106 protein-coding genes, 1 tRNA gene and 12 pseudogenes (2 of these 119 only partly in view) are annotated in these 112,113 nt (G+C 69.6%); 51 read left to right on the forward strand and 68 right to left on the reverse strand.

The features are described from left to right. Both OG878_RS36070 and OG878_RS36075 read left to right on the forward strand, forming a co-directional pair. Positions 1–725, forward strand: the 3' portion of a protein-coding gene (locus tag OG878_RS36070) for a beta-ketoacyl-[acyl-carrier-protein] synthase family protein (RefSeq protein WP_328890665.1). The gene continues 505 nt to the left of window position 1, outside the view; the window shows 725 of its 1,230 coding nt (coding positions 506–1,230); its start codon lies off the left edge, out of view; it ends in the stop codon at positions 723–725. A gap of 70 nt (positions 726–795) precedes the next feature. After that, positions 796–2,661, forward strand: coding sequence for an acyl-CoA dehydrogenase family protein (locus OG878_RS36075; protein ID WP_328890666.1), 1,866 nt, complete (start codon positions 796–798; stop codon positions 2,659–2,661). 249 nt (positions 2,662–2,910) lie between these two features. On the opposite strand, the pseudogene OG878_RS36080 reads toward OG878_RS36075, so the two are convergent. Next, positions 2,911–3,228: pseudogene (locus tag OG878_RS36080) on the reverse strand (PRC-barrel domain-containing protein); the annotation flags it as partial. Positions 3,229–3,723: 495 nt separating this feature from the next. Between OG878_RS36080 and OG878_RS36085 the strand changes: the two are divergent. Beyond that, positions 3,724–4,959 (forward strand): cytochrome P450 family protein, encoded by a 1,236-nt coding sequence (locus tag OG878_RS36085; RefSeq protein ID WP_443049286.1) that lies wholly within the window; start codon positions 3,724–3,726, stop codon positions 4,957–4,959. 200 nt (positions 4,960–5,159) lie between these two features. After that, on the forward strand, positions 5,160–6,068 hold the full coding sequence (locus tag OG878_RS36090; RefSeq protein WP_328890667.1) for an NAD(P)-dependent oxidoreductase: 909 nt from the start codon (positions 5,160–5,162) through the stop codon (positions 6,066–6,068). Here the strand turns inward: OG878_RS36090 and OG878_RS36095 are convergent. The 3 genes from OG878_RS36095 to OG878_RS36105 all read right to left on the reverse strand — a co-directional run bounded on the left by OG878_RS36095 (position 6,032) and on the right by OG878_RS36105 (position 7,488). Continuing rightward, positions 6,032–6,559 (reverse strand): nuclear transport factor 2 family protein, encoded by a 528-nt coding sequence (locus OG878_RS36095; RefSeq protein ID WP_328890668.1) that lies wholly within the window; start codon positions 6,557–6,559, stop codon positions 6,032–6,034. The two genes, OG878_RS36090 and OG878_RS36095, sit on opposite strands and share 37 nt — an antisense overlap. Further along, a complete protein-coding gene (locus OG878_RS36100; protein WP_328890669.1) occupies positions 6,556–6,735 on the reverse strand; it encodes a hypothetical protein in 180 nt (59 codons plus the stop codon). The genes OG878_RS36095 and OG878_RS36100 overlap by 4 nt, the downstream gene beginning before the upstream one ends. A gap of 315 nt (positions 6,736–7,050) precedes the next feature. Continuing rightward, complete coding sequence (locus OG878_RS36105; RefSeq protein WP_328890670.1) at positions 7,051–7,488, reverse strand: cupin domain-containing protein; 438 nt, start codon at positions 7,486–7,488, stop codon at positions 7,051–7,053. 538 nt (positions 7,489–8,026) lie between these two features. Here OG878_RS36105 and OG878_RS36110 point away from each other — a divergent pair. From OG878_RS36110 to OG878_RS36135, 6 genes are all read left to right on the forward strand, one after another. Further along, complete coding sequence (locus OG878_RS36110) at positions 8,027–8,950, forward strand: NADP-dependent oxidoreductase (protein WP_328890671.1); 924 nt, start codon at positions 8,027–8,029, stop codon at positions 8,948–8,950. Then, positions 8,947–9,717, forward strand: coding sequence for a GNAT family N-acetyltransferase (locus OG878_RS36115; protein WP_328890672.1), 771 nt, complete (start codon positions 8,947–8,949; stop codon positions 9,715–9,717). Before OG878_RS36110 ends, OG878_RS36115 begins: the two co-directional genes overlap by 4 nt. 202 nt (positions 9,718–9,919) lie before the next feature. Further along, positions 9,920–11,125 (forward strand): PP2C family protein-serine/threonine phosphatase, encoded by a 1,206-nt coding sequence (locus OG878_RS36120; RefSeq protein ID WP_443049206.1) that lies wholly within the window; start codon positions 9,920–9,922, stop codon positions 11,123–11,125. 570 nt (positions 11,126–11,695) lie between these two features. Further along, positions 11,696–12,367, forward strand: a complete 672-nt coding sequence (locus OG878_RS36125; RefSeq protein ID WP_328890673.1) for a TetR family transcriptional regulator — start codon at positions 11,696–11,698, stop codon at positions 12,365–12,367. Then, positions 12,364–13,137 carry an SDR family NAD(P)-dependent oxidoreductase gene (locus tag OG878_RS36130; RefSeq protein ID WP_328890674.1) on the forward strand — a complete coding sequence of 258 codons (774 nt, stop codon included), beginning with the start codon at positions 12,364–12,366 and terminating at the stop codon, positions 13,135–13,137. Before OG878_RS36125 ends, OG878_RS36130 begins: the two co-directional genes overlap by 4 nt. A gap of 261 nt (positions 13,138–13,398) precedes the next feature. Then, positions 13,399–13,779, forward strand: coding sequence for a DUF6191 domain-containing protein (locus OG878_RS36135; protein WP_328890675.1), 381 nt, complete (start codon positions 13,399–13,401; stop codon positions 13,777–13,779). Positions 13,780–13,801: 22 nt separating this feature from the next. Here the strand turns inward: OG878_RS36135 and OG878_RS36140 are convergent, their stop codons facing one another. Genes OG878_RS36140 through OG878_RS36150 form a run of 3 tightly spaced genes read right to left on the reverse strand, consistent with a single transcriptional unit; the run spans position 13,802 to position 15,770 of the window. Then, positions 13,802–14,503: a phosphatase PAP2 family protein gene (locus tag OG878_RS36140; RefSeq protein ID WP_328890676.1), complete on the reverse strand. Its 702-nt coding sequence runs from the start codon at positions 14,501–14,503 to the stop codon at positions 13,802–13,804. Next, positions 14,500–15,102, reverse strand: coding sequence for a phosphatase PAP2 family protein (locus OG878_RS36145; RefSeq protein WP_328890677.1), 603 nt, complete (start codon positions 15,100–15,102; stop codon positions 14,500–14,502). The genes OG878_RS36140 and OG878_RS36145 overlap by 4 nt, the downstream gene beginning before the upstream one ends. After that, positions 15,102–15,770 carry a DedA family protein gene (locus OG878_RS36150; RefSeq protein WP_328890678.1) on the reverse strand — a complete coding sequence of 223 codons (669 nt, stop codon included), beginning with the start codon at positions 15,768–15,770 and terminating at the stop codon, positions 15,102–15,104. Before OG878_RS36150 ends, OG878_RS36145 begins: the two co-directional genes overlap by 1 nt. 113 nt (positions 15,771–15,883) lie before the next feature. Between OG878_RS36150 and OG878_RS36155 the strand changes: the two genes are divergently transcribed. The 4 genes from OG878_RS36155 (at position 15,884) to OG878_RS36170 (ending at position 20,080) form a co-directional block, all read left to right on the forward strand. Further along, complete coding sequence (locus OG878_RS36155) at positions 15,884–16,345, forward strand: BlaI/MecI/CopY family transcriptional regulator (protein WP_328890679.1); 462 nt, start codon at positions 15,884–15,886, stop codon at positions 16,343–16,345. Continuing rightward, positions 16,342–17,280 carry a M48 family metalloprotease gene (locus tag OG878_RS36160; protein WP_328890680.1) on the forward strand — a complete coding sequence of 313 codons (939 nt, stop codon included), beginning with the start codon at positions 16,342–16,344 and terminating at the stop codon, positions 17,278–17,280. Before OG878_RS36155 ends, OG878_RS36160 begins: the two co-directional genes overlap by 4 nt. A gap of 433 nt (positions 17,281–17,713) precedes the next feature. After that, on the forward strand, positions 17,714–19,363 hold the full coding sequence (gene abc-f, locus OG878_RS36165) for a ribosomal protection-like ABC-F family protein (protein WP_328890681.1): 1,650 nt from the start codon (positions 17,714–17,716) through the stop codon (positions 19,361–19,363). 48 nt (positions 19,364–19,411) lie between these two features. Further along, positions 19,412–20,080 (forward strand): NAD-dependent epimerase/dehydratase family protein, encoded by a 669-nt coding sequence (locus OG878_RS36170; RefSeq protein WP_328890682.1) that lies wholly within the window; start codon positions 19,412–19,414, stop codon positions 20,078–20,080. A gap of 4 nt (positions 20,081–20,084) precedes the next feature. On the opposite strand, the gene OG878_RS36175 is transcribed toward OG878_RS36170, so the two are convergent. After that, positions 20,085–20,567 carry an NUDIX domain-containing protein gene (locus OG878_RS36175; protein ID WP_328890683.1) on the reverse strand — a complete coding sequence of 161 codons (483 nt, stop codon included), beginning with the start codon at positions 20,565–20,567 and terminating at the stop codon, positions 20,085–20,087. 222 nt (positions 20,568–20,789) lie between these two features. On the opposite strand from OG878_RS36175, the gene OG878_RS36180 reads away from it, so the two are divergent. After that, the gene (locus OG878_RS36180) at positions 20,790–24,218 is read left to right on the forward strand and encodes a phosphodiester glycosidase family protein (protein WP_328891497.1); all 3,429 of its coding nucleotides are present in this window, start codon (positions 20,790–20,792) and stop codon (positions 24,216–24,218) included. A gap of 98 nt (positions 24,219–24,316) precedes the next feature. On the opposite strand, the gene OG878_RS36185 is transcribed toward OG878_RS36180, so the two are convergent. The 9 genes from OG878_RS36185 to OG878_RS36225 all read right to left on the reverse strand — a co-directional run bounded on the left by OG878_RS36185 (position 24,317) and on the right by OG878_RS36225 (position 31,256). Continuing rightward, on the reverse strand, positions 24,317–24,727 hold the full coding sequence (locus tag OG878_RS36185; protein ID WP_328890684.1) for a PTS-dependent dihydroxyacetone kinase phosphotransferase subunit DhaM: 411 nt from the start codon (positions 24,725–24,727) through the stop codon (positions 24,317–24,319). After that, complete coding sequence (gene dhaL / locus OG878_RS36190) at positions 24,724–25,347, reverse strand: dihydroxyacetone kinase subunit DhaL (RefSeq protein WP_328890685.1); 624 nt, start codon at positions 25,345–25,347, stop codon at positions 24,724–24,726. The genes OG878_RS36185 and dhaL overlap by 4 nt, the downstream gene beginning before the upstream one ends. 50 nt (positions 25,348–25,397) lie before the next feature. After that, the gene (gene dhaK / locus OG878_RS36195) at positions 25,398–26,390 is read right to left on the reverse strand and encodes a dihydroxyacetone kinase subunit DhaK (protein ID WP_328890686.1); all 993 of its coding nucleotides are present in this window, start codon (positions 26,388–26,390) and stop codon (positions 25,398–25,400) included. Positions 26,391–27,017: 627 nt separating this feature from the next. Continuing rightward, positions 27,018–27,683 (reverse strand): response regulator transcription factor, encoded by a 666-nt coding sequence (locus OG878_RS36200; RefSeq protein ID WP_328890687.1) that lies wholly within the window; start codon positions 27,681–27,683, stop codon positions 27,018–27,020. Further along, a complete protein-coding gene (locus tag OG878_RS36205; RefSeq protein WP_328890688.1) occupies positions 27,680–28,831 on the reverse strand; it encodes a sensor histidine kinase in 1,152 nt (383 codons plus the stop codon). Before OG878_RS36205 ends, OG878_RS36200 begins: the two co-directional genes overlap by 4 nt. A 295-nt stretch (positions 28,832–29,126) precedes the next feature. After that, a complete protein-coding gene (locus tag OG878_RS36210; protein WP_443049207.1) occupies positions 29,127–29,765 on the reverse strand; it encodes a cytochrome b/b6 domain-containing protein in 639 nt (212 codons plus the stop codon). After that, on the reverse strand, positions 29,746–30,489 hold the full coding sequence (locus OG878_RS36215; RefSeq protein ID WP_328890690.1) for a molybdopterin-dependent oxidoreductase: 744 nt from the start codon (positions 30,487–30,489) through the stop codon (positions 29,746–29,748). Before OG878_RS36215 ends, OG878_RS36210 begins: the two co-directional genes overlap by 20 nt. Then, complete coding sequence (locus OG878_RS36220) at positions 30,486–30,689, reverse strand: hypothetical protein (RefSeq protein WP_328890691.1); 204 nt, start codon at positions 30,687–30,689, stop codon at positions 30,486–30,488. Before OG878_RS36220 ends, OG878_RS36215 begins: the two co-directional genes overlap by 4 nt. A 108-nt stretch (positions 30,690–30,797) precedes the next feature. Further along, the gene (locus OG878_RS36225) at positions 30,798–31,256 is read right to left on the reverse strand and encodes a gas vesicle protein (protein ID WP_443049287.1); all 459 of its coding nucleotides are present in this window, start codon (positions 31,254–31,256) and stop codon (positions 30,798–30,800) included. Between the two features lie 111 nt (positions 31,257–31,367). Here OG878_RS36225 and OG878_RS36230 point away from each other — a divergent pair, with 111 nt between their 5' ends. The 3 genes from OG878_RS36230 to OG878_RS36240 all read left to right on the forward strand — a co-directional run bounded on the left by OG878_RS36230 (position 31,368) and on the right by OG878_RS36240 (position 33,515). Then, positions 31,368–31,868, forward strand: a complete 501-nt coding sequence (locus OG878_RS36230; protein ID WP_328890693.1) for a hypothetical protein — start codon at positions 31,368–31,370, stop codon at positions 31,866–31,868. Positions 31,869–32,216: 348 nt separating this feature from the next. Continuing rightward, positions 32,217–32,657 (forward strand): GNAT family N-acetyltransferase, encoded by a 441-nt coding sequence (locus OG878_RS36235; protein ID WP_328890694.1) that lies wholly within the window; start codon positions 32,217–32,219, stop codon positions 32,655–32,657. A gap of 315 nt (positions 32,658–32,972) precedes the next feature. Beyond that, positions 32,973–33,515 carry a GNAT family N-acetyltransferase gene (locus tag OG878_RS36240; RefSeq protein WP_443049208.1) on the forward strand — a complete coding sequence of 181 codons (543 nt, stop codon included), beginning with the start codon at positions 32,973–32,975 and terminating at the stop codon, positions 33,513–33,515. 34 nt (positions 33,516–33,549) lie between these two features. Here OG878_RS36240 and OG878_RS36245 read toward each other — a convergent pair whose 3' ends face one another. The 6 genes from OG878_RS36245 to OG878_RS36270 form a co-directional block, all read right to left on the reverse strand. Further along, positions 33,550–33,846: a GYD domain-containing protein gene (locus OG878_RS36245; RefSeq protein WP_328890695.1), complete on the reverse strand. Its 297-nt coding sequence runs from the start codon at positions 33,844–33,846 to the stop codon at positions 33,550–33,552. 362 nt (positions 33,847–34,208) lie between these two features. Continuing rightward, positions 34,209–35,918, reverse strand: a complete 1,710-nt coding sequence (locus tag OG878_RS36250; RefSeq protein WP_328890696.1) for an FG-GAP-like repeat-containing protein — start codon at positions 35,916–35,918, stop codon at positions 34,209–34,211. A gap of 312 nt (positions 35,919–36,230) precedes the next feature. Continuing rightward, on the reverse strand, positions 36,231–37,169 hold the full coding sequence (locus OG878_RS36255) for a carbohydrate ABC transporter permease (RefSeq protein ID WP_328890697.1): 939 nt from the start codon (positions 37,167–37,169) through the stop codon (positions 36,231–36,233). After that, positions 37,166–38,314: a carbohydrate ABC transporter permease gene (locus OG878_RS36260; protein ID WP_328890698.1), complete on the reverse strand. Its 1,149-nt coding sequence runs from the start codon at positions 38,312–38,314 to the stop codon at positions 37,166–37,168. The genes OG878_RS36255 and OG878_RS36260 overlap by 4 nt, the downstream gene beginning before the upstream one ends. Positions 38,315–38,319: 5 nt before the next feature. Continuing rightward, entirely contained in the window at positions 38,320–39,564 is a 1,245-nt protein-coding gene (locus tag OG878_RS36265; protein WP_328890699.1) for a sugar ABC transporter substrate-binding protein, read from the reverse strand. Positions 39,565–39,654: 90 nt separating this feature from the next. After that, positions 39,655–40,704 carry a LacI family DNA-binding transcriptional regulator gene (locus tag OG878_RS36270; RefSeq protein ID WP_328890700.1) on the reverse strand — a complete coding sequence of 350 codons (1,050 nt, stop codon included), beginning with the start codon at positions 40,702–40,704 and terminating at the stop codon, positions 39,655–39,657. Positions 40,705–40,829: 125 nt separating this feature from the next. Between OG878_RS36270 and OG878_RS36275 the strand changes: the two genes are divergently transcribed. Continuing rightward, on the forward strand, positions 40,830–42,953 hold the full coding sequence (locus OG878_RS36275) for an amylo-alpha-1,6-glucosidase (RefSeq protein ID WP_328890701.1): 2,124 nt from the start codon (positions 40,830–40,832) through the stop codon (positions 42,951–42,953). A gap of 109 nt (positions 42,954–43,062) precedes the next feature. Here OG878_RS36275 and OG878_RS36280 read toward each other — a convergent pair. Next, positions 43,063–43,170, reverse strand: a pseudogene (locus tag OG878_RS36280) (IS5/IS1182 family transposase); the annotation flags it as partial. Positions 43,171–43,649: 479 nt separating this feature from the next. Between OG878_RS36280 and OG878_RS36285 the strand changes: the two are divergent. Continuing rightward, complete coding sequence (locus OG878_RS36285) at positions 43,650–44,507, forward strand: helix-turn-helix transcriptional regulator (protein WP_328890702.1); 858 nt, start codon at positions 43,650–43,652, stop codon at positions 44,505–44,507. Between the two features lie 82 nt (positions 44,508–44,589). Further along, entirely contained in the window at positions 44,590–45,345 is a 756-nt protein-coding gene (locus OG878_RS36290) for an SDR family NAD(P)-dependent oxidoreductase (RefSeq protein WP_328890703.1), read from the forward strand. Positions 45,346–45,425: 80 nt separating this feature from the next. Here OG878_RS36290 and OG878_RS36295 read toward each other — a convergent pair. Both OG878_RS36295 and OG878_RS36300 read right to left on the reverse strand, forming a co-directional pair. Beyond that, a pseudogene (locus OG878_RS36295) lies at positions 45,426–45,761 on the reverse strand (IS110 family transposase); the annotation flags it as partial. 288 nt (positions 45,762–46,049) lie between these two features. After that, a pseudogene (locus tag OG878_RS36300) lies at positions 46,050–46,268 on the reverse strand (beta-N-acetylhexosaminidase); the annotation flags it as partial. Between the two features lie 165 nt (positions 46,269–46,433). On the opposite strand from OG878_RS36300, the pseudogene OG878_RS36305 reads away from it, so the two are divergent. Next, a pseudogene (locus OG878_RS36305) lies at positions 46,434–46,862 on the forward strand (transposase); the annotation flags it as partial. Positions 46,863–46,945: 83 nt separating this feature from the next. Here OG878_RS36305 and OG878_RS36310 read toward each other — a convergent pair. Both OG878_RS36310 and OG878_RS36315 read right to left on the reverse strand, forming a co-directional pair. Continuing rightward, on the reverse strand, positions 46,946–47,509 hold the full coding sequence (locus tag OG878_RS36310) for a hypothetical protein (RefSeq protein ID WP_328890704.1): 564 nt from the start codon (positions 47,507–47,509) through the stop codon (positions 46,946–46,948). 194 nt (positions 47,510–47,703) lie between these two features. Further along, a tRNA-Trp gene (locus OG878_RS36315) sits at positions 47,704–47,779 on the reverse strand. A 195-nt stretch (positions 47,780–47,974) separates the two neighbouring features. Here OG878_RS36315 and OG878_RS36320 point away from each other — a divergent pair. Together OG878_RS36320 and atpF are read left to right on the forward strand one after the other, a co-directional pair. Beyond that, positions 47,975–48,319, forward strand: a complete 345-nt coding sequence (locus tag OG878_RS36320; RefSeq protein WP_328891500.1) for a hypothetical protein — start codon at positions 47,975–47,977, stop codon at positions 48,317–48,319. A gap of 919 nt (positions 48,320–49,238) precedes the next feature. Continuing rightward, on the forward strand, positions 49,239–49,733 hold the full coding sequence (gene atpF / locus OG878_RS36325; RefSeq protein WP_328890705.1) for a F0F1 ATP synthase subunit B: 495 nt from the start codon (positions 49,239–49,241) through the stop codon (positions 49,731–49,733). A gap of 37 nt (positions 49,734–49,770) precedes the next feature. Here atpF and OG878_RS36330 read toward each other — a convergent pair whose 3' ends face one another. The 3 genes from OG878_RS36330 to OG878_RS36340 form a co-directional block, all read right to left on the reverse strand. Beyond that, positions 49,771–50,643 (reverse strand): IS3 family transposase, encoded by an 873-nt coding sequence (locus OG878_RS36330; RefSeq protein ID WP_328884813.1) that lies wholly within the window; start codon positions 50,641–50,643, stop codon positions 49,771–49,773. After that, positions 50,640–50,951, reverse strand: a complete 312-nt coding sequence (locus tag OG878_RS36335) for a transposase (protein ID WP_390838786.1) — start codon at positions 50,949–50,951, stop codon at positions 50,640–50,642. The genes OG878_RS36330 and OG878_RS36335 overlap by 4 nt, the downstream gene beginning before the upstream one ends. A 496-nt stretch (positions 50,952–51,447) precedes the next feature. After that, positions 51,448–51,765 (reverse strand): hypothetical protein, encoded by a 318-nt coding sequence (locus OG878_RS36340; RefSeq protein WP_328890706.1) that lies wholly within the window; start codon positions 51,763–51,765, stop codon positions 51,448–51,450. An 82-nt stretch (positions 51,766–51,847) separates the two neighbouring features. Between OG878_RS36340 and OG878_RS36345 the strand changes: the two are divergent. Continuing rightward, positions 51,848–53,041, forward strand: a pseudogene (locus OG878_RS36345) (IS4 family transposase); the annotation flags it as partial. Positions 53,042–53,434: 393 nt separating this feature from the next. On the opposite strand, the gene OG878_RS36350 reads toward OG878_RS36345, so the two are convergent. After that, positions 53,435–54,826, reverse strand: coding sequence for an IS1380 family transposase (locus OG878_RS36350; RefSeq protein ID WP_328885304.1), 1,392 nt, complete (start codon positions 54,824–54,826; stop codon positions 53,435–53,437). A 301-nt stretch (positions 54,827–55,127) separates the two neighbouring features. Here OG878_RS36350 and OG878_RS36355 point away from each other — a divergent pair, with 301 nt between their 5' ends. Then, positions 55,128–56,237: an IS630 family transposase gene (locus OG878_RS36355; RefSeq protein WP_328885022.1), complete on the forward strand. Its 1,110-nt coding sequence runs from the start codon at positions 55,128–55,130 to the stop codon at positions 56,235–56,237. A 1,064-nt stretch (positions 56,238–57,301) separates the two neighbouring features. Here OG878_RS36355 and OG878_RS36360 read toward each other — a convergent pair. The 3 genes and pseudogenes from OG878_RS36360 to OG878_RS36365 all read right to left on the reverse strand — a co-directional run bounded on the left by OG878_RS36360 (position 57,302) and on the right by OG878_RS36365 (position 59,833). After that, positions 57,302–58,072 (reverse strand): aminoglycoside adenylyltransferase family protein, encoded by a 771-nt coding sequence (locus tag OG878_RS36360; protein ID WP_328890707.1) that lies wholly within the window; start codon positions 58,070–58,072, stop codon positions 57,302–57,304. 58 nt (positions 58,073–58,130) lie between these two features. Next, positions 58,131–58,250, reverse strand: a pseudogene (locus OG878_RS42410) (IS630 family transposase); the annotation flags it as partial. A 263-nt stretch (positions 58,251–58,513) separates the two neighbouring features. After that, positions 58,514–59,833, reverse strand: coding sequence for an IS4 family transposase (locus tag OG878_RS36365; RefSeq protein ID WP_328890708.1), 1,320 nt, complete (start codon positions 59,831–59,833; stop codon positions 58,514–58,516). Positions 59,834–60,043: 210 nt separating this feature from the next. On the opposite strand from OG878_RS36365, the gene OG878_RS36370 reads away from it, so the two are divergent. Continuing rightward, positions 60,044–60,664: an NUDIX hydrolase gene (locus OG878_RS36370; protein ID WP_328890709.1), complete on the forward strand. Its 621-nt coding sequence runs from the start codon at positions 60,044–60,046 to the stop codon at positions 60,662–60,664. 185 nt (positions 60,665–60,849) lie between these two features. Beyond that, positions 60,850–61,140 (forward strand): annotated as a pseudogene (locus OG878_RS36375) (integrase core domain-containing protein); the annotation flags it as partial. Between the two features lie 60 nt (positions 61,141–61,200). On the opposite strand, the gene OG878_RS36380 reads toward OG878_RS36375, so the two are convergent. After that, on the reverse strand, positions 61,201–62,100 hold the full coding sequence (locus OG878_RS36380; protein ID WP_328890710.1) for a COG4705 family protein: 900 nt from the start codon (positions 62,098–62,100) through the stop codon (positions 61,201–61,203). A 254-nt stretch (positions 62,101–62,354) separates the two neighbouring features. Beyond that, the gene (locus OG878_RS42415; protein WP_443049209.1) at positions 62,355–62,675 is read right to left on the reverse strand and encodes a hypothetical protein; all 321 of its coding nucleotides are present in this window, start codon (positions 62,673–62,675) and stop codon (positions 62,355–62,357) included. A gap of 369 nt (positions 62,676–63,044) precedes the next feature. On the opposite strand from OG878_RS42415, the gene OG878_RS36385 reads away from it, so the two are divergent. Further along, complete coding sequence (locus OG878_RS36385) at positions 63,045–63,998, forward strand: phosphotransferase family protein (protein WP_328890711.1); 954 nt, start codon at positions 63,045–63,047, stop codon at positions 63,996–63,998. A gap of 396 nt (positions 63,999–64,394) precedes the next feature. Here OG878_RS36385 and pyrE read toward each other — a convergent pair whose 3' ends face one another. Further along, a complete protein-coding gene (gene pyrE / locus OG878_RS36390) occupies positions 64,395–64,931 on the reverse strand; it encodes an orotate phosphoribosyltransferase (protein WP_328890712.1) in 537 nt (178 codons plus the stop codon). Positions 64,932–65,062: 131 nt separating this feature from the next. Next, positions 65,063–65,416 (reverse strand): VOC family protein, encoded by a 354-nt coding sequence (locus OG878_RS36395; protein ID WP_328890713.1) that lies wholly within the window; start codon positions 65,414–65,416, stop codon positions 65,063–65,065. Positions 65,417–65,716: 300 nt separating this feature from the next. On the opposite strand from OG878_RS36395, the gene OG878_RS36400 reads away from it, so the two are divergent. Beyond that, positions 65,717–66,184, forward strand: coding sequence for a Rieske (2Fe-2S) protein (locus OG878_RS36400; protein ID WP_328890714.1), 468 nt, complete (start codon positions 65,717–65,719; stop codon positions 66,182–66,184). 541 nt (positions 66,185–66,725) lie between these two features. Here OG878_RS36400 and OG878_RS36405 read toward each other — a convergent pair. Continuing rightward, a complete protein-coding gene (locus tag OG878_RS36405) occupies positions 66,726–67,463 on the reverse strand; it encodes an SDR family NAD(P)-dependent oxidoreductase (protein WP_328890715.1) in 738 nt (245 codons plus the stop codon). A gap of 160 nt (positions 67,464–67,623) precedes the next feature. On the opposite strand from OG878_RS36405, the gene OG878_RS36410 reads away from it, so the two are divergent. Next, entirely contained in the window at positions 67,624–68,265 is a 642-nt protein-coding gene (locus OG878_RS36410; RefSeq protein WP_328890716.1) for a TetR/AcrR family transcriptional regulator, read from the forward strand. 574 nt (positions 68,266–68,839) lie between these two features. Here OG878_RS36410 and OG878_RS36415 read toward each other — a convergent pair. Together OG878_RS36415 and OG878_RS36420 are read right to left on the reverse strand one after the other, a co-directional pair. Further along, positions 68,840–69,226 carry a VOC family protein gene (locus OG878_RS36415; protein ID WP_328890717.1) on the reverse strand — a complete coding sequence of 129 codons (387 nt, stop codon included), beginning with the start codon at positions 69,224–69,226 and terminating at the stop codon, positions 68,840–68,842. Next, positions 69,223–69,516: an ArsR/SmtB family transcription factor gene (locus tag OG878_RS36420; RefSeq protein ID WP_328890718.1), complete on the reverse strand. Its 294-nt coding sequence runs from the start codon at positions 69,514–69,516 to the stop codon at positions 69,223–69,225. The genes OG878_RS36415 and OG878_RS36420 overlap by 4 nt, the downstream gene beginning before the upstream one ends. Before the next feature lie 353 nt (positions 69,517–69,869). Here OG878_RS36420 and OG878_RS36425 point away from each other — a divergent pair, with 353 nt between their 5' ends. Both OG878_RS36425 and OG878_RS36430 read left to right on the forward strand, forming a co-directional pair. Beyond that, positions 69,870–70,454 (forward strand): FABP family protein, encoded by a 585-nt coding sequence (locus tag OG878_RS36425; RefSeq protein WP_328890719.1) that lies wholly within the window; start codon positions 69,870–69,872, stop codon positions 70,452–70,454. A 489-nt stretch (positions 70,455–70,943) separates the two neighbouring features. Next, positions 70,944–72,031: pseudogene (locus tag OG878_RS36430) on the forward strand (SulP family inorganic anion transporter); the annotation flags it as partial. On the opposite strand, the gene OG878_RS36435 reads toward OG878_RS36430, so the two are convergent. Continuing rightward, complete coding sequence (locus OG878_RS36435) at positions 72,026–72,229, reverse strand: hypothetical protein (protein WP_328891544.1); 204 nt, start codon at positions 72,227–72,229, stop codon at positions 72,026–72,028. The pseudogene OG878_RS36430 and the gene OG878_RS36435 sit on opposite strands and share 6 nt — an antisense overlap. Positions 72,230–72,259: 30 nt before the next feature. Here OG878_RS36435 and OG878_RS36440 point away from each other — a divergent pair, with 30 nt between their 5' ends. Together OG878_RS36440 and OG878_RS36445 are read left to right on the forward strand one after the other, a co-directional pair. After that, positions 72,260–73,249: a CehA/McbA family metallohydrolase gene (locus tag OG878_RS36440; RefSeq protein ID WP_328891501.1), complete on the forward strand. Its 990-nt coding sequence runs from the start codon at positions 72,260–72,262 to the stop codon at positions 73,247–73,249. Between the two features lie 293 nt (positions 73,250–73,542). Further along, positions 73,543–73,959, forward strand: coding sequence for an ester cyclase (locus OG878_RS36445; RefSeq protein ID WP_328890720.1), 417 nt, complete (start codon positions 73,543–73,545; stop codon positions 73,957–73,959). A gap of 152 nt (positions 73,960–74,111) precedes the next feature. Here OG878_RS36445 and OG878_RS36450 read toward each other — a convergent pair whose 3' ends face one another. Beyond that, a complete protein-coding gene (locus OG878_RS36450; protein WP_328891502.1) occupies positions 74,112–74,441 on the reverse strand; it encodes a branched-chain amino acid transporter permease in 330 nt (109 codons plus the stop codon). Between the two features lie 42 nt (positions 74,442–74,483). Here OG878_RS36450 and OG878_RS36455 point away from each other — a divergent pair, with 42 nt between their 5' ends. Next, positions 74,484–74,618, forward strand: a complete 135-nt coding sequence (locus OG878_RS36455) for a hypothetical protein (RefSeq protein WP_443049288.1) — start codon at positions 74,484–74,486, stop codon at positions 74,616–74,618. 12 nt (positions 74,619–74,630) lie between these two features. On the opposite strand, the gene OG878_RS36460 is transcribed toward OG878_RS36455, so the two are convergent. From OG878_RS36460 to OG878_RS36470, 3 genes are all read right to left on the reverse strand, one after another. Then, the gene (locus OG878_RS36460; protein ID WP_328890721.1) at positions 74,631–75,854 is read right to left on the reverse strand and encodes an amidase; all 1,224 of its coding nucleotides are present in this window, start codon (positions 75,852–75,854) and stop codon (positions 74,631–74,633) included. After that, entirely contained in the window at positions 75,851–76,087 is a 237-nt protein-coding gene (locus OG878_RS36465) for a hypothetical protein (protein ID WP_328890722.1), read from the reverse strand. The genes OG878_RS36460 and OG878_RS36465 overlap by 4 nt, the downstream gene beginning before the upstream one ends. Before the next feature lie 499 nt (positions 76,088–76,586). Beyond that, complete coding sequence (locus OG878_RS36470) at positions 76,587–78,467, reverse strand: transketolase (RefSeq protein WP_328890723.1); 1,881 nt, start codon at positions 78,465–78,467, stop codon at positions 76,587–76,589. A gap of 483 nt (positions 78,468–78,950) precedes the next feature. Here OG878_RS36470 and OG878_RS36475 point away from each other — a divergent pair, with 483 nt between their 5' ends. Then, positions 78,951–80,225: an aminotransferase class I/II-fold pyridoxal phosphate-dependent enzyme gene (locus OG878_RS36475; RefSeq protein ID WP_328890724.1), complete on the forward strand. Its 1,275-nt coding sequence runs from the start codon at positions 78,951–78,953 to the stop codon at positions 80,223–80,225. 19 nt (positions 80,226–80,244) lie between these two features. Here the strand turns inward: OG878_RS36475 and OG878_RS36480 are convergent, their stop codons facing one another. After that, positions 80,245–80,607 (reverse strand): hypothetical protein, encoded by a 363-nt coding sequence (locus OG878_RS36480; RefSeq protein WP_328890725.1) that lies wholly within the window; start codon positions 80,605–80,607, stop codon positions 80,245–80,247. Positions 80,608–80,733: 126 nt separating this feature from the next. On the opposite strand from OG878_RS36480, the gene OG878_RS36485 reads away from it, so the two are divergent. Together OG878_RS36485 and OG878_RS36490 are read left to right on the forward strand one after the other, a co-directional pair. Next, complete coding sequence (locus tag OG878_RS36485) at positions 80,734–81,390, forward strand: response regulator transcription factor (RefSeq protein WP_328890726.1); 657 nt, start codon at positions 80,734–80,736, stop codon at positions 81,388–81,390. 177 nt (positions 81,391–81,567) lie between these two features. After that, positions 81,568–81,969 (forward strand): ATP-binding protein, encoded by a 402-nt coding sequence (locus OG878_RS36490; RefSeq protein WP_328890727.1) that lies wholly within the window; start codon positions 81,568–81,570, stop codon positions 81,967–81,969. 37 nt (positions 81,970–82,006) lie between these two features. Here OG878_RS36490 and OG878_RS36495 read toward each other — a convergent pair whose 3' ends face one another. The 7 genes from OG878_RS36495 to OG878_RS42420 form a co-directional block, all read right to left on the reverse strand. Further along, positions 82,007–83,248 (reverse strand): sensor histidine kinase, encoded by a 1,242-nt coding sequence (locus OG878_RS36495; protein ID WP_328890728.1) that lies wholly within the window; start codon positions 83,246–83,248, stop codon positions 82,007–82,009. A 200-nt stretch (positions 83,249–83,448) separates the two neighbouring features. Continuing rightward, on the reverse strand, positions 83,449–84,105 hold the full coding sequence (locus OG878_RS36500; RefSeq protein WP_328890729.1) for an SRPBCC domain-containing protein: 657 nt from the start codon (positions 84,103–84,105) through the stop codon (positions 83,449–83,451). 119 nt (positions 84,106–84,224) lie between these two features. Then, a complete protein-coding gene (locus tag OG878_RS36505; protein ID WP_328890730.1) occupies positions 84,225–85,448 on the reverse strand; it encodes a cytochrome P450 in 1,224 nt (407 codons plus the stop codon). A gap of 12 nt (positions 85,449–85,460) precedes the next feature. Then, positions 85,461–86,843, reverse strand: a complete 1,383-nt coding sequence (locus OG878_RS36510) for an NAD(P)/FAD-dependent oxidoreductase (RefSeq protein WP_328890731.1) — start codon at positions 86,841–86,843, stop codon at positions 85,461–85,463. Next, on the reverse strand, positions 86,840–87,049 hold the full coding sequence (locus OG878_RS36515) for a ferredoxin (RefSeq protein WP_328890732.1): 210 nt from the start codon (positions 87,047–87,049) through the stop codon (positions 86,840–86,842). Before OG878_RS36515 ends, OG878_RS36510 begins: the two co-directional genes overlap by 4 nt. A 34-nt stretch (positions 87,050–87,083) precedes the next feature. After that, on the reverse strand, positions 87,084–87,374 hold the full coding sequence (locus tag OG878_RS36520) for a glyoxalase (RefSeq protein ID WP_328890733.1): 291 nt from the start codon (positions 87,372–87,374) through the stop codon (positions 87,084–87,086). Between the two features lie 87 nt (positions 87,375–87,461). Then, positions 87,462–87,650, reverse strand: coding sequence for a hypothetical protein (locus OG878_RS42420; RefSeq protein ID WP_443049210.1), 189 nt, complete (start codon positions 87,648–87,650; stop codon positions 87,462–87,464). Between the two features lie 115 nt (positions 87,651–87,765). Between OG878_RS42420 and OG878_RS36530 the strand changes: the two genes are divergently transcribed. From OG878_RS36530 to OG878_RS36550, 5 genes and pseudogenes are all read left to right on the forward strand, one after another. After that, positions 87,766–88,929 carry an adenylyl-sulfate kinase gene (locus OG878_RS36530; RefSeq protein WP_328890734.1) on the forward strand — a complete coding sequence of 388 codons (1,164 nt, stop codon included), beginning with the start codon at positions 87,766–87,768 and terminating at the stop codon, positions 88,927–88,929. Positions 88,930–89,169: 240 nt separating this feature from the next. Continuing rightward, positions 89,170–90,333: a winged helix DNA-binding domain-containing protein gene (locus OG878_RS36535; RefSeq protein WP_328890735.1), complete on the forward strand. Its 1,164-nt coding sequence runs from the start codon at positions 89,170–89,172 to the stop codon at positions 90,331–90,333. 197 nt (positions 90,334–90,530) lie between these two features. Beyond that, positions 90,531–91,292 (forward strand): annotated as a pseudogene (locus OG878_RS36540) (IS5 family transposase). A 201-nt stretch (positions 91,293–91,493) separates the two neighbouring features. Further along, on the forward strand, positions 91,494–91,700 hold the full coding sequence (locus tag OG878_RS36545; RefSeq protein WP_328890736.1) for a hypothetical protein: 207 nt from the start codon (positions 91,494–91,496) through the stop codon (positions 91,698–91,700). Positions 91,701–91,971: 271 nt separating this feature from the next. Continuing rightward, a complete protein-coding gene (locus OG878_RS36550; protein ID WP_328890737.1) occupies positions 91,972–92,718 on the forward strand; it encodes a phosphotransferase family protein in 747 nt (248 codons plus the stop codon). 82 nt (positions 92,719–92,800) lie between these two features. Here the strand turns inward: OG878_RS36550 and OG878_RS36555 are convergent. The 5 genes and pseudogenes from OG878_RS36555 to OG878_RS36575 all read right to left on the reverse strand — a co-directional run. Further along, a pseudogene (locus OG878_RS36555) lies at positions 92,801–92,974 on the reverse strand (IS5/IS1182 family transposase); the annotation flags it as partial. A 267-nt stretch (positions 92,975–93,241) separates the two neighbouring features. Continuing rightward, positions 93,242–93,550: an enoyl-CoA hydratase-related protein gene (locus OG878_RS36560; protein ID WP_328890738.1), complete on the reverse strand. Its 309-nt coding sequence runs from the start codon at positions 93,548–93,550 to the stop codon at positions 93,242–93,244. Positions 93,551–93,569: 19 nt separating this feature from the next. Continuing rightward, on the reverse strand, positions 93,570–94,754 hold the full coding sequence (locus OG878_RS36565; RefSeq protein ID WP_328890739.1) for a CaiB/BaiF CoA transferase family protein: 1,185 nt from the start codon (positions 94,752–94,754) through the stop codon (positions 93,570–93,572). After that, positions 94,751–95,986 carry an MmgE/PrpD family protein gene (locus tag OG878_RS36570; RefSeq protein ID WP_328891503.1) on the reverse strand — a complete coding sequence of 412 codons (1,236 nt, stop codon included), beginning with the start codon at positions 95,984–95,986 and terminating at the stop codon, positions 94,751–94,753. Before OG878_RS36570 ends, OG878_RS36565 begins: the two co-directional genes overlap by 4 nt. 69 nt (positions 95,987–96,055) lie before the next feature. Beyond that, a pseudogene (locus OG878_RS36575) lies at positions 96,056–96,301 on the reverse strand (transposase); the annotation flags it as partial. Between the two features lie 460 nt (positions 96,302–96,761). Between OG878_RS36575 and OG878_RS36580 the strand changes: the two are divergent. Further along, complete coding sequence (locus tag OG878_RS36580; protein ID WP_328890740.1) at positions 96,762–97,601, forward strand: IS5 family transposase; 840 nt, start codon at positions 96,762–96,764, stop codon at positions 97,599–97,601. A gap of 72 nt (positions 97,602–97,673) precedes the next feature. On the opposite strand, the gene OG878_RS36585 is transcribed toward OG878_RS36580, so the two are convergent. Then, complete coding sequence (locus tag OG878_RS36585) at positions 97,674–98,219, reverse strand: hypothetical protein (protein ID WP_328890741.1); 546 nt, start codon at positions 98,217–98,219, stop codon at positions 97,674–97,676. A gap of 216 nt (positions 98,220–98,435) precedes the next feature. Between OG878_RS36585 and OG878_RS36590 the strand changes: the two genes are divergently transcribed. Further along, a complete protein-coding gene (locus OG878_RS36590; protein WP_328890742.1) occupies positions 98,436–99,122 on the forward strand; it encodes an alpha/beta hydrolase in 687 nt (228 codons plus the stop codon). Positions 99,123–99,193: 71 nt separating this feature from the next. On the opposite strand, the gene OG878_RS36595 is transcribed toward OG878_RS36590, so the two are convergent. Next, complete coding sequence (locus OG878_RS36595; RefSeq protein ID WP_328890743.1) at positions 99,194–100,156, reverse strand: electron transfer flavoprotein subunit alpha/FixB family protein; 963 nt, start codon at positions 100,154–100,156, stop codon at positions 99,194–99,196. 62 nt (positions 100,157–100,218) lie between these two features. Continuing rightward, positions 100,219–101,004: an electron transfer flavoprotein subunit beta/FixA family protein gene (locus OG878_RS36600; RefSeq protein WP_328890506.1), complete on the reverse strand. Its 786-nt coding sequence runs from the start codon at positions 101,002–101,004 to the stop codon at positions 100,219–100,221. A gap of 107 nt (positions 101,005–101,111) precedes the next feature. Between OG878_RS36600 and OG878_RS36605 the strand changes: the two genes are divergently transcribed. The 5 genes from OG878_RS36605 to OG878_RS36625 all read left to right on the forward strand — a co-directional run bounded on the left by OG878_RS36605 (position 101,112) and on the right by OG878_RS36625 (position 106,325). Further along, on the forward strand, positions 101,112–101,825 hold the full coding sequence (locus tag OG878_RS36605; RefSeq protein ID WP_328890744.1) for a TetR family transcriptional regulator: 714 nt from the start codon (positions 101,112–101,114) through the stop codon (positions 101,823–101,825). Between the two features lie 109 nt (positions 101,826–101,934). Next, positions 101,935–102,324 (forward strand): Zn-ribbon domain-containing OB-fold protein, encoded by a 390-nt coding sequence (locus OG878_RS36610; RefSeq protein ID WP_443049211.1) that lies wholly within the window; start codon positions 101,935–101,937, stop codon positions 102,322–102,324. 388 nt (positions 102,325–102,712) lie between these two features. Beyond that, on the forward strand, positions 102,713–104,431 hold the full coding sequence (gene ctaD / locus OG878_RS36615) for an aa3-type cytochrome oxidase subunit I (protein WP_443049289.1): 1,719 nt from the start codon (positions 102,713–102,715) through the stop codon (positions 104,429–104,431). 30 nt (positions 104,432–104,461) lie between these two features. Continuing rightward, complete coding sequence (locus OG878_RS36620) at positions 104,462–104,803, forward strand: hypothetical protein (RefSeq protein ID WP_328890746.1); 342 nt, start codon at positions 104,462–104,464, stop codon at positions 104,801–104,803. Between the two features lie 160 nt (positions 104,804–104,963). Beyond that, positions 104,964–106,325: an NAD(P)/FAD-dependent oxidoreductase gene (locus OG878_RS36625; protein WP_328890747.1), complete on the forward strand. Its 1,362-nt coding sequence runs from the start codon at positions 104,964–104,966 to the stop codon at positions 106,323–106,325. A 102-nt stretch (positions 106,326–106,427) separates the two neighbouring features. Here the strand turns inward: OG878_RS36625 and OG878_RS36630 are convergent, their stop codons facing one another. The 5 genes from OG878_RS36630 to scpA all read right to left on the reverse strand — a co-directional run. Continuing rightward, positions 106,428–107,297 (reverse strand): sigma factor-like helix-turn-helix DNA-binding protein, encoded by an 870-nt coding sequence (locus OG878_RS36630; RefSeq protein WP_328890748.1) that lies wholly within the window; start codon positions 107,295–107,297, stop codon positions 106,428–106,430. A gap of 160 nt (positions 107,298–107,457) precedes the next feature. Then, a complete protein-coding gene (locus OG878_RS36635) occupies positions 107,458–108,456 on the reverse strand; it encodes an aldo/keto reductase family protein (protein ID WP_328890749.1) in 999 nt (332 codons plus the stop codon). A gap of 72 nt (positions 108,457–108,528) precedes the next feature. Beyond that, on the reverse strand, positions 108,529–109,668 hold the full coding sequence (gene rho, locus OG878_RS36640; RefSeq protein ID WP_328890750.1) for a transcription termination factor Rho: 1,140 nt from the start codon (positions 109,666–109,668) through the stop codon (positions 108,529–108,531). A gap of 313 nt (positions 109,669–109,981) precedes the next feature. Then, positions 109,982–110,968 carry a methylmalonyl Co-A mutase-associated GTPase MeaB gene (gene meaB, locus OG878_RS36645; RefSeq protein ID WP_328890751.1) on the reverse strand — a complete coding sequence of 329 codons (987 nt, stop codon included), beginning with the start codon at positions 110,966–110,968 and terminating at the stop codon, positions 109,982–109,984. Positions 110,969–110,980: 12 nt separating this feature from the next. Further along, positions 110,981–112,113: the 3' portion of a methylmalonyl-CoA mutase gene (gene scpA, locus OG878_RS36650; RefSeq protein WP_328890752.1), read on the reverse strand. It continues 1,069 nt past the right edge of the window; 1,133 of the gene's 2,202 nt are visible here — the last part of the coding sequence; its start codon lies off the right edge, out of view; the stop codon is at positions 110,981–110,983.

Raw genomic sequence — 112,113 nt, forward strand, 5'->3', positions numbered from 1 at the left:
CAGCGATCGCCGTCGCACGTGACCTGCTGACGAGCGGCCGGTGCGACATCGCCGTGGCGGGCGGGGCGGAGGCCGTACTGACGCCGCTGGTGGTGGCGGCCTTCGCGAAGCTGGGGGCGCTCTCCACCCGTACCGCCGATCCGGCGGGCGCGTCTCGGCCGTTCGCCGCGGACCGTGACGGGTTCGTCATGGGCGAGGGCGCCGCCATGCTCGTACTGGAGCGCACCGCCGACGCCCGGGCCCGCGGCGGCCGGACGCGGGCGCTGCTGGCCGGTGCGGGTTCGAGTACGGACGCCCGCCACCCCACCGCTCCGGAGCCCGACGGCCGTGGCGCACAGCAGGCGGTGGAAGCAGCGCTGGACCAGGCGGGCTGGACGCCCCGCGAGGTCGACCACATCAATGCGCACGGCACATCCACCCCATTGAACGATGCGATGGAGACCGCGCTCGTCTCCCGGCTCTTCCCGCACCGGCCCTCGGTCACCGCCCCGAAGGGGGTGCTCGGGCACACTCTCGCCGCCGCCGGTGCGATCGAGGCGGTGGCGACCGTACTGACCCTGGAGCACGGCGTCGTGCCGCCGATCGCCAACCTGGACGCGCTGCCGGACGGGTTCGGTCTCGACTGCGTGACAAAGGAGCCCCGCCGGCAGGACGTCGAGCGGGCCGTCAGCCACTCCTTCGGCTTCGGCGGGCACAACGTGGCGCTGGCCTTCGAGCGCGCCTGACCGCATGTGCCGATGTGCATCGGGCGGCGAGGGAGTGTGTCCTCGCCGATCCTTGATCGTTCTCGTATGCATGACCGCAACGATCGACAGCACCGCCACGCAGTCCACCGCGGAGCTCCTCCAAGGCGTGCTCTTCGGTGGTGACTTCCGCCAGGAGCACGGACATTGGCGTCGGCTGATCTCCACAGAACCGTTCCGACGCCAGGCCGACCGCACCCCCGACGAGCGCCTCTGCCTTGCGTACGAGCGGCTGAGATTCCTCAACATCACCCTCGACTGCGCCGCAAGGACCGCTGCCGACCCGCGCGCCCTCGCCGCCCTGCACGAGTGGATCGGACCGGTCGACCCTGCTCTCACCACCGTCGCGGGCATCCACTACAACCTCTTCCTCGGCAGCCTCCTGGACCACGACGGCGACTCCCGCCGCGATCTGTCGGAGTTCCTCCAACTACGGCGCATCGGCACGTTTCTCTGTACGGAGGTGGCGCACGGCAACGACGCGGTGGCCGTCGAGACCACGGCGACGTACGACCGGGCACGCGACGGATTCGTCCTGCACACGCCGCACTGCGGGGCGCAGAAATTCATGCCCAACACGAGCCCGGCCGGCGGCCCCAAGACCGGACTCGTCGCGGCGCGTCTGCTCGTCGACGGCGCCGACCACGGCGTCTTTCTCTTCCTCGTGCCCCTCACCGACGAGGCGCGGCCGCTGCCGGGGGTGCGGGTGCGCAGGCTCCCGCCGCGCCTGGGCAGCCCGGTCGACCACTGTCTGACCGCCTTCGACCAGGTCTTCGTCCCACGCGAGGCACTGCTCGGGGGCGAGCACGGACGAGTCGGTGAAGACGGAGAGTTCAGCAGCGCCCTGAGCAACCACAGGCGCCGCTTCCTGACCTCGATCGGGCGCGTCACGGTCGGCAGGATCTCCATGAGTGCCTGCGCGGTCGGCGCCGCGCGAGCGACACTGGCGGTCGCGGTCCGCTACGGCGGCCACCGGTACATCTCCGGAACCGGCGCCACGCAGCGGGTGCCGGTGATCGCCCACCGCAGCCACCACGGTCCTCTCGCCGAGGCCATGGCCACCGTCTTCGGGATGAGCCTTCTGCACCGCAGGGCTCTCGACCGGTGGGAGGCGCAGGCGGGAACCGCCCCGGGAGCAGGGCGGTTCGACGCGGAGCGGCTGGTCGCCGTCGCGAAGGGGTGGATCACCTGGCGGGCCCGCGCCGTCATCGTCGAATGCCGCGAACGGTGCGGAGCACAGGCCCTGTTGGAGAACAACGGCATGACCGAGCTCATCGCCGGCGTGGAGGGCGTGATCACCGCCGAGGGCGACAACCTGGCCATCCATGCCAAAGCGGCTGCCGAAATGCTCTTCGCCGCTCCACCGTCCGCGGAGGACATCGCGCCCGACGCCGTACCCGGAGGTCTCTCCGACCCCCGCTACCTCGGGCGGCTCCACACGTACGTGGAGGACATCTGGTTCGCCCGGGCCCGGGCGCGGATGAGCGACGCCCCGCACGGTGATCCGATGGGCCGGTGGAACGCGGCTTCCGGGCCGGCGCTGCGCGGCGTCGAGGCCCACGCACACCGCCAGGCGGCCGAGGCGTACGCGGCCGCGGTCGCCGGACTGCCCGAGGGGCGGGCCCGGGCCCGGCTTGCGGAACTGGAGCGGCTGTTCGCCCTGCGATGGGTGGACCGCAACAGCGGTGATCTGCTCGCCGCCGGCCATCTGACCGCCGCTCAGGTCAACGCTCTTCCGGACGCCGTCGAGCGGCTCATCGCGGAGGTCGCCGGACATCTGCCCATGCTGATCGAGTCCTTCGCGCTGCCGGAGGAAGTGCTCGCCGACTGGCCCATCGCGGGGGCCGGCTACGTCCACGCGTACGACGACCCGGAGACGGCCCGGCAGACCGCCACGGTGGCCGCGGGGGAGCAATGACGGCCCCGGACGGGCGGGACGCCGGCCGGAAGCGCAGGGTCCGGAGGGCGGCGGAGGCCCTCGGCGAAGGGGCCGTACCGCCGGAGCGCGCGCAGGCGTGAGGCGGTGGGGTGCGGCCGGGGCGACTTCGGCCGCACCCCACCGGCGGCCGCAGGTGGCGAAGGCCCGGCGCGGTCCGCCCCTGGGGCCGTCCCGCCGGACGGGCCGCGCCCGCCCGCCGGGTCACCGACCCGGGCCGCGCAACTTCCCGGTGAAGCCGTAGTGCCGGTAGAGCTCCTCCTCCTCGGCCACGGACAGATGCGCGTCCGCGTCCACCCGGGGAGCGTCCCTGACCCGGTCCTTCGGATGCGCGATGTGCAGGTCGGGGCCCACCTTCCGGGCGCCGAGGAGCGGCACGAAACTCTCCTTCAGACCGAACAGACCGGTCTTCACCGTGATCCAGTCCGGCAGGCGGGTGTCGTCGTCCACGTACACCCGCCCCACGCTGCCGACCTTCTCGCCCGCGGTGTCGTACACCGTCAGACCGTCGAGCTCGGCGGCGTTCGTAAAGCCGTCAGCGGCTGTCATGACCGGTTCCTCCTCGCCCGGGCGCCCTGCAGCGGTTCCACCACGGCAAGCGCTTCTGGATTCCATCGCGCCTCACCCCGATGGACCGTGCAACCGCCCGGCCCGGCAAGGGCGGCCCGCCGCGCCCCGGCGGCGCCCCGCCGCACCGGTGGGAGTCCCGCCGGAACGCTGAGCCATTCGGGTGAGGTGCGGGACCCCGCCCTCGGGGCGGTGACGGCTTTCCTGCGCGGGCCGGCAGCCGGAAGCGCTCTGCGCGGGTCGTGCCGCGGCGGTCCGGCGAGCCGGTCCGATACCTCGACGCCCCCGGTCTCGCCGGCCGTCGAGCGCCCGGCCGGTCAACCATCCTTCACACCAGGCTCGTTGACCGTAGGATCTGCATTCTGTCACCCGCAGCCGCGACCGGCAGCGCCGTTCGCCGCCGGTCCGGAGCCGACGACCGCCAGGAGAGGCCCGTTGAACACCCCGCCCATGCACGGCCAGGCCACCGCCCACCGCATGGACCCGGCCGGCGGGTGCCCGCACGCCGACAACGCCCGGCTGCTCGCCCGGGGCGCCGTGGCATCCGTGGTGCTGCCCGGCGAGGTGCCGGGGATGGCGGTGCTCGGGCACGAGGCCCTCAAGGAGTTTCTCGCCCATCCCGATGTCGCGAAGGACGCGCGCCACTTCACCGCGCTGACCGACGGACGGATCCCCGACGGCTGGCCGCTGCGGACGTTCGCCACCGTGCAGGGCATGACCACCGCCGACGACGCGGACCACCGGCGGCTGCGCACGCTGGTGAGCTCGGCGTTCACCCCCCGGCGGGTGGAGGCACTCCGGCCGCGCATCGAATCCCTCGCCGCCGACCTGCTCGACCGTCTCGAAGCCGCGGCCGCGGCGGGGGACGGGACGGTGGACCTGCGTGCCGGGTTCGCGATGCCCCTGCCGATGGGCGTCATCTGCGAGCTTCTCGGGGTGGACGAGCGGCACCAGGATCGCCTGCACCGTCTGTCGAACCAGATCGTTGCCACCGACATCGGGCCCGCGGAGGCCATGGCCGCCAACCGGGAGCTCGTGGAACTGCTGAGCGCTGTCGCCGCGGCCCGCGCCGAGCAGCCCGGCGACGACCTGACCAGCGCGCTGATCACCGCCCGCGACGGCGGTGGTGACCGCCTCGGCCCCCACGAGCTCATCGGTACCCTGCTCCTGATGATCATCGCCGGCCATGAGACCACGCTGAATCTCGTCACCAACGCCGTACGCGCTCTGTGCACCCACCGGGACCAGCTCGACCTGGTCACCACGGGCAGCGCCGCGTGGGCCGACGTCGTGGAGGAGACGCTGCGCTGGGACAGCCCGGTCAGCTACTTCCCGTTCCGCTACCCGACCCGCGACCTGACCCTCGACGGGACCGTCATCCCGAAAGGCACCCCCGTACTCGCGGGATACTCCGCCGCCGGACGCGACACGTCCGCACACGGCCCCGACGCCGACCGCTTCGACGTCACCCGCCCGCCCAGGACATCGGCGGCCCGCCACCTCTCCCTCGGCCACGGCCCGCACTACTGCCTGGGAGCGCCACTCGCCAGGATGGAGGCGACGATCGCGCTGGAGCAGCTGTTCCGCCGCTTCCCGGAACTGGACGTCGTCGTTCCCGACGACGAACTGGTGCGCCATGCCAGCTTCGTGGGCAACAGCGTGCGGACACTGCCCGTACGGCTCCGCCCCGATGCGGGTTCCGCCGGGGGCTGAGGCCCGGCGGGACGCCGTGTGCACCGCCGGACCCGCACACGGACCCGGGGCCGAGCGGTTCGCGGGTTCGCGTCCGCGGTGGGGATAGCGACTCGCCAGAGCCGGGTGCCGTGCCGCACCCGACGGCGCACTGCGGCACCCTTGACCTCTCACCGCCCCGCGCAGGCGCGGGGCGCGGCCGACGAAGGGACCACGCTCTCATGACGTCCACACCTGTCCACTCCACCCCCGAGCGGCCGACCGTGGCCGTCCTCGGCACCGGGATCATGGGATCAGGGATGACGCGGAGCCTGCTCCGGGCGGGACTCGACGTCCGTGCCTGGAACCGTACGCAGGCCAAGGCGGCCCCCCTGGCCGCCGACGGCGCCACAGTCACCGAAACGGCGGACGAGGCCGTACGCGGCGCCGATGTCATCGTGACGATGCTCAACGACGGCCTCTCCGTCGCCGCTGCGCTCACCGCCGCCTCGTCAGGAGTACGCCGCGGCCAGATCCTGCTGCAGTGCTCCACCGTCGGGATCGACGCCACCACCGAACTCGCCCAACGAGCTGCGGACTTGGGACTCGTCTATCTCGATGCCCCGGTTGCCGGCACCAAGCAGCCGGCGGAACAGGGCGCATTGACGGTCTTCGTCGCCGGACCGTCCGCTGTCCGGCCGTCGGTGGGTCCGGTGCTGGACGCGATCGGACAGCGCACGTTCTGGGTCGATGAAGCACCGGGTGCCGCCTCCCGGCTGAAGCTCGTGGTCAACACCTGGGTCATCAACCTGGTGGGCAGCATCGCTGAATGCCTCAACCTCGCCGATGGACTGTCCGTCGACCCGCAGTCGTTCCTCGACGTGATGAAGGGCGGCCCGCTCGACTCCGCCTATCTCCAGGGCAAGTCCGCGGCGGTCCTCTCCGGCGACCTCACCCCCAGCTTCGCCCTGTCCACCGCGCTCAAGGACACCCGCCTCATCCTCGAGGCCGCCCAACGGTCAGGGGTGACACTGGACTTGGTCGCTGCGTCGGCCGACCGGTTCGAGCGTGCGGAAGCGGCCGGTCACGGCGACGAGGACATGATCGCCACCTACTACGCGGGCCGTCCGGCGGAGAAGGACGGCGACTGACCCTCCCCGGCCGCAGCGGGAGCGGGGGCCACGCGTTCCGTGGCCCCGCCGAACGCCAGGAACGTGGAGCGTGAGGCCGGCAGGCAGATCGCTTCGACCTTGCGGAACATGTCCTCGCAGGGCCCGATATCGGCAGGCAGCCGGGGTGGGGGCAGGCTGTCGCTCCTGCCGTCGACCCGATAGGTCGCGAAGGAGGCCGTCGACGACGCGGTCGTCGCCGAGTCCACGGTGACGAGGATGTCCGTACACATGCGCCGCGACATCCGGTCCGCCGGGCGGTCGCCGAAATGGCCTCGCAGCGCCTCTCGTCCCACGGTGCGGCGCCCGTCCGCGGGCCATTCCCAGGTGCCGTCTGAGGTGAACAGCTCGGCGACCGTGCCCGGTTCGCCGAGGTCGAGACGGCGGACGGACTCGATGACGAGACGCACGCAGGCCCGCTCGGCGAGCAGATGGTCCAACGGTTCCGGGATGACAACGGAATTGATCGTCATCGCGCGGTCCTGTCCGTGCGTGCGACGCGTGTACCAGGGCGTTTCCTCAGGCCGCCCGTGTATGCGACGAACGCGGTGCGGGTGATGGACGGCAGGGCCCGGTTGAAGGCGGTGTGGGTGAGGGGCGGCAGGGCGCGCAGCTCGTCGTCCGCGAAGTCCACGGCCGGCTGGGCCACCGGGGCGCCGCCAGAACGCCGTTGGCCCTCCCGCCCACGTCGTCCTCGCCGAAGAAGAAGATCACCGCGATCACGGGAGCCTGGGGCGCGGGGGATTTCGCGGGGCCGACCTGCGGGCAAGGGCGGCGGCGGGGCCCGCGCCCTCCTTCCGTGTCCGGCAGGAGAGGCGGCGCGCAGAACCGCCCCACCGGTACGGGGGAGCCCGGTGGGGCGGTCGGCACCAGACTGCCACAGGCGGCGGCCGAATGGGGACCGACCGGCGGGCATCCGAGGTGGTTGAGTCGAAATCGCTCCCGGACCGGGTGCCGGATCCGGTCAGTCGGGCGGGTATCCCACGATCGTGTGTGTGGCGGCGGGGGACTCCTCCGTCGCGCAGTAGTGACTGCTGAGCCGCGAGAAGCGGGCGGTGTCCCCCGTCTCCAGCCCATGCGGTACGTCGTCCACCACCAGTGTCACCTGGCCGGACACCACCAGCACATACTCCACGGAGTCCGCGCCGTGCGAGCTGATCTGGCTCTGTGCGTGCGGGTGCAGACGGGTGCGGTAGATCGCGATACCGCCCTGCTCATGGTCGGCGAACAGCAGGTTGACCGAAGTCTCGTCATCCGGCTCGTCCAGCGACCAGACGCGGATGATCTCCGGCCGGAGCAGCGGCTGGCGCAAAGGATCCGTGCACCTGGTATTCGGCGCATCGGAGATCCGTACCAGCACATCGACGGTCGGACCGGCTTCGGCGCGCTCGATCTGGGACAACAGCCCCTTGTTGACGCCGGTCGCCGAGGGCAGGTCGCACAGACTTCAACCACGGGCCAGAAGGCTCCGGTTGAGATTCCCCGCCGGCGACGTACGCACCGCACCCGTCCCGGACTGCTGGGCGCCCGATGGCTGCTACGGCGCGGGCAGGTCGGCGGCGGCGTGGGCCTCGGACACCGTTCCTCCTCGCTGTTGGTGGTATGCGCAGGTCAGCGGCATCGCGGTCTGCCCATTGAAACTGCCCAGCCGGCCGTGGGCGGTGCACGAGTGCTGGGGGTGCGTCAAAGGATGCCCCACGATGGTCCAGGTCGTGGACACCCGATACGGGCCGATCGCCTGGGGGCGGGCCACCGGATCGGCGGGGTGGCGTCGGCGCGCCGGACCGACCGGCGGGCATCCGCGCACAGGTCCGGATTCATTGCGGCCCTGTGAACAGTCCGCCGTCCGGGAATACGTGCATGTTGCAGTCGGCTTCTGATGGTGTAGCCGGCGCGGGCTGCCGAGGCAGCCGATGCCACGATCCGGAGCGAGGGAGCACATGCCCAAGGCGTACGTATTCACCCGCAGCGGCGGACCGGAGGTGGAAGCCCTCGTCGAGCAGGAGGTGCCCACGCCCGGGCCGGGGGAGCTGCTCGTCGCGGTGCGGGCGGCCGGGGTCAACCCGGTCGACTGGAAGCTGCGCCACGGATACACCAGGCCCGGCAGTACGCCGCCGCGGTTTCCCGCCGTGTTCGGCAGTGAGGCCGCCGGGGTGGTCGAGCGCGTCGGTCCCGGTGTCGAAGGGTTCGAGGTCGGGGACGCGGTCTTCGGCAACCCGCTGACCGGCGGGTACGCCGAATACACCCTGCTGCCCGTCGCGGTCACCGCACACAAGCCGGCCGGCCTGTCGTTCGCCGACGCGGCCGTCCTGCCGGTCGCGGCGGCCACCGCGTACGACGGCATCCGGCAGCTGGACCCCGCACCGGGTTCGACTCTGCTCGTCAACGGGGCCGGAGGCGGCGTCGGTGTGGCCGCCGTACAGCTCGCACGCCACTTCGGGGTCCGGGTCATCGGTACGTCGAGTGCCGCCAAGAAGGACTTCGTCGAATCGCTCGGCGCCGTGCACGTACCGTCGGGGCCCGGCGTCGCCGACCGCGTACGGGCAGCGGCCCCGGACGGGATCGACGCCGTCTACGACATGGTTGGCGGCGACGCCCTGCGGGCCGTCGCCGAGCTCGTCACCGACCGGAAGCGGCTGATCAGTGCCGGAGGCAAGCCGCTCGCCGTCGAACTGGGCGGAGCAGCCGTCGAACGGCTCCGCAACGCCGCAGTCCTCGACGAAGTGGCCCGCCTCGCCGTCAGCGGCGCCCTCAGCGCGTACGTGACACAGACCTTCACGCTCTCCGACGCGGCCGCGGCCCTGCGAGCGGTGGAGAGCGGGCACACCCGGGGGAAGATCGTGATCGAGGTGGCCGCCGCATGAGTGCCCCGCACCACACCGCCCCTGTGACGCACCCGCTCGACAACCCGGCCCGCGCCTCGCTGACCGGACCGCACGCCCACTTCGCCGAGCGCCGGGGCCGCGTCCTGCGCTACCCGGCGGATGTCGCGCCTTGGTTCGCCCTGCCGGATTCCCCGGACGCCGACGACTGGGCCGATGTCGCCGCGCTGGCCGGCCCCGGAGGATCCGTCACCGTGACCGCGCTGCGCGAGCCGCACCCCGGCGACTGGGAGGTCACCTTCCAGGCGGAGGGCGTCCAGCTCGTCGACGACGCAGTGGCGGCCGCCCCGGACGCGGAGGCCGTACGCCTCGGCCCGGCTGATGTGCCGGACATGCTCGATCTGGTCGCCCGCACCCGCCCCGGACCGTTCCTGCCGCGCACCGTGGAGCTCGGCACCTACCTCGGAGTCCGCCGAGGCGGGGCCCTCGTCGCCATGGCGGGGGAACGGCTGCGCCCATCCGGCTGGAGCGAGATCAGCGGCGTCTGCACGGACGAAACGGTGCGCGGCCAGGGGCTCGCCGGCCGCCTCGTCCGCGCCGTCGCCCACGAGATCAGGGAGCGCGGCGAAATGCCGTTCCTGCACGCGGCGGCGACCAACACCAACGCCATCAGGCTCTACGAATCGCTGGGCTTCCGGCTCCGCCGCCGGACGTCGTTCCTCTCCGTCGTCGTACCGCACGACCTGCCTGCGGGCGAACGTATCGGCACGCGCGGCGTGGACGACGCGCAGGCCGCGGCTGTGCGCTGACGCCGGGTGCCGCCTCCTCGGGTCCCGGGCCGAAGGACCTTCGGCCCGGGACTTCCGGCCCGAATCCAGCTGGTTCTCCCCGGCCCGGGACCTTCGGCACGGCCCATGAGGCCGTAAGCCTCGTGCGCCGGCCACCCGGTCCGAGTGGACTGGGTGGGTGAGTGCCGGCACGGGACCGGCGCCTGCAGGAGGAGGCAGCGCAGTGACCATCAGGCTCCCGCGCTCCGCAGCCGGGTCCAGGGCGGCACTGTCGGACGGCTGTGCCAGGGAGGCCGAGGCCTCCGCACCCAGGGTCGGGAACGCCGCGCTGTTCGGCGGACTGGTGTTGCTGACCGTCGCGATCGTCGTCCTCGACATGAAGACCGGTGAGGGCCTGCGCCTCGTTCCCCTGCTGGTCGTCGTGCCCGCACTCGTCTCGGTCTTCGGCACCATTCGGCAGACGGTGGGCGTCGCCGCCTGGATCATGTCCGTCGTCGTCGTCTCCCGGCTCGTGTCTGGCGGCACGTTCTGGGATCTCGCCAGCGGCGTCGGCTTCACGGTCCTGGCCTGCGGCCTGGGTGTCGGTTCCTGTTCGCTGCGGATCCGGCACGCCACCGAGATCGCCAGACTGCGCACCGCGGCCGGCGCGCTCCAGCGGCAGATCCTGCGCCCGCTGCCCGTCCTGACCGGGCAGGTCGTCGCCCACGGGGTCTACACCCCGATCGAGGAGGACCGGCTGGTCGGCGGTGACATCTACGAGGTCGTCGAGTCGCCGTACGGAACGCGGGTGATCATCGGCGACGTCCAGGGCAAGGGGATCGCGGCGATCGGAGCGGGGTTCGCCGCGCTCGGTGCGTTCCGCGAGGCGGCCATCCGCGAGCCCATGCTGACCGGGGTGGTGGACGCCCTGGAGGACGCGGTCGTACGCCACAACACCTTCTCCGCCCAGACCGGCGAGACCGAACGGTTCGTGACCGCCCTGATCCTGGGCTTCGACGGCGGCACCCAGGTGCAGGTCGTCAACTGCGGCCACCTGCCGCCCCGGCTGCTGCACGAGGGCACGGCGGCCGTGGTGCCGCTGCGGCACACCTCCGTCCCGTTGGGCATGGCCGAACTCAGCAGCGAGGCACGCGTCGCGGAAGAGTTCCACCTGCCGGTCGGCGCGACGCTCCTGGCGTTCACCGACGGAGTGACCGAGGCCCGCGACGGCGATGGCGTCTTCTACCCGCTGGACACCCGCCTCGGCCGCTGGGCCGGGAACGGGCCCCGCGAGCTGCTGGACGCTCTCCACCGGGACCTCGTTGCCTTCACCGGCGGAGTACGACGCGACGACATCGCCGTACTCGCCCTGCGCGGAGCGCCGGTCGGCAGCCGCCGGTCCGTGACGTCCGGCGGGGGTGCGCGGCGGTCCGCGCAGGCATTCAGCTAAGGGCTGTCCCGCCGTCCCTGGCGGGCGTACGAGGACAGCTGCGGCACCTCGCTGTGTTGCCGGAATGCCCGAATGCACCCCGTACGATGCCGCTTGTCCGCGCCATGCGATGCACCACATCTGACGCCGCGCGCCGATCCACCAGGGATGACGGGACAGCCCTTGGGGCCACTCGTTCGGATCATGCCGGGCTCGTGGGGTCCGGTACGCACCTCTGCCGCGTTGTCGTGGGTCCTCTCCGAGCTCTCGGCTTCGCTCGAGCGGGGAGAACCCCATCGCTCCGCGTGGCCTCCTCGTTCCGCCCGGCAACCGCACGCACGGCCGTGACATCAGTGGCTCCGCGGCCGACCGCTCCCTGCTCCGGCCTGATCCGAAAGACGGGCCCTGGCTGTGAAAGACGGTCCCTGGCCGCAGGGGAGTGGCGATGACCGGTAAGGGGGCGACCCGACGGGTCGCCCCCTTACCGGTCTGTCCGCCTCTGCCCGGCGGGCGGGACAGGTCCTGGGCCTCCCTTTCATGTCCCGTTGCGACTTGTGTCGCGCCGGGACATTTTTGGTGTACGGTGCATGTATGAATCCGGAACGAAAGCCTCCGGAGCGTCGGAGCCGAAAGGCCCGCCGGACCCGGGACGCACTGGCGAAGGCAGCGTTCGAGCTCGTGCTCGACCGGGGCCTCAAGAGCGTGACGGTCGAAGAGATCGCGGAGCGCGCGGACGTCGACCGCCGCACCTTCAGCCGGTACTTCGCCGGCAAGGAAGCCGCAGTCCTGGACTCTCTCCGGGGCGACGGCGACCGGATCAACGACGCCCTGCGCGCCCGCCCGGCCGACGAGCCCCCGCTGACCGCCTACCGCCGCGCCGTCGTCGACTGGCTCGACGACCCCGACGCACAGGCCTGGCACCGCCGCCCCCGGATCTTCGACCTGCTGGTCGTCGCCGAGGCGGAACCCACCCTCTACGCGGCCTTCCACCACATCAGGGTGGACGCCCAGGAGGACTCGATCGGCATCATCGCGGACCGGCTCGGCGTCGATCCCCGGCGGGACATCCGTCCGGCCGTCACGGTCGCCGCAGGCGCCGGGGCACTCCTTGCGGCCCAAGCCGCCTGGGTGCGCGGCGGACAGCCGGACGCCCTGCCCGGACTGGTCGGACAGGCCTTCGACGCCCTCTCGGGGGAACTGCTCGCGCAGCCTCCCGCCGGGCCGACGCAGCACAGCACCACGGAAGGAAACGCACCGTCATGAGCACCCCCCTCACCCCCGCCGACCAGGAGTTCGCCGGCCGGGCCGCCCTCGTCACCGGCGGAGCCTCCGGCATCGGACTGGCCCTGGCCCGCCGGCTGGCCGCGGGCGGCGCGGCCGTCGTCGTCGCCGACTACGACGAGGCGAACGCCCGTAAGGCGGCCGCCGAACTGGAGAGCGTCGGCGCCAAGGCCGCAGCCGTCGCCATGGACGTGACCGACCCGGCCTCCGTCGAAGCGGGCGTGCGGTTCGCCGTCGACACCTTCGGCGCCCTGCACCTCGCCGTGAACAACGCGGGCATCGGCGGCCCGAGCGCACCGACCGGTGAGTACGCCGTCGAGGACTGGAACCGGGTCGTCGCCACCAACCTCAGCGGGGTCTTCTACTCGCTGCGCCACGAACTCCCCGCCATCGTCGCCGCGGGCGGCGGCGCCGTCGTCAACATGGCGTCGATCCTCGGCACCAACGGCTTCGCCGGATCCCCCGCCTATGTCGCCGCCAAGCACGGCGTCGTCGGCCTCACGAAGACGGCGGCCCTCGAGTACGCCGCACAGAACGTCCGGATCAACGCCGTCGGCCCCGGCTTCATCGACACGCCCCTGCTGCGCAACACCGAAGGCCCGGCCCGCGACCACCTCGTCTCGCTGCACCCCGCCGGCCGCCTCGGCACCGCGGAGGAAGTGGCTGAACTGACCGCCTTCCTGCTCTCCGACCGTGCCTCCTTCATCCACGGCAGCTACCACCTGGTGGACGGCGGCTACTCCGCGTCCTGAGCGGTCATCGACAGCGGTCCTCGCCCCGGCCCGCGCCGGAGCGATCGAGGTCCATGTCGGGGCGTACACGCCGGACGAGGCGCCGCCGGCGGACGAGAGGCCGCACGCCGGCACGATCAGCGGACGGGTGGTCGTCCTCTCCGGCGGCCGACTTCGCCGACGGTGCACGAAGGAGTGCGGGCCGTCGCCCCTGCGCGACGGCCCGCACTCCCGTGCTCCGGACCGATACCCACGGCACCGCGCTCCGTCGATACTGGGCGGATGGAATTCGTCGCGCTGATGACGCTGCCCGGACTGGTGATCGGCCTGACTCTGGTCGCGTTGGTCGACCAGTTGATGCTGCGGGCCGGGCGCGCCGGGATGCTGCCATGGCGCAACGGCGCTCGCCAGGGCCAGGTGTCGGCGACCGGTTTCGAGCAGCTGCACGCGAGCTTCTCGCCGGGCAAGCAGAGTGAACTCAAGGAGCGCCGGAGCGCCCTGCTGCTCCGCGACGACGAGGAGGACGGCGCCCCGCCGAACCGCACCACCGTCGACCTCGACGCCGGCCGCGCCGTCATTCGGCTCTCCTCGGCGACCTCCCCCCGCGGCGTGAGCGCGCGGAGGCACGACCGGCGGACGGGGCATCGTGCGGGACCTCCGTGAGGGTGGGACCGGCACCGGCAGGTCAACCGGGGTGCCCGGGCCGTGCCGTCCGTATCAGCGCGGCGCCGAGCCCCAGCCAGCATGCGGCGAACAGCCAGCCGGCCACCACATCCGTTGCCCAGTGCACCCCGAGCAGAATCCGGCTCAGTCCGACGGCCACGGCCCAGCAGCCGAGCAGTACGGCCGCGACGCCGCCGGCCCCGCTCCCGCGTGCCCGGTGGCCGATCGCCGCCACCAGCAGGCCCGCCATCAGCGTGGACGTCGTCGCGTGCCCGGACGGGAACGCGAACCCCGAGGCGTGCGTCGCCCAGTGACCCACCGGCGGGCGGGACCGGCCGATCGCCTCCATCAGCCCGTAACGCAGCGCCTGCCCGAGCAGCAGGAAGACAAGGGCGCCGAGCGCACACCCCAGGCGGCGGCGCATGTCCCGGCCGGCGATCAGCCCGGCCGCCACCGCGGCGGCGTACGGAAACACACCCGTCCCCGTTGCCGTGACGACCCCGGCCAACGTGACGAGCACGCCGGGCCGATGGTGCATCGACCATGTGTGCGCGGCCCGGTCGATCGGCAGCACGGACCCGTGCCCGGCCATGAGAACCAGCACCGTCAGGCCGAGGAGGCCACCCGCCCCGGTCAGTGCGGCCCCGAGCGCCGCACCGAGTCGGGGAACCACCGGGCTGTCCGCGAACCGGATGCGCCCCGTCGCCGGCGCCTCGTCGGTCACCGCGCCGCCACCAGCGGGCGCAACCGGCTGTCGCGCAGCCGCTCCACCGCGGGAGCGCAGCGCCGCGCGGCGACCGTCAGCGGCCAGCCGACGAGCGCACCGGTGGCCAGGCCGGTCAGCGCATCGTGCGGATAGTGCACCCCGATCCAGACCCGGGACGCAGCCATCAGGAGCGCCGCGGGTATGGCGATGGCGCCGAGCCGGCGGTCGGTCAGCACAAGCGCGACCGCCGCCGCTGCCGCGATCGCGGCGTGATTGCTGGGGAAGGACCAGTCGCCGAGCGGTGGGCACGACTCCAGCGTGACCGCGTGCAGCGTCTGGCAGGGCCGTTGCTCATGGACGGCAATCTTCAGTACGTCGTTGACCGCATAGGCGGCCACCACGACCAGGGGCGCGCAGAGCGCCATGGCTGCGCGCGCGGGGGCCGAGGAACGGGACCGCCACCAGGCCGCGAGCATCAGCAGGGCGAAGAGCCCGAGACCGAAGTCGGACCAGACGCGGACCCCGGTGTCGAGAGTGGCGGGGGTGCGCTCGGCCAGCCCGGTGATCCAGGTGTACAGGCCACCGTCGAGCGAGGTGGCGGCGGAGGCGAGTGGCATCAGTTCCGGTCTCCTTCGACGGCACGCCGGTCGCGCGAGCGCAGCAGTTCGGCGGCGAGAGGGATGAGGGACACGACGACCACGACGGCGACGATCGGCAGCAGATAGCGGTCGACATTCGGCACCGACGACCCCAGTCCGTACCCCGCGAGCACCAGCCCGACCGTCCAGAGCGTGCCGCCGACGATCTGCCAGAGCGTGAACAGCCGGGCCGGTACGTTGAGCGCCCCGGCCAGAGGGTTGAGCACCGTACGCACCACAGGGACGAAGCGCGCCAGCACGATCGCCCGCGCATGGCCGTATCTGCCGAGCAGCTCCTCCGCGCGGGCCGCGCCCTCGTGCAGCCGCTTGGCCCGGCTCCGGGACAGCAGGGCGCGACCGCCACGACGCCCGATCGCGTATCCGGTCTGCGCGCCGAGCAGCGCGCCGGCCACGGAGGCGATCAGCACCTGGGACAGCGAGAGGTGGACCGGCCCGTGGGTGCCCGGCACGCTGAACAGACCCGCCGTGAACAGCAGGGAGTCGCCGGGGAGGAAGAAGCCGACGAGCAGCCCCGTCTCGGCGAACAGCACGGCCGCGATGCCGAGCGCGCCGAACGCGGCGAGCAGTGACCCTGCGTCGAGCAGGTTCACCGCTTGTGGCGCGGCCGCCAGTGAGGATACGGACACGGCGGAGGGCCTCCCATAATGGTGAGCGGGCGCATCGGCAGGACGCCCTACTGACTACAGTGATGTAGACGGTCTACATCACTGTAGACGCTTGAAGCGGAGGGAGGGTTCCCATGCCCGAGGTGCAGGGGATATCGAGCGGCGATCCGGACCCTCGCGCGGCCGCCGAGCCGAGCTCTCGGCCGCACAGCGGGCCGGGTACGGAACACGGTGCGGTGCCGGAGCGACGTCCGGCCGGCGAGCTGGAATCCACCGTTCTCGCGGCCCTCTGGGCGGCCGACACCCCGCTCACCCCCGGCCAGGTGCAGCGCTCCCTCGGTGGGCCGCTGGCCCGCACCACCGTCACCACGATCCTGACCAGGCTGTACGAGAAGGGCACGGTCAGCCGTACCCGGTCGGGGCGCGGCTTCGCGTACACCCCCACCGAGGACGCGCCCGGACTCACCGCCCGCCGGATGCACAGCGAGCTGCAGAAGGAGGAGGACCGCAGCACCGTGCTGGCCCGGTTCGTCTCGCAGCTCACCGACGAGGACGAGCAACTGCTCCGCCGGCTGCTCGACGGAGACTCCCGATGATCTACGCCGTGTGGGTTCCGCTGCTCATGCCGTTCGTCACGGTTCCCGCTGCCCGTCGTCTGGCGGACGCCCTGTCGCCCCGGCACGCCGTGCGGCTGCTCGCCTCGGCAGCCGTCGGTCTCGCCTTCTGCAGCACGCTTGCCCTGGTCCTGCTGGTGGTGCCCGGCGCGACGCGGCTGACCGCCGTGGCCGCGGTCGGCGAGCTCGTGAAGCCGCTCGCCGCCGCGCCCGCGGTGGCCGTCCCGCTCGCATGCGCCGCCCTGACGCTGCTGGCCGGCTGCGCCGCCGCAGTGGTCCGTTCCACCCGCCGGCACTGGAAGGAACTGCACCGCGCAGTCGAGGTCACCGACGGTTCGGTCGGCGAACTCGCCGTCCTGCGCGACAGCCGTCCCGACGCCTATGCGCTGCCCGGCCTCCCGGGCAGCCCGGGCCGGATCGTCGTGACCACGGGCATGCTGCGCGCCCTCGACCCCGTCGAACGCGACGCCCTGCTCGCTCACGAACGCGCCCATCTCGCGGGCCGACACCACCTCCTCCACGCCGCAGCCGAACTGGCTGCCCTCTGCCATCCCGCACTGCGCTCCCTGCGCGCCCCCATGGGCTACGCGCTGGAGCGCTGCGCCGACGAGGCGGCCGCCGCGGCGATCGGCGACCGGCGGGTCGCAGCGCGCGCGATCGGACGCGCCGCGCTCGCCGCACGGGCCGCCGAAGGGGCGCAGGCGCGCCCCCGCGTGGCGCTCGCCGCAGCGGCCGGACCGGTGCCGCGCCGGGTCGCGGCACTCCTCGGCCGCGCGGCCCCCCGCCCCCGCGCAGGCCGTGTGGCCGCGGCGGCGCTGCTGGCCTGCCTCGCCCTGTCCGGAGCGGCCGCGATCGACGCGACGCACGATCTGCACCACAGCATCGAGGTGGCGCAGGGCGAGAGCCCGCAGCGCTGAGTCCGCACCGGCTGAGGCGCAGGCCGGAGCATCCACGGTGAGCCGGAAGGCGCGGCAGCGAGTCCGTAGGGCGTGCGGCGCACCATCGGCGGACGGCATGCGAGCGCAGCCCGTGGTGAGCGGGGGAGCATCGGGTCCCCGCCCGGGCCCCCGACGCGGAACCGGGTGCAGGACCAAGACACGATCCTCCGGCCGCACGAGTGACCAGCGCTCGCGGCCGCACGCCGTGGCTACACTGAGCGTCATGGGTTCGTACTACTTCTTCCGCTGATTCCGGACAGCGGCGCCGCCATGCGCCGCTGAGCGCCGCCGTGTGACCCGAACGGTCACTTCCGCGCGTGCCGCTCCCTTCCTTCCGCCCGTCCGGATCCCCGCCCCGCAGCGCCTTCCGTGCGCCGTCCGGGGCACCTCGTCCCAGGGAAGCCACCCACCCATGACCGTTCAGCACGATCGTGCCCAGCTGACCATGAAGAACGTCTCCAAGGCGTACGGAGACCGAACCGTCCTCGACCAGGTGTCGCTCACCGTCCGCCCCGGCGACCGCGTGGGCGTGATCGGCGAGAACGGATCCGGGAAGTCGACACTGCTCCGGCTGATGGCCGGGGCGGAGCAGCCGGACACCGGCGACATCGGCGTCCGGTTCCACGCCGGCATCGGCCATCTCGCCCAGACCCTCGCGCTCGTCGCCACCCGCACCGTGCAGGACGCCGTCGACACCGCCCTCGCCGAACTGCGCGAACTGGAACGGCAGATCCGCACCGCAGAAGCCGCACTTGCCGTGTCGGACACCCCCACGCAGGCCGAACTCACCGCATACGGCGACCTGTTGACAGCGTACGAGGAACGCGACGGCTACCGGGCCGACGCCCGGGTCGACGCTGCGCTGCACGGACTCCGTATCGGTCACCTCACCCGTGACCGCCCCCTCGGCACGCTGTCCGGTGGCGAACAGTCCAGGCTCGCGCTCGCCTGCGTGCTGGCCTCCGCCCCAGAACTGCTGCTGCTCGACGAGCCGACCAACCACCTCGACCACCGTGCCACCGACTGGCTGGAGGAGCATCTCCGCGCCCACCGGGGGACCCTCGTCGTCATCACCCACGACCGGGCCTTCCTGGAGCGCACCACCACCGTGATCCTGGAGGTCGACCGGGATCTGCGCAACGTCGTCCGGTACGGGGACGGCTGGGACGGCTACCGCACCGCAAAGGCCGCCACCCGGCGCCGCTGGGCGCTGGACCACCAGGAATGGCTCGACGAGGTGGCCCGCACCGAGGAACTCGTCAGAGCCGCCGGCCGACGGCTGGCCGGGACCGGAAAGGACCCCCACGAGGGCTGGGGCAAGCACCGCCGCTCGCACGAGACCAAGCTGTCCGGGCAGGTCAGGGCGGCCAGAATCCGGCTGGACGAACTGCGGCGGTCACCCGTGCCCGCCCCGCCCAGGCCACTGCGCTTCACCGCCGACCTGGCCGTGGCGGGGGACGGCGAACCGCACCGGGAGCCCCTCGCAGAACTCGACTCCATCGTCGTCGGCGACCGGCTCCACCTGCCCGCCTGGCAGGTCACCGCGGGACAGCGGCTGCTCGTCACCGGGCCCAACGGCGCCGGGAAGACCACCCTGTTGCGGGTCCTGGCCGGAGATCTCCGACCCGACCGGGGCACCGTCCGCCGCCGGGCCAGGATCGGCTACCTCCCGCAGGAACTTCCGGCCAGGCCGACCCGCCGCTCCCTGCTCGCGACCTTCGCGGCCGGGCGCCCCGGCCCACCCGACGAGTGGGCTGAGCAGCTCCTGGCCCTGGGCCTGTTCCGGCCGGAGGACCTGACGGTGCCCGTGGCCGACCTCTCCGTCGGACAACAGCGACGGCTCGCCATCGCCCGGCTCGTCACCCGCCCGGCCGATCTGCTGGTGCTCGACGAGCCGACGAACCACATCGCGCTCGGCCTGGTGGAGGAGCTGGAGGCGGCACTGGCCCAGTACCGGGGAGCGGTGGTCGTGGTCTCCCACGACCGCAGCTTCCGCAGCCGGTTCACCGGCGACCGGCTCGAACTCCGTGCCGGGCGACCGGTCGCCGGGCACCGCACGTAGAGTGCGAGCCGCACCAGCGACGTGATTCAGACACCCGGAGCAGCAGCTGTGAGAGTGATCATTTTCGGCGCCACCGGGATGGTGGGCCAGGGTGTCCTTCGGGCCTGCCTGCTCGACGACCGGGTCGAGAGCGTCCTGATCGTCGGCCGTACCACGTCCGGTGTGCGGCACCCCAAGGTCCGTGAGGTCGTCCACGGCGACTTCACGGACTTCTCCGCGATCGACGGTGAACTCACCGGCCTCGACGCGTGCTTCTTCTGCCTGGGCGTCACCTCCACGGGGCTCAGCGAGGAGGAGTACACCCGCATCACGTACACGTACACCCTGGCCGCGGCCCGCGCGGTCGCCGCCCACAACCCGGGGCTGACCTTCACGTACGTCTCCGGAGAAGGCACGGACAGCACCGAGAAGGGCCGTTCCGCGTGGGCGCGGGTCAAGGGGCGCACGGAGAACGAGCTGCTGGCGATGGACTTCCATGCGTACATGTTCCGGCCCGGCTACATCCAGCCGCTGCACGGCGCGACGTCGAAGACCTCCTTGTACCGCTGGATGTACCGGGGCGTCTCCTGGCTGTATCCGGTGCTCCGGCGGATCATGCCGAGCCATGTGACGACCACCGACGATCTGGGGCGTGCCATGATCGCCGTCGTCGGACGAAAGGGCTCCGGCGAACACATCCTGCACAGCCCGGAGATCAACCGCGCGGCCGGCGCATAGCCCGTCAGCGCCTGCCCCGGACGTACTCGCCCAGCCGCTCGACGAACACCCGCTGGCCCGTGACGAGCCGCTCCGCCGCCTCCTGCGGCGTACACCAGGCGAACCGGTCGATCTCCGGGAACTCCTTCTGCATGCCGGACCCCCGAGGCCACTCCATGGTGAACGTCCCCGGTACGGCGCGCGCCGGATCCACATCGGCCTCCAGCGCCCACACCACCACCGACTTGCCACCGGTCTGCCGCGACTCGCCGAGCGGCACCCACACCCCGTCAGGTGCCGGATGGCCGAACTCCTCCTCGAACTCACGGCGCGCAGCGGCCGCGGGTTCCTCGTCGGGGCCGTACTCGCCCTTGGGCACCGACCACGCCGCCGCGTCGCGGCTCGCCCAGAACGGGCCGCCCATGTGCCCGAGGAACACCTCGAACCCGGCGCCGCCGTCCGTGGACCGGAACAGCAGAAGTCCCGCACTGCGCTTCTGAGACGACATGCCGTCAATTCTGGCCGATGGTCACGTGCGTCCTCGAGTCGCCGCACCCTGTTTCCCCTGTGGTTCCCGATGCCCTCTGGTGCGTGGAGCCCCGTCCGGCCATGCTGGCCGCCGAGAGCGCTTACTGCCCGCGCAACCATCGTCATTCCAGGAGGACTTGTGGGCCCTGGCATAGTCGGCAAAGCGACACGTCCGCTCGTGCTGCTCGCGACGGTGTCCGCGATGACGGTGGCAGCCATCGTCCCGGCCGTCGCCGATTCGACCCCCGACCCCCGCCCCCGGAACTCCGCCGAGATCCTCAGACCCGTTGCGCCGCCCGCCGCGAGCAATGCGACCGGGGCGCCCCGGTCCGTCGTCGACGGCGACGGCATCGAGACCGCCCGTACGTCACGGCCGGTCGCCCCCGGCGTCCGCCTCAGCTCGTACGACCGGCTCGAGGCGGACAAGTGGCTGCGGGTCGACTCCCTCTCCGTCGACCTCGACGGCACCGGCGCACAGGCCGACTACCTCTCCACCGGCAAGGTGTCCGACCGGCGTACGGTCTCCGAGCTGGCCGCCGGACACGACGCGGGCCCCGGCCGCCGGACCGTCGCCGCGATCAACGCCGACTTCTTCGACATCAACCAGACCGGTGCGCCCGAGGGCGTCGGCATCAAGGACGGTGCGACCGTCCAGTCCCCGGCCCCCGGCGTCAACCGGGCGGTCGGCATCGGCCCCGACAGTGCGGGCCGCATCCTCAACCTGTACTTCGAGGGAACGCTCACCCTGCCGTCCGGTGAGCAGCCGCTCGCCGCGTACAACGCCGCCAATGTGCCGGCCGGGGGAGTGGGCGCGTACACCTCGGTCTGGGGAACCGCCGACCGCGCACTGACCGTGGACAGCGCGACTCCGGTCGCCGAAGCGGTCGTACGGGACGGCAAGGTCGTCTCCGTTGCGGACGCCCCCGGCTCGGGCGCCGTCGCCGAGGACACCACGATCCTCGTCGGCCGCGAGGCCGGAGCCACAGCGATCAAGGCGCTCCGGCCCGGCGACCCCGTGTCGCTGACCTACCGCGCACGCACCGACGCAGGTCCCGTACCGCGCACCGCGGTCGGCGGCCGGGAACTCCTCGTCGTCGACGGTGTGGCCCAGAACCACGACGGCGAGGGCAACAACACCGCCGCGCCCCGCACCGCCGTCGGCTTCTCCCAGGACGGCCGCACGATGCAGATCCTCACCGTCGACGGGCGGCAGGCCGACAGCGGCGGCGTCACCCTCACCGAACTCGGCCTGATGATGCGGAACGCCGGTGCGTACAGCGCACTCAACCTGGACGGCGGCGGCTCGTCCACCCTCGTCGCCCGCCGGCCCGGCAGTGACGCGCTCCAGGTGGAGAACAGCCCGTCCGACGGCACCGAACGCACCGTCCCCAACGGCCTCGTCCTCACCGCCCCCGATGGCAGCGGCCACCTCAAGGGCTTCTGGATCGACACCCGTACCCCGGCCGGCTCGGCACCCGGCGCCGACCCGGTCAAGGGCGGCCACCCCGACCGGGTCTTCCCCGGGCTCACCCGTCGTCTGACCGCGACCGGATACGACGAGACGTACGGCCCCGCCACCGGCACCCCGCACTGGCGCACCACCCGCGGCGCCACCGGAACGGTCGACCGCAACGGGCTCTTCACCGCACGCCGCAGCGGCACCACGGACGTGCGTGCCGAACAGGGAACCGCCCACGGAAGCACCACGCTGACCGTCCTCGACACACTGGCTCGGATCGAGCCGACCACTCAGCGGGTGGGCCTCGCCGGCGCCGATGCCGCCGGCACCTTCGGCCTCGTCGGACTCGACGCACACGGCACCAGCGCCCCCGTCGAACCGCGCGACGTCACGCTCGACTACGACCACGCCCTCTTCGACATCCGTGACGACGGCAAGGGCAGCTTCACCGTCACCTCCCGCACCGGCAGCGGCGCCGGACAGATCAAGGCGACCGTCGCGGGCACCACCACCGCCCTCGCGGTCAGCGTCGGCCTTGCCGAGCAGGCCGTCTCCGACTTCGACGACGCCGGATCCTGGAAGTTCAGCCAGGCGCGGGCGAGCGGATCGCTCGCCGCCACGCCCGACGGCCACACCGGCACCGGACTGGAACTCACCTACGACTTCACCCAGTCGACCGCGACCCGCGCCGCCTACGCCGCACCGCCTCAGCCGGTCCCCGTGCCCGGACAGCCCCAGTCGTTCAAGCTCTGGATCAAGGGCGACGGCAAGGGCGCCTGGCCCACGCTGCATCTCAAGGACGCCGCAGGTTCGGACCAGTTGCTGCGTGGACCGTACGTCACCTGGACCGGCTGGCGGCAGGTCACCTTCGCCGTGCCGACGGGCGCGGCCATGCCGCTCGGCGTCTACCGCTTCTACCTTGCCGAGACGGCGGCCACCCAGCAGTACACCGGTGAGATCGTCATCGACGACCTCACCGCCCAGGTGCCGCCCACCGTCGACCTGCCCGAACAGGCGGCCACCGTCGACCCGTTGATTGATCCGGCCTCGGTCACCGAACACCGGGACTGGCAGTTCGCGGTGATGTCCGACGCCCAGTTCGTCGCCCGTGACCCGGACAGCGCGATCGTCGCCCAGGCACGGCGCACCCTGCGCGAGATCAAGGCGGCGCACCCCGACTTCCTGGTCATCAACGGCGACCTCGTCGACGAGGGATCACCCGCGGACCTCGCCTTCGCCCACCGGATCCTGACCGAGGAACTCGGCGACGCGCTGCCCTGGTATTACGTGCCCGGCAACCATGAAGTGATGGGCGGGAAGATCGACAACTTCATCACCGAATTCGGCCCCGTCCAGCGGACGTTCGACCACAACGGCACCCGCATCATCACGCTCGACACGTCGAGCCTCACCCTGCGCGGCGGCGGCTTCGCCCAGATCAAGGAGTTGCGCGCCCAGCTCGACGCGGCGGCCGAGGACCGCTCCGTCGACTCCGTGATGCTGATCGAGCACGTCCCACCGCGTGACCCGACCGTACAGAAGGGCAGCCAGCTCGGAGACCGCAAGGAGGCCGCCCTCGTCGAGCAGTGGCTCGCCGACTTCCGCCGTTCGACGGGCAAGGGGGCCGCGTTCATCGGCAGTCACGTGGGAGTCTTCCACGCCTCGCACGTCGACGGAGTGCCCTACCTGATCAACGGCAACTCCGGCAAGGCACCGGCCGGCCCGGCGGACGAAGGCGGCTTCACCGGCTGGTCCCTCGTCGGCGCGGACCGCATCTCCGGCGGTGAACAGGCCGCCGCGCGTCAGAAGCCGTGGCAGGGCGCACCCGACTGGGTCTCGGTCCAGACCCGGGCGCACGTCGACGTGCTGACCCTCGACGCCCCGTCCGCACTCCGTGCGGGCAGCGCAGCGAAGGTCACTGCGACGGTCACCCAGGGAGCCCGCAGCGTGCCGGTCGCATTCCCGCTGGCCGCGGACTGGACCGCGTCCCCGAACGTCCGCATCGGCGACCGGGACGGTGCCCGCCCCCGGCACACAGCGGTCTTCGACCCGGTCACCGGCATGCTCACCGCCCTCAGGCCGGGTACGATCACGCTCGCGGTGACGGCCAACGGCACGACAACGCGCACACAGATCACCATCGCCGCGACGGGCTCCGCGTCGGCGGCCTGACCGACGAGCCCGGTCCGCAGCACACATGCGGACACGGCGGCCTCGTACCCGGTTCCCAGAAGCCGGGTGCGAGGCCGCCGTGTCCACCGCAGGTACCTCTACACCTTTCGGTAGGAGTACGCCTCCCCGGCGGCGGCCACCACCGCCGCCAGGTCGCCGCCCGCCGACGCGGTGACCAGCGCGGCCACCGCGCCCTCGACGAACGGCGCATCCACCAGGCGTGCCCCTTCCGGGAGTTCGTCCCCCTCGGCCAGCATCGCCTTGACCGTGAGCACCGCGCTGCCGACATCGACCAGCACCGCGATCCCCACGCCGCCGTCGACCGAACGGGCGGCTTCGGCGATCAGCTCCGCGCTGGTCCCGAGCCCACCCGCGGCCGTACCACCGGCCGCGGCCACCGGTGCCGTCGCGCCTCCGGCCGCCAGCCCCCTGGCCAGCTCGGCGACCGACTCGGCGACCTGCCCGCTGTGCGACACCAGGACGATCCCGACCTGCCTCTCCCCGCTCATGCGCCGTCCCCGTTCCCTCCGCTGGCGCCGCTGGTCTCGGCGAGTGCGGCGATCAGCAGAGCCGACGACGTCGCCCCCGGATCCTGATGCCCGACGCTGCGCTCACCGAGGTAGCTCGCCCTGCCCTTGCGGGCCAGCATCGGTACGGTCGCCGCGGCACCCGCATCGGCCGCGTCCCGGGCCGCGCGGGGCGACGTACCGAGCGCCGCGACGGCCGGCAGCAGCGCGTCGAGCATGGTCTTGTCCCCGGCCTGCGCTCCGCCGAGCTGCGCGACGGCCGCGACCCCCACGGCGAGCGCCTCGGCCAGCTGGTCCTCCGTCACGGCGGCCGCATCACCCAGTGCCTTCCCCGTACGCCGCAGCAGCGTTCCGTACAACGGCCCCGAAGCCCCGCCGACCGTCGAGATCAACTGCCGCCCCGCAAGCGTCAGTACGGCCCCCGGCGTCTGCGGTGACTCCTTCTCCAGCACCGCGGTCACCGCGGAGAATCCCCGCTGCAGATTGCTGCCGTGATCGGCGTCCCCGATCGCCGAGTCGAGTTCGGTGAGGTGGTCGGCCTCGCGATCCACCGCGGCCGCGGCGGTGACCATCCAACGGCGGAAGAAGTCGGCATCGAGCACAAGATCTCCTTGTCCCTGAAACATCGTCACGGGTGTACGGGTGAGCACGTTCAGCGGCCCCAGCGGAGGGCGGGCGTCTCCACGGGCGCCGCCCAGAGCCGCAGCAGTTCCTCGTCGAGTTGGCACAGCGTCACCGAACATCCCGCCATGTCGAGCGAGGTCACATAGTTCCCCACGAGCGTACGGGCCACCGAGACATGCCTCTCCGACAGCACCCGCTGCACCTCGGCATTGAACCCGTACAGCTCCAGCAGGGGCGTTGCCCCCATTCCGTTGACCAGCACGAGCACCGGACTGTTCGGCCGCAGATCGTCCACCACCGCGTTCACCGCGAAGTCGGCGATCTCTCCCGACGTCATCATCGGACGCCGTTCCCGCCCCGGCTCACCATGGATCCCGATCCCCAGCTCCAGTTCGCCGGGCGGCAGATCGAAGGTGGGGGACCCCTTGGCGGGCGTGGTGACGGAACTGAGCGCCACCCCGAAACTGCGGGACGCCTCGTTGACCTGCCGCGCGATGGCCTCCACCCGCTCCAGCGGTGCACCCTCATCGGCGGCCGCCCCGGCGATCTTCTCGACGAAGAGGGTGGCACCCGTGCCACGCCGCCCCGCCGTGAAAAGACTGTCCGTCACCGCCACGTCGTCGTTGACGAGCACCTTGGCCACCCGCACGCCCTCGTCCTCGGCGAGCTCGGCGGCCATCTCGAAGTTCAGCACATCGCCGGTGTAGTTCTTCACGATGAACAGCACCCCCGCACCGCTGTCGACCGCGACGGCGGCCCGCACCATCTGGTCGGGCACGGGCGACGTGAACACCTCACCGGGACAGGCGGCGGACAGCATCCCCGGCCCGACGAAGCCGGCGTGCAACGGCTCATGCCCGGACCCGCCTCCGGAGACGAGCGCCACCTTGCCGGCGACGGGAGCGTCACGCCGCACGACGACGCGATTCTCGACGTCCACGGTCAGTTCGGGGTGAGCGGCGGCCATGCCGCGCAAGGCGTCCGCTACAACGGTCTCCGGGACGTTGATCAGCATCCTCATAAGTACCTCCCGACGAGATTAGCAGGCGAGCTGCTGAGCAGGTTTTTGCAGGTCAGAGTATGTGGTGCGAGTTTTTGATCTTGGTGGTTCATGACGGCGGAGGGCGTTTCTGTGCGGTACTGATGCCGACTCGACGCCGACATCGTGATGCATTGTCAGGTGAGGCGGCGTCGAGTGCGAGTTGCGTGTGCACATTTACATGCCAAGTATCAACGGGTGGATGAGGCTCCGCACGGGTCTCGACAGCCTCATCATGGGCGGGGTGGAGGTGAACGTGCTTCTCGGGGTAGTAGGCGCGGCTGTTGTCCGACGTCCACGTACCGCCCGCGCTGCTCTTCACCGGGGTGTCAGGGCCCAAGCAGTGAATGAGCGAGTCCCACCGCTTCGAGCCGGCGTGATCGGACATGACCTGCTGCATGCGCCAGTAGTACCCCAGCGACCGGGTACAGGTGGGTGTCCACCGTGTGGTTCGTCGTGATGTACGGCGGCACACAGCCCGGCGCCGAGCGCTCGACGATGTCAGCCGGCGGATCCGAGAGACCGGGCCGGTGGCCACAGCCGTCGTGAGGCGAGGACGGAGACGACGGCTGTGATCCGCTTGGTCTTCAGTCCCGGCTCGCTGCCTGTTCACTGTGAGGGGTGGACCAAGCCTCCCTCGTAGGCGGCAATGACCAGGTGCGCCCTGTCTCTGGCTCCCAGCTTCACCATGGCCCGGTTCACATGTGTTTTCGCCGTGAGGACGGAGATGCCGAGGTGATCCGCGATCTCATCGTTGGACAGTCCCATGGCCGCCAGCATCACCACCTCGCGCTCCCGCCCGGTCAGACTCTCCAACATCGGCGCAGCGTGCCGTACGGGGGGCCGGCGTGCGAGGAAGCGCTGGATCAGTGACCGTGTCGCTGCGGGCGACAGCAGCGCGTCACCGGCGGCGATCGTCCTGATCGCATCGATCAGCTCCTGCGGGTGGATGCCCTTGCCCACGAATCCACTCGCTCCCGCGTGCAGTGCATCCGCTACGTACTCGTCGGTCTCGAACGTGGTCAGGATCAGTACTTTCACCCCGGCAAGGGCCTTGTCACCGGTGATGATCCGTGTCGCTTCGATCCCGTCGAGGCCGGCCATGCGGATGTCCATCAACACCACATCCGTTGGCCGACTCCGGACTTGGTCCACGGCGTCCGACCCGTCGCATGCCTCACCGACGACTTCGATGCCCGGCGTGGCCTCCAGCAGGATGCGGAAGGTCCCTCTGAGCAGCGCCTGGTCATCGACCAGGAGCACGCGGATGCTCATCCGCCCTCCCGGGGGCTTGCCGGCGGAAAGCCGTTCGAACCGATGGGCAGGAGTGCGTGAACGCGGTAGCCGCCCGACATCTGGAGGCCGGCCTGCAGGGTTCCGCCCGCCGCGCGTACGCGCTCTGTGAGGCTGATCAACCCCAGGCCCGTGCCGGAACCGTGACGTGGTCCGGTTCCCCCGTCGTCGGTGACGGAGACTTCCAGGTGGGTTCGGTGAACCGCGATGACCACGGACACACGGGCATCGGCAACGTGTTTTTGCGCGTTCGTCATCGCCTCCTGGACCACCCTGTAGGCGGCCAGGTCGGTCAGGGGCGGAAGAGTGGCGCGCGGCCTGTCGCATCGGGCTTCCACGCAGAGGCCGGCATGGCGGAACGAGTCGAGCAGCGCCGGCAGGTCACGCAGTCCGGGCGCCGGGGCAAGGGGCTGGTCGGAGTCGTCGGCCTGACGCAGCAGGCCGACGGTGGCGCGCAGTTCGTCAAGTGCCGCTCGGCTGGTGTCGCGGATCTGCCCGAGAGCCCTGTAGGCGCGCTCGGCATCCTGGCGAACCAGATGGTGGGCCACTCCGGCCTGCGCGTTGACCAGGGTGAGGTGGTGCGTCACGACGTCATGCAGTTCCCGGGCGAGGCGCATGCGCTCGGCCACGACCTGCCGGCGCGCTTCCTCTTCCCTGGTTGCCTCGGCGTGCTCTGCGCGTTCCTGATAGGAGACCAGGAGTTCGCGTCGGCTCCGTACCGCGTCCCCGACCGCGGTGGGCAGTTGGGTCCATGCCAGAAGCGCAAGGTTGGACTCCACGGCCGACATTTCGGGGCGCACGACGAACGCGGCAGCGGTCATCGCAACGCCCACTGCCGCGCTGGTGCGCACGGCGGTTCGGCGGTCCGTCCGGGCTGCGAGCAGGAAAAGCGCTGCAACCGCCGGTGCGGGAGGCGGCGGCGCATCAGGCACAAGGGCGAGAAGTACCACGCCGGTCGTAGCCGTTGCCCACGTCGTTGCACGTGGCCATCGGTGGGCACACAGCACCAGCAAACTGCAGACGGCGGATACCGCACCGGCCGGACGAAGATCGGCTTGGTCCTGGTGCGACACCAGCATCATGATCGGTCCGGTGATGAGTACACAGCAGACAACAGCCACGGCGTCCACGGCGAATGGACGCCAGGCTGGACGGTCGGCGAGGTCCCTCACCGTCGCCCAGATGCCTGTGACTGGTGCCATATCCCTTCCCCTATGTGTTGCGCATCGCGACCCAGCGAGCGTCGGCGTGACCCACGGTGCATCGAGATTTCTTGCCACCGGGGTCGCGGCAGTGATGTCGGAGTGGAACCCTTTGGCGGTCTTCGTCTCGGACTGGTCCAGTGCCCGCAGTCCTTCGGAACGAGCTTCGGGTGTCACGGTTGCGATAGGTGCAGGATAATTCCCGCCCTGGCAACGGGGTGCGTCAGGGCTCCCGGGCGGTTGTGGGCGCCGGGTTCTCCTCCTCCCACAGAGGGTGGTGGTGACGCGCCCAGTCCCGTGGGACCTGCCCGGTGCGCAGACCACGGCGGGCCTGTGCGTCGCGGACGGCCATCCGTATGTGGCCGAGGACCAGCGCCGCGATGAGCAGGGCCAGCCAGTCGTGGACGAATGTCGCTCCTGTACGCCACAGGAGCGGCGCAAGGCGAGGGAACCACATCAGGAGCCCCGTGCCGATCATGACGAGCAAGGCCCCGGCGAGGACGTTCGCGTACAGCTTCTGCCCGGCGTTGAATTTTCCGGCTGTACGAGGCCGCCGGCGCAGGGCGGCACGCACCCAGCCGCGGTCGTGCGGGCCGAACCGGTTCAGGCGGCTCAGGTCGGCACGAAATGCACGGGAGACCAGGCCGGCCAGGAGCGGGACGGGCATGGCGATGCCCGCCCACTCGTGCACGGTCACCAACAGTCGGCGCCGTCCGACGAGTTCGGCCAGCACCGGCAAGTAGAGGAAGGCGGCAGTAACGAGGGCGGTTCCCACCAAAGCGGCAGTGCACCGGTGTATCCAGCGTTCGGCGGCAGTGAAACGCCTGATCAAGTCGTGTTGTTCAGCTGGTCGGGGCATCATCGCGTCCGTTCGACTTGCCGACCCAGCCATCCACGTCGTAGCCGAGATGCTCCCAGTAGCCCGGCTGGACATGGTCGGTGACGGTGATGCCGGACAGCCACTTGGCTGACTTGTAGAAGTACATCGGGGCGGCGTACAGGCGCACCGGGCCGCCATGGGCAGCGGTCAGCGGTTCGTCTCGCATCTTGTAGGACACCAGCATGTCGTGGCGTCGCGCCTGCTCCAGGGTGAGGCTTTCGGAGTAGACCCCGTCGAAACAGGTGAAACGCACCGCGGCGGCGTTGGGCCGCACTCCGGAAACCTCAAGGAGATGGGACAGCGGTACCCCGGTGAAGGCCGTCTGGGGAACGCGCCAACCGGTGACACACTGCACGTCCCGCACCAGGCGGGTGCTCGGCATGGCCGTCAGTTCGTCCAGTGTGTACGACGCAGGGCGGTCCACCAGACCGTCCACGGTCAGCCGGTAGTCGTCGGCGGAGCGGTGCGGGACCTTGTCGGCGACGGAATAGAAGCGGAAGCCGCCGCCACCGGGCAGCAGTGAGAAAAGGCCGGTGGGGTCCTTGCTGGCTACCGAGGCGAGTGTGTCGTCAAGCCTGCGTTGCGCGGGCGCGCCCACAGCCACTCCCAGGGCGCCGAGCCCCAGAGCACCGAGGATGATCCGCCGTCCGACGGGCCTGTCCTCGGGGCGCTCGCGGGCGGAGCCGCCGGCGTTGTTCGCGTTCACCGTCGGTCGGCCCGCAGCTTCCTGATGCCGCCGACCAAGAGCGTCACACCCACGATGGCCACGACCAGACCGATGAACAGCCACTGGGATTTGCCGGACATCACTTCGCTGTTGTCGACAGCGCCGGAGCCTTGCAGCGACCACACCACTCCGATGAAGAGCAAAAATGCTCCGACCAGTGGCCGTACCCACTTCTTCATCTGCTGCTCCCTGGAGTCCGCATGCGTCTCCTGCGACGCGTCATGTCCGACAGGAACAGTCTCTCTGCGGACTGCTCTCTGACGGTCATCCGCAGGAACGGAGTTGGGCTACCACCGCCACGGTGGATGTCCGTGCCGCATACCACGGCCGTGGTACGCGACATTCCCGCTCGACCTCCGGAAGCGCCTCACCCCCCTGAGCGCCGCATCCACCCCAGGGGCCGCCTGGCTCTCGGGAAGCCCCCCGTTTCGGCGCAGCGCGTCGATCTCGGCCCGTAGGCGCTTGTTCTCCTCGGCGAGGGACCGCTCCCCGTGGGCACGGGACGAGAGCGCGGGATCGTGTTCCCACCGGTCGATACCCATTTCCTTCGCCTTGTCGACAGAGGCGACCGACAGTCGGAGTTTGATGGTCGACAGCTCGATGTCGAGCAGATTGATCTGGATGTCGCCGGCGATGACGATGCCCTTGTCGAGAACACGCTCAAGGATGTCGGCGAGGTTCGCGGACGACCCCTGAGCGTACGGCGGCGCTGCCCTGGAGGGGTAGGAGCCGAGCCTGTTGGCCATGGGGTCGGTCACGGCCCTGGCCCCGCATTTCCTTGCCAGTACGCCCTGATCTCCTCCAGATGGGCCGGACTCTTCACATGGACGGCATCGGCCTGTGAAAGGCTGAGCAGCGTGATCAGCGAAGCCGATGAACTACGCCGAGACCTGTTCCTCCGAGATGATCTGGAGGCAGGAGACGTGGTTAGCGCTCACCGTGAGGCGCTTCGTGTCCTGCGGGACAGCATCGAGACCGCTCACGTCGATGCTTACAGCGATATCGCATGGCCACGAGAAGTGGTAGCCGCGTACGAGCATGCGTTGTCGATGGCCGAGAACCAGGTGGCCGAGGGCGTCCGGTCGGCGAAGGACGATCCCGGGATGGGAATTGACGTCGCTGTCCGCGACGACACGCAGTTCGACGTGCTTCTGTCCTTGGCTCCCTTCACGATTCATGCAGAGGCGTGGCGACAGGGTCGGGAGATCTTCAGCGCCAGCGACACGGGCACAGCCCTGTGGATCGCTGTCACATCGCAGCAAGAGGTTCAGCTCATGTCACGGCTTGGTGCGCTGGGCGTCCCACAAACGGCGTTCACGACTCAACCTCGCAGGCGACGGCGTCTGTTCGCCCGCTGATCACGGCACCAGATTTTCCACGGCACGGTGACTCCGGCCGCTCTTCGGCTGTGGCTCCGTTCCTGATCAGGCGTCCTTGCATGGCAGCACTGACGATCGACTCAGTCGTCGGCCGCGACGAGGAGTGTGATCCGTCCAGCTGAGTAGTCGATGAGCACGAATTCGTGGAAGTGGTCGTGCACACCCCCCAGTCGTGGATGGCCTCGTCCCCGAGCCCGCTCAGGTAGTGGATGTGGTCGGCTGCGGACAAGGGGTCGGACACCTTCTGTCGCAGGTGTGCCTCCAGCTCGGCGGGCACGTCCCCGAACCGGACGCGGCGACAGCGGCGCGTGTGTCACACTCCGCGGCATGACACATGATCACTCCGGTGGGGCGTTGAGCGTCGGTCAGCGTGACTCAGAGCTCAACGAGCGCTTGTCTCAGGGCCTGGACGAGGTCAATTTCCCTGCCACTGGAACCACTGCCGCAGATCAGAGTTCACTCTCGGTGAAGGTTGTCGACGATGCCGGCGAGCTCGTCGGGGGCCTTTCCGCTTGGACGTGGGGCGGGCTGCTCGGCATCGAGATGCTGTGGATCCGTGAGAAGAGCCGTAAGGACGGTTGGGGATCGAAGATCCTCATGGCTGCGGAGGAGGAAGCGCGTCGGCGTGGCTGCGACCGCGCCTGCGTATCTTCTTTCACCTTTCAAGCCCCGGGGTTCTACCAGCGTCACGGATATGTGGAGACCGGCCGGACCTTGGGAATTCCAGGTGGCGCTGAGGATGTCCACATGTTCAAGGAACTGGCATAGGTTTCGACCGGGCACTCGGTCACCGGCGGTCCTCACGGTGCGACGGAACGGTTCGGAATCCCAGCGATGCCGGAACCGTGACGCTCGAAGCGCGGGGCCTGCTGTCGTTTGCTCCGCAGGGAGCCGAGGAAGGGTGAGGCCGATGCCCTGGATCTCGCCCTGCCGGTCCTCTGCGAGTGCCCGTTCACGACGGGGAGGAGGAGGCCGTCCTCCAGTTCGTTGCTACGGATCAGACGTGCTCGCGCAAGCCGGGGCGTGCTTCGAGAGCGCCCCGTCGCCATGGTGGAGTGGCCGGCGCTGGTCCAGAATGCTCGCATGGTCATGCTCGAGACTCCCCGTCTGCTCCTTCGCCGCTGGCGCGAGGAGGACGTTGCGCCCATGACTGCTGTCAACGCCGACCCCGAGGTCATGCGCTGGATCGGTGACGGCAGCGTCCGTGACGAACAGCAGACCCGCGGTGGGATTGAGGCGGTGGAGCGCGAGTGGGAGGCACAAGGCTTCGGTCTGTTCGCCGTGGAGGTCCGCGCCACAGGCGAGCTGGCCGGGTTCACCGGTCTCTCGATTCCCGACTTCCTGCCGGAGGTGCTGCCGGCGGTCGAGGTCGGCTGGCGGCTGGGACGTGCCCATTGGGGACAGGGCCTGGCCACCGAGGCAGCAACCGCCGCAGTCCGGTTCGGAATCGAGGAGCGGGGGCTTGAACGGCTCGTCAGCATCGCCCAGGTGGGCAACGATGCTTCCGAACGGATCATGGCCAAGCTGGGGATGCAGCCGTTCCGTGAGGCCGTCGACCCGAGCTGCGGTCGGCGGGTGCGGGTCTTCGAGTTGTCGTCGGACCGGTACGTCACAGCCATTCGTTGATGGCGACGCGAGCGTTGTGCGCGTGTGGAGGTCGTCAGCCAGCAGCCTTGGCGATGATGCGATCCATCTCCTCGTGGCCGAAGGCCCGCAGAGACGTGGTACGGACGTTGCCCACTCCGCCGAGCTGCAGGAGTGTCGCGGTGGCGGTCTCGTCGTCGGGCGCTTCGACGATGGCCACGAGGTCGTATGGACCGACGGTCCAGTAGATGTTCAGGAGTTTCGCCCCAAGGTTCTGTGCCGTTGCGGCGAAGGCCTCGGCACGTTTCGCAGTGTCCTTGTAGTTTCGGACCCCTTGATCGGTCCAGTTCAGCAACGTGACATACGTCGGCATGTTCTTTCACCTTCACGAGGAAGCACATCGAGAGGTTAATCCTGGACATCATGGCTGAAAGCCTGCACAAGGTACGCACCCGAATGAGTTATGCGAGCGATCACGGGCAGTTGATCACGGTGGTGGGAACATGCGAGAGGGGGCTTTGCATAACAGCCACACTGACCTGCGAAGAGACGCTCGGCAGGTCCCGAGAGCCGGCCTCGGATGCCCCGCTCCACCGCTCCGCCGGAGTGCCCCTTGGGGGGCAGGCTGATTTCCACGCCTGACTGTGAGGATGTGGGAACGCCGAAGGGGCGGCACGCGAGTACCGCCCCTCCCTCCCGATACAGGTCACCTGGCACGGGTTGCCCAGCCCGTGCTCAGCTCAGCGCGTTGTATGTGTTCCAGCCGGCACCGATTTTGGTCCGGGTGGTGTAGGGGGTGGTGGCGTTGCCGGTGCCCTTGTAGAGCCACAGCACTCCCGAACCGTCGCGGCCCACCAGATCCGCTTTGCTGTCTCCGGTCAGGTCTCCTGTCGATGTCAGGGAGTTGTATGTGTTCCAGCCGGCACCGATTTTGGTCCGGGTGGTGTAGGGGGTGGTGGCGTTGCCGGTGCCCTTGTACAGCCACAGCACTCCCGAACCGTCGCGGCCCACCAGATCCGCTTTGCTGTCTCCGGTCAGGTCTCCTGTCGATGTCAGGGAGTTGTATGTGTTCCAGCCGGCACCGATTTTGGTCCGGGCGGCGTAGGGGGTGGTGGCGTTGCCGGTGCCCTTGTACAGCCACAACACCCCGGCACCGTCGCGGCCCACCAGATCCGCTTTGCTGTCTCCGGTCAGGTCTCCTGTCGATGTCAGGGAGTTGTATGTGTTCCAGCCGGCACCGATTTTGGTCCGGGCGGCGTAGGGGGCGGTGGCGTTGCCGGTGCCCTTGTACAGCCACAACACCCCGGCACCGTCGCGGCCCACCAGATCCGCCTTGCTGTCTCCGGTCAGGTCTCCTGTCGATGTCAGGGAGTTGTATGTGTTCCAGCCGGCACCGATTTTGGTCCGGGCGGCGTAGGGGGCGGTGGCGTTGCCGGTGCCCTTGTACAGCCACAACACCCCCGAACCGTCCCGGCCCACCAGATCCGGCCTGCCGTCACCGGTCAGGTCTGCGCCGGAGCTGGAAGTGCGGGCGGGGATGACCCAGGCAGGACGTCCGTTGCCCTGGACGCCGGCGCTGGTGATCGCTGTGCCCGGACCCCCGGCAGCGGTTGCGGAATGGACCGTCAGCCGCATATCCGTGCCGCCGGCGAGGTAGGCCAGCTTGGTTCCATCGGGCGACCACGACGGGTAGATCACCCCGCCGCGGTCGGCGGTGATCTGCGTCTCCCGGCCGCTGGCCAGGTCGCGTACGAACACCTGGGGCCCGTCCGACGCCTGCCGGCTGAAGGCGAGCTTGGTGCCGTCTGGCGAGTACGCGGGCTGGAGGCCCGAGGTGAGCGAGGTGGGGGTACCGCCCTTGCGCGGGTCGTAGACCTCGATGGTGCCGCCGTGCAGGAACGCCAGCGTACCGTTCGGGGCGACCGAGGGCTGGCCGTCGTACACGTTCGGCTGGTCGGGCAGCACGTAGCCGAGACCGCTGCCGTCAAGGTTGACCTTCATCAGCCGGAGGCGGTCGTGACCGGGCATGGACTGGAAGCCCAGGTAGAGCATGTCGCTGTTCGGGCCCCAGGCCAGCTGGCTCACCCACCCGTCGGGGTCCTGGACATCCATGGCGACAGGCCGCGCTCCGGTGCCGTCGGGGTTGGCGACCCAGATGTCCCCGAACCCGTCCTCGCTGATGAACGCCAGGTGCCGCCCGTCGGGCGAGAAGACCGGGCTGTCGTACTTGGCGTGCGGCAGCCCGTCACCGGTCGGAACCAGGGCCCGGCGGTCGGTACCGTCGGCGTTCATCGACACCAGTGCATACGTCAGCATGCCGTCGACCGTCGTCGATTCCGAGTAGACAATGCGCTGCTGCGGCTCCGCCGCCTGCGCCCTGGTCGCAGACCCCGCGACCCCTGCCCCTCCCAGCGCGAGCGCGGCCGCGGCGGTGCCCACGCTCACGCACCGGCGTAGAACGAATCTTGAACGCATGATCCCCCCAGGATCGCCATGACGGCGGTACCACTGCGTTCCGCGGGGCTCCGGCCGTCCGAGGATCGCACCCTACTCGGCAGGTCGGACAATGTTTCCACCGGTCGCTGGAAGGCTCGGAGTTGGCCGGCCTTCCGAACGACCTGTTGCGCAGGGCTTTGCGGACGATCCGGACGTCGGTCGGGGGTGTCGGGCAATGAACGAAGCCGGACCCCGACCGCCGACGTGGCAGGACAGTGGGCATCACGCTCCGGCGCCGTCAGCTCGTGACGGCGCCGGAGCTCACTCCTTGACCGCCCCTTCGTTGGCACCGCTCACGAAGTAGCGCTGGAAGCAGAAGAACAGCGCGGCCACCGGGATGGTGGAGAGCAGGGCTGCCGTCAGTTTCAGGGGGTACTGCGTGCCGCCGCCGAGACCTCCTGAGACGAAGCGGGCCAGGCCCGTGGTGAGCGTCTCGTACTGGCCGGACTGGGTGCTGACGAGGAAGTGCGTGAACTCGTTCCACGACCCCTGGAACGACAGGATCGTCAGGGTGATCAACGCCGGTCTGGCCATCGGCAGGACTACCGACCAGAAGATCCGGAACACACCCGCCCCGTCGACCCGGGCGGCCTCCTCGACCTCGCGCGGCACGGATTCGAAGAACTGCTTCATGATGAAGATGCCTGCCGCGTCCACCAGCAACGGCAGGATCATGCCGGTGTATGTGTCGAAGAGCCCGAAGGTGTTGAGCACCAGGAACTTCGGGATGAGCAGGGCCACTCCGGGCACCGCCATCACTGCGAGCACAAAGCCGAACAGTGCCGAGCGGCCCCAGAAGCGCAGCCGCGCCAGCGCGTACCCCGCCATCGAGTCGAACAGCACCCGGCCCGCAGTCACCAGTACCGCCACCAGCGCCGAGTTGCTGAGCCAGCGCAGGAAGGGAATCCCTTCCGAGGCTTGGCTCAGCCCGAACAGCCGCTGATACGCGGCCGTCGTCGGAGTGGTGGGCAACAGGGCCAGCGGATGCGCGGCAGCGTCCGGGTCCGTCTTGAAACCGGTCACCAGCTGGAGGACGAACGGCAGCAGATAGAGCAGACCCAGCCCCAGCACCACGGCGTATCCCACCAACCGGGCCGGCAGCGGGAAACGGGTCAGGACGGGGTGTCCTCGTTCGCGCGATGCGCGACGGCGAGGGGACCGCCGGGCCCGGTCGCGTACGGCCGTACCGGCGGCGGTCATCGGTTCCTCCCGGTGTGTACGCCACGCTCCCGCAGCGCCCAGCGCTGGAACGCGGTCAGAATGAGGATCAGGGCCAGCAGAATGAACGCGATCGCCGAGCCCTGCCCGAAGTCCGCGTTGTCGAAGCCCGCGGAGTACGACAGGAATGCCGGCGTGAGCGTCGTGTTGCCCGGGGCGCCCTGGCCCATCACGTACACCTGGTCGAAGACCTGCCAGGTGGAGATCAGTCCCAGAGTGAGGACCAGGAACAGCACGGGGCGCAGCGCGGGCAGCGTCACATACCGAAGCATCTGACGCCGGTTGACCCCTTCGATGGCAGCTGACTCCTCAAGCTCCCGCGGGATGTTCTGGAGCGCCGCGAGGAAGATCAGCATGAAGCTGCCCGAGGTCGTCCACACGGCGAGCAGGATGATCGTGCACATGGCGACCGAGGGACCCGCGAGCCACTCGAACCACGACAGTCCCATCAGCGAGTGATCGGCGAGCACCCCGGCGGGCCGTTCAGGATCGACGATGCCCAGACCGCTCAGGATCAGGGAAAGCACTCCGCGCGGGTCCGCGAACCAGTTCGGTCCCTTGAGCCCGATCCAGGACAGCATGGAGTTGACGGCTCCGCTGCCCTGGAAGAGAAAGAGGAAGACCGTGGAGACGGCGATGGAGCTGGTGACCGACGGGAAGAAGAACGTCGTACGGAGCGCGCCCCGGCCCCGCAGCATCTTCTGGTTGACGATCAGGGCCAGCGCCAGTGCCAGCACGGTCTGCAGAGGGACGGTCAGCAGTACGTAATAGGCGTTGTTGCGCAGGGACGTCGCGAAGAGCGTGCGGTCGAGTCCGTCCTGGGTGAGCAGCGTGCGGTAGTTGTCCAGACCGACGAAATCGGCCTGACCGGAGAACGGGTTGGACTGTCCGTCCCAGTGCAGCAGGCTCACCCACAGCGCCATCAGGATGGGAAGCACCATGAAGAGGCCGAGGACGAGCACCATGGGGCTGACGAACAGCCAGCCCCAGGTGCCCTCCCCGCGAAGGCCCGCGCGCGGAGCGTGAGCCTTCGCAGCCGTACCGGTTCTGCCAGGTGCGCTGTCAGGTGCGCCGGGCGAGCCGGTCGTGCGGGGAGTGCCGCTCGCGCGCATCGTGCGGATGGGCATGGGGCTCAGTTGCCCTTCACGATCGCCTGTTCGCCGTTGCGCTGAAGGTCGGCGAGGATCTTCTTCGGGTCGGCGGTGCGCAGCGACTGCAGATCGGTGTTGAACTGGCTCAGCACCTTGTCGAACCCGGCGATAGTCACCGGGCCCTGCGCGTAGGCGTTGCCGTCCACCCAGGCCTTGGCGGCCGGCTGCTTCTCGGCGTACGTCTCGAGCGCACTCGTCCGCGACGGCATGACACCGAACGCGTCGGCGAACGCGAGCTGCTGCTTCGCGGAGGTGAGGTACTTCACGAGGTCGACGCCCGCCGCGCGGTGCGCGCTGTCGGCGGCGACGCCCCAGCAGTTACTGAAGGCGAGGGTGCCCTTGCCGGCCGGCCCCTCGGGCAGCGGCGCGATGGCGTACTTCACATCGGGGTAGTCGAGCTTCATACCGCCGTCGAGCCAGTTGCCTTCGATGGTCATGGCGGCCTTGCCCTTGCCGAGCGCCTCACCGCCCCAGCTGGTGTCCACCTGCTTCGCGAACTTCATCGAGCCCGACTTGAGCAGGGACTGGACGAAGGCGAGCCCCTTGGCGTTCTCGGGGGTGTCGGCGGTCATCTTCTTCTGGTCCACGTCGGTGAGCCAGCCACCAGCCTGCTTCATGAAGACCCCGAGTCGCTGGTACTCGTCGCTGGTGACCAGACCGGTGACGCCGTTGCCCGTGAGTTTGTCCGCGACGGTCTTCAGTTCCGCCCAGCTCTTCGGATAGTCCTTCTCCGTCAGCCCGGCCTTCTTCCACAGATCGGTGTTGATGGCGAGGCCGAGGGTGGAGGTGTCCTTCGGCAGGCAGACCAGCTTTCCGTTGTACGAGAACGAGGCGCGCAGCTGCTCGGAGAAGTCGTCGGCGTCGGATATCCGGTCCCCGTACGCGTAGAGCGAGCCGCCCTTCGCGTAGTTCGCGAACTGGTCGGAGTTGACGTAGAAGACGTCCGGCGGCTTGTGCCCGGCGAAGGACTGAGCAAGCTGCTGGTTCATGTCCTTGGCGACTTCGACCGTGACCGTGTTGCCCGACCTCTTCGCATACGCGGCGGTGGCGGCCTTGACCGCCTGGGTTTCGGCGTCCCCCGAGGTGGCGATCAGTACCGTCAGATTCTGCTTGCCGGCCTTGTCCTGCTCGGGCTCCTTGTCGCTGCCGAAGCTGGATGAGCAGCCGGTGGCGGCCAGCAGCGCCGCGCAGGTGGCGAGGGCGGCGACGGCCGTACGGGTGACCATGAGTTCCTCCAGAAGGCATAACTTGCGGCTCAGCTGCCCGGGAAGGGCGTGCTGTGAATCGGTGGCCCGTGAACGGGCGCGGGGGGTGGCTCAGTTGCCCGACGCGGGTGTGCTGTCACGCACGACGAGTGACGGTTCGAGCAGGACGCGCTCAGGCGGAGCGTCGGGTTCCGACATTCGGGCCAACAGAAGACGGACACATTCGCGGCCGACGGCTTCCAGCGGCTGGGCGACGGTGGACAGTCCGGGGGAGAGAAGCGCCGCCGTGGGGGAGTCGTCGAAGCCGACGACGGCGACGTCCGTGCCCGGAACGGCTTGGCGCTCGCGCAGGGCCTGGTAACAGCCGAGGGCGAGCATGTCGCTGGCGGCGATCACGGCCGTGGCGCCCGCGTCGAGCAGTGGTCCGGCGGCGGCCTGTGCCGAGGTGATGTCATCGATGCTCTGCGCCCGCTTGCCGCGTACCGCAAGGCCGTGCCGCTGCATGGCGCGCTGCCAGCCCTCGGCGCGGTCGTCCCCGACTCCGGAGCCGCGCGGCCAGCCGAGAAACGCGATCTTGCGATGCCCCATACCGACCAGATGCTCGACCGCGGAGTCCGTGCCCGAGGCGCCGTCGACATCCACCCAGTCGCCTATCTGCCGGCCGGACCACATCCGGCCGAAGCCCACGAACGGCACACCGCGCTTCTCCAGCCAGGCCTGGCGCCTGTCGCCCCGCTCGGTGCCGCTCAGCACGAAGCCATCCACGCTGTGCAGGTCGAGGAGCTCCTCGTACCCCTCGAGGCCGGTGCTGCCGGGGGGTGAGGCGAAGAGCAGGATCCGGTAGCCGGCCTCGTCGGCGGTCTGGGACAAGGCGTGCAGAAACCGGTCCATGACAGGGGCCGAGGTGCCGGGGGCGGTGGGACGTATGCCGTAGCCGATGAGCCTGCTGGAGCGGGTGCGCAGGGTCTGGGCGGCTCGATGCGGGCGATAGCCCAGCTCGTCGATGGTGCGGCGGACCCGCTCCAGGGTCTCCGGGCGCAGCAGTTCGGGCGAGTTGATTGCGTTGGACACTGTTTGCGGAGAGACGCCGGCCCGCCGCGCGACCGTGGCCAGAGTCACCGAACCCGCCTTGGACGCGGGGGTGTTGGGTGAGCGGGGCATGTCTGTCTCCGGAACCGGTCGTGCGAACGGACGAGTTGATTGGAGCGTTCCAATACCGTTGTCAACGCTGTGAAGTCGTAGTTAGGGTTCTTGGAACGCTCCAATGCCTGAGAGGTTCTGCTCTGTTGGACACCACTGTCAAGACCCACGACATGACGAACTCCGACACGGGGCCCGGCCCTTCGGCCGAAGGCCTCCAGCCATTCCTGCATGACGCCTGTGTGACGCTGTACGCCCCGAGCTTCGCGATCTCGCACGCCGACGGACAGATCGACGGTTCAGCCGACGGCTTCTACCACGGCGACAGCAGAGCGCTTGCCCGTCTGACCGTCGCGGCAGACGGAATCGCGATTGCGCCGGTAGGGGGAGGCCTCGAAGGAGCGGACCGGGCGGCCTTTCGCGGTGTGCTGCGCGGTCTGGGTGAGGAGACTCCGGACCCGGCGGTCACCCTGCACCGGCGCCGCTGCGTCACCCCCGGGCACCTGGAGGAGACTCTCGAAGTCGCCAACGCCGGACGGCAGAACGTCCGTCTCCGGCTGATCGTCACTGCCGGGACCGACCTCGCCCCGATGGAGCGCATCAAGTCCGGACACGCGCAGAGCCCGGTCTCCGCCACCGCCACCGAGAGCGGACTCGACTGGTCACGGGACACCTTCGCCGTACGCCTCACCAGCTCTCCGGAGCCCGCCATCGTCGACCCGGCCGCCGGACGGCTGGAGTACGACATCGAACTCACCCCACGCTCGTCATGGATCGCTGTGCTGCGCTGTGACGCCGCTCATGAGGACGGCGATCAGTTCCCCGCGCCCCCGGCGGACAGCCTGCCCTGGCGCACACCGGTACTGCGCAGCGCCGACCGGCGCTTCGACCAGTGGCTGAGCCAGTCGGCCGCCGACCTCGACCGACTGCGGCTGACCGATCCGGACGAACCCGCCGACCAGTTCCTGGCCGCCGGAGCCCCGTGGTTCCTCACCCTCTTCGGCCGAGACTCCCTGTGGGCGGCCCGTATGCTGCTGCCGCTGGGCACCGATCTCGCCGCCGGTACGCTGCGCACCCTCGCCCGCCGCCAAGGCGTGAAGTCCGACCAGGACACCGAGGAGCAGCCCGGAAAGATCCTGCACGAAGTGCGCCGAGCCACCCAGAACTTCAACGAGAACTTCTCCCTGCCGCCCTGCTACTACGGCACGGTCGACGCCACCCCGCTCTGGATCACCCTGCTGCACGACTCCTGGCGCTGGGGCCTCGCGCCCGAGCAGGTGGAGCAGCTCCTGCCGCACGCGGAGTCCGCCCTCGCCTGGATGCGCGACCATGGCGACGCGGATGGGGACGGATTCCTGAAGTACATCGACCGCACCGGACGTGGCCTGGCCAACCAGGGGTGGAAGGACTCCGGCGACTCCATCCGGTATCGCGACGGCCGCTTCGCCACTTCCCCGATTGCGCTCTGCGAGGTCCAGGCCTACGCATACGAGGCGGCCCGCGGCGGCGCCGACCTGCTGCGCGCCTTCGGCCGCCCCGGCGCCGACCAGTGGGAGGAGTGGGCGGAACGGCTGCGTGACCGCTTCCGCAGCCACTTCTGGGTGGAGGACGAACAGGGTCCGTACCCGGCCGTCGCGCTCGACCGGGACAAGAAGCCGGTGGACTCGGTCACCTCGGGTTTCGGTCAGCTGCTGGGCACCGGCCTGCTCAACCACGAGGAGAGCGCCCTGCTGGCCGCCAGACTCGGCGCGCCCGACCTCGACTCGGGCCATGGCCTGCGGACCCTGAGCAGCGACTCCGTGGCCTACAACCCGTACGGCTATCACATCGGTTCCATCTGGCCGCACGACACCGCGATCGCGGTACACGGCCTGGTGAGGGCCGGGTTCCCGGATGCGGCCGCGTCGCTCTCGGGGGGTCTGCTGACCGCCTCCGCGGGCTTCGACGGGAGGCTTCCCGAACTGTTCGCCGGTCATGGCGCGGCGACCGACGCCCGGCCCTCGCCCTATCCGGCGTCCTGCCGTCCCCAGGCCTGGGCGGCGGCCTCGTCCGTCATGATCCTGCAGTCGATGCTGGGGCTCTCTGCCGATGTCCCCGGCGGAACGCTCACGGTCGCGCCCGGATTCGCGGAGGAATACCGGCCGCTGAAGGTCGAGGGCCTCGACATCGCCGGCGAGCGGCTGGACATCTCCATCGACGCCGCCGGCACGGCTCACATCGAGGCGCCGAACGGCCTGGTGGTGAAGAGGGAGCACATGACGCCCCGTTGACGAGGAGCGGCTGTACCCGCCGCGCACGCGTCGAAGGCGACGCCGAAACCGTCGCCCTCGACCCGCACGTCGTGCGCCGAAGGCGTCTCCAGTGCCTCGGTGAGCGGTCGGGCCGGTCCTTGCGGACCGCGTCCGCACCCTCACGCCGCAGAACCGTCACCAGTTTCCCGATCACACGTGGGCGCAGCGCGGTAAAGGTGGCTGTCCAGACACTCAGGCGTGTAAGAAGTCACGTTCTCTGCAGCGGGGCGGCCGACCCGGCCGCGGACCCGCGGGCCGCGGGAGCGGGGGCAACAACTGGGTGACTTCGTTGTGGTTGCCGCCCGGCCCGGCCTCGATCGGGAGGCGGGGGCCCTGTGTGCCGCCCCTTGTCCTGGACTCGGACGAGGGCGGAGCCGACCCGACAGCGCGGCCTGCCGCGTCGTCGGCGTCGATGGTGCGCGTCGAAGCCCTGGCAGATGAAGAACCGCCCCGGATGGCAGCGCCATGGACCGGATGCACACGGGAAGCGGCGCCGACAACATCGGCGAGGTCAGCGAGACGATCGTCGCGCGGGCCGACGGAACCCGCTCCTTCCGCTACGGCGACGAACCGGCAGGTCTGGCGCCGGTTGTTCTTGGTGCAGGCCCAGCCCTTGTCGGTCAGGAAAGGCAATCGGGCGCCCTCGGGGGTGTGGGCTGTGTCTACGATGCCGGTATGGAGATCACCAGACTGTCTGCCGAAGGCCGGTCTCGGCGTACGGCCGAGATACGGGAGTTCCTGCGATCGCGACGGGCCCGGGTGTCACCGGCCGATGTCGGGATGGCCGTTGGTGTCGCCCGCTCGCGCCGTACGCCCGGGCTGCGCCGCGAGGAGGTCGCGGTGCTCGCCGGGGTCGGGGTCTCTTGGTACACCTGGCTGGAGCAGGGACGTGAGATCAATGTGTCCGCGGATGTGCTGGACGCGATCGCGCGGGTGCTGCGTCTGGACGCCGCCGAGCGTGAACATCTGTATTTGCTGGCCGGGTTGAACCCGCCGCAGGCATCCCCGGCAGCCGGCCGCGTCGTCCCGGACGGGCCGCGTCAGGTGATCGACTCCTGGCTGCCGCATCCCGCCTATCTCATCGACCGGCACTGGAACCTGGTGGCCGTCAACCGCGCCGCCGAAGTGGTCTTCGGCTACCGCGAGCACGACTACAACTGCCTGGTCACCTTCTTCACAGGCGCTCGATACCGGTCGTCGCTGTGCCACTGGCGGGACGCCGCGCAGGCCATCGTCGGCCAGTTCAGGGCGGACGCCGCGCGCTACCCGGACGACGCGGAGTTCGGCCGGATCGCCGCCGACATGTGCGCGGTCAGCCCGGAGTTCGCCGAGATCTGGAAGGAGCACTCCGTCCGCAACGCCACCAGCGGAACGAAGACGGTCGCCCACCCCGAAGCCGGTGAACTCTCCTTTACCTACACCACGTTGACCCTCCCCGAGATGCCCGGGCATCGTCTGATGCTGCACACCCCGGCAGCCGGTACGGACACGCAGGAGCGGCTGGCCGCTCTGCTGGGGAGCGCGGTCGCGTAGACCGCGCCGCGAAGGTGGTGGCGACAGACCCAGGTTCGGCCCGCACTGCTGAAGCCTGGCCCGGCCGCGCAGGATCATGGGCATGGAGCGATTCACCAACCACACAGTCCTGATCACCGGCGGCACCTCGGGCATGGGTCTTGCCACCGCCCGCCGCCTGCTCGACGAGGGCGCCTACGTCGTCATCACCGGACGCGACGAGGCCCGGCTCAGCAAGGCGGCCGACGAACTCGACGCCGCCGGGCGCCTGCTGACGGTCCGGGCGGACGCCGCGAACCTGGCCGACCTGGATGCTCTGATGCGCCGCATCGAGACCTGGCGGGGCAGTCTGGACGCCGTCTTCGCCAACGCGGGCACCGGCGTATTCAAGCCCAGCGCCGAAATCACCGAAGCAGACTTCGACCACTCCACGGACGTCAACTTCAAGGGCGTCTTCTTCACGGTCCAAAAGGCGCTGCCGCTGCTGAAGGACGGCGGCGCGATCGTCCTCAACGCGTCCTGGACCCTCTACCGCGGCCTGCCCATCGCCTCCGTCTACTCGGCGACCAAGGCCGCCGTCCACAACCTGGCCCGCACCCTCGGCTCCGACCTGGCCCCGCGCGGCATCCGCGTCAACTCGGTGAGCCCCGGCTACATCGACACCGAGATGTACCGTGGCGCCAACACCGACCCCCAGGCCGACGCCCGCAACGCCGCGCAGGTGCCGCTCGGCGCCGTCGGCCACGCCTCCGAGGTCGCCGCTGCCGTCGCCTTCCTGGCTTCCGATGACGCCGCCTACATCACCGGTCAGGACCTTGTGATCGACGGGGGCCTGGTCGGCTCCCTCCCCAACCGCTGACCCGTACCAGCCCGGCATATACCGCGTACGGCTTCCGACGACTGCGAGTCCGCTGGGAAGAGTCTGGCGCGCAGGTCAACCGCGATGATGAACGCGTCCCTTGCGTCCGTCTTCACCTCACCGGGACAGAGGTCGGCGATCCGCCGCATCGTCAACCCCGGCAGATAGGCGACCGAGCAGCCCATGTCCCGCGCGACCGCCGGCGGCAGGGCCCCGATCGAGGCCGGCTGGTCGACGACCACGAGCACGGTCCCGTGCTTGGCCTGGAGTTTCGCGAACAGCTCGCGGAGCTTGGGTCCGGTGTTGGGCAGGCGTTTGTCGAAGGCCTTCTTTCCGGCCGGGGTGACGGTGGTGGCGTGGTGTTCGCCTTTGCCGACGTCCAGGCCGAGGTGGACGTCGATGTCGCCGGTGTCGATCACGTGTGGGCCCCTCCATCACGCGTTCGTCCGGCTTGCCAGGGCACCGGGCTGCCACATCCACGTTGCGGAGAGCTCTTCCGGCTCGGGTGAAGCCGGTGCTCAAGCCCCTCATCAGCGGTCTGCCGATGCCTCCGGGCCCGGCGACACCACCCCCGGATCATCAACAACAAGGGGGAAGTCATGCCGGACCCGAAGGCTGGAGGCCCCATTGCGGGGCCGCGAAATGGGCAACTCGGGGGCGCTCGGTTCCGTCCTCGCCGCCGCGCGGGCGCGAGGTCCGGCGCCTCAGTCGATCGGTGGCGCGCCGTCCAGTGGATTGCCGAGGCGGACGCCGTCCGGTGCCGGCCGCTGTTGCCAGGGACGGGGGCCGGACGGTGGCCGGTAGTCGACGCCGAGGGCGTCGAGGTGCGGGTAGTGGGCGCTCATCCTCGACGTGAAGGCCTCGAAGTCCCGCTCGTCCGGCGTCGGCAGAGTGGACCAGGCCACCTCGGCGAAGGCGACTAAGGGCTGTCCCGTAATCCCTGGTGGATCAGCGCGCAGCGTCGGATGCGGTGCATCGCAAGGCGGAGGGGCGTCCTCATACGGGGTGTATTCGGGCGTTCCGACAACGCGGCGAGGTGCCGTAGCTGTCGTCGTGCGCCCGCCAGGGATTACGGGACAGTCCTTAGCGAGGGCGGCCGGCGGCCACTGGCGCTATTGATCACACCTGGCCAGTGGGGGACGGCCCGCAGATGATCCCCGTTCTGGAACGGTTGCGTGTCCCCCGGCCAGCTGGTGGACGCCCGCGCACCCGTCCTGACCACCTGAGTGCCGACAAGGCGTATTTGTCTCGCCGTAACCGTCGTTATCTGCGGCGGCGCCAGATTCGGCATGTCATTCCCGAGCGTCGGGACCAGAGAGCCCACCGCCGCAACCGTGGCAGCTCAGGCGGCAGGCCCGCAAACTTCGACGGAGAGCTTTACTCGCAGGAATGAAGTCGAGCGGAGCGTCAATGCACTCAAGGGATTCCGGTCCGTAGCGACCAGGTACGACAAGAGAGCCTATGTATTTCAGGGGTCTGCCACTGCCGTAACGGTGCGTCTGTGGTTGAAAGCGTAAGTCGCCAGAAACTTCTGAGTCCGCCGGTGGACCTCTCCTCGCTCCTGATCGGAACGCAGCCCGGACACGGGTTCGGCGACGGCTCAGAGGTCTGCCAACAACGCGGTGAGTTCGATAGACAACCCGAGGGTCCCCCAGAGGAGGATGTCACCAACTGGCCGGACCGGACGTCCTGCTTCTTCACGCAGCACAGTCATGTGGACGGCAAGGGAAGCCGGCGCCGAAGCGGCCCAAAGCACTCCCGCAAACAGCAACCCGTCCCAGGCGAGTTGTCGCCACTCATGGATCCCGCTCTGCGATATTCGGGCCATCGTGGGCAGGCCGACTGCGGGCAGAAGCCCCACGGCTGTGCTGACCGCCACCCACCACCACCTTCTCCCGTGCCCTGCGAGTCGCCCGAACCAATGCCCCAGGGCCACAGTCGGCAGGATGTATGCGGCGGTCAGCAGCGCGCTCGCAGCCAACAGCACTGGCAGCCCGACCACCAGCGTGAGGGGGAGCAGAGCGACGCCCGCCGGGAGACTGTCAAGCCTTCCGGTCCACGCCAGTGCCAACGCGGCAATGACCACACAAAGCACAGCCATCGAAACGGACGACGGCGCTGCCCCCATGTGGTCGGCTTCACGCCTGCCCAACAGTCGCGCCATCTCGGCCCCCGATCCTGCCCGGCTCTGCCCGCGCAAGTCGCGCCACAAGCATCCGCGGGCATTTAGCCGCCACCCTAGGCCCATTACTGAACACGTTCAATGACGGATCGGACACGTGTGCCCGGCATCCGGTGGAGAACCCACCGATCAGCTCCGACCCATCGGACACGCCCTAGACGCATAGCGGGGGCAGGCTAAGCCGACCGGATTCGAACCGGCGTCCTCGCGATTTTGGAGACCGCGCGCGACCACCCCTGCGCTACGGCTTCGCCCGCTGCGATCCTAGCCCCGTCACGCTTCAGGACGGACCGGTGCGTCGGCCTTCTGATCCGTAGCTCTGTGCGGAGCGGCCGTAGATGGCCAGACCGGCCATTTCCGGACCATACAAAGACCCTACTGGGCGTCAGGGGTTGCTGGGGCTGCGGTACTACGCTGCTGTACCGCAGGATCTCGGCGGGGGTGACCATGGAACGGCATCTGTTGATGCAACTGCTGGCCGGTGACACCGACGACGCATCCGCGGCTGCCCTTGCTGCCCTCCGCAGCGGCGCTGCCCACTGTGTGTCGGATTTGACCGTTCCCGCAGAGAAACCTGCCGTGGGCTATGCGAACCGACGTCGAAACTGGCGGCGGAAGGGCATTGAGACTCAGGGCCTGGACCGCGCGGTGCAGCTCCTTGGCCGACGTGACCAACCGGTGCGCTACGGTCAGATCATGCCTGTCGACCGCACATGGGTCTTCATCCTCTTCCTCACCGAAGATGCCAGCGCATTGGTGGCCTGCTTTGGCCTGCGCCGGACGGGCGAATAGCCACCGCTTTAGAAGCGTGGTGGGGCGAGTTGGGGTCTGACCTGTGGGATGCCGACTTCGGCGGCTACTGGCTTCGGTCCACCGGCAGCAGCCGCAATTCCCCGTGAGTCCCCGCCCGATCTGGCGCGGTTGTGGCACGGCACGTTCTGATCTGGCTCCGCTCGTGACGAGGCGGCCGGTGTTCAGGCGGGACGCCACCGAGCCAGGTAGTCCGGACCTTCTGGGAGGTAGCGACCGGCCGGGCCGCTCGTAGGACCGCCACTCGGGCACGAGGTGTCGGGCATCCGCCGGCGCCTTGCGCCGAGGATCGAGCAGCACCTGCAACTCGTCGTAGCGCGCATCGACACCCCCGCCGCCTGGATGCGTGTCAGCGGCAACCTCGCCTGCCTCGTACCGGGCATTCCATGAGCAGAAGATGTTCCACTGCTCTCGTTCCATGTCCAGGGTCAGGCGGTCGGCGGGCCAGACGAGGGACTCCTCAGTGTCGACTTCAGGGTTCGCATAGCCGTCGACTGACTCGAAGTAGTGCGGCAGCCCTCCAATGGAGGCCAGGCCCGAACGAGGGCCGTCGTACAAGTCGTTCTCCACGTAGACCTGCTCGAACCCCGTCTCCAGCAGGCGCGCCCATTGACCCCGTTCACTCATCCACCCATGATCCATCGGACATGCCTTGCGAGAACGCTTCGCGACGTCCCTAGTTTGGAAGACCCCGTATGCGGATGATGGCTGACCTGGCAAGGCACTGACCTGGGCCGGAGCGCGATCGGCGCCGCTGTTCCCCGTGAGTCCCCGCTGCGTCCCGCCGGAACGGGCACCCAACGGGCACATGGACCGTCAGTTATCCGATGCCCACCAGATGGGAGCGAGCTCTTTCTTGAAGTGCTCCTCAACGTGCAGGTGACTCCCATACGATCTTGGCATGGGCATTCTGATACCTGGGCTCGCGCCGACAGTCGTGTGCGTGGTGACCTTCGCGGTGGTCTTCGTCTCTATGGCCAAGGTTCTTTTGCCGCGCGTCAACAAGGTCCTCGATGAGCGGAAGGACGCTATCGAGGGCCAGGTGGAACGTGCTGAACAGTTGACGATGGAGGCGGGTGAAGTCCTCGCCGGGTATCGCGAGGAGCTGGCTGAGGCCCGACACGAGTCGGCTCACCTGCGTCAGGAGGCGTTGGAGCAGGGCACGCGACTGATCGCCGAGATTCGCACTGAGGGCCTGCGGGAACGCGAGGTGATGATTACGGAAGCTCAGGCGCGGTTCGAGGCCGACCGCGTCATAGCGGAGACAGAGCTACGGGGAGACGTCGTGTCGTTGGCCATCGAGTTGGCCGGTCGGGTGCTCGGCGAGCCGATTGACAGTGCCGTCACCAGTGAGATCGTGGACCGCTTCTTCTCAGACCTTGATGCTCGGAGCTGAGCTTCCTCCGCTTTGACGGACACCATTGGTGTGGTGGTCAGGCTGCGAGTGCGGTCTCGTACTCGGCGGGGCTGAGGTAGCCGAGGCTGCTGTGCAATCGGTGCAAGTTGTACCAGCCCTCGATGAAATCGAAGATCGCGGTGCGGGCGGCGGCCCGGCTGGGCCAGGCGGAGGTGCCGAGCAGTTCGCGTTTGATGGTCGAGAAGAACGACTCGGCGAGCGCGTTGTCCCAGCACTGACCGGTGCGGCCGACCGACAGTCGAATCCCGAACTCGCTTGCCAGCGAGGCGAATTGCTGACTGGTGTACTGGCAGCCGCGATCCGAATGGAAGATCACGGGATGGGTGGGGCGACGCTGCCGGCAGGCGTCTGTCAGCGCGTCGGCCACCAGCTCGGTTCGCAGGTGATCGGCGGTTGCCCAGCCGACCACGCGCCGGGAGGCGATGTCGATGACCGTGGCCAGATAGAGCCAGCCCTCCTCGGTCGGGACATACGTGATGTCGCCGCACCAGCGGGCATCGAGCCCGGTGCGGTCGGGCTGGAAGTCCCGGACGATGAGGTCGGGACGGAAGGCAGCCCTGGGATCAGGGATCGTGGTCAAATGCCGTCGTCTGCGGTGCCGGCCCTGCAGTCCTGCGGCCTGCATCAGTCGTGCGACACGACGGCGACCGCACCGGGCACCCTCGCGCATGAGCACGGCGTGCACGCGCGGGGCCCCATAGGTTCCGCGCGATTTCGCATGGACCTCGACAATCTGCTTGGTCAGCTCGGCATCCCGCACTGCACGGGGGCCAGGCAGGCCGGAGCGACGGGCATAGAAGGCGGTCCGGGAGACCTTCATCAGCTCACACGCCCGTTTGACGCTGTGACCTGCCTGCTTCTCCGCCTCGATGAACGGGTGCACCGTCACCGGGTCTCCTTCGCGAAGAAAGCTGTGGCCCGCTTGAGTACGTCGACATCCTCGCGCAGCCGGCGGTTCTCCCGCCGCAACGCGGCCAGTTCCTCGCGCTCACTGCTGGTCAGCCCGTTGCGCTCGCCCGCATCGACCTCGGCCTGCTTGACCCAGTCCCGCACCGCGGTCTCGGTCAGCTCGAAGTCCTTGGCGACCTGCCCGACCGAGCGGTCACCCCGTCGGCACAGCCCGACGATCTCGGCCTTGAACTCCGGCGTAAACGAACGACGAGGGCGGCGAGGCTTCTTCTTCCCCATGCTCTCCATGATGGACATCCTCCCGGGGCTGAACCCCTGATCTCGAATGTCCGTCAAAGCGGATCAAGCCCAGAGCGCGGCAGACTTGCAGTAGCCCCTGGTTCTTTTTCTCACCTCAACCCACCACTCTCCCCAGCTCCCATCCCGTCTGCCGTCGACCCACCCACCGTGGAGCGGGCGTGGTCCCTGGCGTCCAGGTGGAGCGCGCCACTGTGCGTACGACCTGGACGCCAGGGACCGCGTCTGCTCGGCTCTGCCTGGGTCGATGGCAGACGGGATGGGAGCTCCCTGCGTACGCCACTCTCCGGCCGGCACTCGCGAACGGCGCCCCGTCCATCCCGGAGTCTGAGCGCCCCCGCCGGAGGCATGTCTTGTGCCTTCCGTGTCCCTCGTTGGCTTTATTCACGAGTAACGACAGCTCTTGGCGCGTCGGCCCGGAGTGCGTCGCCACCGAGCTACCAGGTGGTATCCGGCGTCCTTCAGGAGGGTGAGTGCCGTGCAGCCATCATTTGCGAAGGCGGCCGACGCGCTGCCCGACGTACTGCAGGACCCCACCGCAGATCAGCATGAGCATGCTGCAGGCGAAGAGGGCGTCGGAGGTGGTGAGGTCGTACACCGTGCCGGCGTACTGGGTCAGCGCCATCCCCGCGCCGAACGCCAGGGCTCCGGAGCCCCACAGCCGGGGCCGCAGAATGTACCCCCGTTGCCACGGCAAGGCCCGGCCGGTAGTGAGGACCAGGACACCCGCCGCAGCGTAGAGCACCACGGCGACCCCCACGGCGACCAGCGAAATGACGTGCAGCATCGAACCCCCCTCGTCCATCCTCCCGATCATGGCCACGCCTGCTATGGACGGCTAGACCCAATACCAGTAACTTAGGTGCAATCTGGTCGTTGCTGGTGGTATGCCGAGAGCGGGTCAGCTGAAGTCATCTGGTGAGCGTCTGTCGGACCGGGTCGCGGTCGGGGTGCTGACGCAGGCGTTTCCTGCGCGGCTCGTGGACGAGGTGTTGGCGGAGACGGGCCGGGTGCAGCAGCGAAACCGGCTGTTGCCGGCCCGGCTGGTGGTCTACTTCGTGCTGGCGATGTGCCTTTTCTCGGGGCAGAGCTACGAGGAGGTCGCCCGGCTGCTGACCATGGGTTTGCAGGGTGAGCGGCGCTGGCGTGCGTCGTGGGCGGTGCCGAGTACGGCGGCGATCTGGAAAGCCAGGTCACGGTTGGGGGTGGCGCCGCTGCGGCAGTTGTTCGCGCGGGTGTGCCGTCCGGTTGCCACACCGGGTACTCAGGGTGCCTTCTACCGAGACTGGCGGCTGACCGCGATCGACGGCACCACGTTCGATCTGCCCGACACGAAGGCGAACGTGGAGGCGTTCGGCCGTCCACCGCGTTCCGGGCGGGGCGAGCAGAACGTCGGCTACCCGCAGATCCGCATGGTCGGCCTGGTGGAGTGCGGCACCCACGCCGTTTGCGACGCCGCGATCGGCCCTCTGCGGACCGGAGAGCAGGCCCTGGCCCGGGCGGTCCTGCCGTCCCTGCGGCCGGGGATACTGCTGCTGGCTGACCGTGGCTTCTACAGCGTGGACCTGTGGTGCAAAGCCGCTGCGACCGGAGCCGACCTGCTGTGGAGAGTCCGCAAGGACCTCGTGCTGCCCGTGGTCGAGCAGTTCCCGGACGGTTCTTATCTCACGGAGATTTTCGACCGCAGCGACATCCATCACGTCCGTCGCGGGGTCCCGGCACGCGCGGTGGAGTACGCCATCGCCGGCCACGAGGGCGTCTACCGGCTCCTCACCACGGTCCTCGACCCGGACGAGGCCCCAGCCGCGGAACTGGCCGGACTCTACGCCCAGCGATGGGAGTTCGAGTCCACTCTCGACGAGATCAAGACCCACCTCGGCGGTTCCCACCTGGTGCTGCGTTCGCAGCACCCCGACGGAGCCGAGCAGGAACTCTATGGCTTCCTGCTCGTCCACCACGCCATCAGGCGTCTGATGCACCAGGCCGCTCGACAAGCCGACCACGATCCCGACCGGATCTCCTTCACTCGCTCACTGCGCGTCGTGCGCCGCCAGGTCACCGACCAGGCGGCGTTTTCCCCCGGCAGACTCGCCCGTGCGGTCAAAGCAACCCACGCTGAACTCCTCGAACGACTCCTGCCACCACGACGCCGCCGAGCCAACCCCCGTGTCATCAAACGCAAAATGGCCAACTGGCCCCTCAAACGCGCAGCCCACCATGGTGCAGAACACCCGCCCGCCCCGGCCATCACCATTGTCAATGCCACCAAACCCAAACGGGTCAAGCGGATAAAAACGCCCTAAGCCTTGATCCACCGACGTGGTTTGGGGAGTGATCTTGTGACCGGTTTCGAGCCGGTTTCAGGTCGGCGCTCGGGTATGGGCAGGTTGTAGTCGCTGGTCTGCCCAGCTTTTCCACGGGTTCGGTTCCGGTTGGGCCCTGGCGGCGGGCGGGTCGGGTAGGGGCTGTTCGCGTCAGCCGGGTGGGCCGTGAACGGTGTGGAAGAGGTGTGTCCAGGCGTGCTGCCAGGGCCAGTTGTGTGGCAGGTGCAGGGTGATGCGGCGGGCGGAGCGGGCGATCCGGGCCGGAACGTGGACCAGGTGGGTGCGGATCGTGGCGGTGGTGGCTTTGGCGTGGAAGGCGGAGGTCAGGGAGCCAGTGGCCCGCAGCAGGTTGTAGGTCATCGCCCACAGGGTGAGCCAGGCGGCGTTGGCGTGGAAGTGCCCGGAAGGCAGGTGGGCCAGGGCGCCGGCTTTGGTGTCCGCGATGACCTGCTCGATCACGGCGTGGTGGCGGTGTTCCCGCTCGGCCTGCAGGGTTGCGGCGGGCTGGTCGGTGAAGAAGGGGTGGTAGCGCCAGACGGGGAACAACTCGCCCTGTTCACCCACGACGGCGGGTTTGGCGAGGTCACGGACCCGGCGCACGATCAGCCGGGCGGTGATCTGCTCGCTCTTTTTGCGGCTCGCGAAGGCGGTGTATTGGGGTATCTCGGCGACTTCGGCGTCCGAGATGAGTTCACCGGTGGCGGGGTCGGGCACCGCGGTCGGGTAACTGATGTGCTGCCATTCCTCGTCGGGGATGCTGTGGACGGCTCGTTTGATGGAGGGGTTCATGCTGGTGGTGAGCGAGAAGTGGGCTCCGGCCCGGTGGCAGGCGGCGATCACACCGGCGTTGTAGAACTGCGAGTCGGCCCGCAGGATTCGGGTCCCGGTGCAGCCGGCCTCGCGGGCGGTGGCCAGGGCCTCGCTCACGAATTTCGGGGCGCCGCGGGAGTCTGCTGCTTTGCCGCGTCGCATCCGCACGCCGGCGATCACCGGCCTCGATTGCGGGGTGCAGACCGTGGCGAGCAGCGGGTGCAGGGTGCGGATGCCCTTGAACCGGCCGTACTCGGCGCCCTGTTTCGCCCGCCCGTAGACGCGTTTGTGGGTGGAGTCGACATCGATGAACGCCATCTCGTCCGAGCCCGGCAACAAGGGGGTGTGCGCGGCCAGTGCGGCCAGGAACCGGCGGTGGACAGCGTGGAGTTGGAGGGCGTGACCGTGGGTGAACGAGCGAAGGAAGGTGCCCAGCGTGGACGGGGCACGGGCACCTGCGAACACGGCCGGCATCGCGCCGTGCCGCAGGACGTGAAGGTCGTCGATGCTGTCCGCACCCGCGGCCATGCCGCCCACAATGCTGGTGACCTTGGCATCCGCCGCAGCCCCAGCCCCGTTCTTCGCGCCGGTCAGCTTCACCTTCTCGGCCACCAACCGCGACAGCCCGCACCGCTCGGCCAGCCGCAGCACCGGCAGCAGCCCGGCATACGCGATCAGGTTCGGGTCATCGAACGCAGCGGAGACCGCTGCCGGAGTATGGGAAACTTGCATCTACGAGGTGCCTTGCTGATTGTGCGTGCTGGAAGCGTCAGAACTCCCATCATCGCAGGTCAGCAGGCACCTCTTCTTGATTGCTCATCCACAGCAAGCGAGCCACTCGGTGGATCGAGGCTAAGTTACCGGTATTGCGGCTAGACCCGCCGTTGTGATTTCGGCGACAGCGGCACCATCGGGATGCTCCAGCTGGCGAATGCCGCATCCGCCGCTGCTGTCGGAACTCGTGAGCGTAGCCACCTCGTCCAGGTTGTCTCGCTCTAGTGTCCTGAGTCAATAATTCGTCTATGGTTTGGGGATGACTCGTCCGGGACCGAAGCTTGTGCCGTTGGATCTAACTGCTGCGGAACGCGGGGAGTTGGAGCGGTGGGTGCGGCGGCGCAAGGGTGCCCAGGACATGGCTCTTCGAGCCCGCTTGATCCTGGCGTGTGAAGCGGTGGGTGAGGACGGGTTTCCGGTCTCGACGAAGGCAGTCGCGGGCGAGATCGGTGTGACGCGGGAGACGGCGTCGAAGTGGCGGAAGCGTTTCCTGGTCGACAGGCTCGCTGGTCTGCAGGACGAGCCGCGTCCTGGCCGGCCTCGCACGGTTTTGGACGAGCAGGTCGCGGATCTGATCGCACGGACTCTGGAGTCGAAGCCGGAGAACGCCACGCATTGGTCGACGCGCTCGATGGCGAAGAAGACGGGTCTGTCCCAGTCGACGGTTTCACGTGTGTGGCGGGCTTTCGGGCTGCAGCCGCACCGCTTCGAGTCGTTCAAGCTGTCGACGGATCCGTTCTTCGTCGACAAGGTCCACGACGTCGTCGGCCTGTATCTCGACCCGCCTGAACGGGCGTTGGTGCTGTGTGTGGACGAGAAGTCGCAGATCCAGGCCCTGGACCGGTCTCAGCCAGTCCTGCCGATGATGCCGGGGGTGCCGGAGCGGGCCACCCACGATTACGTCCGCGCCGGCACCACCACCCTCTTCGCCGCGTTCGACGCCGCATCCGGCAAAGTCATCGGCTCCCTCCACCGCCGCCACCGCGCGACGGAGTTCAAGAAGTTCCTCACCAAGCTCGACAAAGAGATCCCCGACGACCTCGAGGTCCATCTCGTCTGCGACAACTACGCGACCCACAAGACCGCCGACATCAAGAAATGGCTCCTGGCCCATCCCAGATTCCACATGCACTTCACGCCCACGAGCTCTTCCTGGCTGAACCTCGTAGAGCGATGGTTCGCAGAGCTGACGGCCAAACAGATACGCCGCGGCGTCCACAAATCCGTCCAGGCCCTGGAGAAGGACATCCGCAACTGGATCACCACCTGGAACGAAGACCCCAAGCCATTCATCTGGACCAAGACAGCCGACCAGATCCTCGAATCACTCGCCACGTACTGCAAACGAATTACTGACTCAGGACACTAGCGTTCGTCGGGCTCGCGTGCCCAGGCATAGGGCATTCGGTCAGTCTTGTCTGTCGCCAGAAAGTTGGGCCGACCGGCCGCTCGGGCGCGTCGGCATGAGAAGAGCGATCAGGGCGCGCGATCATCGCGTCTCGTTCACGCGCTACGCCGCTCGGCGTACCGGACTCGGGGTGCCCCGTTCGGGGGCTGAGACAACACCCGTCGAACCTGCACCAGTTCGTACTGGCGATGACCGGGGTGTTCCCCCCGGACCGTGGGGATCGCTCTCTCGGGCTCGTCGTCTCCGTGCTCGCCGGCGCGGAACACGGAAAGATCGATGCGGTAACGCCTTTGGCAGTGCCCGATTTCCGAGCGGTGGGCGTGCAACGTCGCACAGTCGGATGGTGGATTGTCGGGCTGGGAGCGACGGTTCTCTGACGACCGACTGCGGGGCTGCTGCAGGCGGGATGTCCCAACCGGGTGCACCCGACCGTGGTCCCTCCGCACTCCCGCCGGCCGCGGCCAGGTCCCGCCGCCGCTCGTCGAGCACCTCGCCCGGAGCAGCGCCGCCTGCCCCGACAACCTCGTGGGCATCCGCGACCGCGCCCTGGTCTCATGCACTTCGTGGTCGCCGGCCGCGAGCACGAGCTCGCCGCCACCAGGGTGCGTGACTACGCCGAAACCCCGGTGACGTTCCGGCTCAGCCGGTGCCGTGGACGACGGTGCTGTTCCGCACCATCGTCATCTTGTGGGGGACAGGGCTCCCCCCGCGACGGAAGCCCGGATGCAGGTGTCGCATGGCCACGATCAGACACATTGCGGGCAGGCGACAAGCCTGCCCGAGTTGCCAACCAGCGTACGACCCCCCTGATGATGCTCGACCCCAGCCCAGACAGGCCACCGGCCAAACCCGCTACACCTACCTCATGAGCTTGCCTCACAGCAGCAGCCGACCAGCCCCGGGCATTCGCCGCGCGGAGGAGCCCCGGCGGGAGGCCGCATCGGAGGCTGCCCGTGCTGGAGGGCCCGGCCGGACGCGGGTGAACAACCGTAAGGTTCGACACCCGTGGCTTCAGGCAGCGGCCCTCACGTCCGCGGCGGCCGGGTGCGCAACCGGTCGATCTCGGCGAGCACGCGGTCCACATGCGGACGCACCTGCGCCTGCAACGCGTCGCTCCAGCTCTCCTCGGAGTACCGGTAGTTGAGATAGAGCTGCCTGGCGTGTTCGAGGGCGGGTCGGTGCTCGGGCGGGAGCTGGCCGAGGGCCCAGTCGGCGGCGGCGTCCTTCGACCTGATCTGGCCGGTGGCGAGGGTGGTCCAGATGCGGGCGAAGGTCAGCAGGACGTTGCGGGTGTCGCCGTCCAGGTCGTCGAGCAGGCCGGGGATGCCCGCCACGTTCGCCCGGATCAGGTCGGCGCGCGGGACGGGGTCGAGGACCTGCGCCGGGGGCGGGCCGGCGAGGGGGCGGTCGCCGGCCAGTGCCATGGTGATCAGCAGGGCCAGATCGGGCATCGGCTCCGGCCGGGGGACCTCCCCGGCCTCGTACTCGGCGCGCAGCCACTCGCCGTACAGGAAGTCGCCAGTCGGCGGGTACCGCCACGGCCGGACCTCGGACTGGACGACCACGGTGAGCTCGACCGGGCGGACCTTGTTCCGGGAGCCGGAGATCCCGAGCAGTCCACCGAGGAGTGCCCGTCGCTCCTGCTCGTCCATCCGCCACCGGGAGACGACCAGCACGTCCACGTCGCTGGCGGGCCTGAGGCCGCCGAGCACGGAGGACCCGTGGAGGTAGATGCCGATGACCTCTGAGCCCAGCACTCCGCCGACCAGCCCCACGATCTCCTGAATCTGATCCACTGCGTCAGTGTCGCCCGTCGCCCGGGCCGACTGCACACCATTAACTGAGGTCGGTGCTTCAGGGTGACGTTGGTGGGTCGAGGGAGAGTCCGGTCCCGGCGAGGAAGCCGTCGAGGACATCTCGCCGGTATTGCAGGCGTTTGAACTGGTGGCGTACCAAGCTCTCGAGTCGGACGAGGATCAGGAAGAGGTCAGCCCCGAGAGCGAATAGGGGCTGCCGCCTCGTGCGTCTCCCACAGCCGAGCCCGTGCCCGATCCGTGCCCGATTGGGCGGTGAACCACAGTCAATCAGGGGCTTTGACGAGTGCTCGGACGATCACGCACACCCGCTATTTCCCCAGTGCAGAACCGTTTAGCGGGGGCCAGGCCCCGTGATCCCTAGCTCAGAGCGCGAGTTCGCTTCTCGTCACCCACTCCATGCAAAAGCCCAAGGCCGTGAAATTACGGGCTGATCGGATCTGTCAACAGGATGTCGATGCTGATGGTGGCCTTGTAGGTGCGGCGGTCGACGCGCAGGCTCTTGTACGCGTAGCGGGACAGTGGGCGCTTGACCGCTCGGGGCTGACGCGCAGGCGGCGCGGGGGCATCAGGTGGTTCAAGACCGCGCGGCCGATGCTGCCGACGAGGTCGATGGTGGTGTCGGCGATCACGCCCGCGGCCTGGATGACCTGGTCGCGGGCGGTTTGCAGGGCGATGCTGAAGCTGGCGCGGTCGGGGTCGGCGCCGGGGGACCGTGTCCGTGGCGTCGGCGATCGCGATCCTGATCAGCTGGTAGGCGGTCAGCAGGGCGTAGACCTCCTGGGCGATGCCCGCCATGGTCCGGGCGCGCAGCACGCGTCGGCCGAGCATGGATTTCTTGATCGCAAAATAGGTCGATTCCACTTCCCAGCGCTGGTGATACAGCTTGACCAGCTCGAACGCGGGATAGCGGCGGTGGTCGAGCAGGGTGGTGGCCAGGCGGTAGACGCCGGTGTGCCGTCCCGCGGTGGTGGCGATGGTGATCTCGCATTCGATGATGCGGACCTCCAGCTGCCCGATCCGGGACAGGAACGAGCCGTCGTCGAAGCGGTGCAGGACCGGTGGTTTGCGGGCTGCGGACAGGCGGGCGAGGAACGCGGCCCCGGTGCCGGCGACCGTCTCCAGAAAGGCGTTGGAGGACAAGCCGCGGTCGAGCAGGACGACCATCCCCGCGCGCAGAGAGCGGGCCAGTCGCTTGCCGTGGGTAGTCTCGCCGCGCGAGCGCGGCCCGAACACGGCGTCGATGACGGCTCGGGTGCCGCAGGCGACCAGGGCGACCAGGCAGATCTGCGGGTAGCCGGAGGTGGCGTACTGGTTGGAGCCCTTGCCCAGCCGGGCCCGGGTGGCCGGGTCGTCGGGGACGTCGAGGTAGGTGCCGTCGATGGCGACCACCAGCAGGCCCGCCCAGCGGGCTCCGGCGGTACGGATCGCGGACGCCGGCCCGCGCAGCATGTCGAACAGGGATCGCACAGGGCGTACTCCGAGGCGGGCACGGGCGTTCCACAGCGCGGTGCCGGTGACCTTCGGTATCGGCAGGGAGCCCAGTGCGCAGGTGAGTCGGTCCCACACCGCGAGGTAGCCGCACTCCTCGAACAGCGCGGCGGCCAGCAGCAGGTAGACCACGACCCGGGCCGGCAGTTTGCGCAGCCGCTGCTGAATGGCTCCGCACTCGGCGAGCACCTCATCGACCATCTCGAAGGGCACGATCCGGGTCAACTCGCCCAGATGGCCCGGCGCGAACACGCCTTTGGCTACCGCGATCTCGCGGCTGATGACACACTGCCCGGACAGCGGAACTCCCCTGGTGAACGACTCGTCTTGGAGGACAACGTCGTTCTATCGGAGTTCCGCTTCCTTCATCTCGGCGATCACGAGATCCGTAATTCCCCAGGTGCCCGCGGTGGATGGTGTCCGTCGCGCACGGTTGTCAGTGGCTCCTGTCAGCATGCGCAGATGACCTCAACTGACACCCGCCTGCTCACCGCCCCTGACGATCAGCCGCGTGCCCACCTTCTGGAGCTGGTCGGTGCCATCGAACCGTGGGACGACCTGGAGTGCACCCATCTGGAGACCGCCACGCAGTGGATCGCCAGCGGAGCCCCGGTCTACCGGGTGCGCAAGCCGGATGTTCCGGCGATGCACCTGGTGAGCTACTTCGTTGTCCTCGACAACACGCGCGAGCAGCTGCTGCTCGTCGCCCACCGCAAGGCGGGCCTGTGGCTGCCGGCCGGAGGGCACATCGAGCCGGGTGAGGACCCGTGGGCCGCGGTGGTCCGCGAATGCCGTGAGGAGCTGGGCATCGAGGCCGTGGCATCGCCGATCACCGGCGAGCATCCTCTCTTCCTCACCGTCACCCGAACCCGGGGGCAGCGCGCGCACACCGACGTCTCGCTCTGGTACCTCCTCAATGCCGACGCCCGTACCATCACCTCCTACGACCAAGGGGAGTTCAGCGCAATCCGGTGGCTGACCGGCGAGCAGGTGCTCGAGGAGCCGGCCGAGCTGCTCGACCCCCACATGCACCGCTTCACCCGCAAGCTTCAGCACGCCCGGACCACGATGCATCGCCGGTAGCCTCCTCCGGCTGTCCGCGGTGCCGCACGACCCCACCACGCCGGGGACCGACACCAACACCGCTCACGTCCGCCGTCCCCATGGGGAGTCTTGACCGCGAGGGTGGGGAATCCCCACCGCCACCCCTTGCGACCAGCACCCCAGCCGTAATTTCACGGCCTTGTGCAAAAGCCCCAGGCCGTCTTGAGTTCCGGTCTCGCAAGTTCGTCCGGGCGCTCGACCGGCATCGGATCGTGGGCTCGACAGGAAGGGTCGGGGCGGCAGGCGACAACGCGGCCATGGAGTCCTTCTTCAGCCTGATGCAGAAGAATGTCCTCGACCGCCGGACGTGGGCCACCTGTCAGGAACTGCGGATCGCGATCGTGACCTGGATCGAGAGGACCTACCACCGACGCCGCAGACAAGCCTCGCTCGCCCGGCTGACCCCCATCGAATACGAAACCGTCATGACCACACCGGCCCTCCAGGCCGCGTGACCGAACCTGTCACCCAACCCTGTATCAGACGCGGGCACACCCCAGGTGCCCGCTTCGTGGTCAGCCTGCCCGCTGGGTGACCGGCGTCGGCTCGGCTGTGGTGTCCGGAAGCGCAGCGCGCTCCCTGCGCTCCTGGACGTGGGCGTACGCCACCAGCCCGAGCAGGATCCCGAGCAGCACGCCTGACGAACCCGCGGTGCCGAGGTTGAGTCCACCCTTGGCGACCGGCTTGGTGAGGAAGTCACCGGCAGTGGCTCCGAGCGGGCGGGTGAGGACGAACGCGATCCAGAACAGCAGCACGTTGGGTACAGCGGGGACCGGCATGAGGACGACGAGCACTACTAGTGCGCCTGTCACGAGGGCGGCGCCGCCCGCGTAGCCGAGGCCGGAGCTGTCGGAGAGGAAGTCGCCCATTGAGGTGCCGAGGGTGTTGGAGACGAGGATCGCCGACCAGAACAGGGCCTCGCCGCGGAAGGTGACGATGTCGCGGATCACGAAGGTCATTCCGGTCAACTTCCACACGATGAACACGGCGACCAGGACCGAGACGAGGATCGCGGCACCCTCGGGGTATCCGAGGCCCAGGCCCTGCGGGCCCCAGCCGAGTGATGTGGTGCCGTTCGAGAGGAACTTGGTGCTGGCGTCACGGTTCATGAAGTCGGACATCGTCGTGCCGGCCATGCTGGTCGACAAGATGACGGTCCAGTAGAAGAAGGGGTTGTAGCGCCGGGAGCGGAGCTGGACGACGAGGGTCACGACGAAGATCAGGAACAGCGCGATCGTGGTGAGGAAATATCCCATCCCGAGCGTCTGGGCGAACAGGTCTCCTGCTGTCTCGCCCAGGGTGGTCGCCGCAATCTTCGTGATCCAGAAGGCCAGGGTGACCTCCGGCAGTTTTTTCACCAAGCGTTTCCGGGCCTCGGCGACCTCGAGGTCGATGAGCACTTCGGGCTTCTCCACGGTGCGGACGCTCCTATTCGTGCAATGTCTCAGAGCGCTCGTCCGGAGGCGATCGCCCTGTGAAGACGGTGGGGGCCGCGGACGGCGGCCGCGTCGGTGTCCGACTCTGTCAACGGTGACCTGAATCGATCCTGAACGCGTGACCATGGGGTGACTCTGTGTGTCTGGTGGTCCGTTTCGGCTGGGTGGCGCCCGTAGCGGCGCCAGCAGATGGATGACCAGGTCAGGGATGACCGTGAGGAACCGCGGTCTGGTCACCACGGTGCCGGGACCGAACCACTGTCGCCGGTCAGTTGGCAGAGAGCGTCACCCATTGAGGCGCCCAGCGGACGGGTGAGGAGGTATGCGATCCAGAAGACCCGTACGGCGTCGTCACGTCCCTCACGCTCGCGTGTGGCATGAACAACGGCAGCGCCTCGCTTATCCGGAGTTCGCCAGGTCTGTGTGCATGTCGGCGACACGTTGTCTCCCGTGACATGTGAGTTACCTGGCCGTGAGTCGGCTGCGGCGCGCTCGGTCGTGCGCCTGGCACCGGTTGGGCCACGACGGACCAGGGGCTTCCCGGAGTGGGCCATCTACCTGAAATGCGATCTCGCGAACTGGGCGAAGAAGCCGAGGAAGTCTTTCTGGGTAGCTGATGTGGCGGTATGCCAGCACCCGCGCCCGTTGCCATCGGCACCGGTTTCGGAGCCCTCGTCACCGTTGCCGAGCCCACGAGTGTCCTCACTGCCTCCGGGAGACGGCGCCGGTACGTGAAGTGCCGCTGCGCCGCGCCCCGGCCGTGTGATGCGGCTGCCGCTGGGGTACGCGGAGAGATCGCCGGGCAGGTGTTGGGGCCGGTTACGGTCCGCCTCGTGCCGGTGGAGCTTCTGACTGAGCAGCACGGCCATCGCCTCCCATGAAACCTTTTGCGCCTGCCGCCGTCCCGATGATGAGGTGGCACGGTGACCAACCACGATGAGGCGGCGGCCGTCCGGCCTTTGACACTGGCTTGGGTGAACCGGCACCTGGAGGTCGGCGAACGGATCGTCAGGACCGAGGCGTTGCACGGCGGCATCACTGCTGAAATGCGGAGGCTGACCATCGGCACGCGGGACGGAGGCACCCGTGACCTGGTGCTGCGGACCTTCGTCGACGTGGAGCACGCCGACGACTGGCTGAACAGGGAGGCCGGCGCCCTGATCCTGCTCCCGGGGACCGGTGTGCCGGCTCCGGGACTGGTCGCGGTTGATCCGGCCGCCGCGCATTGCGAGTATCCATCGCTTCTCATGACACATCTGGTGGGCCGGACGGTCCTCGACGATGAGGGATTGGAGACACGCGTCCCTCTGCTGGCCCGTCAACTCGTGGCGATCCACGCGTTGCGACCCGCCGAGCGGCCCCGGGAGTATGTGGCGTGGACGACCGCCGACACCGTCGTGACTCCGAAGGGCGCCGACGCGGCGGCATGGGCCGCGGCGATCGACGTGATCCGCAAGCCCGCGCCGCCCTATGAAGGGCGATTCCTGCACCGGGACTTCCACCCCGGCAACGTGCTGTTCGACGTGCCGCCCCCACAGCCCGCAGGTGCCCGGATCACCGGCGTCGTCGATTGGGCGGCCACCTCCTGGGGCCCGGCGGATCTCGATGTGGCGCACTGCTCCACCAATCTCGCGCTGCTGCACGGCCCGGCGTGGGGTCTGCGGTTCGCTGAGGCGTATGAGGAGGCCGGCGGTGTGCTGGCCGCGGCCGCGAGCGAGCGGCTGTACTGGCAGGTGCGGGACGGGCTGGCGTTCTCAGAAGAAGTGCAGTTGGTGTCGCAGCCCTGGCGGGAGGCAGGGAGGACAGAGCTGACGACGCGAGCCGTGGAGGAGCGGCTGGATGCCTATGTCATCGCCCTGATGGACACGCCGGGCTGAGTCGAGGTCGTGCGGGGGCGCGGCCCCGACCTCATCGGTCACTGCTCAACCAAGTGGGGCATCGAGCGGACCCTGGGGAATTCCGTCGGTGCGGTGCTGATCACCATGGCCCTGTCGGGCACGTCGTTTCTGTCGGCGCCGGTGCTGGCGTACGGGCTGCCGCAGGAGACGGCCGCGAACCGGGTCGTGCGGATGGCGCGTCCTCAGAGCCTGCCCTGCCCTGCTCGGCACCGCACTGAGGGTCGGGCTCCCGAGGTATGGGCATCAGTGTGAACACGGTCGACGCGCCGCCCGTCGGCAAGGGGCGCCCACCGGGGGAGACGGCGAGGGCGTCGTCGAGATCGCCCAGCCTGGTCACGCCCTGGTCAATGCGTCAGGGTGGCGAGCGGACACGGCCTACCGATCGGCCGCCGCAGCGGTCCGCAGGTCCGCGGCCGTCAGCAGCGACAGAAGTTCGATGTCCTCGGCTGCGAGCGCATCGGCGCCACCTTGCTCCCGGTCGATCACGCACAGGGCTTCGCCCACCTGAGCGCCCAGGCCCCGCAGGTCCGCGGTCGACAGCACGATCTGCCCACCGCTGGTGACCACGTCCTCGACGACCAACACCCGGCGGCCCTCGACCTCGGCGCCCTCGGCGAGACGGCACGTGCCATATGGCTTGGCCCGCTTGCGCACGAACGCGCAGGGCAGCCCCGTGTGCCGACCGAGCGCGGTCACCACCGGGATGCCACCCATCTCCAGGCCGGCCAGCACCTCCGTGCCGGACGGCACCAGCGGGGCCATGCGCCGGGCGATCTCGTCCAGCAGAACCGGATCCGCCTCGAACCGGTACTTGTCGAAGTACTCCGTGGCCGTGCGTCCGGACCGGAGCGTGAACTGGCCGGTCAGATGAGAGGTGGCATGGATACGGAGAGCAAGATCAGGATGCGTCACAGGCAACAAGTCTCCCAGAGACTCGGCCCGTCAGGAGGTGAAAGGTGACATGGCCGCGCGGGCCCGACCAAGGTTCACACCTCAACGACCCAGCCGGCCGCCAGCACGTCACTGCCTGCGTGAAACCACTGTCAGCTGGGCTGCCACAACTCGACCCGATTGCCCTCAGGATCGGTGACCCAGCCGAATCGACCGACACCCTCCATGTCCTGAGTCTCCTCGGCCACGTCCGCTCCCTTGGCGCGCAGCTGCGCGAGCATCGCGTCCAGGTCGCGGACACGGAAGTTGAGCATCGTCTGCTGGGCGCGGGAGCCGAAGTACTCGGTCTCGGACTCGAAAGTCGCGAACACTGTCACCCCGGCTTCCTGACGCCACAGGCCGTTCACATCGGCGTCGAGGCCCAGGCAATCGCGATACCAGGCACCCAGGGCCACCGGGTCGGCGGCCCGCATGAAGTATCCGCCCACTCCAAGCACACGTTCCATGTCGCCATCTTGCCAGGGCCGCGCTTGCCCGCTTCGTAACACGTCTCGATCGCGGGGGAACTCGTAAGCGATAGGCGACACCTCACCATGCGAGCTCACCGCCCTCAACCTCTGTTTCCTGCCATGGTTCTGCCCTTCCGGGGAGGGATGGTTGAGCGGCGATGTCGGCCAGTAGTGGGCTGCTGCCACTCGGGCGAGCCTGCCGCCAGGTTGCTAGGACCTCGAGGCCCGCCGGGTCACGATGCCTGTGCCGGGAGCGGACGGCTCACGGTGTCGTGGCCACTACACAGGGAGCAAGCCATGCATGCACGGCGAAGGACGGTCCTCACGGCAGGTGCGGCGGGCGCCGCCGGGCTGGTGACCGCTTGCGGCTCGTCCGGGGACGGAGGCAGGAGCACGACACACGCGCCGGAGGCCTCCCGGAGCGCGACGCCGAGCACCAAGGCGGGCGCGGCGAGTGCCGATGGTTCCGCATCGCCGGGCGAGGCTCTCGCCAAGACCTCGGACATTCCGGTCGGAGGTGGCAAGATCTTCGCGGAGCAGGAGGTCGTGGTGACGCAACCCGAGAAGGGCGAGTTCAAGGGCTTCTCCGCCATCTGTACCCACATGGGGTGCACCGTCGCAGAGGTCAGCGAGGGCACCATCAACTGCCCCTGCCACGGCAGTCGATACCGCATCACGGACGCAGCGGTCGTGGCCGGCCCCGCGCCGCAGCCGCTGCCTGTCGCACGGATCACCGTCGCCGGTGACACGATCCGGCTCGGATGACAGCCTCGGGGCCGGTGAGCACATGTCTCCGTGTTGCGTATTGCCTCCTTGACGCTGCTCGGTATCACTGTGAGTGACACCCGCACAGGTCGGTGCCGTGGTCCGGCTCCGTAGAACCATCGGGCGAGAAGCTCAGGCCGGATGAAACCCACGTAGCCGCCGAAGGCTGCTGGATCGATGTTCTTCAGCTCTTCGGCAGGCGGGGAGAGCTCAGGTGTTCCTCCTGCGTCGGGGCCTGTGGCTGCGGACGCACTCGGGCCACGCCGACAGCCGGATGGTCCTGAATGGGGCCCGGTGATCGGGGTGCACCTGGAACGTGGCCCACCGACCCGTCACCCGGCCCCAGCCGACCTCAGCTCTCGCGGGAGTTACGAACGAGCACCGAGTCGGACTTCGGTTCCGGACCAGGCACGGTGAGATCAGCGGCGATGCGATCGAGGCTGGTCGTACGCGGGGTCGTAGGACCGCCGGGCGCCCCGGCAGGTCCTCGTCCCGAGGCGATGCCCTGGGGTGGGGCGCGGGTATGGGGCCGGGTGTGGGTTCAGCGGGTCTGGTCGGTCGGACGGATGAGGATCTCGTTGACGGCGACGTGTGCGGGTTGGGTGAGTGCGTACACGATGGCGGTGGCGATGTCCTCGGGCTGGAGGGTTCGCATGGACTCGGCCATGTTCTTGGCCGCGGCCTGGATGTTCGGGTCGGTGATGTGGCTGGCCAGTTCGGTGGAGACGAATCCGGGTTCGACGACGATGACGCGTACGCCTTGTGTGGTGACCTCTTGGCGCAGTGCCTCCGCGAAGGCGGTGATGCCGAACTTGGTGGCTGCGTAGACGCCGCTTGCGGCAGAGGAGATGCGTCCGGAGGTCGAGGAGACCTGGACCACGGCGCCCTTGGATTGCAGCAGGTGCGGCAGTGCGGCGTGGACGGTGTACATCGAGCCGAGGAGGTTCGTCTCGACCATGCGGGTCCACTCGGTGGTGTCCGCGTCGAGGATGGCGCCGCTGAGCATGATGCCGGCGTTGTTGACCACGGCGTCGAGGGCGCCGAAGTGTTCCACGGTCGCCGTGACCGCGTCCTGTACCGATTGCTGGTCGGTGACGTCGAGCTCGAGGACCAGGATCTCGCCGGGGGCGTCCTGGGCCAGGGCCTTGAGGCGGTCCGTCCGGCGGGCGCCGACGGCGATGCGGGCGCCCGTCTTCGACAGGGCGAGTGCCGTGGCCTGGCCGATGCCCGAGGACGCGCCGGTGACGAGGATGACCTTTCCTTCAAGGGTGTCGTTCACGTTCTTCTCCCAGGGGTGCGTGGTGATGGGGGTGGCCCGTTCGGCGGGTCACCCGGTGGCCGACGGACCTTAAAGTGACCGCCGGGTCATGTTGAGCATAACACTTAACCTGACCGTTCGGTCATGTTGCTGATAGGCTTCTTCCCAGGAGGTGGCACACATGGTCGGCAGAACAGCCGCTTCGACGCCCAGGGCGGACATGGTGCGCAACAGGCGTCTACTGCTCGAGGCCGCGACCGCGGCGTTCGCCGAGCGCGGTGTCGATGTGTCGATGGGCGAGATCGCCGAACGGGCCGGTGTCGCCAAGGGCACGGTGTTCCGGCACTTCGCCTCGAAGGAGGACCTGCTCGCGGCGATCACACTTCAGTTGCTCGACCGGCTCACCCGCACCGTGGACGGCCTGCTGGGAGCGGACGACGCGGCCGAGGCGCTGCGCGAGTTCATGACGGCCGGTGTCGAGGTGCTCGCCGCGGACCGCGCGTTCTGTGAAGTGATCGGGCGCCCGTCGCTGCAGCACTGGGAGGTACGGGACGCGATCAACCGACTCTGCGAGGGCGCCGAGGTGCTCACGGCTCGGGCGCGTGAGCAGGGCACCGTCCGCGGTGACATCACGGGAATGGACGTCGTCCTGCTGCTCGGCGGCATCCATCAGACGGCGGCACCCCTGCTGGCCGCGCAGCCGCAGGCATGGCGCCGCTACCTGCAACTGGCGTTCGACGGACTGTGCACCCCCGACGCCCGCCCACTGCCGCACCCGCCACCCGCCCCCCTGGGCCCCGACGAACCCCCAGTGCCGGCCTGACCCGCGACACCGGCTCCCGCCACGTCCCACCGGGCGGCGTACAGGACGTACCGACCCTGCGGCACGCACCGGCCGACTCGGCCGCTCGGAAGGGGAACCGGCATCACCGGGCCCCGTCCATTCCGTCCCGATGCGGCCGACGGCGCGGACGAATGCGAAGCGGGTGCCGCCCCCGAGCGGGTGCGCCAGGGTGGTCGAGTTGCCGGAGAACGTCCTGGCCCACGCCGCGCACCGGACGGCCCGGGCGCCGACGAGGCGTGTACAGCAACCGCACGACTCGCGCCCACCTGCGCAGGCGCGGCATCCGGCACACGATCCCGGCGATGAGGGACCGAGCAGCCGGACACCGGCGCCGGGGCTGGCAGGGCGGACGGCGGCATTGATGCTCAGCGATACAAGAAGCGGAACGCCGTCGAGGGACGGATCAGGGAACTGAAGCAGTTCAGAGCTGTAGCCGACCGCTGTGACGAGCGCGGATACGTCTGCCTCGGCACCGTCATTGCCGCTGCCCGGTCGGTATGGCTCCGAACGCGACCACGGGCAGCGGATTGCGACTGAGGCCTGCGCCGGGTCCTTACTTGCTGTGCACGATCTGGATCAGGTTGCCACAGGTGTCGTCCAGGACCGCAGTGGTGACAGGCCCCATTTCCAGCGGCTCCTGGGTGAAGTGCACGCCGAGCTCTCGCAGCCGGTTGAACTCCGCTTGTACGTCGTCCACGGCGAAAGAGGTGGCCGGGATGCCGTCCATGACCAGTGCCGTCTTGTACGGCTTCACCGCGGGATGGCCGGAGGGCTCCAGCAGCAGTTCGGTTCCGTCGGGATCCTCCGGCGAGACCACGGTCAGCCATCGGTCCGTACCCAGCGGGACGTCGTGCTTCTTCACGAAGCCCAGCACGTCGGTATAGAAGCGCAGGGCTTTGTCCTGGTCGTCGACGAAGACGCTGGACAGGTGGATCTTCATGGGGTGCTCTCCGGTGTATCGGGCCTGAGCCACCGGGTCACGATGCGCTCAAGGGGTTCGGTGTTCAGATCGTGGAACTTGTAGCGGCCCTGGCGCCGCGAAAGGACCAGCTCGGCGGATTCCAGTACGGCCAGGTGTTGGCTGATCGCCTGGCGGGAGAGCCCCAGGCCGTGCTTGGTCACCAGCCGTGTGCAGATCTCGAACAGGGTCTGGCCGTCCCGTTCCGCCAGCTCATCGAGGATGCGCCGGCGGGTGGGGTCGGCCAGTGCCTTGAAGACGTCGTCCGCCATGACCAACACCATAGGCAAGTGGCGACTTGCCTATCAAGTCAGGTGCCCTGGCATGGCCTGCTTCAAGAGACAGGCCCTGATCCCGGAACTCGGCCCGGGGCCGGTCCGCCACCTCGGTAGCCGTCCGCGGCTCCAGCTCATCCCACGGGCCCCGGCGACACGGGCGTCACCACGGGTTGCCACCGCCGCAGGGTGGCCGCCGGGCCGGCCGGCACTCCCAGGTCAACCAGCGGAAAATGCGGCGCCAGGACAGTGGATGAAGTCCGAGATGCCGCTGGGAGTATGCAGACGAGTCTCCGACTCGGATCACTAGGCTGCCACCCGGCACCGGACTCGACCCAGGAGTGCACATCATGTTCGACCCTGCCCAGAAGCATCCGTATCCCGACGCTCTTCGACCGGACGAGGTACCTGCGCCCCACGCACTGCTCGCGCCGGTGATCGGCCTCCTGGGCACCTGGGTCGGCCGGGGCCGTGGCGGGTACCCGACGCTCGCCGAGGAATTCGCGTACGCGCAGGAGGTCACCTTCAGCCATGACGGGCGGCCCTTCCTCCGCTACGAGGCGCGCGCCTGGCTGCTCGACGAGGACGACACCCCGCTGCGGCAGTCGGCTCGGGAGAGCGGCTGGTGGCGGCTGCAGCCCGAGGGGCGCGTGGAGGCGTTGATCACCCAGCCCACCGGCATCGCGGAGATCTTGGTGGGCCGCGTGGACGACGGCGTGGTCGATCTCACCACCCATCAGGTGGCTCTCGCCCCCACAGCCAAGGAGGTCGACGCCACCCGCCGCCGCTACACCCTGACGGACGAGGGCACGCTCACTTTCGTCCATGACCTCGCTGCGGTCGGTCAGCCCCTGCAGCACCACCTTTCGGCGCAGCTTCGACGCGGGGGCGGGGACTGGGCCGCGCCGTCGGAGCGTGCTGCTGGACGAGAGTGAGGGACCCTCACGGTGCGCTGTGCGTCGCGAACGCCGGGGCGCTTGTGCGTGGCGGCAGATCGAGCGCGTATGCGAACCGCCCCAGGGCGATGAACGGGTCGGCGCCGGGATCGGCACCAGGGGGCACGGTTTCCACGGCGTCCTGTAGCTTCCGGCCCGCCGCGGCAGTCCGGCCATGTGAACGCTTCGGGCAAGGGATCCGTCGCGGCGGGCGGCGACATCGGCTCGGCGTCGACGGGCAATTGATGGCGGCGGGAATGGGTACGGGGGCTCGGCCGAGACGTCCGGCGAGCGTTCGATCGTGGCAGGCCGGTCGATTCGGCAGTCCCTCACCGGGGAACACGCGGTGGCGATGCACGTGGAGAGGCGCTGACACTGCCACCGGAGGCGTTCGAGCTGCCCGAGGCGCCGCCGCGCAGGGTCAATCTGCCGGAAGGGGCGCGCCTGTTCATCGGCCGGGAACGTGAACTCGCCTATCTGGACGAGGCATTCGTACCGCGCTCGGTCATGGTCGGCTTCGTCAACGCCCTCGCCATCCTGATCTTCATGGCGCAGGTCCCGGAGATGCACGACGTGCCCTGGGCCGTCTACCCGCTCATCGCCGCCGGTCTGGCGCTGATGTTGTTCTTCCCGAAGGTCACCACGGTGATCCCGGCCCCGCTGGTGTCCATCGTGATCCTCACCGTCATCACCGTCGCCGCCGGTATCGCGGTGCCGACCGTGGGCGACTAGGGCGCCCTGCCCTCCTCCCTGCCCGTGCCGGGCCCGCCCGACGTTTCCTTCACCCTGGACACCCTGGACACCCTGGCGACCATCGCCCCGTACGCACTGGCGATGGCGCTGGTCGGGCTGATGGAGTCGCTGATGACCGCCAAGCTCGTCGACGACATCACCGACACCCACTCCTCCAAGACCCGCGAGTCGATCGGGCAGGGCATCGCCAACATCGTCACCGGCTTCTTCGGCGGCATGGGCGGCTGTGCCATGATCGGCCAGACGATGATCAACGTGAAGGTGTCCGGCGCCCGCACCCGCCTGTCCACCTTCCTGGCCGGGGTGTTCCTGATGGTGCTGTGCATCGTCTTCGGCCCGGTCGTCTCCGACATTCCCATGGCCGCACTGGTCGCGGTCATGGTCATGGTCTCCTTCGCGACCTTCGACTGGCACTCCGTCGCCCCCAGGACGCTCAAGCGGATGCCCGTCGGCGAGATCGCCGTCATGGTGATCACCGTTGCCTGCGTGGTCGCCACCAGCAACCTCGCCATCGGCGTCGTCGTCGGCTCCATCACCGCCTCATCTTCGCCAAGCGGGTCGCCCACCTGGCCGACGTCACCGACCCCGACGGCACCGGCGTCGTCTACTCCGTCACCGGCGAGCTGTTCTTCGCCTCCTCCAATGACCTCGTGGGCCAGTTCGACTACGCAGGCGACCCCGACAAGGTCGTCATCGACCTGTCAGCCGCCCACGTCTGGGACGCCTCCTCCGTCGCCGCCCTGTATGCGATCGAGACCAAGTACGCCCAGCGCGGCAAGAACGTGGAGATCATCGGGCTGAACGAACATCGGTACCGTTCACACGCACCCGACCGTTCGCGGGGCGCAGGACGCGGCGGACGGCACGCAACAGGCCCGCTTGCCGCTGCCGTTCGGGCCGATCACCTCGCCCGGGCGTGCGGTCATCGCGATGTCCCGTACCGGACGACGTCCGTCGGCAGTGAGCGTGACGTCGTCGACGATCACCTGGGAACACTGTGCCGGCCGCGCGCGTTCGTTCATTTGTCAGGCCGTCCTGCGACAAGGAGAGCGATGCCGGAGCCGGGATTCCCGCCTCTGCAAGAGCGTGGCCGAGGAGCCGGCTGGTATCGCGGGGACTGCCACATCCATACGGTGTACTCGGATGGTGAACTCACGCCTGAGCAGGTGGCGGCCGACGCTCGTGCGGTGGGGCTTGACTTCGTCGCCACTACGGAACACAACTCCGCGAACGCGCATGGTGCCTGGCGGCGTCATGCCGCAGATGACTTCTTGATTCTCCTGGGTGAAGAGGTGACCACCAGGACCGGGCACTGGCTCGCTCTCGGTATCGGCCCGGGTCAGGTGATCGCCTGGGACTACGGCGTGGGCGACGGACTCATCGACGGATGCCTGGACCAGGTCCGCGAATCCGGTGGTCTCTGTGTGGCCGCGCATCCGCACGCGCCCTATCCGTCAGGCAGCTTCATGTACCCCTATCGGGGCCTCGATGTGGTCGAGGTATGGAACGGGTTGTGGACGTCGGACCGGCCGTGGAATGCCGACAACGAGGCCGCTCTCGCCGAGTGGGGTCGAGGACTGGCGGAGGGAATGCGTACGGGGCGCTGGCGGCCGGCCATGGGCAACAGCGACACACATCTCGCTGGTCAGATCGGCATCCCGCACACCGTCGTGCTTGCTGAGGAACTGAGTACGTCGGCCATCCTCGCCGGAATCCGTGCGGGCCGCAGTTGGATCGCCGAATCGGCCGGCGTCGATCTGTCACTCACGGCCGTCGCGGTCGGCCACAACGCGGGGATCGGCGAACACCTGGCAACCTGTGGGGAACCTGTCATGGTCAGCGCACACATACGCGGTGCCGCAGCGGCGACCGTCAGCTTCCACACCGACCGGGGCCAAGTCCACTGCGAAGCGCTGCCGGACTCCGGCGTAGGTACCGCTGAGTGGCAGACGACATCTGAGGACTCGGCGTTCGTCCGGATCGAGGTGCGCCATCCGAACGGCCATATGGCCGCTCTCACCAACCCGATCGTGCTGACCTGACCTCCAGATGGCTTCCCTCTTCGTGCCACCCTGTCAGACTTCGCTCCCCATGGGCCATGCGGGGCATCAAGCGCGGCCGTTCGAGGCATGCCGTGGCCGCCTTCCCGACGACTGTCGTCCGGCCGGGACACCTTCCTCACAGGGGTACGCCCTGGCCGGAGGAGAGACCCGGTGCCGTGCGGGCTGCGGAGCGCTCGCCGGTCACCGGCCATGTCCTCACCGTCGACGGCGGCCTCATGGCGGGCGGACCGCTGCTTCCGGGCTCGTGAATCAGCCACAACCGAGGAGTGATCATGGCCAAGCGCTCGGGCATCGACGCGGTTCACACCTTCTGGGAGCAGGTGTGGCAGTCTCCCCAGAACTATGACGCCGTCGACGATCTCGTCGTCGAGGACTTCGTTCTCGTCTCCGGAGGCCGCAGGATCGAAGGCCGGGAGGCGTTCAAGAAGTGGGCCGAGGAGTTCGGCGCGGTCATCCGGAACCTGGAGTTCGAGGTGGCCGAGTCGTTCGAGAACCACGACGGGTCCCGGGTCGCCTCGATGTGGCGGATCACCGGCACCAACAACGGAGCCTTCGGTACGAAGCCCGACGGCAAGCCCGTCGAGATGACCGGAACGGCGATCTGGGCCGTGCGGGAGGACGGAATGCTGCTGTCCAACCACGTCGAGCGCAACGCCTTCGAGGTGTACAAGCAGCTGACCGCCGAATAGACGCATCGCGGGGGAGCCCTGTTCTCGTACAGCTACGGCGAACGGACATGTGACGCCGAGTGATCATTCAGGACTGTGATCGCGTTGCCGTCGAGCGGCGAAGCCGGCGTGGGCGGATCTGCCGACTTGCGGCGACGTGCTGTTGGAGCGGGTCAGTGGGCGAAGAGGGTACTGGCCAGGGCCACGTTGACGGCGGTGCCGCCGATGATGCTCAGCAGCGCGTTACGGCGCCACAGATGCAGCCCGGCGGTGACGGCCAAGGCCGCCAGGGGCGCGGCTGCGCGCAGGTGGGGCAGCGGAAGGTCGCGCAGGCAGTAGACGAACAGGATCACCATGACACCGGCCGGTATGCGGGCGCCGAGGTACTGGACGGTTCTGCTGGCGCGCAGGGGGGTGAGGACGGCGAACGGCAGGGCACGCAGAGCCCAGGTGACGGCGGCCGAGACGACCGTGGCCATGAGCAGGTAGCGGGTGTCAGGCAATCCGAGGCAGTGGAGAACACACTGGCCTCCTACGAGGAAGTCGTGGAGTTCCGCCGGATGTTCGGCCGCCCTGACTACTTCCTCCGCGTCGCCGTCGCCGACCACGCGCCTACGAAGCCTTCCTCACCGGCAAGCTCACCGGCCTTCCCGGCATACTGCGCGTCGAATCCCACCTGACCATGAAGAAGATCAAGACCGATTCCTGACCGCCACCACGGGCGCAGGCCCCGGGCGTGGAGCCATGACGTCGGCCAGCGCGGCGACCGCCAGCAGGTCGGACTCCCTGCCGCGTCGGGCGACGAGTTGGAGTCCGACGGGCTCGCCGGCCGGTGTGAATCCGGCGGGCAGGCTGACGGCGGGATGCCCGCTGATGTTGAACGTCCAGGTCAGGGCGACGCTCAGCGTGTCCCCGGGGCCGTCGTGGTGATGGGGAGGGTTGGGCGTGGTCGGGGTCGCCAGGAGATCCGCCCGGGTCAGCACGTCCTCCACCTCTTCGGTGATGACGGCTTGATCTGCGGTGACACGGTGCCGGTCCGCGGGGTCGGGGCTGCGCAGGTTGCGCCAGCACCCGGCCGGGTCGCTGAGCCGGACCGGGAGGTCGCGCAGGCTCAGCGCGCCGGATCGGGCGAGAGCGTCGAGGAAGGCGTGGGCCGTCTCGGCGATGCGCGTGTGTGTGTCGGCGAATCCCAAGGTCGCCGACCAGATGGTGCGCAGGGGACGGGACGGGGCAGCGGGCCGGTGCGCCCTGGTGCTGCCGCCCGCGAGGACGTCGAGATAGGCCGCAGCGTCCTCGGCCCGCCGGGCGAGCGGGCCGGCGATGTTCAGTCCGGCGCGGTCCCGTGCGGGCACGAGCCCGTTCGTCGGCTTGAGGCCGAGGACGCCGCACCACGCGGCGGGGATGCGGACGGACCCGGCTCCGTCGCTGCCGGTGGCCAGGGGGACCATGCCGGTGGCGACGGCGACGGCCGAGCCGGCGGAGGACCCGCCCGGACTCCATTGTCGATCCAGGGGGTTGAGCGTGCGTCCGCGTGGGGTTTCTCCCCACGTCTGCCAATGCGTTCCCCGGCCGGGCGTGGAGGTCGCACCCACCGGTACGCAGCCGGCCTGCATGAGCCGGACCGTCTGCAGGGCCGTCGCCCCCTCGGTGGCCTTGACCCCCAAGGGAATACCGGCCAGGGGAAGTTTTGCTCCCGCCCGGACCTGGCGGTCGACCCACTCGGCCTGCCGGACGGCCAGTACGGGCCACATCTCGGTGAATGCCCGGACCTCGTCGTCGCTGCCGATCCGGGCCAGGGCCGCCGCTGTCACTTCGCGCGCGGACAGTCGGCCCGCGCGGACCGCGGCGGCAATTCCGCATGCGGACAGGGAGTTGTCTGCGCTGTCGTGCAGGTCCGGGCTCTTCGAGCGGTTCACCGCGCTCGCCCCTCGAGCAGTACGTCCAGATCCTGGCGCGGATCGTGCGGCGCCCGGGCCGGCTCTTCACCGGCCCCGGTCACGGGCCCGCCGGCGTGCCCGGAGTCGGCCCGGACCCGCGCGATCCGCGGCTTCGTCTCTCGCTGCAACGGGCGCGCTGGCAGCCGGCACACCGACGCCGCATGCGCTGACGGCGTCGTCGGCGTCGAGGTGTCCGGGGTCGAGAAGTTCAAGGTCCCACAGTATCGACTACTGCCCCGACGTTCCGGTCGGCCCGCCCGAGCGGCGCAGACATGATCAACGAGCTGGGACCGGGGCGGGACCTTCGCCCGCGCGGAGCGCGCACCGCGGCAGAACTGTCCGTCGGCCCCCCGGCCGTGGCCGAGGGCGCTCCACCGGCAGTCGACGCAGGTCGGGGCGGTCTTCCGGGCGGCGCATCCGATGCGGTCGAGGACGTACACCGCCCGTCCCGGAGCACGCACCTTGAACACCGGCTCGTAGTCGTTGCGGCAGACCTCGCACACAGCCATGCTGGTCACTCCTCGCTGCTGGATCGGCGCGCTCGGCCGCCTGCACGTTTCCCCGCGACGCGCGGCGCCTTGGAAACCGGCCAAAGAGCGCACCGATCCTCCGGCGGCGCCTGGGCTGCGGCCCGGTCCTCCCGCCGGAACCATTCCCACAGCGCCCTCCCGCCCGCCGGCTCGGGCATCCGGGCCGGCGGCCGGGTCCTGCTCAGCGTCTGGTGAGCTCTCGGGCGGCTCCGGCGATGTGGGTGCGGGAGATGCCTGCGGCGTCGAGGAGTTCGGTGGGTGTGCCGGAGACCGGCAGGTTGCGGACGGCGAGGTGGGCGAAGGCGGGGGCCTGGCGGTGTTCGGCGAGGGCGGACAGGACTGCCTCGCCGAGGCCGCCTTCGGGGTGATGGTCTTCGGCGACGACCAGGGCGCCGGTGTCGCGGGCGGCGAGGGCGAGGGTGTCGGCGTCGATGGGCTTGACCGAGTACACGTCGATCACACGGGCGCTGATGCCGTCGGCCGCGAGCTGATCGGCGGCGGCCAGGCATTCGTGCAGGGTGATGCCGGCGCCGATGAGGGTGACCTGGTCGTGGTCGCCGGTGCGCAGGGTCTTGGAGCCGCCCACGGGAAAGGTCTCGTCGGGGCTGTAGAGGACGGGGTAGGCGCCGCGGGTGGTGCGCAGGTAGGAGATGCCTTCCAGGTCGGCCATGGTGGCGGTCAAGGCGGCGGCGGAGGTGGCGTCGCCGGGGTAGAGCACGGTGGAGCCGTGCACCGAACGGAGCATGGCGAGGTCTTCCACTCCCATCTGGGAGGGGCCGTCCGCACCGATCTCGACGCCGCAATGGCTGCCGGAGAGGGCCAGGTTCGCCTCGGAGATCGCGGCCATGCGGATGAAGTCGTGGGCGCGGGTGAGGAAGGCGGCGAAGGTCGCGGCGTACGGGCGATAGCCGCGCATGGCCATGCCGACGGCGGAGGCGATCATCTGCTGTTCGGCGATGTAGGTCTGGAAGTAGCGCTCGGGATAGGCCTTTCCGAAGTCCTCGGTATGGGTGGAGTTGCCGACCTCGGCATCCAGCACGACGACGTCGGGCCGCGCACCGAGTGCGACCAGGGCCTTGCCGAAGGCGGACCGGGTGGCGACCTTGTCGCCGACCTCGAAGCGGGGCAGTTCGACGGCCACGTCCCCCATGGGCGCGCGCGGATGGTCGTCGGCGGGCGGCCTGGGGCCGCTGACGGTGAGGTGGCGTACGCCGCCCAGTTCGTCGATGGCGCGTTCGGCGAGATCGGCAGGCAGGGGCTTGCCGTGCCAGCCCTCGGCGTCGGCGACTTCGGAGACGCCCTGGCCCTTGACCGTTCTGGCGACGACGACGGTGGGGGCCTGGCCGTCGGCGGCCGTGGCCAGGGCCTGGTCGATGGCCTTGAGATCGTGGCCGTCGACGACGAGGGCGCGGCAGCCGAAGGCCTCGGCGCGGCGCGCGTAGGCATCGGTGTCCCAGCCCAGTTCGGTGGGTCCGCTCTGGCCGAGGCGGTTGACGTCGATGAGGGCCGTGAAATTTCCCAGCCGGTGGCGGCCGGCCTTGTCCAGGGCCTCCCACACCGAGCCTTCGGCCATCTCGCTGTCACCGCACAGCACCCATACGCGGTAGGGCTGGTGTTCCAGGTCGCGCCCGGCCAGGGCGATGCCCACCGCGTAGGCGATGCCTTGTCCCAGCGAGCCGGTGGCCACGTCCACCCAGGGCAGCACGGGAGTGGGATGGCCCTGCAGGCGGGCGCCGTTCTGCCGGTAGGTGGTCAGCAGTTCCTGCTCGTCGATGGCTCCGGCGGCGAGGAACATGGCATACAGCAGGGGAGAGGCGTGGCCTTTGGAGAAGATCAAGTGGTCGGCTGCCGGGTTCTTCGGCTGCTGCCAGTCGTAGTGCAGGTGGCGGGTCATCAGGACCGCCATGAGATCGGCGGCGGACAGGCTGGAGGTGGGATGGCCCGAGCCGGCCGCAGTGCTGGCGCGCACGGAGTCCACCCGCAGCTGCTGGGCGAGTTCGAAGACCTGGGCCAGGTCGCTGTCGGGACCGATCGGGTGGGTGGATCCGTGCTCGGCCGTCATCACGGCCTCCTTCCCTGAAGAACACTCCTACCGGATGCCTGCTACCCCGTGGGCGGGCCGTGTTCTCGGCCGCGGCCTCCTGTTCGGCCGTTTGCCAGCAGTCGGCAGCCACCCCGGGTTCTGATCGGGCGACAGGTCCAGGGCCGGACCGTCTCCATCCATCGGCGCGGTTCGGCGCACGCGCCCCGCGCATGAACGGACGGGCGGTGGGGCGGGCGCGGGATGCGGATGTCGCTGAGCCGCGTGGACCCGGCGACCGTCCCACGCGGACAGGTGACCGGCCACGGAGAACGCCCTGGCTCCGTACCCGCGCGCAGTCGACACGGGGATCTGGGATCTGCGCGCAGGGCCGGTCCGATCGGGCGGGTTCTCAACGGTCTCGGAGCGGCCCCCGCCACGCCCCTCGAAATTCCCTCCGGCGCCGGTTTGTATTCTCGGCAGGCGCCATCCGACGCCCGAGCGGGCCCTGTGAGAGGACACACCATGACCACCGAGTTGAGCTCCGACGCACTGGGCGGGCTCCTCGACCGTGCTCGGCAGGACTATGAGGCACTGGCGGGCCGTGGGCTCTCTCTGGATCTCACCCGGGGGAAGCCGGCGCCCGCACAGCTTGATCTCTCCGAGGATCTGCTGAGTCTGCCCGGTGGCCGGCACACCTCCGCCGACGGGACCGATGTGCGCAACTACGGCGGGCTGCAGGGGCTGGCCGAGCTCCGGGAGATCTTCGCCGACGTGCTCCAGGTGCCGGTGGGGCAGCTGATCGCGGCCGGGAACTCCAGTCTTGAGCTGATGCACGACTGCCTGGTGCACGCGCTTCTCGGTGTGGTGCCGGGGGCCGAGTCCCGCTGGGTGGACCAGGAGCGGATCGTGTTCCTGTGCCCGGTGCCCGGCTACGACCGGCACTTCGCGCTCTGCGAGCGGTTCGGGATCGACATGATCGCGGTGCCGATGACGGACGCGGGGCCCGACATGGATGTCGTGGAGCGGCTGGTCGCCGAGGATCCGGCGGTCAAGGGCATCTGGTGCGTCCCGAAGTACAGCAACCCGGACGGGGTCTGCTACAGCGACGAGACCGTGGCGCGGCTGGCCGGGATGCGGACCGCCGCCCCGGACTTCCGGATCTTCTGGGACAACGCCTACGCCGCGCACCACCTCACCGATGAGCCGGTGGAGATCGCCGACCTCCTCGCCGCCTGCGAAACCGCGGGGAACACGGACCGTGCCTTCGTGTTCGGCTCCACCTCCAAGATCACCGCGGCGGGCGCGGGCGTCGCCTTCTTCGGTTCGTCGGCGGCCAATGTGCAGTGGCTGCTCGGCAACAACGCGAAGCGGTCCATCGGGCCGGACAAGGTCAACCAGCTGCGGCACGTGCTGTTCCTGCGGGACGCGGACGGCGTACGGGCGCACATGGAGCGCCAGCGGGCCCTGCTGCAGCCGAAGTTCGAGGCGGTGCAGCGCATTCTCGAGGCCGAGCTGGGTGGGACGGGGCTTGCCAAGTGGACGTCGCCCAAGGGTGGTTACTTCGTCAGCCTCGAGGTCGCGGAGGGCTGTGCCAAGGAGGTCGTACGCCGTGCTGCGGGTGCCGGCATCGTGCTGACCCCGGCCGGCGCCACCCACCCGTACGGCGACGACCCGTACGACGCCACCATCCGGATCGCGCCCAGCTACCCGACGCTCGAGGAACTGGAGCAGGCGATCCTCGGGCTGACCGCATGCGTACGGGTCGTGGGATACGAGAGGCGGATGGCCCAGCGGTAACCGGCTGGGTGCTGTCCCGTCAGGTGCGGTGCCCCTCGGCGGCGAGAGGGGCGGGCGGCGCGTCCGCCGACACGGCGGATGCCCCCCCACCCGCGACGCACCCACCCGCGACGCCGCCGGCCTCGGCGCGGCCGGCCGACGTCGGCGTCGGAACGCGGACAGCATCATGCCGACGCCCGTGACGAGGGCGATGAAGGGCGGCCGCATCGTGGCACGAGTCGGTGTCCCGGGTCGGCCTGGAGAACGTCGCGGCGGCCTGGCGCAGCAAGCCCGGCGGCATGGTCAGCTGTGCGCCGATGCGGCCGGTCGGCGCGGTGACGGCGGAGAGGCCACACCAGTGAGGCCACACCAGTGAGGCGAGGCCGAGCAGTGGCGTGCGCACGTTGGCCTCCATGGACCTGAAGCCGCGCTTTCCGTGTCCGACGGCGGCGCGTCCCGGGTGTGTTGTGACGCGCACGCGTCTTCTCGGCGGAGCAGGATGGGAAGGGAGGCCGGGAGGTGAGGAGTAGTGGCGGTCAGCGTGGTGATCGCGGACGACCAGGAGATGGTGCGCAGCGGTTTCCGGGCGATCCTGGACGCGCAGCCGGGTATCGAGGTCCTCGCCGACGTCGCCGACGGGGTGGAGGCGTTGGAGGCAGTCAAGCGGCTGCGGCCGGATGTACTGCTCCTGGACATCCGGATGCCGCGGATGGACGGCCTGGAAGTGCTCGAACGGCTTGCCGCCTCCGGTGAGCGGGAGTCGCCGCGCGTGGTGGTGGTGACCACGTTCGACCAGGACGACTACGTGCATACCGCGCTGCACCACGGTGCGTGCGGCTTCCTGCTGAAGGACGCCGGGCCGGGGCTCCTCATCGAGGCGGTGCGCGCGGCGGCCGCAGGGGACTGCCTGATCTCGCCCTCGCTCACCGTCCGGTTGCTCTCCCGCCACGCCAGGCAGGCCGTTGCCGCCCGTGCCCCGGCCAGGGCCCTGACGGAGCGCGAGACGGAAGTCGCCCGGCTGGTGGCGGCGGGCGCGACCAATCCGGAGATCGGCGAACAGTTGTTCCTGTCGCTGTCCACCGTCAAGACGCACCTGGGCAGCATCCAGGACAAGCTGTCGGCGCGGAACCGTGTGGAGATCGCGGCGTGGGTGTGGGAGAGCGGGCTGGCGGATGACCGGTCGTGACGTGCCGGTCACGTTCGGTCGTGGTGGCAGGCGATCCGGTGGCGGGCGGCGCGGGCCGTGCAGGAGCGGAGACATCGGCCGTTCGGCCGATCCGCTCGGGCCGGTCGGTCGGTCCGCGAACGCCCCAGGCGTTTCTACGGTGGATGGGACAGGGGCCGACACAGCCGAGGAGAGCGTATGACCACCGTTCCGTTCGCCTGCATCTCCCTGCCCAGCCGTCCCGAGGCGGTGCCCCGGGCCCGGCACGCGATGAGCGCGGTGGTGCCGGACGGGAGCATGGCGGACGACGGCCGGCTTCTGCTCTCGGAGGCGGTGGCCAATGCCGTCGCGCACACCGACTCCCGCTCCGTGCGCGTACTGATCCGTCACCAGGAGGACACCGGCGAGATCATGTGCGCGGTGCGTGACTCCAGTACCCGCGTACCCACCGGTGCCCCGCGCGGCGGCGTGGCAGGCAATCGGGAGTCCGGGCGGGGGCTTCACCTCATCGAGACGCTCAGCGACGACTGGGGGCATCTGGTCGACAGCCACGGCAAGTGGACGTGGTTCCGCCTCGCACCGGGGAAGGACGCCGCCTGACGGGCGGGCCCACGGCGGGCCGACGTGCGCCGTGGGCTCAGCGGGGGGTGCTGCCGGTGTGGCCGTCGGTGGTCTCGGGAAAGGTCGCGGTGATCTGCCACCCGCCGTCAGGAGTGGGACCGGACCGGAGGGTGCCGCCGAGGGCTGTGGCACGCTCGGTCAGGCCCATCAGCCCGAATCCGCTCCGGGGCACCTGGTGCGTCCGCTGCGGCCGGCGCGCGCCGGCCGGGCGCCGGTCCCGGACCTCGATGACCAGGCCGTGGTCGGCGCGGCTGATGCGGATGTGTACACCGGTGGCGTCGGGGGCGTGCTTGCGGGTGTTGGTCAGGGCTTCACGCACGATGCGGTGCGCACAGGCGGCCAGGTTCGGGGCGAGGTCCGTCCGCAGCACGGGTTCGATGCTCAGGGTGACCGGGAGGCCGCTGCGCCGGGTCTCGGCGGCCAGGGCTTCGATGTCGGCCAGGCCCGCGAGCGGTGCGGTGCCGGTGTCCGCCTCCCGCAGCACGGACACCACACGCCGCATCGCAACCAGGGATTCGGTGGCAGCGCTCTCGATGCGCTCCAGCCGCGGGCGCTGCGAAGCGGCGTCGCCGGGGACCGCCAGGGCGGTCTGCGCCTGGATGAGGATGCCGGTGACGTGGTGCGCGACGAAGTCGTGCAGTTCGCGGGCGAGTTCGAGCCGCTCGTTGGTGCGGGCCTGCTCCACGGCGCGGTCCCGATCGGCGTCCTGGGTGCGCAGATAGATCGAGAACGCCGTGACGGCCACCGCGAGTGCGCTGACCGCCGCGGTGACCACCCCGGCGCGGCTGTCGCGCGGCGGGGCGGTCACCGCGACGATCGCCAGCAGGCCGCCGAGCCAGATCGCCGTGCTCTTGGGGGCCCGGCGCACCACCTCCGCCAGGAGCACCAGGAGCGCAAGAGCCTCTCCAGCCCCCCATACGTGCAACGCGGGACGGACCGTGAGCATGACGACGGTGCACGTCGCGGACACCGCAGCGGCCGCGGCGGCCCGCACCACGAGCCGGGGACGGCGCAACGGCAGCGCACAGGCGCATGCGAACAGGCCGGACGTCAGGATGGCCAGGTTCGCCGCGGTCATCCGGCCGGTGACCACCGCGGCCTCGAACGTCACGGCCGCCGCGGGCGCCACCGCTGCTGCCAGCCGCACCGCGGCCGACCGGGTGATCCACCTGCTCCGGCCACGGCGTGCGTCCTTCTCGGGTGCGGGCGGCCGGGTCCCCTCACCGCCGGCCCCGTTGGGACCGTCCTCGGGAGTCATCCGCGCCACCTCCAGGAAGCGCACATCGCGCAGGACACGACGGCGTGACGCCCACGCCGGGCCCGGCAGACCTGCCGTGCCCCCTCTGCCCGCGAGCGGTGCACGCGCACGACACTGTGGATGACTGACTCCTCTCGACCGGGCGGCCGGGGACGGCCGCCGGTACGACCCGGTCGTCGGCGTAACGGTCCGGCCCGCTTTCAGCCCTGGTCCTCCTCGGCACCGGGCGCGAAGTGCCGTACTCCGAAAGCGATCGCCGCCGTGATCTCGTCGTCACCGGTGTTCCAGGCAGCCTGGATCGCGGCTCCCCAGGCGTGGCAACTGCGGATGGCGAACTCCCTGGCATCCGGTGTGTCCTGCCATGTCGCCGGGTCGAATCTCTCGCCGTGGAGGTACCGGTCCAGGGCGAGAAGCGCGAGGTCCCAGCCGCCTCCGATCCCGATCGTGCCACCGGGCCCGAACGTGCGCACCAGCTCGTCCACGATCTCGGCGGGGGATGCGTGCTCCAACTCGAGCACGGTGCCGCCGCCTTCGGCGTGTGACGGGCGGACCTCGACCTCGGTGTCCATGCCTTCGGCGAAGGCCCAGGTCACCTTGATCAGGCGGGACTGTTCGCAGCGCAGGATCTTCCCACCGGCGTTGCCCTCCAGCCGGTACGTGCCGCCGGGCCGGAGGTCGCCGGTGACCGGGGCCAGCCACCGGCCGATCCGGTCGGGCTCGGTGCAGGCATGCCAGACCTCCTCGACGGAGGCGTCGTACGTGCGGCGCAGCAGCAGCGACCGCCCCTCGCCCGTGGCGACGGGACGGTTGCCGATCTCCCGGTGGGTGGCACGGATCTGATGGACGGTGTCGATCACGTCTCTTCTCTGCCCTTCGTGTGCGGCCCGGTGCCCCTGAGGACACCGGGCCGTCCGGATGTGCTCAGCGGCTCGTTCACCGGGCAGCCGCGGAATCGCCCAGGGCCCTTCCGCCCGGCTTACGCACCTGCGGTGCGCTCGATCAGGAGATGGCGCGGACCGCGCAGCACGGGGCTGCGGCGGTACGGGGGCGGGTCCTCGACCAGGCGGGAGCCCGCCAGTTGGTCCAGGATCGCGTGGAGTGCGATCTGTGCCTCGATACGGGCGAGCGGAGCGCCGAAGCAGTTGTGGATGCCGCTGCCGAAGCCGAAGTGCTGATTGTTCTCGCGCAGCGGGTCGAAGCGGTCCGGGTCGGCGAACCGCACGGGGTCCCGGTTGCCGGCGGCGAGCATGAGGATCAGTGGCGCGCCCTTGGGGACCGTGACGCCCGCGACGTCGATGTCGGTCAGGGGCGAGCGCTGCGGCAGGAAGTGGACGGGAGGCTCGTAACGCAGCAACTCCTCCACCGCCCGCGGCATCAGCTCGGGCGCGGCGCGCAACTGCTCCAGGATGTCGGGCCGGCGCAGGAACGTGAGCATGCCGTTGGCGATCAGGTTGACCGTCGTCTCGTGTCCGGCGATGAGCAGCAGTACCGCCGTGGATTTCAGTTCCGGCTGGGTGAGGCGTCCCTCGGGGCCCTCGTCGTTGGCCAGGGCGGAGAGCATGTCGGCGGTCGGCCTGCGGCGCCGTTCCTCCGCGAGGTCCCCCAGATACTCGGCCATCGCGGTCCGCGCCTCCATGGCCGAGTGCCGACGCCGCTTCGGGTCGTCCCCGTCGGCGGGGTCGAGAGCGGCGATGATCGTGTTCGTCCATACACGGACGCGGGGCACATCCTCCTGGGGCACGCCCAGGAGCCGGCAGATCACGGTGACGGGGAGCGGATAGGCGAATTCGTCGACGAGGTCGACCCGGTCCTTGCCCCGGAACGCATGGATCAGTTCGTCGGCGATCCGGGTGATGTCGCCGTGCAGGGCGTCGATCCGTCCCGGGGAGTGCGGCGGGCCGAAGGGGCGCATCGCGAGGCGGCGCAGCCGGTCGTGCTCGGGGTCGTCGACACCGATGAACGCCGGCGGCAGGTCGTCGTCGGGTCGGAGCAGCGTGTCGTCGGGGTCCGCACGGCTAAGGAAGTCCGAGCTGATCCGCGGGTCATGCAGCAGCGCGGCGATCTGGTGGTACGTGCCCACCAGGTAGCTGCCGTCCTCCTGGCGGACCACGCCGTTCTCGCGGAGCTCCGCGTAGAGCGGGTAGGGGTCGGCGCGGTTCGCGTAGTCGGAGATGCGCTGATAGAGGGTGTCGGGGGGCATGCGTGGGGCTCCTCAACGGCGGTGGGCGGCGATAGTGGGCGGTTCGGGATGTACCAGAGTCAGATGGCGGTCCGGCAGATGACCGGTGAGAGCCACGGTCGGGCCGTGTGAGAGGAGCCGGGGGGACGGCACGTCCGAGGGGACGGGCACGGGCGGGCCGGGCCGGTCGGCGGCGCCGGGCCCCGGCGGGAACGGCGCCGCCGACTCGATGAGGTACTCGTAGTGCTCCAGCCACTTGGCCCGGTTCACGCTGACCGCCGCCGTGATGCGTCCCCGGTAGCCGTACACGGCGACGAACCGGCCCTCGCGCACCGAGCCCTGGGCGATGACCACTTGGTCGGAGAAGGTCGGTACGCCCACGGACTTGATGTTGAGCCCGAACTGGCTGGACCAGAAGGCGGGCACCGTCAGATGCGGTCGCCGCAGCGGCCCCGGGCTGATCATGTTGTGGGCCGCCACCTCTGCCTGGGCGACCGCGTTGCCCCAGTGTTCGAGGGAGAGCAACTGGTACTCGAAGAGCGGATGCGGGAAGCGGGCCACGTCTCCGGCGACGAAGACGTCGTCGGTGACGATCCCGTACATGTCGAAGGCGCGGCATCCGGCGTCGCAGGCGAGGCCGCGGGGGCCCGCGGCCAGGCCCGATTCGGAGAGCCATTCGGTGTTGCGGAGGGCGCCCAGGGCGACCACGGCGACATCGGCGTCGATGCGGCTGCCGTCGGAGAACTCGGCGCCGGTGAGCCGGCCGTCGACGCCCTTCAGCGCGGTGACGGTCACGCCGCAGCGCAGGTCCACCCCGTGTGCGCGCTGCAGCTTTGCGGCAAAGGTGCCGAGTGCCCCGCCGAGCGCACCGACGAGCGGCGCGGGCCCGCGTTCGGCGACCGTCACATGGAGACCGCGCTCCCGGCAGGCGGAGGCGATCTCCGAGCCGATGAATCCGGCGCCGATCACCAGGACCCGGTGCGGCCCGGCATCGAGGAGTGAGGCGAGACGGGCCGCGTCGTCGTTGGTACGGAGGGTGAGAACGCCGTCCAGGCGGCCTTCGTCGGGGTTCGGCCAGGGGCGGGCACGGGTGCCGGTGGCGATCAGCAACCGGTCGAAGGGGAGCTCCTCGCCGTCGGCGAGGATCACCCGCTTGTCGATCGGGTCGACCCCGACGGCGCGCACACCGAGCTTCCACCGCGCGTCCACCTCGCGGCGGACCGGCAGCCCGACGTCCTGCGCCCGTACCTTGCCGAGCAGCACCTGCTTGGACAGCGGCGGTCTGTCGTACGGGGCGTGCGGCTCCTCCCCGACGAGGGTCAGCGATCCGGCGAAGCCCTCCTCGCGCAGCGTCTCGGCGGCCCGCAGACCGGCCAGTGACGCGCCGACGACGACGATCCGGTCCACGCCGTTCACGGGGCGCCGAGACGTGCCGGCTCGCCGACGAGAATGGCCTGTACCGGGCAGGCCGCCGCCGCCCGGCGGACGCGTTCCTGCTGATCGTCGGGCACGGCCGGCGTGAACATCAGGGCCTCCTCGCCATGCAGCTCGAACACCTGAGGGGCGAGGAACGCACACTGCGCGTAACCCTGGCAGCGATTGAGGTCGACAACGATCTGCATTCCGGACCACTCCTCCGTGCCGGTCGTCTCTGTCCTAATACGTGACGGGGATCGACGCGAGCGGGAGTGGTCCGTGCGGGGACTGCGGCCACCGGTGGCTGAGCACGCTGACCACCCGGCCGTCGGGGTCCCGGACGGAAGAACCGGCGTGCGCCTCACTTTTCGTCCTGCAGGCACGATCCTCGCGGCGCAGGGCGCGTGCGGCCGCGGAGGCCGCGTGCACGTCGTTCACCTCGATGTTCATGTCGGACACGACGAGTGCGATCGTGTCGGCCGTCATGAAACCGACCTGCGCCGTCGGAGCGGTCGGTGAGGTGGGCGTCATGACCGAACCTGCGCACCGTCCTTTGTGCCGGACGGGTCGCGGCAGGGGTGCCACCGGACCGGCGTGCTGATCACGATCGCCTCACGCTCACGGACCGTCCACGCCGGTGTGGACCGGAGCCGAGTACCGCGAGCACCAGTGGGCCACGGGCCGCTCGTCCTGACACGTATCCCGCCGGTGTCCTGCCCCAGGAGGGTTCATCACCTCGTCCGAGCCCAGCAGACCGTCGAAGTCCCGGCTCTCCTGCACGGCCTCGGACCGGATGGTGGGGAGCACGCGACGAACGGTCGTCCACGCCTCCTGATGACGAACATCTGCCGTAACGGCTCCGTCCGGGCCTGCGGCCAAATTCGGTCGACGACCGCGGACGCGGACCGCTACCTTCACGCGGATGACTGGTGACCGTTCGCACGTGCTGTGGTTCTGTGGGCCGTCGGGTGTCGGGAAGTCCACGGTCGGCTGGGAGGTGTTCCGGCAGCTGAGCCGGAGCGGTGTCACGACGGGGTTTCTCGACCTGGACCAGATCAGTCTGCTCCAGGACGACGGCACCCATCGGGTCCGGGCGCGGAACCTCGCTGCGGTCTGGCCCAACTTCAGGGCGGCGGGCGCCCGGTGCCTGGTCCTGGCGGGCTACGTCGACACCGTGGACGAAGTCCGCGAGTACACGGACCGTCTTCCGGACGCCGCGTTGACGCTGTGCCGGCTGCGCGTCGGCGCCACTGAGCTCAAGGAGCGGTTCCTTGCGCGCGGGTGGCGCCCGGATCTGGTGGACGACGCCGTCGCCGAGGCGGAGGCGTTGGAACACACCGACCACGCCGACCTATCCGTGGACACCGACGGGCTTGCGGTTTCCGAGGTGGCCCGCTTGGTCCGCGAGCGGGTCCTTGCATGGCCGTGCGCCGCGCCGATGGCGACGCCCAGCGGTTCCGTTCCGGTCCCGCAGGAAGCGCCGGTCAGCGTGTCCGCCCCGGCCGCCGTGCTGTGGTTCTCCGGTGCGACCGCAGTGGGGAAGTCGACAGTGGGCTACGAGGTCTTCAGCCGGGTCTTCCAGGCCGGCGTCCCGGCTGCGTATGTCGATCTGAAGCAGATCGGCGCGCTGGGTCCCACCGCGGACGCCTCGGAGAGCCATCGCCTCACGGCACAGAACCTCGCTGCCCTCTGGACCGGGTATCACGAGGCCGGCGCCCGGTACTTGATCGTCTCCGGGGGCGCAGACCGGGATGACACCGTCCGCAGGTATGCCGGACTGTTTCCTGGAACAGCGCTCACCGTATGCCGCTTGCATGCCGGGCCTGCCACCCTGGCGGAGCGGGTCGCGCAGCGCGGCCGGGGAGAAGGCCCGGCGATTCCGGGGGACGCCATCAAGGGCCTGGGCGCCGAGGCGCTGCGCGGCGTCGTCGAACGGGCTTCCCGCGACGCCGAGTCGCTCGAACGTGCCGGTGCCGGCGACGTCCGTGTGGACACCGACGGCCGGTCGGTGCAGGACGTGGCGGACCAGGTACGAGCCCTTGTCGGCGGTTGGCTGGACCCCTCCTCGGCTCCGCCGTCCCGGTGAGATGAGCTTGCGGTACGCGGTGTCCATTCCGCGACAGGCGAGGAGCAGGTGGGCTCGGCCGCGGGTTCCCGGCCGAGCCCTGTGCGTCGGCTGACCGCGACAGCCTCATGGTCTGGGGAAACCCGAGGGCTGCTGTAGCCGGTGCCCTCATGCGCGCTGCGCATGAGGAGGCGTACGAACTGCTGGAGCGGCCTTGGAAGAGGACAGCTTCTGGCCTAGATGAGGGTTAGCGTCAGAGGTATGCCGACACGCACAGTGAGCTGGTCCGGGGCGAACGCCCGCCGTATCGAGCGCCAGGGCCTGGCCGCACCGGTCCCCGCCTCCCCCACCGCCCTCCCATTGCTCGCCGGCGTCATGCTGGGCGCGCACGCCCAGGTGCTGTCGGCCGCCGAACTCTCCCTCGGGCTGCGCACCGAAGGGGAGACGCGTGCCCATGTGCGTCGTGCACTGTGGGAGGAACGGTCACTGGTCAAGACATTCGGCCCCCGCGGCACCGTGCATCTGCTGGCCGCTGCGGACGTGCCGATGTGGACCGGCGCGCTCTCCGCGATCCCCGGCCGGGTCGGTCAGCTCTCCCAGGACATCCGGCTGACAGCGGCGCAGACGGAGGCGGTCGTAGCAGCCGTTGGAGAGGCTCTGTCCGGCGCAGAGTTGACCGCCGACGAGCTGACGGAGGCCATCGTGGCGCGGACCGGGGCCTGGGCCGGTGACCCTGTCGTTCCCGCTTTCCAGGGCATGTGGCCGCGTTGGCGGCAGGCGATGCACACGGCGGCGCACCGCGGGGTGCTCTCCTTCGGGCCGAACCGGGGGCGGAAGGTGACGTACACGAACCCCTGTGCGGTCCCGATGGGGCAGATACCGGCGCTCTCCGAGCTCGTACGCCGGTATCTGTACGCCTACGGCCCGGCCACTTCGCAGCACTTCGCCAAGTGGCTCGCCGCACCGAGAGGCTGGGCGAACGCGCTCTTCGGAGAGCTGGCCCGGGGCAGGGAGATCGAGGAGGTCGACTTCGAGGGGGTCGGGCAGGCGTGGGTTGCGGCCGGGGACACCGAGTTCCCCGGGGCGGGAGAAAGGGCTGAAGGGGTGCGGCTCCTTCCCTACTTCGACGTCTTCGGGATCGCATCGCAACCACGCGAACTGCTCTTCCCGGGAAGGGCCTTCGAGCGTGCCCTCGCGGGCGGCCAAGCCGGAAACTATCCACTTCTGCTCGTGGACGGGACGGTGGCCGGGGTGTGGCACCAACGCCGTTCGGGGAAGCGCATCACGGTCACGGTCGAACCGCTGGAGAAGCTGTCGGCAGAACACCTCGAGGTACTGGAACGGCAGACGGTGCGCATCGGCGAAGTGACTGAAGGCGTAGCGGAGTTGGTGGTGGGGACAGTGACGGTGGGGCCGCACGCTTAGAGATCTCAATTGGTGATGCCCGTAGTCTGACGCTGTGTTGCAGCATTCGGCCTGCCGGGCGGACTGCGAACGCCACGGACCCTACCCGTCGGCTTCGGCAGCGTGGCGGCCGAGGGTCAAGGGTTGGGGAAGGGCAGGAGTTGTTTGGGGCAGGTCTGGCGACTGACGGCCAAGAGTTGATCCACAGATCTTGACTATTGCTCCTGTGGGAGTTGTTCCAGCGAGTGGCGCCCGGAGGCGCCGACGAGGCCGCAGGTTGGTGGCCGGCGCCGCCATAGTGACCGTGAGGTGCTGGCGGCGATTGTCATCGTGGCCACGACCGGGTGCACGTGGTCGCAGGTCCCGCCCGTGTTCGGGCCATCGGGGGCCACGGCTCACCGCCGGTTCATGGAGTGGAGCCGGCAACGGGTCTGGATGAAGCTGCATCGCCTGGTCCTGGACGAGCCGGGGGCTCGAGGCGAACTGGACTGGTCACGATGCGCGATCGACTCAGTGAACATGCGCGCCCTGAAAAGGGGGATCTGACGGGTCCGAATCCTGTAGATCGGGGCAAGTACGGCTCGAAGATCCACTTGATCACCGAGCGGACGGGACTGCCGCTTCCTGTCGGCATCTCCGGCGCCAACCTTCATGACAGCCAGGCCCTCGAACCGCTCGTGCGTGGCATCCCTCCGACCGGATCCCGGCGCGGGCCACGCCGTCGGCGCCCCGCCGAGCTTCACGCCGACAAGGCTTACGGCAACCGTCAGCTGCGACGACGGCTCCGCTTACGCCACATGACACCGCTCGCCGCTCGCAAGGGAGTTGAGACATCACAGAAGCTGGGGCGCCGCCGATGGACCATCAAAGGCACCATGGCCGCCTGTCTCGCCGGCCGCCGACGTCTCCACCGTCGCTACGAGCGGCAGGCCATCCACTTCCTGGCCTTCACCGGCATTGCCTGCGCCCTCATCTGTTAGCGCAGACTCAGCAATTGAGATGACTTCCAAGAGCTGTCCCGTACGTGAAGCGGCCCCGTCGTGGAGCAGGAGCCAAGGAAGCGCCAGCTTGATCATCTCGTAACAGATCCGCCGGGTCACGCTGGGTGCCGTGGGCTGGGAGGCGACGGGCTCTATCATTCGTCTCCGGGATACGGGCAGTTGCAGAGAGGACCGACGGGGATGGTGGCAGTGCGCATGGTGGCATCAGCGCTGGTCACGTGGGCCGCGCTGATCGTGCTCCTGCTCGCGCCGTCGCCCCTGCCAGAGCAGTGGCGTTACTACATCTACTCGCCGGCGAGCGTGGGATTGTGGATGCTGGCCATGCTCGTCGCACCCGTGGTGGTCTGCACTGTTAAGTGGCGGTGGATCAAGTCGGGCAGCAGGTGAACCCCGTCCTGCTCTGAGCCAGGGGGTTGCCCCGTATCTCCTGGTCAGCGATGGGACGATCGAAATGGCGTCTCGTTGCCTTCCGCCCCGCGACGAGGCAGCTTCACATACGGGACAGCCCTTTGGGACTCCTCACAAAACTGGTGGGCTTGACCTGGTCAGAGGTTGGTGTCGTGCACGAGGCCGCCGGGTAGCGGGACGCGGCCAGCCGCGTAATCGCACGCGACAATCCCGGCGACATCGGCGATCATCCCCGGGATACTGGTCGTCCATGGATGAGGTCGAAGTCGTCGTCGCCCATTCCGAGCGCGCGACCCTGCGCGTCGGTGACGTGTTCTTGAAGGTGGACGCCGATCAGGCGCGTATCGACGTCGAGGTCGAGGCGATGGCCTTGGTGCCGGTCCCGACTCCGGAGGTCCTGTGGCGCAAGCCGCCCGTGCTCGCGATCGCCGCCGTCCCGGGGACGGTGCTCGGCCGTCTCGGTGAGCCGTCGACCGCGTCGTCGGCGGCGTGGGCCGCGGCGGGTGCCGCCATCCGGCAGTTGCACGAGGCGCCGTTGCCGCCCTGGCCAGGCCGGCGCCGCCGGGGTCCCGACGAGTTGGCGGCGGAACTCGACGGCGAGTGCGAGTTGCTCGTGACGAACGGCGTCCTGCCCGCCGACCTGGTCACCCGCAACCGCCAGGTCGCCGAGGCCGCGATCCGGCCGTGGCCTCCGGTGTTCACGCACGGCGACCTGCAGATCGAGCACGTCTTTGTCGACGGCGGCGAGGTCACCGGCATCATCGACTGGTCCGAGGCGGGCCGGGGTGATGCCCTGTTCGACCTCGCCACCTTGACGCTCGGACACGAGGAGCACCTCGACGACGTCATCGCCGGTTATGGCACCGACGTCGACCTCGACGTGATCCGCGCGTGGTGGTCGTTGCGAAGCCTGCTGGGGGTTCGCTGGCTGGTCGAGCACGGCTTCGACCCGTCCGCGCCGGGCTGTGAGGTCGACGTGCTGAGATCCCGGATGTGAGACTGCGCGAGCCCGACTGCTGCGAGTGCGTTCTGACGCATCGAGCTGGCCATCCCTCGGGGCGCATCGCCTGCCTCTACTCTCAACAAAGTGCGGTGCGCAGTCGTCGCCGGCAGATGACGGCGCAGCCGAGGGTGACGAACGCGTGGTGGATGTCGTCGCGGATCTCCCAGCGGATGCGCAGGCGGCGGAACCAGTGCAGCAGCGCGATCGCTCCTTCCACGACCCAGCGGCACACGCCCAGGCCGGAGCCGTGCCCGGCGCAGCCAGGTGCGCTGACGGCCCAGTTCATCCTTCCTGGCGTCCAGTTCGGTGGTGCTCGGGGTGACGAGCTGCTGGTCGAGGACGCGGGGGATGGTGTACGCGGCGTAGCGCTCGGGCTGCTCGCGGGCCATCACCTCGTACGGGTCGGAGCACTCGTCCGGTGGCGCGGCCGGGGCTTCCGTCTGCCGGTCGAGACCCGGCTCGGGCCGTTTGAACGAGGCCTGCAGGCTCAGTACGGCCCGTCCGTGCTGATGCGCCGTCACCTGACGGGCGGTGTACGACGAGCCGTCGCGACCTGCGCCGCGGTCTCGTCGTCCACCTTCTGCGTGAAGCCCTGGCCCTTGCCGTCGCCGGCCGCGAGGTCGGCGCCCACGCAGAAGTCCTTGCCCGCGCCCGTCGGGACGACCACACGCACCGCGTGGTCGCCGTCCGCGGCGCGCAGTGCGGACGCGATCTCGTCGGCCATCTGCCGGGTGTAACCGTTGCGCGCCTCGGGCCGGTTCAGCGTGACCGTGGCGACGCGGTCGGCGACGGCGTACGTGATCTGCTCGTAGTGCTCTTCACTCATCGTGGGTCGCCTGGATCGGTCACACCGCGCCGTCGGCGCGCAGTGCGGAGATGGCGGGTTCGTCGTAGCCGAGGCCGCGCAGCACGTCGTCGGTGTGCTCGCCGACCGCGGGGACGGGATCCATACGCGGGCTGAGGCCGCTGATGGTGGCGGGCGGCAGCAGCGCCCTGACCGGGCCCCCGGGCGTGTCCACGTCGCGCCAGCGGTCGCGGCCCGCGAGGACCGGGTGCTCCCAGAACTCGGCGACGGAGTTCAGGCGCGCGTTGGCGACCTTCGCCTCGTCGAGGAGCTTCACGGCGTCGGCCGCGGTCAGCTCGGCGAAGCGGGCGGCGACGATCGCGTTCAGTTCCTCGCGGCGCGCCACGCGGGACGAGCCCCGGCGGAAGCGCTCGTCGGTGGCGAGCGCCGCGTCGTCGAGGAACACCGCGCAGAAGGACGTCCACTCGCGCTCGTTCTGGATCGCCAGCAACACGGTCCTGCCGTCGGAGGCCTCGTACGGGCCGTACGGGGCGATCGTGGCGTGCTGGGCGCCGACGCGCGCGGGCTGCGTACCCGAGTACGCCGTGTAGTAGGCGGGGGAGCCCATCCACTCCGACAGCGCCTCGAACAGCGAGATCTCGACGGCACGTGCCCGGCCGGTGACCCGGCGTTCGTACAGGGCGGTGAGGATGCCCGAGTACGCATACATCCCGGCCGCGATGTCGGCGATGGAGATGCCGACCTTGGCGGGCTCCTCGGGGGAACCGGTCAGCGATACGACGCCCGTCTCGCACTGCACGAGGAGGTCGTACGCCTTGCGGTCCGACCACGGCCCCGTGTTGCCGTAGCCCGAGATGTCGCACACGATCAGCGACGGATGGCGCCCGGCGAGATCCTGCGCGCCCAGCCCGAGGCGGCGGGCCGCGCCGGGGGCGAGATTCTGTACGAAAACGTCGGCTTCGCCGAGCAGCTTCTCCAGGACCTCACGGCCGCCCGGCGTCTTGATGTCGAGCGTCAGCGACTCCTTGGACCGGTTCAGCCACACGAAATAGCTGGACTGGCCGTGCACCGACTCGTCGTAGCCGCGCGCGAAGTCACCGGGGCCGGGGCGCTCCACCTTGATCACGCGGGCGCCGAGGTCGGCGAGCTGACGGGTCGCGAAGGGGGCTGCGACGGCCTGCTCCAGGCCGACGACGGTGATGCCTTCCAGCGGAAGCCGGGTCATGCGTTCTCCTCGATCCGGGCGGCGGGGAAGGACGCGCGCATGAGTGCGGCGGCCCCCTTCCAGTCGATGCCATTGAGCAGGTCCGGCACCTCGGCACCGCAGTCGGCCAGCTTGGTTGCGAACTCTGCCTCGGTGGCGGGAAGTTCGGGGGAACCGGGCGGCAGCGCGAGCGTCGTGCCGCGTACGGTTCCGTCGGCGGTGGTGATCTCGACGGCCGTCTCGCCCGTCAGCAGTCCGGATCCCTCCGGCGTCTTCACGATCTCGACCAGCTCGACGAGGCGCTGCGCGAGCGTGCGCCGAACGTGCTCATCGGTGTACGAGACGAAGCCCGGGTGGTGGTCGAGGAGCGCCGCGGCCACCGCGTACTCCAGGCTGAACTTGCCCTGCAGACCGGTCCGCGGGCGGGCATGGATCAGCGGGTGGACGGCCGACTCCGGCGTGCGCACCAGGATGCGCACGACCTCGGACGGATCGATCGTCCGTTCGGCGAGCAGGACGCGGACCGCGCCTATGGGGCGCTGCATCGCGTAGCAGCACGGGAAGATCTTCGTGGCGAGACCTCCGGGGACCGCTGGGCCCGCCGGGTCGAAGGCGTCGTCCCCGAGCTGGGTGCGGTCACCGCCGACCAGCGGCAGCCAGGCGTCGAGGGCCGACGGGTCCGCGCCCGCGCCGGCGGCCGCCAGACGTGCCGCGCGGAACCCCGCCTCGGCGGCGAAGCCGACCTGGAGCGACTTGGTGTCGGTGCCGAACGCGCGCTGCACACCGCCCGCCGCGGGCAGCGCCAGCGAGATGGCCCGCGTCAGCCCCTCGGCGTCGAGGCCGAGAGCGAGACCCGCGCCGACGGCCGCCGCGGGGGCGCCCGTCGTGCAGGTGGCGTGCCAGCCGCTGGTGTAGTGCTGCCAGCCCAGTGCCACGCCGAGGCGGGCCATCACGCCGGCCGCTGCGAGGTATTCACGTGCGCCGCCGCCCGCCGCGAGGACCGCGGGCACGCACACCACGGAGATGTGGGCGGTGGACGGCAGATGCAGATCATCGAAGTCGAGGACGTGGCCGACGGCCGCCCAGCGCGCCGCCTCGGGCATTTCGGCGGCAAACCGGGCCATGCGGTGGCCGCGGGCCGCCAGGGACACGGCGACCGTGTCCTTCAGGGCGTGCTCGGCCAGGCGCAGGTCTTCAGGGGACGGCTCGAGGGCGGTGGCCCAGGCGGACAGCTCCTCGGCAAGGTGCGGCATGTGTCTCTCCTGGTGGTGGCGCCGACACGGCCGGAAGGGGAGCGGCGTGCTCGCGGACTGGGGCCTGTCCCACTTGGCGAAGTAGCCGTAGACCGTTTCCCAGGGCGGGAAATCGTGGGGCAGGTAGCGCCACTGCACTCCGGTGCGGTCCACGTAGAGGATCGCGTCCAGAATGGTACGCAGGTCGTGCTCGGGCGGGCGGCCGATGTCCAGGGCCCTGCTGCGACGTTCGAAGCGCCAGGCCGCAAGGACTGGTTCGATCAACTCCCAACGGGCATCGGACAGATCGCTTGGATATGGGCGGCGTTTGGTCATGTCCTGGACGTACCGCTCAGAGCGGCACGCGCCCAGGCGTGCGGCACCGACAACGGGAGCAAAGCCGATGCGCCCTCTCATCTTGGGATGAGACAGACCCAAGACATACCCCGCCCCGCCCGTCACCCCAGAAGAGCACCGTCGAAGCACTCGCCTCAGCCAGCTCAGCAGTCCCTCACCTGCGCACCGAAAGAATCGCCACCCTTCTAGGCAAACCAGAAGAAAACGACCTCTAAGTGGGCGTTTAGTGATCGCTTGTGGCGTTACGTCGCTCTTGCGGTCCGTGGCCTTTGATGACATTTGCACTCGATGTGGAGATTCAAGACCTCCCAGGCTCCAGCCTCGACGCCCAATTGCTCCGTGTCTGGCACCCAGATTCCGTCTGGTCTATGAACGTCATAGAAACGCCCTACTGGTCAATTGGCACCATCAGCAGCGCTGTTCATGTAAGAGCCCTTTCGTGAGCCAGCGGAAGCCGTACCCCAGCGACCTGTCCGACGCCCGATGGGCGCTGATCGAACCGACCTTATCCGCCTGGAGGAAAGCCCGACTCGACCGCAGACCCACCGGCCAGCCGGCCCAGGTCGAACTACGCGACGTCTTCAACGCAATCCTGTACGTCAACCGCACCGGAATCCCGTGGAAATACCTACCGCACGACTTCCCGAACCACGGCACCGTCTATGCCTACTACGCCGCCTGGCGCGACGAAGGAATCCTCGCCCAACTCAACTACGACCTCACCGGCCTGGCCCGGGCCAAGGAGGGCCGCAAACCCGAGCCGACCGCATCCGTGATCGACACCCAGAGCGTGAAGACCTCCACCAACATGCCCCTGACCAGCCAGGGAACGGACGCCGGAAAGAAGATAGTCGGCAGGAAACGGGGCATCATCACAGACACGCTCGGCCTGCTCCTCGCCGTGACCGTCACCGCCGCAAGCCTCTCGGAGAACGCCGTAGGAATACGACTGCTCGACCAGGCCAAGAAGACCTACCCCACCATCACCAAGAGCTGGGTCGACACCGGCTTCAAGAACGCCGTGATCGAACACGGCGCCAACCTCGGAATCGACGTCGAAGTCGTCAAAAGGAACCCCGATATCCGCGGCTTTCACGTCGTCAAAAGACGCTGGGTCGTCGAGCGAAGCCTCGGATGGGTCATGCTTCGCCGGCGTCTGGCCCGTGACTACGAGACCCTCCCCGCCAGCTCCGAAGCCATGATCCACATCGCCTCAATCAACAGCCTCACCAAGCGCATAACGGACGAGACCACACCCACCTGGCGAGGTACCTACTAGGGCATACGAGGCGATCTACCTAAATCAAATGCCCTCTAAGACGTCGTTTCTCTTGGCGGTGTGCTTTCCGGATCAGCGATCGTTCGTGGGCTCTGCGCACTCTGCCAAGAGGGCGGCGAAGGCCGTGCCAGCGGAGTCGGCGGGGAAGAATCGCTGGACCGCGTCGCCCTCCGGCGATGTGATCACGTAGTTTCCCGCTAGGTAGGAGAGATCTCCCCAGGGTTCTCGGGTGTGGGCCCGCGTCAGGACATGGCCGCATCGCGTGCAGGCGATCCACGGCACGAGGACGTTGACCACGTCCGGGTCGCCCCCGACCGCCGACGAGTTGACGATGTTGTCAGCGTGTTCGATCAGCTTCAGCTGGGCCGGCGCGTCGTCCCCACGGCATTGAAGGATCCGGGGCGTGAGCGACTGCCTCTCGCCCCAGACCTCCGCGAGCACGGATATCTGCGCCCTGACCGTCTCACTGATCGGTACCTGGTGGGCGAGGAGCCCGGAGACGAGCAGGCCAAGCCCCGCTTCCTGCTCGCCGATGTCCCAGCAGTCCTTGATCTCCTGGGCTTCGGCTTCTGGCAGCAATGCGGCGAGCTGGTGCCAGACAACAACGTCATCGGTCACCCCGCAGACGCCAGGAGTGGACCGCGGTCAGAGGGCGGCTGGTGCTCATCTTCCGCGAATACGACCCCGAGGGTGTCTGAGCAGGCGAGGACCCAGGCGCAGGAAGGGGACCGAGGACGCCGCTGTGCCGCCGGTGTGCGGTGGCGGGCGCCAGGTGGTCCGCCTAGCGTGGCCGAAGGCAGCAGAACCTCGGCACGGGAGAAAGGGTGCGAACCCATGGCCGACAAACCCGCCATTGTTCTGGTTCACGGCTTCTGGGGTGGCGCCGCCCACTGGGGCAAGGTCATCACCGAGCTGCACGAGCGCGGCTTCGGCTCCCTGCACGCCGTGGAGAATCCGCTGACCTCGCTGGCCGACGACGCCGCGCGTACCCGCGCGATGGTGCAGCAGATCGACGGACCGGTGGTGCTCGTCGGGCACTCCTACGGCGGTGCGGTCATCACCGAGGCGGGGGACCTGCCCAACGTGAAGGGGCTGGTCTATATCGCCGCGTTCGCCCCGGACGCCGGCGAGAGCCCCGGCGGGATCAGCGAGGAGACTCCTCCGGCCGCGTTCGAGAACCTGGCCCCGGATTCCGACGGCTACCTGTGGATCAAGCAGGACAAGTTCCACGAGAGTTTCGCCCAGGACCTGCCGGCCGACGAGGCGCTGGTCATGGCGGTCACTCAGAAGGCGCCGCTGAGGTCGACGTTCGGCGACAGCATCACCGCCGCGGCCTGGCGCGTAAAGCCGTGCTGGTACCAGGTCTCCACCGAGGACCGCATGATCCACCCGGACAACGAGCGCCGCATGGCCCAGCGGATGAACGCGCGCAGGATCATTGAACTGGATGCCAGTCACGCCTCGTTGGCCTCTCGGCCCGGCGCGGTCGCCGCCCTCATCCAGGAAGCGGCCGGCGTGTGACACCGGCCGCCGCATGAGCGGAACACCTGGCCGCGGGAGGCGCGAAGCGTACCTGCGGCCAGGCCGGAGGGTCAGCTCTTGCGGGTGTTGACTTCTTCGGTGAGCTGGGGGACGACCTGGAAGAGGTCGCCGACGATGCCGTAGTCGACGAGGTCGAAGATCGGGGCTTCGGCGTCCTTGTTGATCGCGACGATGGTCTTGGAGGTCTGCATCCCGGCCCGGTGCTGGATCGCGCCGGAGATCCCGGACGCGATGTACAGCTGCGGGGAGACGGACTTGCCGGTCTGGCCGACCTGGTTGGAGTGCGGGTACCAGCCGGCGTCGACCGCGGCACGCGAGGCACCGACCGCCGCGCCGAGGGAGTCGGCGAGCGCCTCGATGAGGTGGAAGTTCTCCGCACCGTTGACCCCGCGGCCACCGGAGACCACGATCGCGGCCTCGGTCAGTTCCGGGCGCCCGGTCGACTCGCGCGGGGTCCGCGACAGCACCTTCGTGCCGGTCGCCTGCGCACCGAAGGTGACGGCGAGGGTCTCGACCGCACCGGCGGCCGGGGCCGCCTCGACCGGCGCCGAGTTCGGCTTGACCGTGATGACCGGAGTACCGCGCGAGACCCGGGACTTCGTGGTGAACGACGCGGCGAACGCGGACTGCGTGGCGACCGGGCCCTGCTCACCGGCCTCCAGATCGACGGCGTCGGTGATGATCCCGGAACCGATCCGGACCGCGAGACGCGCCGCGATCTCCTTGCCCTCCGCCGACGAGGGGACCAGCACCGCTGTCGGCGACACCGCCTCCACAGCGGCCTGCAGCGCATCGACCTTCGGCACGACCAGATAGTCGGCGAACTCCGCCGCCTCCGTGGTCAGGACCTTCACCGCACCGTGCTCGGCCAGCACCGACGCCGTCGCGGCGGCACCGGCACCCAGAGCAACAGCGACCGGCTCACCGATCCGACGCGCCAGCGTCAACAGCTCCAGCGTGGGCTTGCGGACGGCACCGTCCACGTGGTCGACATAGACGAGAACTTCAGCCATGGGACTTCAATCTCCTGCGGAAACGAGGGAAAGGGTGACGATGTGGAACAACGGGCCAGGACTCAGATGAACTTCTGGCCCGCCAGGAACTCGGCGAGCTGCTTGCCGCCCTCGCCCTCGTCCTTGACGATCGTGCCCGCCGTGCGAGCCGGACGCTGCGCCGCGGAATCCACCGCGGTCCACGCACCCGCCAGACCGACCTCGTCCGCGTCGATCTCCAGATCCTCCAGATCCAGGGACTCGACCGGCTTCTTCTTCGCCGCCATGATCCCCTTGAACGACGGATACCGCGCCTCACCCGACTGGTCCGTCACCGACACCACCGCCGGCAACGACGCCTGCAGCTGCTCGGACGCACTGTCACCGTCCCGACGCCCGGTCACCGTGCCGTCCTCGACCTTCACCTCGGACAACAACGTCACCTGCGGAACACCCAGACGCTCCGCCAGCACCGCCGGCAGCACCCCCATCGTCCCGTCCGTCGACGCCATCCCACACACGACCAGGTCGTAACCCGTCTTCTCGATCGCCTTCGCCAGCACCAGCGACGTACCGATCACATCACTGCCATGCAGATCGTCGTCCTCGACATGAACGGCCTTGTCCGCACCCATCGACAACGCCTTGCGCAACGCGTCCTTGGCATCCTCCGGACCCACCGTCAACACGGTGATCTCCGCATCGTCCGCCTCGTCCGCGATCTGCAGCGCCTGCTCCACCGCATACTCGTCCAGCTCCGACAACAGACCGTCGACATCCTCACGGTCCAGCGTCAGATCATCGGCGAAATGCCGGTCGCCGGTGGCGTCGGGCACGTACTTCACACAGACAACGATCCTCAAGCTCACGCCGGCTCTCCTACCTGGGTGTGGTTCGTAAGGCGACCATATGGCACTCAGTACCCTGTGTAAAGGTACGTAGTGTCAAAAGCCGCGGTTGGTGTTAGGTTCCCGGCATGACCGAGGCGCGTAGAACAGTGAAGAAGCCCCCCATGCGGGAGGTGCTCGCCGAGGCGGCGTTCCAGCTCTTTCTCGAGCGGGGCTTCGAGCGGACGACGGTGGATGACATCGTCGCGCGCGCAGGTGTCGGGCGGCGTTCGTTCTTCCGTTATTTCCCGTCCAAGGAGGACGTGGTCTTCCCCGACCACGAGAGCTGTCTCGCCGACATGACCGCGCTCCTGGAGGCGGCCGGCGACGGCGATCCGGTGGCGACGGTGTGCGACGCGGCCCGGCTCGTGCTGCGGATGTACGCCGCGAATCCGGAGTTCTCCGTCCAGCGCTACCACCTCACGCGGGAGGTGCCCGGCCTGCGCACCTATGAGCTTTCGGTGGTGCGTCGCTACGAACGCACGATGGCCGAGTACCTCCGGGGCCGCTACCTCGGCACCACGGACGGTCCGCTGCACGCCGAAGTGATCGCGGCCGCGGTGGTCGCGGCGCACAACAACGGCCTGCGGACGTGGCTGCGTTCGGGTGGTGAGGGTGACCCGGAGGCCGCGGTGGACCACGCCCTCGCCGTCGTGCAGCGGATGTGGGGCGCCGCGGCCGGGGACACTGCTGTGCAGGCCATGCACCGCGGCCAGGACGACGTCGTCGTTCTGGTTGCCTCCAAGGGCACGCCGATGTGGCGCGTGGTGCAGAAGGTCGAGTCGGCTCTCTCCGAGGGCTGACCCGGAATGGGCACTCAGTACCTTTACGATTAGGCACTCAGTGCCATATGGTGCGACTGCGTCGAGGAGCGGTGCCGACGCACCCGAGCCGAGTCCAAGGGGTCGAGACGTGTCCCATTCAGTATCAGCAGGTAATGCCACGCAGACTGCGCAGGGTGAACCCGGACTGATCTATCAGCTCTGCCGCTGGTGCGGCACGGCGTCGTTCCGGCGGCTGTTGTGCCCCGTGTGCGCGTCGAGCGATCTGGATTCCGTACGCAGTGACGGCCTCGGCGTCGTCGTGCGGACCGGCGTGGTGCACCGCTATACGGAGGCTGCCCGCAACGAGTCCCTGGTCCGGCTGCCCGAAGGCTTTGTGTTCCGGTGCCGGGTCGTGGGTGCCGCACCCCATCTCGTGCACGTGGGCGCGCGGGTGCGCCCCGTCGTCGGCGCGGACCCGGACGCGGGGGAGCCCCTCCTCGAACTCTGCGACCCGGTCGACTACATCGCGTGGCGGTGACTGCCCCTGCCCCTGAAGGGGGGTGGCTTCCTCTCTCCTCGGTAACCGCGGGGAGCCGGGAGGGCCGGGCTTCCTGCGCGACCCCGGACGAACCGGCCCCGGCGGTAGCCGGCCGCCGGTTCGTTCGCCTACGGCGACCGTCGCCGACAAGGCCGCTCCGGGCGGTTCGAAACCGGCCGACGCAGTGAGTCGGCACGTCCTGACGAGTGAAAGTCACGCCCAGGCGGGCGCCGGGCCGCCCAAGTCGGCTTCGCGGCTGGTTTGCTGCAGCTGGAAAACTGGCGCGACGCTCCGGGGGGTCGCCGGCCGCACCCGGTGGAAGCGGCGCCCTGCCAGGTGCCGAGCCCACCCGCGAAGGACCGATCGAAGGAGCGTCGCAGTGACGACGATGGGCACACCTGGGGCGGACGAGACAGAGGAGTCGTACGCCGACGAGCTGCCGGTACGCAGCAAGGAGCCGGGAAACATCGTCGTCAGGTGGATGACCACCACCGACCACAAGACGATCGGCACGATGTACCTGGTCACGTCGTTCGCCTTTTTCGTCGTCGGCGGCGTGCTGGCCCTCGTGATGCGCGCGGAGCTGGCCCGTCCCGGCACGCAGATCATCTCGAACGAGCAGTTCAACCAGGCGTTCACGATGCACGGCACGATCATGCTGCTGATGTTCGCGACGCCGCTGTTCGCCGGATTCGCGAACTGGATCATGCCGCTGCAGATCGGCGCGCCCGATGTGGCGTTCCCGCGGCTGAACATGTTCGCGTACTGGCTGTACCTCTTCGGCTCGCTCATCGCGGTCGGTGGCTTCCTCACCCCGAACGGCACCGCGGACTTCGGCTGGTTCGCCTACTCCCCACTGACCGACGCGGTCCATTCGCCGGGTATCGGCAGCGATCTGTGGATCATGGGTCTTGCCTTCTCCGGCTTCGGCACGATCCTCGGATCGGTCAATTTCATCACCACGATCATCTGCCTGCGTGCACCCGGCATGACGATCTTCCGCATGCCGATCTTCGTATGGAACGTGCTGTTGACCGGTGTGCTCGTGCTGCTCGCCTTCCCCGTACTGGCGGCGGCACTTCTGGTACTGGAGGCGGACCGCAAGTTCGGGGCGCATGTCTTCGAGGCGGCCAACGGCGGCGCGCTGCTCTGGCAGCACCTGTTCTGGTTCTTCGGGCATCCGGAGGTGTACATCATCGCGCTGCCGTTCTTCGGCATCGTCACCGAGATCATTCCCGTCTTCAGCCGCAAACCGGTCTTCGGCTACGTCGGTCTGATCGGTGCCACGATCTCCATCGCGGGCCTCTCGGCGACCGTGTGGGCGCACCACATGTACGTCACCGGCGGTGTGCTGCTGCCCTTCTTCTCGTTCATGACGTTCCTCATCGCGGTACCGACCGGTGTGAAGTTCTTCAACTGGATCGGCACCATGTGGAAGGGATCGCTGTCCTTCGAGACACCGATGCTCTGGTCCATCGGCTTCCTCGTGACGTTCCTCTTCGGCGGTCTCACCGGTGTCATCCTGGCGTCGCCCCCGCTGGACTTCCACGTCTCGGACTCGTACTTCGTGGTCGCGCACTTCCACTACGTCGTCTTCGGCACGGTCGTCTTCGCGATGTTCGCCGGATTCCACTTCTGGTGGCCGAAGTTCACCGGCAAGATGCTGGACGAACGCCTCGGCAAGATGTCGTTCTGGACGCTGTTCATCGGCTTCCACGGCACATTCCTGGTGCAGCACTGGCTCGGTGCCGAGGGCATGCCGCGCCGGTACGCGGACTACCTCGCCCAGGACGGTTTCACCGCGCTGAACACGATCTCGACGATCTCCTCGTTCCTGCTCGGCATGTCGCTGCTGCCGTTCCTCTACAACGTGTGGAAGACAGCCAAGTACGGCAAGAAGGTCGAGGTCGACGACCCGTGGGGCTTCGGCCGTTCACTGGAATGGGCGACCTCCTGCCCGCCGCCACGGCACAACTTCCACACCCTGCCCCGGATCCGTTCCGAATCCCCGGCGTTCGACCTGCACCACCCGGCTGTACGGGCCCTCGACAAGGGCGCTCACCATTCCGGTGCCGCGCCGTCGGGCCAGGACGGCAGGCAGGCGTGAGCGCGGCGGTCCGGCGACAAGGAGACACGAGTGGACCCCGACAAGGAGAGCGCCCGCGGTCTGGCCCAGATGGAGGGCTATCTGCTGTGGAGCGCCGAGGTCGAGGAGGCATGCAGGCTGGCAGCCCGTTTCACCGACCAACTGCCCTGGCTCACCACCGCCCAGCGTGAGGACGTGGCACGGGTCTACACCGCGGACCGTGTCGCCGCATCCCGGGCGATGCTGGCCCGGATCGTCGCCCGCTCCGACGAATTGCGCGGCGAGTACAACGACCGCTACCGCAGGCTCAAGACGCGCTGCGTCGCGGCCGCCGTCGTCACCGCCGGCGCGGTCAGCGGCACCTGCACGGCGCTCACCCTGCTGACCCGCTGACCGCTCGCCCCCGCCCGGGCCGCCGGCACCGGGCCGTCGTCCGTTCTGCCGTCCTCAGCAGGCGGACTCGGACCCGGTTCATGAGGATGGTCGGTGTTGGGCGCGGGGCGACCGGGCAGGAGCACGGTCGCCCGCGCAGACCCGAGAAGGGACGAACACCGTGGCACGACCCAGGATTCTCGTCGTCGGTGCCGGATTCGGCGGGGTCGAGTGCGTACGCCGGCTGGAGCGCACACTCGAACCCGGCGAGGCGGACATCGCGCTCGTCGCCCCGTTCTCGTACCAGCTCTACCTCCCGCTGCTGCCGCAGGTGGCGGCGGGTGTGCTCACCCCGCAGTCGGTCGCCGTGTCGCTGCGCCGCAGCCGGCGGCACCGCACCCGGATCATCCCCGGCGGAGCGATCGGCGTGGATGCCAAGGCGAAGATCTGCGTCATCCGCAAGATCACCGACGAGATCGTCGACGCACCGTACGACTACATCGTCCTCGCCCCGGGCAGCGTCACACGCACCTTCGACATCCCCGGCCTGCTCGACAACGCCCGCGGCATGAAGACGCTCGCCGAGGCCGCCTACGTACGTGACCATGTGATCGCGCAACTCGACCTGGCGGATGCCAGCCACGACGAGGACGAGCGGGCCTCCCGGCTCCAGTTCGTGGTCGTCGGCGGCGGATACGCGGGCACCGAGACCGCGGCCTGTCTGCACCGGCTCACCGTGAACGCGGTCCGGCACTACCCCCGGCTCGATCCGAAGCTCATCAGGTGGCACCTGATCGACATCGCCCCGAAGCTGATGCCGGAACTGGGGGACAAACTCGGGCTCAGCGCCCTGGAGGTCCTGCGCGAGCGCGGCATCGAAGTGTCACTCGGCGTCTCGGTCGCCGAGGCGGGGCCGGAGAAGGTGACGCTCACCGACGGCAGGGTGCTGCCCTGCCGCACGCTGATCTGGACGGCAGGCGTCGCCGCGAGCCCGCTGGTCGCCACGTTCGGCGCGGAGACCGTACGCGGCCGTCTGGCCGTGACCCCCGAGATGACCCTGCCGGGCTTCGACGGTGTCTTCGCGCTCGGCGACGCCGCTGCCGTACCGGACCTGGCCAAGGGCGACGGCGCGGTCTGCCCGCCCACCGCGCAGCACGCCATGCGCCAGGGCCGCCGGCTCGCCGACAATCTGATCGCCACACTCCGCCATCAGCCGCTGAAGCCGTATGTCCACAAGGACCTCGGGCTCGTCGTGGACCTCGGAGGCAAGGACGCGGTGTCCAAGCCGCTCGGCTTCGAGATGCACGGGATCGCCGCACAGGCCGTGGCCCGTGGCTACCACTGGTCGGCGCTGCGGACCAATGTCGCCAAGGCGCGGGTCATGACCAACTGGATGCTCAACGCCTTCGCCGGTGACGACTTCGTGCGCACCGGATTCCAGGCCCGCAAGCCGGCCACGTTGCGCGCCTTCGAGTACACGGACTCCTATCTCACCCCGGAACAGGTCCGCCAGCACACCGCCTCGATGACCGCCCGAGGCTGAACCGGGCCGGGGCCCGGTCTCGAGGCCGGCGGTCGCACCCCGCGCCGATGCGGGCCGCACCACCAGCCTGCACAGCGGGAGGGGCGAGGGCCGGCGGCCTCCTCACACGTCGCTGATCTGCACGTCCATCCCGCGCAGGTCGTCCGCGTCGGCGACGAGGTCGATGGAGACGATCCTCCCGGCCTCGATCGTGAAGTCGATGACCGTCCGCGGCTCTCCGCCCGGAGGTTCGACGGCGCCCGCCAGCCCGTCGATCAGGGCGGGCTGTGCGGCCGTGGCGCGACCCGAGAACGTGCCGGCGACCGCGGCGGCCCCCGCGGCCCCGCCCGCGCCCGCCAGGGCCGCCGCGGCGTCGACGCGGAGTACGACGTCCGGGTCCAGCAGAGCGAGCATCGCCTCGAAGTCGCCGCCGTGCGATGCGGCCAGGAACGCGTCGACGATCTCGCGCCGACGGGCCGCGTCGGTCCCGGGACCCGGGACCGTGCCCTGGACCCGACGGCGCGCACGGGCGGCGAGCTGACGGGCCGCGCCCGGGGTGAGCTCCACGAGGGGGGCGATCTCGTCGAACGGCACGGCGAACATGTCGTGCAGCACGAACGCCAGACGTTCCGCCGGTGACAGCGTGTCCAGCACGACGAGCAGCGCCAGGCCGACCGAGTCGGTGAGCTCCGCCTGCTCTTCGAGCCCGGTGCCGTCGTCGCCCACGGCGGCCCCCCGCAGACGCATCTCCCGGGAGTCCGCACAGCGGGTCTCGCGGCTGCGCAGCACAGTGAGGGAGACCCGGGCGACGACCGCCGTCAGCCATGTGGCGAGGTTCGCCACGTCGCCGGCGTCGGTACGGGTGAGCCGCAGCCAGGTGTCCTCGACGGCCTTGTCGACCTCGGCGGCCGAACCGAGCATCCGGCAGGCCACCGCCCGCAGCCGGGGCCGGTGCTCCTCGAAGCGGGCCGCCAGGAGTTTCCGTTCGTCCATGGGTCGCTGTCCTCCGTCACTCCGTGTCGTACGAGTGACCCATGGCACCAGGTGTTCGTGGCACGGTCCGGGAGCCGACACGCCGCGGCGTCGCCCCGAGCGGGAGCCCGGTGACCGCCGGACAGCGGTCACCGGCCTCCCGGGCCGGTGACCGTCCGGCTCAGGCGTTGCCCTCGTGGCCCGCGGTCAGCGCCGGTTCGCGCTCCACCACCGGGTCCAGGACGTCGTCGACGGCCTTCAGCAGATCCGCGTCGAACGTCACGCCCGCCGCCTTCACGTTCTCCGTGACCTGCTCGGGCCGGGATGCACCGATGATCGCGGCGGAGACGTTGGAGTTCTGCAGCACCCAGGCGACCGCCAGCTGAGCAAGGCTCAGACCGGCCTGGTCCGCCAGCGGCCGCAGCTGCTGGACCCGCTCCAGGACGTCGTCGCGGAGCCAGCGGGCGACGAACGCCGCCCCGCCCTTGTCGTCCGTCGCCCGCGAACCGGCCGGCGGCTGCGCCCCCGGCTTGTACTTGCCGGTCAGCACACCCTGGGCGATCGGGGACCAGACGATCTGTCCGATGCCGAGCTCCTCGGAGGCGGGCACGACTTCTCCCTCGATGACCCGCCACAGTGCCGAGTACTGGGGCTGGTTGGAGACGAGCGGCACGTTCAGTTCGCGGGCCAGGCCGTGTCCGGCGCGCAGCTGGTCAGCCGTCCACTCCGAGACGCCGATGTACAGCGCCTTGCCGGAACGGACCACATCGGCGAACGCCTCCATGGTCTCTTCCAGCGGCGTGGTGTGGTCGTAGCGGTGCGCCTGGTACAGATCCACGTAGTCGGTCTGCAGCCGGCGCAGCGAGCCGTCGATCGACTCGAGGATGTGCTTGCGGCCCAGACCGCGGTCGTTCTGCCCGGGGCCGGTCGGGAAGTAGACCTTGGTGAACACCTCGATGCTCTCGCGGCGCTGGTCCTTCAGTGCCCGGCCGAGTACGGCCTCGGCGCGGGTCTCGGCATAGACGTCCGCGGTGTCGAAGGTGGTGATTCCGGCGTCCAGGGCGGCACGGATACAGGCGACGGCCGCGTCCTCCTCCACCTGGGAGCCGTGGGTGATCCAATTCCCGTAGGCGATCTCACTGATCGTCAGACCGCTGCGGCCGAGTCGGCGGAATTCCATGTGCCTGCTCTCCCTGTGCTGGTGCGTGAACACGTCATGCTATGCCCGCGCCACCGGGGCCGCCGGGAAGGCTCAGGCGTCGGGCACGGTGCCGTGGATCCGGCGGAGGAAGGCCGCGTTGTCGGGGGTCTGCCGCATCTTGTCCAGCAGCACTTCCAGCATCGCCTGCGGGTCCCTCGTGTGCAGCGCGCGTCGCAGCCCCCGTACGGCGGCCAGTTCGGCGGCAGGAAGCAGCAGTTCCTCGCGGCGGGTGCCGGACTGCGGGATGTGCACGGCCGGGTAGACCCTCTTGTCCGCCAGCGTGCGGTCCAGCCGGAGTTCCATGTTGCCGGTGCTCTTGAGCTCTTCGAAGAAGAAGTCGTCGGCGCGGGAGCCGGTGTCCACCAGTGCCGTGGCGAGGATGGTCAGCGAGCCGCCTTCCTCGGTGAGGCGTGCGGCGCCGAAGAGCCGCTTGGGGCCGAGCAGGGCGGTGGCGTCGATGCCGCCGCTGAGGGTGCGGCCGCCGGCGGCCGCCGCGTTGTTGTGGGCCCGGCACAGCCGGGTCAGCGAGTCGAGCAGGATCACGACGTCCTGGCCCTGCTCGACGAGCCGCTTGGCGCGTTCCACCGCGAGCTCGGCGAGCGCGATGTGCTCCTTCGCAGGCCGGTCGAAGGTCGAGGCGAGCACATCGCCCCGTACGGACCGCCGCATGTCCGTGACTTCCTCGGGGCGTTCGTCGAGCAGCACCACCATCAGATGGCACTCGGGGTGGTTGGCCGCGACGGCGGCGGCGATCTGCTGCAGCAGCACGGTCTTGCCCGTCCTGGGCGGGGCGACGATCAGTCCGCGCTGCCCCTTGCCGACGGGCGCGACGAGATCGACGACGCGCGTTGCCGGGCTGCGGCCGGGCGTCTCCAGGCGCAGTCGTTGCCGGGGATGCAGCGGGGTGAGATCGGCGAAGTGCGGCCGGCCCCTCTGCGCCTGCGGGGAACGGCCGTTGATCCCCTCGACCGCTGTCAGGGAATGCGGCCGGTCACAGCGGCCTACGAGGAGATCGCCTCTGCGCAGGCCGTGCCGGCGGATCAGTGCCGCGGACACCTGGACGTCGCCGGGGGAGGGGCGGCAGCCGTCGGTGCGCAGAGCGCCGTGCCCCTGGTGCGTCAGGTCGAGGACTCCGGCGACGTTCGTGGGGATTCGGTGCTGGTCAAGTGGGTGTTCGAGGGTGGTGGTCATGCGGGTTGGTCCTTTCGCTGACATGGCGAATGAAGGGGCCCGACGGGTCCGCGGAGGGCGGTGGGATCACGCCCCGGACGACGGGCAGGAAAGTCCGAACCGGACTGGAGGAAGGTGGTGCGGGGAGCTGCGTCGCCGGTCAGGAAGGGACGGACGGAAACAGCGGCATGAGAGTGGATCGGCACCGGCGCCCGCATCGGGGCGTACACACGTGCCATTCGCACTGTACCACCTGCCGGACGCGGTACGTGCCGGGAATGCGGGAAGGGCGGTGGCTGCCGTGCAGCCACCGCCCTCACCCTGTCCGATCCGTTCAGTCGCCCCGGAAGGCGGCGAGGATCTCCTCGGCGGCGAGCGTCGCAGTCAACTCGCCGTCGCGTACGCGCTGTTCGAGCCCCGGAGTGAGCGCCCGCACCTGCGGATGGCTGCGCAGACTGTCCAGCAGATCGTCGCGCACCATCGTCCAGGTCCAGTCGACCTGCTGGTCACGCCGCTTCGCGGCCAGCCGTCCCGTCGAGTCGAGCAGCGCGCGGTGCTGCTCCAGCCGCTCCCACAGGGTGTCGAGACCGGTCGACTCACGGGCGCTGCACGTCAGCACCGGGGGAGTCCACGCCGCGTCGACGGGGTGCATCAGCCGCAGCGCACCCGCCAGTTCGCGGGCCGCCGCGCGCGCGTCCCGCTCGTGCGGACCGTCGGCCTTGTTCACCGCGATCGCGTCCGCCAGCTCCAGGACGCCCTTCTTGATGCCCTGCAGCTGATCGCCGGTACGGGCCAGCGTGAGCAGCAGAAACGTGTCGACCATCTGGGCCACGGCCGTCTCCGACTGGCCCACACCGACCGTTTCCACCAGTACCACGTCGTAACCCGCCGCTTCCATCACGACGATGGACTCCCGGGTCGCCTTGGCCACCCCGCCCAGGGTTCCGGCGGTGGGGGAGGGGCGGACGAACGCCGCAGGATCGACCGCCAGCCGCTCCATCCTGGTCTTGTCGCCCAGGATGGAGCCGCCGGTACGGCTGGAGGACGGATCGACGGCCAGTACCGCGACGCGGTGCCCGAGCCCGGTGAGCATCGTGCCCAGCGCATCGATGAACGTGGACTTGCCGACCCCCGGCACCCCGCTGATGCCGATGCGCCGGGCGTTGCCGGAGTGCGGCAGCAACTCGCGCAGCAACTGCTGGGCCAGCGCCCGGTGATCGGGGCGGGTGGACTCGACGAGAGTGATGGCGCGCGCGATGTGCGCTCGCTTCCCGTCGAGCACCCCTTTCACATAGCTGTCGATATCGATCGTCGGAGCCATCGGGTCAGCGGCTCACAGCTCATGGCCGAGCGCGGCGCCGAGCCGCGTCACCAGATCGAAGGCGGCATCGGGGATCACCGTGCCGGGCGGGAACACGGCCGTCGCACCCGCCTCGTGCAGCGCCTCGATGTCCTGCGGCGGGATCACGCCGCCCACGACGATCATGATGTCGTCGCGGCCCTCGGCGGCCAGCTCCTCACGGAGCGCCGGAACGAGGGTGAGGTGCCCGGCAGCCAGCGAGGAGACGCCCACGATGTGCACATCCGCCTCGACCGCCTGCCGCGCCACCTCGGCGGGAGTCTGGAACAGCGGGCCGACGTCGACGTCGAAGCCCAGGTCGGCGAAGGCCGTCGAGATCACCTTCTGGCCGCGGTCGTGGCCGTCCTGGCCCATCTTGGCGACCAGGATGCGCGGACGGCGTCCCTCGGCCTGCTCGAACCGGTCGACCAGCGTCCGGGTACGGTCCACGGAAGGTGACTCCCCTGCCTCGTTGCGGTACACACCGGAGATCGTACGGATCTGGCCCGCATGCCTCCCGTACACCTTCTCCAGGGCGTCCGAGATCTCGCCGACGGTGGCCATCGCCCGCGCCGCGTCGACCGCGAGCGCCAGCAGATTGCCCTCGAGGCCCGGCCCGGGCGCACGCTCGGCCGCCGCCGTCAGCGCCCGCAGCGCCGACCGGCAGGCCGCCTCGTCGCGCTCCGCGCGCAGCCGCCGCAGCTTCTCGATCTGCTGGGCGCGCACCGAGGAGTTGTCGACCTTGAGCACATCGATCTGCTCATCCGTCTCCACCCGGTACTTGTTGACCCCGATCACCGGCTGCCGCCCGGAGTCGATCCGCGCCTGGGTACGGGCCGCGGCCTCCTCCACCCGGAGCTTCGGGATACCCGCGTCGATGGCCTGCGCCATTCCGCCCGCGGCCTCGACCTCCTCGATGTGCTGCCAGGCCCGTCGCGCCAGGTCGTACGTCAGCTTCTCCACGTACGCGCTGCCGCCCCACGGGTCGATGACCCGGCCGGTACCCGACTCCTGCTGGAGCAGCAGCTGGGTGTTCCGGGCGATCCGTGCCGAGAAGTCCGTCGGAAGTGCGAGGGCCTCGTCGAGCGCGTTGGTGTGCAGCGACTGGGTGTGTCCCTGGGTGGCGG

The organism is Streptomyces sp. NBC_00316 (genome assembly GCF_036158715.1).
Lineage (GTDB): Bacteria > Actinomycetota > Actinomycetes > Streptomycetales > Streptomycetaceae > Streptomyces.

What these genes read in the sequence shown, in the direction of transcription:
- OG878_RS36395 (WP_328890713.1), bottom strand. Translation starts at nt 65,416, where the DNA reads ATGGAACGTGTGCTTGGAGTGGGCGGATACTTCATGCGGGCCGCCGAC.
- OG878_RS36420 (WP_328890718.1), bottom strand. Translation starts at nt 69,516, where the DNA reads ATGGCGGACGACGTCTTCAAGGCACTGGCCGACCCCACCCGCCGGCGC.
- OG878_RS36470 (WP_328890723.1), bottom strand. Translation starts at nt 78,467, where the DNA reads ATGACGGCCGAGCACGGATCCACCCACCCGATCGGTCCCGACAGCGAC.
- OG878_RS36085 (WP_443049286.1), top strand. Translation starts at nt 3,724, where the DNA reads ATGGACCCGGCCGGCGGGTGCCCGCACGCCGACAACGCCCGGCTGCTC.
- OG878_RS36090 (WP_328890667.1), top strand. Translation starts at nt 5,160, where the DNA reads ATGACGTCCACACCTGTCCACTCCACCCCCGAGCGGCCGACCGTGGCC.
- OG878_RS36075 (WP_328890666.1), top strand. Translation starts at nt 796, where the DNA reads ATGACCGCAACGATCGACAGCACCGCCACGCAGTCCACCGCGGAGCTC.
- OG878_RS36125 (WP_328890673.1), top strand. Translation starts at nt 11,696, where the DNA reads ATGAATCCGGAACGAAAGCCTCCGGAGCGTCGGAGCCGAAAGGCCCGC.
- OG878_RS36425 (WP_328890719.1), top strand. Translation starts at nt 69,870, where the DNA reads ATGTTCGACCCTGCCCAGAAGCATCCGTATCCCGACGCTCTTCGACCG.
- OG878_RS36225 (WP_443049287.1), bottom strand. Translation starts at nt 31,256, where the DNA reads ATGGCCAACAGGCTCGGCTCCTACCCCTCCAGGGCAGCGCCGCCGTAC.
- OG878_RS36570 (WP_328891503.1), bottom strand. Translation starts at nt 95,986, where the DNA reads ATGCCGCACCTTGCCGAGGAGCTGTCCGCCTGGGCCACCGCCCTCGAG.
- OG878_RS36515 (WP_328890732.1), bottom strand. Translation starts at nt 87,049, where the DNA reads ATGCAGATCGTTGTCGACCTCAATCGCTGCCAGGGTTACGCGCAGTGT.
- OG878_RS36200 (WP_328890687.1), bottom strand. Translation starts at nt 27,683, where the DNA reads ATGAGCATCCGCGTGCTCCTGGTCGATGACCAGGCGCTGCTCAGAGGG.
- OG878_RS36175 (WP_328890683.1), bottom strand. Translation starts at nt 20,567, where the DNA reads ATGTCGTCTCAGAAGCGCAGTGCGGGACTTCTGCTGTTCCGGTCCACG.
- ctaD (WP_443049289.1), top strand. Translation starts at nt 102,713, where the DNA reads ATGGGCACACCTGGGGCGGACGAGACAGAGGAGTCGTACGCCGACGAG.
- OG878_RS36605 (WP_328890744.1), top strand. Translation starts at nt 101,112, where the DNA reads ATGACCGAGGCGCGTAGAACAGTGAAGAAGCCCCCCATGCGGGAGGTG.
- OG878_RS36370 (WP_328890709.1), top strand. Translation starts at nt 60,044, where the DNA reads ATGACCTCAACTGACACCCGCCTGCTCACCGCCCCTGACGATCAGCCG.
- OG878_RS36415 (WP_328890717.1), bottom strand. Translation starts at nt 69,226, where the DNA reads ATGAAGATCCACCTGTCCAGCGTCTTCGTCGACGACCAGGACAAAGCC.
- abc-f (WP_328890681.1), top strand. Translation starts at nt 17,714, where the DNA reads ATGACCGTTCAGCACGATCGTGCCCAGCTGACCATGAAGAACGTCTCC.
- OG878_RS36495 (WP_328890728.1), bottom strand. Translation starts at nt 83,248, where the DNA reads ATGACTCCCGAGGACGGTCCCAACGGGGCCGGCGGTGAGGGGACCCGG.
- OG878_RS36245 (WP_328890695.1), bottom strand. Translation starts at nt 33,846, where the DNA reads ATGCCGACGTATGTCACGTTGCTGAACTGGACCGATCAAGGGGTCCGA.
- OG878_RS36290 (WP_328890703.1), top strand. Translation starts at nt 44,590, where the DNA reads ATGGAGCGATTCACCAACCACACAGTCCTGATCACCGGCGGCACCTCG.
- OG878_RS36630 (WP_328890748.1), bottom strand. Translation starts at nt 107,297, where the DNA reads ATGGACGAACGGAAACTCCTGGCGGCCCGCTTCGAGGAGCACCGGCCC.
- OG878_RS36560 (WP_328890738.1), bottom strand. Translation starts at nt 93,550, where the DNA reads ATGAGTGAAGAGCACTACGAGCAGATCACGTACGCCGTCGCCGACCGC.
- OG878_RS36490 (WP_328890727.1), top strand. Translation starts at nt 81,568, where the DNA reads ATGACCACCGTTCCGTTCGCCTGCATCTCCCTGCCCAGCCGTCCCGAG.
- OG878_RS36110 (WP_328890671.1), top strand. Translation starts at nt 8,027, where the DNA reads ATGCCCAAGGCGTACGTATTCACCCGCAGCGGCGGACCGGAGGTGGAA.
- OG878_RS36310 (WP_328890704.1), bottom strand. Translation starts at nt 47,509, where the DNA reads ATGGCGCGACTGTTGGGCAGGCGTGAAGCCGACCACATGGGGGCAGCG.
- OG878_RS36185 (WP_328890684.1), bottom strand. Translation starts at nt 24,727, where the DNA reads ATGAGCGGGGAGAGGCAGGTCGGGATCGTCCTGGTGTCGCACAGCGGG.
- atpF (WP_328890705.1), top strand. Translation starts at nt 49,239, where the DNA reads ATGGGCATTCTGATACCTGGGCTCGCGCCGACAGTCGTGTGCGTGGTG.
- OG878_RS36210 (WP_443049207.1), bottom strand. Translation starts at nt 29,765, where the DNA reads ATGATGCCCCGACCAGCTGAACAACACGACTTGATCAGGCGTTTCACT.
- OG878_RS36350 (WP_328885304.1), bottom strand. Translation starts at nt 54,826, where the DNA reads ATGCAAGTTTCCCATACTCCGGCAGCGGTCTCCGCTGCGTTCGATGAC.
- OG878_RS36535 (WP_328890735.1), top strand. Translation starts at nt 89,170, where the DNA reads ATGCCGACACGCACAGTGAGCTGGTCCGGGGCGAACGCCCGCCGTATC.
- OG878_RS36545 (WP_328890736.1), top strand. Translation starts at nt 91,494, where the DNA reads ATGGTGGCAGTGCGCATGGTGGCATCAGCGCTGGTCACGTGGGCCGCG.
- OG878_RS36265 (WP_328890699.1), bottom strand. Translation starts at nt 39,564, where the DNA reads ATGGTCACCCGTACGGCCGTCGCCGCCCTCGCCACCTGCGCGGCGCTG.
- OG878_RS36115 (WP_328890672.1), top strand. Translation starts at nt 8,947, where the DNA reads ATGAGTGCCCCGCACCACACCGCCCCTGTGACGCACCCGCTCGACAAC.
- rho (WP_328890750.1), bottom strand. Translation starts at nt 109,668, where the DNA reads ATGACCACCACCCTCGAACACCCACTTGACCAGCACCGAATCCCCACG.
- OG878_RS36520 (WP_328890733.1), bottom strand. Translation starts at nt 87,374, where the DNA reads ATGACGCCCACCTCACCGACCGCTCCGACGGCGCAGGTCGGTTTCATG.
- OG878_RS36340 (WP_328890706.1), bottom strand. Translation starts at nt 51,765, where the DNA reads ATGGACGAGGGGGGTTCGATGCTGCACGTCATTTCGCTGGTCGCCGTG.
- meaB (WP_328890751.1), bottom strand. Translation starts at nt 110,968, where the DNA reads ATGGCTCCGACGATCGATATCGACAGCTATGTGAAAGGGGTGCTCGAC.
- OG878_RS36160 (WP_328890680.1), top strand. Translation starts at nt 16,342, where the DNA reads ATGATCTACGCCGTGTGGGTTCCGCTGCTCATGCCGTTCGTCACGGTT.
- OG878_RS36435 (WP_328891544.1), bottom strand. Translation starts at nt 72,229, where the DNA reads ATGAACGAACGCGCGCGGCCGGCACAGTGTTCCCAGGTGATCGTCGAC.
- OG878_RS36505 (WP_328890730.1), bottom strand. Translation starts at nt 85,448, where the DNA reads ATGCCCCCCGACACCCTCTATCAGCGCATCTCCGACTACGCGAACCGC.
- OG878_RS36220 (WP_328890691.1), bottom strand. Translation starts at nt 30,689, where the DNA reads ATGAAGAAGTGGGTACGGCCACTGGTCGGAGCATTTTTGCTCTTCATC.
- OG878_RS36595 (WP_328890743.1), bottom strand. Translation starts at nt 100,156, where the DNA reads ATGGCTGAAGTTCTCGTCTATGTCGACCACGTGGACGGTGCCGTCCGC.
- OG878_RS42415 (WP_443049209.1), bottom strand. Translation starts at nt 62,675, where the DNA reads ATGGCCCACTCCGGGAAGCCCCTGGTCCGTCGTGGCCCAACCGGTGCC.
- OG878_RS36155 (WP_328890679.1), top strand. Translation starts at nt 15,884, where the DNA reads ATGCCCGAGGTGCAGGGGATATCGAGCGGCGATCCGGACCCTCGCGCG.
- OG878_RS36590 (WP_328890742.1), top strand. Translation starts at nt 98,436, where the DNA reads ATGGCCGACAAACCCGCCATTGTTCTGGTTCACGGCTTCTGGGGTGGC.
- OG878_RS36320 (WP_328891500.1), top strand. Translation starts at nt 47,975, where the DNA reads ATGGAACGGCATCTGTTGATGCAACTGCTGGCCGGTGACACCGACGAC.
- OG878_RS36180 (WP_328891497.1), top strand. Translation starts at nt 20,790, where the DNA reads ATGACGGTGGCAGCCATCGTCCCGGCCGTCGCCGATTCGACCCCCGAC.
- OG878_RS36235 (WP_328890694.1), top strand. Translation starts at nt 32,217, where the DNA reads ATGACACATGATCACTCCGGTGGGGCGTTGAGCGTCGGTCAGCGTGAC.
- OG878_RS36260 (WP_328890698.1), bottom strand. Translation starts at nt 38,314, where the DNA reads ATGCCCATCCGCACGATGCGCGCGAGCGGCACTCCCCGCACGACCGGC.
- OG878_RS36440 (WP_328891501.1), top strand. Translation starts at nt 72,260, where the DNA reads ATGCCGGAGCCGGGATTCCCGCCTCTGCAAGAGCGTGGCCGAGGAGCC.
- OG878_RS36410 (WP_328890716.1), top strand. Translation starts at nt 67,624, where the DNA reads ATGGTCGGCAGAACAGCCGCTTCGACGCCCAGGGCGGACATGGTGCGC.
- OG878_RS36135 (WP_328890675.1), top strand. Translation starts at nt 13,399, where the DNA reads ATGGAATTCGTCGCGCTGATGACGCTGCCCGGACTGGTGATCGGCCTG.
- OG878_RS36565 (WP_328890739.1), bottom strand. Translation starts at nt 94,754, where the DNA reads ATGACCCGGCTTCCGCTGGAAGGCATCACCGTCGTCGGCCTGGAGCAG.
- OG878_RS36635 (WP_328890749.1), bottom strand. Translation starts at nt 108,456, where the DNA reads ATGGAATTCCGCCGACTCGGCCGCAGCGGTCTGACGATCAGTGAGATC.
- OG878_RS36445 (WP_328890720.1), top strand. Translation starts at nt 73,543, where the DNA reads ATGGCCAAGCGCTCGGGCATCGACGCGGTTCACACCTTCTGGGAGCAG.
- OG878_RS36550 (WP_328890737.1), top strand. Translation starts at nt 91,972, where the DNA reads ATGGATGAGGTCGAAGTCGTCGTCGCCCATTCCGAGCGCGCGACCCTG.
- OG878_RS36095 (WP_328890668.1), bottom strand. Translation starts at nt 6,559, where the DNA reads ATGACGATCAATTCCGTTGTCATCCCGGAACCGTTGGACCATCTGCTC.
- dhaK (WP_328890686.1), bottom strand. Translation starts at nt 26,390, where the DNA reads ATGAGGATGCTGATCAACGTCCCGGAGACCGTTGTAGCGGACGCCTTG.
- OG878_RS36335 (WP_390838786.1), bottom strand. Translation starts at nt 50,951, where the DNA reads ATGGAGAGCATGGGGAAGAAGAAGCCTCGCCGCCCTCGTCGTTCGTTT.
- OG878_RS36285 (WP_328890702.1), top strand. Translation starts at nt 43,650, where the DNA reads ATGGAGATCACCAGACTGTCTGCCGAAGGCCGGTCTCGGCGTACGGCC.
- OG878_RS36355 (WP_328885022.1), top strand. Translation starts at nt 55,128, where the DNA reads ATGACTCGTCCGGGACCGAAGCTTGTGCCGTTGGATCTAACTGCTGCG.
- OG878_RS36475 (WP_328890724.1), top strand. Translation starts at nt 78,951, where the DNA reads ATGACCACCGAGTTGAGCTCCGACGCACTGGGCGGGCTCCTCGACCGT.
- OG878_RS36530 (WP_328890734.1), top strand. Translation starts at nt 87,766, where the DNA reads ATGACTGGTGACCGTTCGCACGTGCTGTGGTTCTGTGGGCCGTCGGGT.
- OG878_RS36255 (WP_328890697.1), bottom strand. Translation starts at nt 37,169, where the DNA reads ATGACCGCCGCCGGTACGGCCGTACGCGACCGGGCCCGGCGGTCCCCT.
- OG878_RS36400 (WP_328890714.1), top strand. Translation starts at nt 65,717, where the DNA reads ATGCATGCACGGCGAAGGACGGTCCTCACGGCAGGTGCGGCGGGCGCC.
- OG878_RS36270 (WP_328890700.1), bottom strand. Translation starts at nt 40,704, where the DNA reads ATGCCCCGCTCACCCAACACCCCCGCGTCCAAGGCGGGTTCGGTGACT.
- OG878_RS36145 (WP_328890677.1), bottom strand. Translation starts at nt 15,102, where the DNA reads ATGCCACTCGCCTCCGCCGCCACCTCGCTCGACGGTGGCCTGTACACC.
- OG878_RS36240 (WP_443049208.1), top strand. Translation starts at nt 32,973, where the DNA reads ATGGTCATGCTCGAGACTCCCCGTCTGCTCCTTCGCCGCTGGCGCGAG.
- OG878_RS36130 (WP_328890674.1), top strand. Translation starts at nt 12,364, where the DNA reads ATGAGCACCCCCCTCACCCCCGCCGACCAGGAGTTCGCCGGCCGGGCC.